This is a genomic window from Pseudomonas sp. GW823-FHT06B06 (assembly GCF_058795195.1).
Map to the genome: position 1 here is coordinate 1 of NZ_JBXAHO010000022.1, position 115,343 is coordinate 115,343.

The window sequence follows — 115,343 nt, forward strand, 5'->3', positions numbered from 1 at the left end:
TGGGTAAACCGGCAGGACGCCGGTTTAGCCGCGCTGGGCCAGGGATGGCCCATCGCGGCGACCCACGGAGCAATGCCTTCGTTCTGGCATGCCGAGCCTTAGCGAGGCACCGAGTGGTGGGGCAAGAGCGTTTGGTTACTTTGCGCCGGGCGGCGCTCCGCTTTTCAAAGTGACCCGCTGTAAAGCGGAACCATAAGTGGCCGTTACCGCAGCAATGGATATGTACTCAGACAACAATCTCCACAGGCTTTGACGCGGAATGGATCAACGTCGGTAGAGGCGTCGCTGGAGGTAGTCACAGATTGACGGACAGGCTCAGGGCGTGAGGAGGGCAAAAAAATCAAACGCCAAATCAAAAGCTTGCGCGAGGCGGCCTACCGTCCGGCCTGATCGGGAGCCGTACGCATTACCCACTGTACCGGAATATCACCCCGCCATCGTCAAGCGGTTACGCCCCTCGCGCTTGGCGACGTACAGTGCGCTGTCGGCCCTGCGCAACAGGCTCTCGGCGGATTCGCCGGGCAGCAGGGTCGAGCAGCCGAGGCTGACGGTCAGCTCCACCGTGCGGCCATCGGCTGGATAATCCTCGGCCTGCGCTGCGCACCGCAGGCGTTCCCCGACCAGGGCTGCCGCTTCCCGGCTGGTGTTGGATAACAAGATCAGGAACTCTTCGCCACCGTAGCGAAACACCATGTCGACGTTGCGCAGCTGATTCTTGATCGAGGCGGCCACCGCCTTGAGCACGTCATCACCGGCGCTGTGGCCATGGGTGTCGTTGACCCGCTTGAAGTGATCGATGTCCAGCATCAACAGCGACAGGGGCTGCATATGACGTCGCGCCAGCTCGATTTCCCGCTGCAGCGTCTGGTCCATGGCGATGCGATTGCCGGTGTCGGTCAGTGGGTCACGCAATGCACTTTGGGTGGCGGCGCGGTACAGCAGGGTATTGCGCATAGGGTAGAGCAACGCGGCCAGCAGAGACTCGAGGTTGGCCTGTTCCTGTTCGCTGAAGCGCTGGTTGCGGCGAAAGATCAGTTCGCCCAGGTGCTCGCCTTCGTGGCTCAGGCTGTAGCTGATCGAGTGGTGGCCCCGCTGGCCGAATTCCAGGCGCAAGTCACTGCTCTTGTGCTGGTAGATCAAAGCATCAAGGGGGACCAGTCGCTGGATTTCGCGGTAGAACAGCCCGAGTATGCGTTGCGGCTCAAGGCTGGTTTGCAGCTGCAGGTTCAATTGCTGGCGCAGTTGCGCAAGGCTGACGGGCCTCTCCAGAATCGGTGGCTGCTGACCAAAGCCCAGGCGTTGCAATTTGGCGCTGTCAAAGTCAATTGCGTTGGTCTGGGAAGGTGATTTCATATGGCGTTCGCCCTTGAGCAGTAAGGCTGTCTTACAAGCTGGGTGCGAGCGCTTCTTGGCTACGCCTCATACTGGTCCGTCAGTCCCTTAGGACATTTCGTACAAGCTTAATCTGCTTTATCGCAGATTAGTAATCGGCAATTTGGTCTTGCGCACTCTGCTTTCCCACGGCCTGTTCAGGCAAATGCTGAGCGAAAGTCGTGCCAATAGGCTGAATTGTATTAAATACCGTTACCAATCAATAGGTTGATAAGCGATAAAGGTGGCGAAGGGAACTGCGCGACGGTTGTTTGACTGAAAGCATGTTCTAACGGGCATGCCGCGTCGGGAAGCCGACGCGGCACAAAAGCGACAGACGGTATTACTGGGCGTTGAATGCCTGGCCGTTGATTCCGGTGCTGTCCGGGCCCATCAGGTAGAGGTAGACCGGCATGATCTCCTCAGGCGTTGGGTTGTTCAGCGGGTTTTCGCCCGGATACGCCTGGGCGCGCATGCTGGTGCGAGTGGCCCCTGGGTTGATGCTGTTGGAGCGGACCGGCGCCACGCCGTCGACTTCGTCGGCCAGCGTTTGCATCAGGCCTTCGGTGGCGAATTTCGAGACACCGTAGGCGCCCCAATACGCGCGACCCTTGCGCCCGACGCTGCTGGAGGTGAACACCACCGAGGCGTCCTGGGACAGCTTGAGCAGTGGCAACAGGGTACTGGTCAACATGAACATGGCGTTGACATTGACCTGCATGACGCGCATGAAATTTTCCCCGGACAGCTGTTCGATCGGGGTGCGCGGGCCGATGATCGATGCGTTGTGCAGCAAGCCATCCAGATGGCCGAATTCGCTCTCGATCATCGCCGCCAGCTCATCGTATTGATGGGGCAGGGCGGTCTCGAGGTTGAACGGGATCACGGCCGGTTGCGGATGGCCGGCGGCTTCGATCTCGTCGTAGACCTGGGTCAGGTTGGCTTCGGTCTTGCCCAGCAACAGGACGGTGGCGCCATGGGCGGCATAGGTTTTGGCGGCGGCAGCGCCAATACCGCGACCGGCACCGGTGACCAGGATGACCCGGCCTTTGAGCAGATCGGGGCGGGCGGAATAATCAAACATGAAAAAACCCTCTACATAATCCATCAATAGAGCTGAAAAGATCGCAGCCTGCGGCAGCTCCTACAGGATGCACATCGATCCCCTGTAGGAGCTGCCGAAGGCTGCGATCTTTTGACGTTAATCAGCAGCCACATAGGGCGCTATCAAGCACCTTGCGCAACTCCAGCGGATGATCGACCACCACGTCCGCTCCCCAATGCCGCGGATTATCGTCCGGGTGGATGTAGCCGAAAGTGACGGCGGCCGTCCGGGTGCCGGCATCACGCCCGGATTCGATATCGCGCAGGTCATCGCCCACGAACAGCACGCTGGCCGGATCGAGGTCGAGCATCTTGCAGGCGAGGATCAACGGCTCCGGGTCCGGCTTGCTGTTCTTCACGTGATCCGGGCAAATCAGCAGGGCCGAACGCTCGGCCAGCCCCAGCTGCTGCATGATCGGCTCGGCGAAACGCAGCGGCTTGTTGGTGACCACGCCCCAGATCAGGTTGGCCTTCTCGATATCGGCCAGCAGTTCGCCCATGCCGTCAAACAGTTTGCTGTGAACCGCGCAACCCACCAGGTAACGCTCGAGGAACTCCAGGCGCAATGCCTCGAAACCCGGGGACTCCGGGTCCATGGAGAAGGTCACTGCGACCATCGCCTTGGCACCGCCGGAGATTTCATCGCGGATGTGCTTGTCGTTGATCGGCGGCAAGCCGCGGTCGGCACGCATCGCCTGGCAAATCGCAATGAAGTCCGGCGCGGTGTCGAGCAGGGTGCCGTCCATGTCGAAAAGAACTGCTCTGATACGCATCGGCTTACTCCTCGCGCAGGGTCTGGATCATGTAGTTGACGTCCACGTCGGACGCCAGTTTGTAATGCTTGGTCAGCGGGTTGTAGGTCAGGCCAATGATGTCCTTGACGGTCAGGCCGGCCATGCGGCTCCAGGCACCTAGCTCGGAAGGACGGATGAATTTCTTGAAGTCGTGGGTGCCGCGTGGCAACAGCTTCATGATGTATTCGGCGCCGACGATGGCGAACAGGTACGCCTTCGGGTTGCGGTTGATGGTGGAAAAGAACACCTGGCCGCCCGGCTTGACCATGCGGAAACAGGCACGAATCACCGAGGACGGGTCCGGTACGTGCTCGAGCATTTCCAGGCAGGTCACCACGTCGAACTGTTCAGGCATTTCCTCGGCCAGGGCCTCGGCGGTGATCTGTCGGTATTCGACGTTCACGCCCGATTCCAGCTGATGCAGTTGTGCCACCGCCAGTGGCGCTTCGCCCATGTCGATACCGGTCACGGTCGCGCCGCGCTGGGCCATGGCTTCGCTGAGGATGCCGCCGCCGCAACCGACGTCGAGGACCTTCTTGCCGGCCAGGTTGACGCGTTCGTCTATCCAGTTCACGCGCAGCGGATTGATGTCATGAAGCGGTTTGAATTCGCTCTCGCGGTCCCACCAGCGATGGGCCAGGGCTTCGAATTTGGCGATTTCGGCGTAGTCGACGTTGCTCATGGTTTAAGTCCTCTAAAACTTGAAAAATCCTGTAGCCCCGGTACTGAGTCCGGGGAGGCTTACGATTCTTTGCGGCCGCTGATGCGCTGGCCCCAGGCCTTGGCGATGGCGACGAGTTGTTGTTCATCCATGCGTGTCAGGCGGCGGTCGTCGAGCAGTTGCTTGCCCGCGACCCAAAGGTGTTTCACGCAATCGCGGCCTGACGCATATATAAGCTGCGATACCGGGTCATAGACCGGTTGCTGGGCCAGGCCCGAGAGGTCGAACGCCACAATGTCGGCGGCCTTGCCGATTTCCAGCGAGCCCACCTCGGCTTCGATCCCCAGTGCGCGTGCGCCGTTGAGGGTGGCCATGCGCAGGGCGCTGTGGGCGTCCAGTGCGGTGGCCGAACCCGCGACGGCCTTGGCCAGCAGGGCGGCGGTGCGGGTTTCACCCAGCAAGTCCAGGTCATTGTTGCTGGCGGCGCCGTCGGTGCCGAGGGCCACGTTGACCCCGGCCTGCCACAAGCGCTCCACCGGGCAGAAACCGCTGGCCAGCTTCAGGTTCGACTCCGGGCAGTGAATGACATGGGTGTTGCTTTCTACCAGCAGCGCCAGGTCTTCGTCGCTGACCTGGGTCATGTGCACCGCCTGGAAGCGCGGCCCCAGCAAGCCCAGGCGTGCCAGGCGGGCCAGCGGCCGTTCACCCTGCTGTTCGACGGCTTGCCGCACCTCGAAGGCGGTTTCATGCACATGCATGTGGATCGACGCATCCAGCTCTTCGGCGATCACCCGGATCTTTTCCAGGTTTTCATCGCCCACGGTGTAGGGAGCATGGGGCGCGAAGGTGATTTTGATGCGTTCGTGATGCTTGAGATCGCCGAACAGCTCGACACCCTGGCGAATCGCGTCATCCGCCGTGCTGGCGCCCGGGATCGGGAAATCGAGGATCGGAATCGCAATTTGCGCGCGAATGCCGCTGTTGTGCACGCACTCGCTGGCAACCTTCGGGAAGAAATACATGTCAGAGAAGCAGGTGATGCCGCCCTTGAGTTGCTCGGCGATGGCCAGGTCCGTGCCGTCGCGGACGAAATCCTCGTCGACCCACTTGGCCTCGGCTGGCCAGATGTGCTTTTCCAGCCAGGTCATCAGCGGCAGATCGTCGGCCAGGCCGCGAAACAGGGTCATTGCCGCATGCCCGTGGGCATTGATCAGGCCGGGGCTGAGCAAGATGTCCGGCAGTTCACGCACTTCGATTGCGTTAAGCTGCAGGGCGTTGCGGCGCGGACCGATGAAAACGATGCGCCCGTCGCGGATGCCCAGGGCATGATCCTTGAGCACGACGCCAGCGGGTTCGACGGGTACCAGCCAGGTCGGCAGCAACAACAGATCGAGCGCAATGGCAGTGTTCGGCATCGAGGATCGGTTCCAGGGCTTTTGTAAAGGATGGCGAAGTATACCCGAGCGTCTTCGCCGGGGGATCGCTATAATCGGCGGCTTTTGTTTCTGACTGCGGGGTGTGGGATGCGCGATCGACTGTTGGCTGCTGAGAAGGTTAAGGCCATCGATTGGCGTGATGGCACCCTGTACCTGCTGGATCAGCGTGTTTTGCCGTTCGAGCAAACCTGGATCGCCTGCACCAGTGCGGCGGGCGTGGCGGAAGCCATTCGCTCGATGGTGGTGCGCGGCGCGCCAGCCATCGGCATCAGTGCGGCCTATGGCGTGGTGCTGGCGGCGCGGGCCCGATTTGCCGAGGGTGGCCATTGGCAGGAAGCGCTGGAAGAGGATTTCGCGCAGTTGGCCGCCACCCGTCCGACCGCCGTCAACCTGTCCTGGGCACTCGGTCGCATGCGCGAGCGCCTGGCTCGGCTGAAAAAGCACGCCGACCCTTTGTCCGTACTGGAGGCCGAGGCCCTGGCCATCCATGAGAGCGACCGCGAAGCCAACCTGACCATGGCGCAACTGGGCGTCGACCTGATCCGCAAGCACCAGGGCAACGCCCAGGCGATCCTGACCCACTGCAACACCGGCGCACTGGCCACCGGTGGCTTCGGCACGGCGCTGGGGGTGATTCGCGGCGCCTTCATCGAGGGGATGGTCGAGCGCGTGTATGCCGGCGAAACCCGGCCATGGCTGCAAGGCTCGCGACTGACCGCCTGGGAGCTGGCCAACGAAGGCATCCCGGTGACCCTCAGTGCCGATTCCGCCGCTGCACACATCATGAAGACCAAGGGCGTCACCTGGGTCATCGTCGGGGCAGACCGCATTACCGCCAATGGCGACGTGGCCAACAAGATCGGCACCTACCAATTGGCCGTCAATGCCATGCACCACGGGGTGCGCTTCATGGTGGTGGCGCCGAGCTCGACCATCGACATGGACCTGGCCAGCGGCGACGACATTGTGCTCGAGGAGCGCGATGAGCGCGAACTACTGGAGGTGGGTGGCCAGCGGCTCGGGGCCGATATCGATGCGTTCAACCCGGTGTTCGACGTGACCCCGGCAGACCTGATCGACGTGATTGTCACCGAAAAAGGCATCGTCGAGCGCCCGGATACGGCGAAGATGGCGCAGTTGATGTGTCGCAAGCGCCTGCATTGATGATCTCTGGTGCCTGATAAATTGCCTTCGCGAGCAGGCTCGCTCCCACAATATTCGCGGTGTGGCCGCAATGGGCGGCGCAATGACGAATCATTGTGGGAGCGAGCCTGCTCGCGAAGGGGGCCTGAAAGCATTAAAACAGCGTGAATCTGACCCTGGTTCTCCATTCAGCACTGCTCTAAGCCCCTCTGATCCCCTTCAAGCCTGTCATCGGTCAACTAACTATGCTCCATGCGCATCAGGGGGATAGGTGCGTGGCGGCTCTTGTGATAACATCCGGCGGTTTCCAAGGTTGCCCCGCGGGGTGACCTTTACTGCGCAGATCCATGGCATAACTCGTTGATTTGTCGTAAGTCGGTGCATGGCACTCAGCCTGCAGCGGCGAGCTTCGTTCGTCCCATATGGATGAGACGAAGTTTCACCAGAAAAAGGAATCAGGCTTCTCATGGGCGAACTGGCCAAAGAAATCCTCCCGGTCAATATCGAAGACGAGCTGAAGCAGTCCTACCTCGACTACGCGATGAGCGTAATTGTCGGGCGGGCACTGCCGGATGCGCGCGATGGCTTGAAGCCCGTGCACCGGCGCGTGCTGTTCGCGATGAGCGAGCTGGGCAACGACTTCAACAAGCCGTACAAGAAATCTGCCCGTGTTGTCGGTGACGTGATCGGTAAGTATCACCCGCACGGTGACACCGCGGTGTACGACACCATCGTTCGGATGGCCCAGCCATTCTCCCTGCGCTACCTGCTGGTAGACGGCCAGGGCAACTTCGGTTCGGTGGACGGCGACAACGCCGCGGCCATGCGATACACCGAAGTGCGCATGACCAAGCTGGCGCACGAGCTGCTGGCTGACCTGCACAAAGAAACCGTGGACTGGGTGCCGAACTACGACGGCACCGAAATGATCCCGGCGGTCATGCCGACCCGTATTCCCAACCTGCTGGTCAACGGCTCCAGCGGTATCGCCGTGGGCATGGCGACCAACATTCCGCCGCACAACCTCGGTGAAGTCATCGACGGTTGCCTGGCGCTCATCGACAACCCCGAGCTGACCGTCGACGAGCTGATGCAGTACATCCCCGGTCCGGACTTCCCGACCGCCGCGATCATCAACGGTCGCGCCGGCATCATCGAGGCCTACCGTACCGGTCGGGGGCGCATCTACATGCGCGCCCGCTCGATGATCGAAGACATCGACAAGGTCGGTGGCCGCCAGCAGATCGTCATCACCGAACTCCCTTACCAGCTGAACAAAGCCCGTCTGATCGAGAAGATCGCCGAGCTGGTCAAGGAGAAGAAGCTCGAAGGTATCACCGAGCTGCGCGACGAGTCCGACAAGGATGGTATGCGCGTCGTGATCGAGCTGCGTCGCGGCGAAGTGCCTGAGGTGATCCTCAACAACCTCTACGCCCAGACCCAGCTGCAAGCGGTATTCGGCATCAACATCGTCGCGCTGATCGACGGCCGTCCACGCATCCTGAACCTCAAGGACCTGCTGGAAGCCTTCGTGCGTCACCGTCGCGAAGTCGTCACTCGTCGTACCGTGTTCGAACTGCGCAAGGCGCGCGAGCGTGGCCACATCCTCGAAGGTCAAGCGGTTGCCCTGTCGAACATCGACCCGGTCATCGCCCTGATCAAGGCTTCGCCGACCCCGTCGGAAGCCAAGGAAGCGCTGGTCAGCACTCCTTGGGAGTCCTCGGCGGTAGTGGCGATGGTTGAACGTGCCGGCGCCGATTCGTGCCGTCCGGAAAACCTCGACCCGCAATACGGCCTGCGCGACGGCAAGTACTTCCTGTCGCCAGAGCAGGCGCAAGCCATCCTGGAATTGCGTCTGCACCGCCTGACCGGCCTGGAACACGAAAAGCTGCTGGCCGAGTATCAAGAGATCCTCAACCAGATTGGCGAGCTGATCCGCATCCTCAACAGCGCCACGCGCCTGATGGAAGTGATCCGCGAAGAGCTGGAAGTGATCCGTGCCGAGTACGGCGACGTACGCCGCACCGAGATCCTCGATGCGCGTCTCGACCTGACCCTGGGCGACATGATCCCGGAAGAAGATCGCGTGGTGACCATTTCCCACGGTGGCTATGCCAAGACCCAGCCACTGGCGGCATACCAGGCCCAGCGTCGTGGCGGTAAAGGCAAGTCGGCGACCGGCGTCAAGGATGAGGACTACATCGCTCACCTGCTGGTTGCCAACAGCCACACCACGCTGCTGCTGTTCTCCAGCAAGGGCAAGGTGTACTGGCTGAAAACCTACGAAATCCCTGAAGCCTCCCGTGCTGCCCGTGGTCGTCCGCTGGTCAACCTGCTGCCGCTGGATGACGGTGAATACATCACCACCATGCTGCCGGTCGAGGAATACACTGAAGGTCACTTCATCTTCATGGCCACCGCCAACGGCACCGTGAAGAAGACCCCGCTGGAATCCTTCAGCCGTCAACGCAGCGTCGGCCTGATCGCGCTGGAGCTGGACGAAGGCGACGTGCTGATTTCCGCGGCCATTACCGATGGCGAGCGCGAAGTCATGCTGTTCTCCGACGGCGGCAAGGTAACGCGCTTCAAGGAATCCGACGTTCGTGCCATGGGCCGTACCGCTCGTGGTGTGCGCGGCATGCGCCTGCCAGAAGGTCAGAAGCTGATTTCCATGCTGATCCCGGAAGAAGGCAGCCAGATCCTCACCGCTTCGGCGCGTGGTTATGGCAAGCGTACGGCGATCACCGAGTTCCCTGAGTACAAGCGTGGCGGCCAGGGCGTGATCGCCATGGTCAGCAACGAGCGCAACGGCCGTCTGGTCGGTGCGGTCCAGGTGCTCGACGGCGAGGAAATCATGCTGATCTCCGACCAGGGCACCCTGGTGCGTACCCGTGTCGACGAAGTGTCGAGCCTGGGGCGTAATACCCAGGGCGTGACCCTGATCAAGCTGGCCAACGATGAAACGCTGGTTGGTCTGGAGCGGGTCCAGGAGCCTTCGGAAGTCGAGGGTGAAGAGCTGGAAGGCGAAGAAGGTGCTGTGTTCGAAGGCACTGCAGTGATCGACGACATCGTCGAAGACCAGCAACTCGACGCCGCCGCTGACGAAGAACCACAGGAATAAGCGGGTAAACAGGGGGCGGATGAAAATTCGCCCCCTTGTTGTTTGTCCGAGAGGAAAATGTCGACACCCATGGATATCCCCTGTGGGAGCGAGCCTGCTCGCGAAGCAGGCGCCGCGGTATCTCTGAAACACCGCGGTGATGCATTCGCGAGCAGGCTCGCTCCCACAGGTGCCTGCTTCAGCAGGGCCCCTGTGTCGATTGATAATGTGATTTATTGCGTGATACCACCAAATCAGAGCGAGATTGGATGTGAGCAAGAGAGCCTATAACTTCTGCGCCGGTCCTGCGGCGCTTCCCGAAGCTGTCCTGCAGCGCGCCCAGGGTGAACTCCTCGACTGGCACGGCAAGGGCCTGTCGGTCATGGAAATGAGCCATCGCAGCGATGAGTTCGTGTCCATTGCCACCAAGGCCGAGCAGGATCTGCGTGATCTGCTGAATATCCCCTCGAACTATAAAGTGCTGTTCCTGCAAGGCGGCGCCAGCCAGCAATTTGCCCAGATTCCGCTGAACCTGCTGCCTGAAAGCGGCACCGCCGACTATATCGACACCGGTATCTGGTCGCAGAAAGCCATCGAGGAAGCGTCGCGCTTCGGTAACGTCAATGTTGCCGCCACCGCCAAGCCCTACGACTATTTCGCCATTCCTGGCCAGAATGAATGGCAGCTGTCCAAGGACGCGGCCTACGTTCACTACGCGCCGAACGAAACCATCGGCGGCCTGGAATTCCAGTGGGTTCCCGAGACCGGTGACGTGCCATTGGTGGCCGACATGTCTTCGGACATCCTCTCACGCCCGATCGATGTCTCGCGCTTCGGCATGATCTACGCCGGCGCCCAGAAGAACATCGGCCCGAGCGGTATCGTAGTGAACATCGTTCGCGAAGACCTGCTCGGTCGCGCCCGTTCCATTTGCCCGACCATGCTCGACTACAAGGTCGCGGCCGACAACGGCTCCATGTACAACACCCCGCCAACCCTGGCCTGGTACCTGTCCGGCCTGGTGTTCGAGTGGCTGAAAGAGCAGGGCGGTGTCGAGGCCATCGGCAAGCTCAATGACGTCAAGCAGCGCACGCTGTACGACTTCATCGATGCCAGCGGCCTCTACAGCAACCCGATCAACAAGTCGGACCGCTCGTGGATGAACGTACCGTTCCGCCTGGCCGATGACCGTCTGGACAAGCCGTTCCTGGCTGGCGCCGACGAGCGTGGCCTGCTGAACCTCAAGGGCCACCGCTCCGTGGGCGGCATGCGCGCCTCCATCTATAACGCCGTCGACATCAACGCGATCAACGCGCTGGTGGCGTACATGGCAGAGTTCGAGAAGGAACACGGCTAATGTCTGAGCAAGAACTCAAGGCACTGCGCCTGCGCATCGATGCCCTGGACGAAAAAGTCCTGGAGCTGATCAGTGAGCGCGCACGCTGCGCCCAGGAAGTTGCGCGAGTAAAGATGGCTTCGCTGGCCGAAGGCGAAGTGCCGGTGTTCTATCGTCCCGAGCGCGAAGCTCAGGTGCTCAAGCGTGTCATGGAGCGCAACCAGGGGCCGCTGGGCAACGAGGAGATGGCGCGGCTGTTCCGCGAAATCATGTCCTCGTGCCTGGCCCTCGAGCAACCGTTGAAAGTCGCGTACCTGGGCCCTGAAGGTACCTTCACCCAGGCGGCGGCCCTGAAACACTTCGGCCACGCGGTGATCAGCAAGCCGATGGCGGCCATCGACGAAGTGTTCCGCGAAGTGGCGGCCGGTGCGGTGAATTTCGGCGTGGTCCCGGTGGAAAACTCCACCGAAGGCGCGGTCAACCACACCCTCGACAGCTTCCTCGAGCACGACATGGTCATCTGTGGTGAAGTCGAGTTGCGGATTCACCACCACCTGTTGGTCGGTGAAAACACCAAGACCGACAGCATCAGCCGCATCTACTCCCACGCCCAGTCCCTGGCCCAGTGCCGCAAGTGGCTGGACGCCCACTACCCGAATGTCGAGCGCGTGGCGGTGTCCAGCAACGCCGAAGCGGCCAAGCGGGTCAAGGGCGAGTGGAACTCGGCGGCGATTGCCGGCGACATGGCGGCGGGCCTCTACGGGCTGACCCGATTGGCCGAGAAAATCGAGGACCGTCCGGACAACTCCACGCGCTTCCTCATGATCGGTAACCAGGAAGTGCCGCCGACTGGCGACGACAAGACCTCGATCATCGTCTCGATGAGCAACAAGCCGGGCGCGCTGCACGAATTGCTGGTGCCGTTCCACGACAACGGCATCGACCTGACGCGAATCGAGACCCGTCCGTCGCGCAGCGGCAAATGGACCTACGTGTTCTTCATCGACTTCGTCGGCCACCACCGCGACCCGCTGGTAAAAGGTGTGCTGGAAAAGATCAGTCAGGAAGCAGTAGCACTCAAAGTGCTGGGTTCCTACCCGAAAGCAGTTCTCTAAGGGGCGGTAGCAAATGAGTGGCAATTTCCTCGCTCTGGCACAGCCGGGCGTGCAACAACTTTCGCCTTACGTTCCGGGCAAACCCGTGGACGAGCTGGCGCGTGAGCTGGATCTCGATCCGGCCAGCATCGTCAAGCTGGCCAGCAACGAAAACCCGTTGGGCGCGAGCCCCAAGGCCCTGGCCGCCATTCGTGATGCCCTGGTCGAACTGACCCGTTATCCAGACGGCAATGGTTTTGCGCTCAAGACCCTGCTGGCCGAACAGTGCCGCGTCGAGCTGAACCAGGTGACATTGGGCAACGGTTCCAATGACATCCTTGAGCTGGTCGCACGCGCCTACCTGGCGCCGGGCCTGAATGCGGTGTTCAGCGAGCATGCGTTTGCGGTCTACCCGATCGTGACCCAGGCCGTCGGCGCCCAGGCCAAGGTCATTCCGGCCAAGGACTGGGGCCATGACCTGCCGGCCATGCTGGCGGCCATCGATGCCAATACCCGCGTAGTCTTCATCGCCAACCCGAACAACCCAACCGGGACCTGGTTCGATACCGAGGCGCTGGATGAATTCCTCCAGGACGTGCCGGAGCACGTGCTGGTGGTGCTGGACGAGGCCTACATCGAATACGCCGAAGGCAGCGACTTGCCGGACGGCCTGGACTTCCTGGCGGCTTACCCGAACCTGCTGGTGTCGCGCACGTTCTCCAAGGCCTACGGCCTGGCGGCATTGCGCGTCGGTTATGGCTTGTCCACCGCCGTGGTCGCCGATGTGCTGAACCGCGTGCGCCAACCGTTCAACGTCAACAGCCTGGCCTTGGCCGCTGCGTGCGCTGCGCTGCAAGACGCCGAATACCTGGCGGAAAGTCGTCGCTTGAACGAGTCGGGCATGCAGCAACTGGAAGCGGGTTTCCGTGAGTTGGGCCTGAGCTGGATTCCTTCCAAGGGCAACTTCATCTGCGTTGATCTAAATCGCGAAGCGGCTCCGGTGTTCCAGGGCTTGCTGCGCGAAGGCGTGATCGTGCGCCCGGTGGCCAACTACGGCATGCCGAACCACTTGCGCGTTACCATCGGTCTGCCGGCGGAAAACAGCCGCTTCCTTGAGGCGCTGGCCAAGGTTATGGCTCGTGGTTGATGTCACTGTGCCGCAATCTGCTGAGCCGTTGATCGGGCGCCTGGTGGTGGTCGGCCTGGGGTTGATCGGCGGTTCGTTTGCCAAGGGTTTGCGCGAAAGTGGCCTGTGCCGCGAAGTGGTCGGGGTCGACCTCGACCCGCAGTCGCGCAAGCTGGCCGTTGAATTGGGCGTGGTGGATCGTTGCGAAGAAGACCTGGCGTTGGCTTGCCAGGGTGCCGACGTGATCCAGCTGGCTGTGCCGATCCTCGCCATGGAAAAAATGCTCGGCCGATTGGCCGGCATGGACCTTGGGCAAGCGATCCTGACTGACGTTGGCAGCGCCAAGGGCAACGTCGTGCGTGCGGCGAGCGAAGCCTTTGGCGGGATGCCGGCGCGTTTCGTGCCAGGCCATCCGATCGCAGGTTCCGAGCAGAGCGGGGTGGAAGCCTCCAATGCCGACCTGTTCCGGCGCCACAAAGTGATCCTCACGCCGCTGGATCAGACCGATCCGCAAGCCTTGGCCGTGGTCGATCGCCTGTGGCGCGAACTGGGCGCCGATGTCGAGCACATGCAGGTCGAACGGCACGATGAAGTGCTGGCGGCCACCAGTCATCTGCCGCACTTGCTGGCATTCGGCCTGGTCGACTCGCTGGCCAAGCGCAATGAAAATCTTGAGATCTTCCGTTACGCTGCGGGCGGTTTCCGCGATTTCACAAGAATCGCCGGGAGCGACCCGGTCATGTGGCATGACATCTTCCTCGCTAACCGCGAGGCTGTCCTGCGCACACTCGATACATTTCGCAGCGACCTCGACGCCTTGCGCGACGCGGTCGATGCAGGGGATGGGCACCAATTGTTGGGCGTTTTCACGCGCGCCCGGGTTGCCCGCGAGCATTTCAGTAAAATCCTGGCCCGTCGGGCCTATGTGGACGCTATGAATTCCAACGATCTGATTTTCCTGGCTCAACCTGGTGGCCGCCTGTCCGGTCGGATTCGCGTACCAGGTGACAAGTCGATTTCCCACCGTTCGATCATGCTGGGCTCCCTGGCCGAAGGCGTCACCGAAGTCGAAGGTTTCCTCGAGGGCGAAGACGCCCTGGCGACCCTGCAGGCGTTCCGTGACATGGGCGTGGTCATCGAAGGCCCGCACCATGGTCGTGTGACCATCCACGGCGTCGGCCTGCATGGCCTCAAGCCAGCACCGGGCCCGATCTACCTGGGTAACTCCGGCACCTCGATGCGCCTGTTGTCCGGCCTGCTGGCCTCGCAAGACTTCGACAGCACCCTGACCGGCGACGCTTCGCTGTCCAAGCGCCCGATGAATCGCGTGGCTAACCCGCTGCGCGAGATGGGCGCGGTCATTGAAACCGCTGCCGAAGGTCGTCCGCCGATGACCATCCGTGGCGGCAACAAGCTCAAGGGCCTGACCTACACCATGCCGATGGCCAGTGCCCAGGTTAAATCCTGCCTGCTGCTGGCGGGTCTGTACGCTGAAGGCAAGACCACCGTCACCGAACCTGCGCCAACCCGCGACCACACCGAGCGCATGCTGCGTGGCTTCGGCTACCCGGTGAGCGTTGACGGTGCAACGGCCTCGGTCGAGTCGGGCGGCAAGCTGACCGCGACCCATATCGAAGTGCCGGGCGACATCTCGTCGTCGGCGTTCTTCCTGGTGGCCGCATCGATCGCCGAAGGTTCGGAGCTGGTGCTCGAGCATGTCGGCATCAACCCGACCCGTACCGGCGTCATCGACATCCTGCGCCTGATGGGCGCTGACATCACCCTGGAAAACCAGCGTGAAGTGGGTGGCGAGCCAGTAGCTGACCTGCGCGTGCGGGCAGCTAAACTTAAAGGTATCGAGATTCCCGAAGCGCTGGTTCCGCTGGCCATCGACGAATTCCCGGTGCTGTTCGTGGCTGCCGCCTGTGCCGAAGGGCGCACCGTGCTGACCGGCGCCGAAGAGCTGCGTGTCAAGGAGTCGGACCGTATCCAGGTCATGGCCGATGGCCTGCTGGCGCTGGGTGTCAAATGCCAGCCGACGCCGGACGGCATCATTATCGACGGCGGCCAGATCGGCGGCGGTGAAGTGCACGGCCACGGCGACCACCGGATTGCCATGGCCTTCAGCGTCGCCTCGCTGCGCGCCACTGCACCGATCCGCATCCATGACTGCGCCAACGTCGCGACCTCGTTCCCCAACTTCCTCGCGCTGTGCGCGCAGGTCGGTATCCGCGTTGCCCAAGAGGCTCAGTCGTGAAGCGCATTGCACCGGTCATCACCATTGATGGGCCAAGCGGCTCGGGCAAAGGCACCATCGCCGGAATCCTGGCTCGGCGCCTGGGCTGGAACCTGCTGGATTCCGGTGCGCTGTACCGCCTGCTGGCCTTCGCCGCGCACAACCACGGCGTCGACCTGACCAATGAAGAGCTGCTGAAGAAACTCGCCGCTCATCTGGATGTGCAATTTATCGCGGCGACCGAAGGTCAGCTGCAGCGCATCATCCTGGAAGGGGACGAGGTCAGCGATGTGATCCGTACCGAAAGCGTCGGCTCGGGTGCCTCCCAGGTGGCGGCATTGCCCGCGGTGCGCGAGGCGCTGCTGCAGCGCCAGCGCGCCTTCCAGGAAGCGCCGGGCCTGGTGGCCGATGGTCGCGACATGGGCACCGTGGTGTTTCCGGATGCGCCGCTGAAGATTTTCCTGACCGCCAGTGCCGAGGAAAGGGCGCGTCGTCGATATTTGCAGTTGAAGGGCAAAGGCGACGATGTTAGTCTGTCGAGTCTGCTAGATGAGATCCGTGCACGCGATGAGCGTGACACCCAGCGAGCGGTAGCCCCGCTTAAACCGGCGGCTGACGCCATACAGCTGGATTCCACGGAGTTGTCCATCGACCAGGTGCTGGAACGCATCATGAGCGAGATCGCCATTCGCGATATCGCCGGGTGACCAAGAAGGCCGCAGGGGACCAGTCATAGTCCTGTGGCGCTTCTTTTAAATGAAACTAACCCACACCGTCTGGGGTGTGGAGATGGGCGTATCCTTCGCCCTCATTCACAGGAATTAAAATGAGCGAAAGCTTTGCGGAACTCTTTGAAGAAAGCCTAAAAACCCTGAACCTTCAGGCAGGCTCCATCATCACCGGTGTTATCGTTGATATCGATTACCAAGCTCGCTGGGTAACCGTTCACGCTGGCCTGAAGTCTGAAGCACTCATCCCGCTTGAGCAGTTCTACAACGACGCTGGCGACCTGACTATCAACGTCGGTGACGAAGTTCACGTTGCGCTGGACTCGGTTGAAGACGGCTTTGGCGAAACCAAGCTGTCCCGTGAAAAAGCCAAGCGCGCTGAATGCTGGATTGTTCTGGAAGCAGCCTTCGCAGCCGAAGAAGTGGTCAAGGGCGTTATCAACGGTAAGGTTAAAGGCGGCTTCACTGTCGACGTTAACGGCATCCGTGCGTTCCTGCCAGGTTCTCTGGTTGACGTCCGTCCAGTGCGCGACACCACGCACCTGGAAGGCAAAGAGCTGGAATTCAAGGTCATCAAGCTGGACCAGAAGCGCAACAACGTTGTCGTTTCCCGTCGTAGCGTCCTGGAAGCCGAGAACTCCGCCGAGCGCGAAGCTCTGCTGGAATCCCTGCAGGAAGGCCAGCAAGTCAAAGGTATCGTCAAAAACCTCACCGATTACGGCGCATTCGTCGATCTGGGTGGCGTGGACGGCCTGCTGCACATCACCGACATGGCCTGGAAGCGCATCAAGCATCCTTCCGAAATCGTCAACGTTGGTGACGAAATCGACGTTAAGGTTCTGAAATACGATCGCGAACGCAACCGTGTTTCCCTGGGCCTGAAGCAACTGGGCGAAGATCCATGGGTTGCTATCAAAGCCCGTTACCCAGAAGGCACTCGCGTTACCGCTCGTGTAACCAACCTGACCGACTACGGCTGCTTCGCTGAGCTGGAAGAAGGCGTTGAAGGCCTGGTACACGTTTCCGAAATGGACTGGACCAACAAGAACATCCACCCTTCGAAAGTCGTACAAGTCGGCGACGAAGTGGAAGTTATGGTTCTGGACATCGACGAAGAGCGTCGTCGTATCTCCCTGGGCATCAAGCAGTGCAAATCTAACCCATGGGAAGATTTCTCTGGCCAGTTCAACAAGGGCGATAAAATCTCCGGCACCATCAAGTCGATCACCGATTTCGGTATCTTCATTGGTCTGGACGGCGGCATCGACGGCCTGGTTCACCTGTCCGACATCTCCTGGAACGAAGTGGGCGAAGAAGCTGTTCGTCGTTTCAAGAAGGGCGACGAGCTGGACACCGTTATCCTGTCGGTTGACCCAGAGCGCGAGCGCATCTCCCTGGGTATCAAGCAGCTGGAAAGCGATCCGTTCTCCGAGTACGTTCAAGAGAACGACAAAGGCGCAATCGTTAAGGGCATCGTGAAAGAAGTTGACGCTAAAGGCGCCATCATCACCCTGGCCGACGATATCGAAGCGACTCTGAAAGCCTCCGAAATCAGCCGTGACCGCGTTGAAGACGCGCGCAACGTTCTGAAAGAAGGCGAAGAAGTAGAAGCCAAGATCATCAGCGTTGATCGCAAGAGCCGCGTAATCCAGCTCTCGATCAAGTCGAAAGACGTTGAAGACGAGAAAGAAGCTATCCAGAGCCTGCGCGACAAGCCAGTAGCTGGTGACGCTCCAGTAGCCACCACCCTGGGTGACCTGCTGCGTGCTGCACAAGCGGAAAAACAGAACTAAGTTCTGACTTTCTGTAAAAAAAAGGGCGACTTCAGTCGCCCTTTTTTGTGTCTGGAATTCGGCTCTCCGTCGTGGATGCGATCTTCTGCGCGCTAACCACGAAACATTCCCTCGCCAAAACTGTCTCTTTCCTTAGCAGGATCAATCGCTTATTTGCAGCTAGTCTTAGCGTGGGGTAAGCGACGGTCGGGCGTTCTGCCTGGCATAAGGAATCAAATGAAGAGGCTCGTTGTCGTGATGGCAGTGCTGGCATTGGTGGTGGGTTGTACAACTAATGCAAGAACGCATGCCGTGCGTGGGGTCAGTGGTATCGAGATCGATTGCTCAGGGCTGGGGTCGGGATGGGAGAGGTGCCAGAAGCGTGCAGGTAAAGAATGCAAAGGCGCGGGCTACAAGGTCGTGGCCAGGTCCGACGACGCCAAGGAAGAGCAAGAATTTCTCTCCGGTTTCAACCCCGCGGGCTTTAGCACTCGGACGATGCTGGTTATCTGCAGGTGAGTGGGCGGGTAGGGCGCTAGAGTCCCAGAAGAGAAAAAACAGGGTGCAGGATGGGGCTGTTCAAATTTGTCAGGGCATGCTAAAACCTTTGAAGCGCTGATCTAGCTGCTTGAAAAAGAAGGGAAAATTATGACGAAGTCGGAGTTGATCGAACGAATTGTCACCCATCAAGGGCTGCTCTCATCAAAGGATGTGGAGCTGGCCATCAAGACCATGCTTGAGCAAATGTCCCAATGCTTGGCCACTGGAGATCGCATCGAGATCCGTGGGTTTGGTAGCTTCTCCCTGCATTATCGTGCACCGCGGGTAGGGCGTAATCCGAAGACCGGCCAGTCGGTTAGCCTGGATGGCAAGTTTGTACCGCATTTTAAGCCGGGGAAGGAGTTGCGGGATCGGGTGAATGAGGAGGAGGAAGAAGGCGATAATCAGTATCAAGGAGGGAGGGGTGAATAAAATCAAGCGCCTTCTGTTGGTATTTGTGTTCCTTTTGCTGACGGCGGCTGTCCTGTTGTTTGTCCTGGAAAATCAGGAAGCGGTCGCCTTGGTTTTTTTGGGTTTCTCTCTGCCGCACCTCCCCGTTTCTGCTCTGCTGATTGCCGCCCTGTTAGTTGGGCTGCTTTTTGGGCCTGCTGTGAGTTTTCTGGTTGTCAAGCGTAGTCGCAGGAAAAATGGACTGAAGTTGCGCGATATTAATTAGGACACTCATTTTTTCCTTTACTGCACACTTTTGGGTGATTGCTGTTAGAGGGAATTTACTTTTTCACCCCCTCGCCCCTTCGTCTTGATTGTGATATGCGACAAGCGGAGCCTATGTGGGTGAACTTCAGTGTGTAGGGTGAATCTTAAAGCTGGTTTGCCGTTGCGTAAGTATCAGATATTCTAGACGAAAATCGGTAGCCGGACGGCTGGTTGGCTCTATTTCGATGTAGAAAAAGTCACCGTGCATTTGTGATTGTGTCAAGCCGTAACCGTATGTTACGTGCTTTCGCCCTCGCCCGAGCTGCTACGCTTCTACTGCAGCCCGATAAGGGTGCCTAGGCTCTAGATCGTTGAATGTCCACCGTGAGCCCGGTGAGTTGCATTTAAGGAAAATTGAGAATAATGGTTAACGATCGAGACCGCTTGATTGAGAGCGACGAGATGGATTTAACAGACCTGTACAAAGGACTGTGGAAACAAAAAATTCTGATTGTGCTATGCACGGCCATTGGACTTCTGGCAGCTGCAGGCTACGCCTGGAATGTAACACCGATCTACGAAACTACGTTTTTTGTGCAGCCTCCGACTCAAAATGATATCGCCAACCTTAATTATGGGCGGGGGGAAGGTACTGGCTTGTCGGTGTTAACGGTCAAGGATGTCTATGATGTCTACCTCAAGCATCTGCAGTCTGAGACCTTGCGTAGGGACCTTTTTGAAAGTGTTTACTTGCCGGGTATAGCTGACTCGCAGCGCACGGGCTCACAAAATGCGATGTTTGGTCGATTCGACAGATCTTTGGCGGTTGCATTAACCAGCAAAGAAGATCCGACGCGCTTCTCTATCATCGCTACAGTTCCCAATCCCAATGATGCGGTGAAATGGGTGACGGCGTTTGCGGTGATGGCTGGCGAACATGCCAAACAGGAAGTGCTTGGTAACATCAAGAGCGATGCAACGATCAAAGCGAATAACCTTGAGCGAGAAATCGACAGGCAGCAATCAAGCTCACGTAAGGAGCGCGAAGACCGTATCGTGCAACTCAAGGAGGCGTTGATTATCGCAAGGTCTATTGGCCTGGAGAAACCGCCGGTCATTAAGGGCGAGTTATCAGCGGAAGTGTCCGACGGCATGGATGGCTCTCTGATGTATATGCGTGGTAGCAAAGCCCTTGAAGCGGAAATTGACAACCTACAGAAGAGACGGTCGGACGATCCTTTCATCAGTCAGTTGCGTCAGAAACAGGAACGCTTGGCATTTTACCGTACATTGGAAATTGATCCTGCGAGTGTTACCGTTTTTCGTCAAGATGGCTTGGTAGAGTTACCCGATCAGCCCATCAAGCCGCGAAAACTTCTTATCCTGGCGCTGGGTTTGATGGTGGGTTTTGCTTTTGGCATTTTCCTCGCATTGACCCGGTTTCTTTTGGGTGAAAAAAGACGTTCTCAGCACCCCCTCTAGAAGTGGGCGCTTTTGACCGCTGTTGGGAGTCTCGGGTGTTGATCTGACGACGCTTAGGTTCGTAAGCTTTATGTGAGGTGTTTTTTGAATCTGGCGCAGATCAATAGAATATACAAAAATAATATCAAGGTTATTAGCAATTATTCCCATATGACTATCTTGCAGGTAGTCAATTCGTTCTTTTATATACTGATTTATCCATTTGTTATTAATACAGTTGGGCTTGAAAATTACGGGCTTTATGTTTTTGCTTCAAGCATTGCAGCTTACTTCATGGTTTTTATAAACTTTGGATTTGATATGCATGCTGCGAAACTGATATCGCTTGATCAAACTGATCATGAGTTGCATGCCTCGTTGATATCCTCGGTCACGGTTGCGAAAATATTCCTTGAGTTGTTTGCGATTGTAGTGTTTGTTCTGTTGGTGATCAACATTCCGTTCGTAAGGGATAATTGGTTACTTTTTTTATTGTGTTTTGCGAATACACTTTCGTGCATATTTTTGCCTGTCTGGTATTTCCATGGCATGCAAAAAATGAAAATTCTGACAATTATTCAACTCTCCCTAAAGTTTTTATCGCTGCCTGCTATCTTTTTCCTTGTCAGTGGTGTTGATGATATTGGTGTTTATACTTTTATTGTTGTTATGACTAACGTGTTTTCAGCGGTGGTTGCATTTGTCATAGCCGTCAATCTCGCAGGTTCAGCACTGAAGTGGCCTTCACTGTATAAAGTAAAGGAGTTGGTGTTTGAGGTACAACCATTTTTCTGGTCGAGTGCGACAAATACCCTTAAACAAAAAAGTGTAGAGATAATAGTAGGTTCATTGTTTGGTATGAAGGAAGTTGCAGTTTACGACTTAGCAAATAAAATATTTTCTGTGCCAAGTTTGTTGGCTTCGAATATCAATGCGGCACTTTTTCCAATGATGGTGAAAAAAGCACAGAAAGATATTGTAAATAAAATTATAAAAATTGAAGTGTTTATCGGATTACTTTGCATGGCTTCCGTGGCAGTGGGTGGTTACTGGGTTGTTCAGTTGGTATCGGTGCATGATATGCAACAAGCGTATTATTTATCGATGTTGCTCAGTATCAATATAATGACTTTCTTAATAGTTGGAAGTCATATTTATTTCATTTTTGTTCCTCATCAACGATATGATTTTGTTTTGAGGAATCAGGTCGTGTCGGTAGTTTCATTCTATGCTTTTTGTGCAATATATCTCTACTTTAGTTGGAGTATTTATTCCGTCGTGTTGGCTTTGGTAAGTTCGGCTATGCTAGAGATAGTTTATAGTTATTCGTTGGTCAATAAGGTAAAGAGCTATTAGCTTGATGGGGCGAGGTGTTTTTGGGGATGGTTTAACTGCGTATGTATTGTCATGTTAGCCCGGAGCATTGAGAGTATCGTTAACTGGCGGGTTGATCTTAAAGGTTAAGTGGAGTAAGTGATGGCAGTGGAAAGATTTGGTATCCCGGTTGTGTTGTTTTTGTTCAAGCGTATAGATAAGCCCTTAGAGGTGCTTAAGCAAATTGCGAAAGTGGCACCCGCAAAGCTGTATTTGCTGTCGGATGGCGGCAGAAACGCAGAAGAGGTAGCGCTTGTAGAGCAATGCAGGCAGGCTATTGAGGGCGCAATCACCTGGGATTGTGAGATTGTACGCAGGTATCAAAAGAATAATGTCGGGGTTTATTCAAATATCGCTGAAGGCGCCAAATGGGTTTTTGAGCGTGAAGAGTGCGCCATTTTTCTAGAGGATGACAATCTTCCGGAAGAGTCATTTTTCAAGTTTTGCGAGGATGTACTGGCAAAGTATGAAAAAGATACACGCGTGCTTTGGGTATGCGGAACTAATTATCTAAAAGAGTATGAGCCGGAAGACGGCGCTAGTTACGTATTTACCAAAAATATGATGCCCTGTGGCTGGGCTTCATGGGCGGATAAGTTTAATGCTTTTTATGACGGTGAGCTGACGCTCTGGCGAAACCCGTATGTAAGAAATAGGATAAAGCGCGAGTATGAGTACAGCAGGCTGTATTATCAGGATGAATACAATCTTGACTATGAATTAGATGCCAAGAAAAGTATTGGTAGATTCTATTCCTGGGACTATCAAATGAGTTTCAGTATGCGTGCCCACAACGTGTATGCAATTGTTCCCAAATACAACCAGATCAAAAACATAGGTGTTGATGCTGATTCCACTCATGGTGGCCACTCGATGCAAGATGTCATGGTTGAACGATTTTGTGGTTTAAAGACTCGAGCGATGGAGTTCCCACTAAGACATCCAGAAGCATTACTCATTGATTTGCCCTTTGAGGTTTCAGTGGCAAAGATTATATTGAATCCAAACTTTTTTTCTATAAGATCGATTGCTTCCCGCTTAATTAGAGACTTTTTAGGTGTTAAGAAGACTGAAAGTATATCCAACTTTATAAAGAATAAGCTTTCGAAAAGAAGGTAGATATGCGTGTAACAAGACAGCTGTCCATATTTCTTGCCTTCTTAACCTTTTTAGTTTTGTGGGGGTTGTATGGCTGGAATTTTTGGAATGGCGATAGGGAGGGGTACGAACTATATTACAATACACGTGATACGCTTGCCAGTTGGGGTGGCGAAGTGGGTTATGGGTATTTGAACATCGTTGCGCATGAAAGCGGATTGTCTTATCAAAATTTCCAGATTTTAGTGTCTCTTGTAACTCTTTTGTTAGTGTTCAGGTATATAGTAAAGCGAACAATTTCGCCTTTTGTATCTTTGGTGATGTATGCGGTTTGTTTTTTTTCTTTAGACTTTGTTCTAATGCGGAACTTTCTTGCCTTCGCTATTTTTTTGCAAGGTATGTTGATATTGTTTGAGGATAAGCCTTATAGCAGGATTAAGTACGGATTGCTGATAGTTGTAGCGGCAACAATTCATCAGTCGTCGTTGATGTATATGTTGTTCATTATTATGCCTGTCACCAGAGTGGTTCCTTTGGGCAGATTTTTCCTACTGTTTTTTGCGTTTATTTTTGCCTATGTGCTGATCAGGTTCAGTCTTCCTTTACCTGAGGCGATAGCCAAGCATTTTAATTATTACAATACATCACTAAAGAGTTCGTTCGCTAACGTATTCGTACACTTGGCATCATTGTCGCTCATAGCGTTGGCTGTGATGGCAGAAAGAAAAAGTCTACGTGAGGTTTATTGCCTTTCTGGACGTGAGAAAGAGCTTGCATTTGTATTGAATTTGAATTTATTTTCATTGTTTTTTTTGGTGTTGTATTTTGAGTCTGAGATTTTTGTACGGCTGTTAAGGTCTGTCATGTTTTTTAATATTTTGCACTGTGTTAACTCTTTGTTTTTACTGCGGCGGACCTATCTGTTCTTGATGTTGTATGTTCTGGTTTTTGCGGTTTATTTAGTGTTGTTCTTTGTGATGCCTGTTGCGGATTATTCTGTTATTCCATTGTTCAGTAGTAATCTGCTTTTTAATTTGTTTAAATAGGGTGTGGTGATGGATTGTTTTTTTTTTTTTTTTTTTGAGGTTTTTCGCAATGTTTTATTTTTTTATTTGATTCGAGTGACAATGTCATGAATATCTTGTTCTTGGGCGGTATTTTTAGTGAGTGCGATAAACAAAATATTGTTCAAAAGTCAAAAGGTGGTGTGCAAAACGCTGCGGATACGCTGCAAAAAAATTACATAAATGGTTTCTGCCATAGCGCCTTGGTACGATCTGTTTCGATAATAAATCTTCCTTTCGTTGGCGCCTACCCGCACCGCTACCAAGACATATTTTACCGCCCGGTAGCTAAGGAAGAGTCGCTGGATGGAGCGAAGGTTTTAAACATTGAATTTTTCAATTTTACTATTGTAAAAAATTTGCACCGGGTTACTCAGGCCGTAAAGGCAATTCTGTCAGAAATGAACGCTAATAAAGATGAAAAGCACGTACTGGTATGCTACTCCATGCACTTGCCATTTTTATTGGCTTGTTATTTTGTCAAGCTTTTGAGGAAAAAAACCCATCTTTGTGTTATCGTTCCCGACCTGCCTGAGTACATGGCCGTAAGAACCGGAATCACGAAAACAATTTTCTCTATGCTGTCACGAGTTTCATATTTCATTGTCAATAAATCTGACAGTATTGTCGCGATCACTAGGGATATGCTGAATAAGTTTAATGGCGATATTATAAAAGTCGTAATAGAAGGGATTGCTGACAAGCGCTACATTTCCATTTCTGACGCTGGTCAGCGAAAAAGGTATTTTTTGTACACGGGCACCTTGGATCGTCGTTATGGGATTAGGAATCTGGTAGATTCTTTTGTCGATTCCGGTATCGCGGATTATGAATTGTACATCTGTGGTGATGGAGACGATCGCCCCTATGTAGAGCAGGTGGCTGGGTTGACAGTGAATGTCAAATATTTCGGACAGCTGGATAGGGCGTCCGTGTTGGATTTGCAGCGAAATGCAGCTCTGTTGATCAACCCCAGGGATAACGACTCGGAATATACAAAGTACTCATTCCCGTCAAAAGTAATAGAGTACATGTCTTCTGGTGTACCTGTACTGATGTACAGGCTTGACGGTATTCCTGATGAGTATTATGGTTTTTGTTACCTGATACCCACCGGTCGTGATGGTTTGAAGAAAAAATTATTAGAGCTTTCAAAGCTCGTAGATAGTGAATTTATAAGTATGGGTGAATCGGCTAAACAATTCATTATCGATAACAAGATGCCTGATATGCAGGTTACTAAGCTGTTGGATGCTATTAATGGAGAAGGCCATGTTTAAGGGCAAAAAGTTATTGATTACCGGTGGTACAGGTTCTTTTGGCAATGCTGTTCTTAAGCGGTTCCTCGACACCGATATCGCCGAAGTCCGTATCTTCAGCCGTGACGAGAAGAAACAGGATGACATGCGCAAGCGTTATGCAAGCTCGAAGCTGAAGTTTTATATCGGTGACGTTCGGGACTATCAGAGTGTTTTAAATTCAACCCGCGGTGTGGACTATATCTTCCATGCAGCTGCGTTAAAGCAAGTTCCGTCCTGTGAGTTTCACCCCATGGAGGCGGTTAAGACTAACGTCTTAGGTACTGAGAATCTGCTTGAGGCTGCTATTCAGAATGAAGTCAAGCGTGTCGTTTGTCTAAGTACTGATAAGGCGGTATATCCGATCAACGCCATGGGTATCTCCAAGGCGATGATGGAAAAAGTGATGGTGGCCAAATCGCGAAATGTCGATGATGCCAAGACTGTCATTTGTGGTACTCGATATGGCAACGTCATGGCTTCTCGGGGTTCTGTTATACCGCTGTTCATTGAGCAGATTCGCGCAGGTCAAGCTTTGACGCTGACCGATCCTAATATGACTCGTTTCATGATGACGCTTGCTGATGCGGTAGATTTAGTGTTGTACGCCTTCAAAAATGGCAACAATGGCGATCTGTTTGTCCAAAAAGCTCCAGCAGCAACTGTTGAAGTCCTTGCACGCGCGTTGACAGAATTGGTTGGTAAGCCAGAGCACCCAATTCAGGTGATTGGTACGCGTCATGGAGAGAAGCTTTACGAAGCACTGCTGAGCCGAGAAGAAATGGCATGTGCCGAAGATATGGGGGATTATTTCCGAGTTCCTCCTGATTTGCGTGATCTAAACTATGCCAAATTTGTTGAGCAGGGTGAGACCAAAATATCTCGCACTGAAGATTATAACTCTCACAACACTGAGCGCCTGGATGTTGAGGGAATGCAGCAACTTTTGTTGAAGCTGGACTTTATGCGCGCCATTCAACGTGGCGAGCACGCAACACCTGAGGAATAATACATGAAGGTTCTGATAACAGGGGCCAATGGGTTCGTTGGCCGGAATCTCGTATCGCATTTGGCCGAGAGAGGTGATATCGAGGTTTTGCGATTCACCCGCGATGATTCGCTGGATAAGCTGGCTGGACTAGTTACCCAAGTGGATTTTATTTTTCACTTGGCGGGAATCAATCGTCCTCAGAATCCTCAAGAGTTTCATACGGGTAATACTGACCTTACCTGTGCACTATGCGAAGCCATTAAATCCAGCGGGCAAAAGTTGCCCGTGCTTTACACATCGTCCATCCAGGCTGAACTAGATAATCCTTACGGTAGCAGCAAGCTGGGTGCCGAACAGGCATTACTGGATCTTAATACCTCCCACGGTTCCCCGGTAAGCATCTTCCGGTTGCCTAACGTTTTTGGTAAATGGGCCAAGCCAAACTACAATTCGGCAGTAGCGACCTTCTGCAATAATATTGCGCTGGGTCTGCCAATTCAGATCAATGATCCGCATGCGCGAATTAATCTCGTTTACATTGATGACGTAGTCGCTCAATTCATTGCAGTTATGGATGGCAAGTCCACGGGCGGTCCATTTGTCGATGTCGAGCCTCAGTACAGTATTACGGTAGGTGCACTTGCGGATCAACTGAACGCTTTCCGCGACAGCCGCACGACCATGATCACCGAGCCCGTAGGGACGGGGCTAACAAGGGCCCTGTATTCTACTTATTTGAGTTATCTTCCGCCCGATAGCTTTACTTATGAAGTTCCAAAGTATGGTGACCCGCGTGGAGTTTTTGTAGAGATGCTGAAAACCCGGGATTCCGGACAGTTTTCTTACTTTACAGCTCACCCAGGTATAACCCGGGGTGGGCATTACCACCATTCGAAGACGGAAAAATTCCTGGTTATCAAAGGATCCGCGTGCTTCCGGTTCCGTCATATTGTTTCGGGTGAATTTTATGAGCTATTTACTACTGGGGAAAAGCCGGAAATTGTTGAAACAGTACCTGGTTGGACTCATGACATCACCAACATAGGAACCGATGAAATGATCGTTATGCTTTGGGCTAACGAGATTTTTGATCGAGAAGCGCCTGATACTTACGCTCGTCCGGTTGGTACTGCGACTTAATCATTGAAAATGCTGGTCGGCTCTGCTGTTGAGAGCGGATCGGCACTTTCATCAATTACTGTTTTAGCTTACTTAAATTGTTATAGCCAAGTTCAATTTATAATCGTACGTGAGTTTAAATTTCGCTTTTCGCCGAGGTGTGGTTTTCCCAGTGCCAGACGGGTAAAGGGGCTGGATCTCGAGCAGGCGTGACGTCCGCAATCTGCGATACTGCGTCTTATCGGGCTTGACCACTGATTATGATGATGAGTGGGAGCGTGTAGAGACCATCCGTCAAGCAACACGCATCATCCGAGTCTGGCCGGGCTGATGGATGGCGTTAGCAGCGGTAGCAGATTATAATTGTCGATCGTTTTTATCACTTATTAAAATGTGACATTTAAAATGAAAAAGCTGAAAGTCGTTACGGTTGTGGGAACTCGCCCGGAAATTATCCGTCTATCGCGCGTTATGGCGGCTCTAGACAGAGATTGTGACCATATCTTGGTTCACACAGGGCAGAATTACGATTACGAACTGAACGAGATTTTCTTTCAGGACCTAGGAATTCGTAAACCCGATCACTTTCTGAACGCTGCAGGCGCTACCGGTGCAGAGACCATAGGTAACGTCATCATTGCTGTCGACCGAGTTCTCGCCGAGGTACTGCCTGAGGCTCTTCTCGTGCTCGGCGACACCAACAGCTGCATGGCGGTTATCCCTGCCAAGCGTCGCAAGATACCGACTTTCCACATGGAGGCCGGTAACCGTTGCTTCGATATGCGCGTGCCGGAAGAAATCAATCGACGCATTGTTGATCACACCGCAGATATCAATTTGACCTACAGCACTATTGCGCGCGACTACCTTCTCCGGGAAGGGTTGTCGCCAGATATGGTCATTAAAACCGGCAGTCCTATGTTTGAAGTGCTTAACTTCTATCGTGAAGGCATCGACTCGTCGGATATCCTGGAACGACTGGGGTTGGAAAAAGGCAAGTTTTTCGTGGTAAGCGCTCACAGAGAAGAGAATGTCGACTCTGACATTAACTTTGGAAAACTTGTTGAAGTGCTTAATGCCGTCGCACTGCATTACAATTTTCCGGTTATTGTTTCGACTCACCCACGGACACAAAAGCGTGTAGATGCCATGGGTGTGAAGTTTCACAAAAATATTCGTCTGCTCAAACCGCTGGGCTTCAAAGATTATAATAAATTACAGATCGACTCCAAGGCAGTACTTTCAGATAGCGGTACGATCAATGAAGAGTCTTCGATACTTAACTTTCCGGCGCTGAATATTCGAGAAGCGCATGAGCGTCCTGAAGGCATGGAAGAAGGCGCTGTTATGATGGTCGGGCTTGAGGCTGAACGAGTTATGCAGGCGCTGCAAGTGCTAGAAGGACAAAGCCGAGGTGAAGATCGCAGCTTAAGGCTTGTTAGTGATTACAGTATGCCTAATGTCGCTGACAAAGTAGTTAGGATTGTTCACAGCTACATTGATTATGTAAATCGAGTGGTTTGGAAAAAATATTGAGTTGAGCTGTGGAAATGCCTGAGAGTAAATTGAGGATTTTGGTAGTTACTCAATATTTTTGGCCTGAGAATATGCGAATCAATGATTTGGTTCGTGATTTTTCACAGAAGGGCCATGAGGTAACTGTGCTGACAGGGTGGCCGAACTACCCTGAGGGAAAAGTTTTTTCAGAGTATAAGGCCCAGCCTGGCAGTTTCAAGAACTACTTCGGTGCGCGCGTAGTACGAGTCCCGCTTGTTTCGCGTGGTAAAAGAAGTATTAGCTTAATACTGAATTATCTTTCTTTTTTTTTCAGCGCTTCCATATTTGGAACTTATAAGCTTCGCAACGAGAAGTTTGATTCGGTTTTCGTGTATGCAGTTTCACCTATTATGGCTGCGATCCCCGCTGTGGTTATAGGGCGCCTAAAAAAGGTACCGGTTTTCATTTGGGTACTTGACCTTTGGCCGGAAACTCTTCGTGCTGTTGGCGTACTCCGCAATCCCACTCTACTCGGTGCAGTCGGTCGGGTGGTTTCGTGGATTTACAATCGCGCTGATTATCTTCTTTTACAATCTAAAGGCTTTGCCGGTAATGTAAGGCAATATTGCACTAAAGAAATATCGCCTGATCGACTGGTCTATTTCCCTAGTTGGGCAGAAGATGATTTTTCGGGTTCATCGCCGGAAGCGTCAAGTTTGTTCGAGCGCGATGACTCCACCTTCACTGTCGTTTTTGCCGGTAATCTCGGTGAAGCTCAGGACTTGCCCGCTGTACTGGAGGCAGTGGAGTCTCTTCGGGACCGCGTTTCAGTGCGCTGGGTGATTGTCGGAGATGGCCGCATGAGCAAATGGTTAGGCGAACAAGTCGAATCAAGAGGCTTGAAAAATGTGCTCCTTTTGGGGCGACATCCGCTGAGTGCCATGCCTGGAATATTTGCCTGTGCTGATGCCTTACTGGTTTCGCTGAAAACCAACGATGTCTTTGAGAGGACCGTTCCCGGAAAAGTCCAAGCTTATCTAGCTTCCAGTAAGCCGATTTTGGGAATGATCAATGGTGAGGCTGCGAGGATAATCGATGAAGCTGGGTGCGGTTACTCCTGTCGCTCAGGTGATGCTAAAGAACTTGCACGGATTACGCAAAGGCTGGCAAGCACTGATTCTGCCCAACGTGAAGCTATGGGGCAGGCTGGCCGCTTCTATTACTTGAGTCATTTTTCGAAAAGTGCTCTTCTGATACGTTTGGAAGCGCTTTTTCGAGTTGCGACTTTACGGAAGGATGCCAAATAATGTCAAAATCGGTATTTCTAACGGGTGCAACCGGGTTTGTGGGTGGGGCGACTCTTCGTCGTTTGGTCGCCGAAGGCCACACCGTCACTGCTGCTTTACGCAATGATTCTAGAGTACTTGAAGAAAAGGTTAGGGTGACCCACTTAGAAAGCCTGGATGGAACTACATCCTGGGAGGGAAGTCTTGCCGGTGTTGACGTTGTCATACATGCTGCAGCCCGTGTTCATGTGATGAATGATACTGAGACTAACCCCTTAGCGGCGTTTCGGCGGGTCAATGTAGATGGAACATTGAATCTGGCACGCCAAGCTGCGGGGGCCGGGGTCCGACGCTTCATTTTTATTAGTTCGATCAAGGTTAATGGCGAAGGTACGTTACCAAATGCGGTCTATTCGCCGGATGACACTCCTGCCCCTGCTGACTCCTATGGGGTATCTAAGATGGAGGCGGAGAAGGGGCTTCGTCTGCTTGCAACCGAAACCGGAATGGAAGTGGTAATCATCCGACCTGTCCTGGTCTACGGCCCAGGGGTCAAGGCTAATTTCCGGAATATGATGCGTTGGCTTGATAAAGGTATTCCGTTGCCTTTCGGTTTGATTCACAACAGTCGCAGTCTTGTCGCTTTAGATAATTTGGTGGATTTGATTCTCACGTGTATCAATCACCCGGCCGCAGTAAATCAGACCTTCTTGGTCAGTGATGGTGAGGATCTTTCCACAACACAACTCTTGAGGAAAATGGCGCTAGCCTTAGGTCGGCCGGTGCGTCTTTTACCGATACCTTCTTGGATTTTAGTGGGTGGCGCTAAGTTACTCGGTAAAAAAGATTTATCGAATCGCTTATGTGGGTCGTTGCGCGTGGATATCAGTAAAACGCGCGCTCTGTTAGATTGGGCCCCACCAGTCTCTGTGGATGATGCACTGAAGGCTACCGCGAAAAATTTTCGAGAAAGTAAATAAGAATGATCTATTGGTGGTTGATTCCAGCCGTGGCTGGCGTTTCTTTGATTCTGACTGCAGCGCTACGACGCTATGCACTGGCTCGAAGCATTGTTGATATTCCTAACTCTCGAAGCTCTCATTCGATACCCACTCCCCGAGGGGGGGGCGTCGCAATTGTTCTGGCATTTTTAATGGTGCTCCCGTTTCTCGGCTGGGTTCAGTTGGTCGAGGCGCCCATGTTGATTGCGATCGGTGGAGCGGGAGCATTAGTAGCTGCCGTCGGTTTTATGGACGATCACGGTCATATCGCGGCACGTTGGCGATTGCTGGGTCATTTTTGCGCTGCAGCTTGGGCCTTGTTCTGGTTGAAAGGCTTGTCTCCCGTTATCTTGTTCGGATCGAGCGTGGACCTCGGCTGGCTGGGTTACGTTCTGGCTGCGTTCTACCTGGTCTGGATGCTTAATCTGTATAATTTCATGGACGGTATTGACGGTATCGCCAGTGTGGAGGCTATCACGACCTGTCTGGGAGCTTGTGTGCTCTATTGGTTGAGTGGGGTCGAAGACCTGATGTGGGTACCGGGTATGTTGGCGATGGCCGTTGCAGGATTCTTATTCTGGAATTTCCCTCCTGCGCGTATTTTCATGGGGGACGCAGGAAGTGGATTCTTGGGTGTGGTACTGGGTGTGATTTCGATCCAGGCGGCTTGGGTGGCGCCGCAGCTGCTCTGGGCCTGGCTGATCCTTCTGGGGGTGTTCATCGTTGACGCGACGTTTACTCTGATTCGACGTTTAATTCGCGGTGATAAAATTTACGAAGCTCATCGTAGCCACGCGTATCAGTATGCATCGCGCAGATATCGCAAGCATCTGCCAGTGACACTGGTGGTCGGGGCAATCAACATTGCCTGGCTGCTGCCTGTCGCACTTTGTGTAACTTACTTCGGTCTGGATGGCGCGTTGGGGCTGATACTCGCCTACACTCCTCTGATGATACTGGCAACGAAGTTTCATGCGGGCGAAATCGAAAAAAACCAGGCGCTCGGCAGTTGATTTATGTTTATTTGAAGTAACGGGTGTGTCAGGAAGCGTGCGCTCGTTATACGCGTTCAATAGGGGGCGGTTCGAGGTGTACGACGGAGTTATGGATAAGTTACGCACGCTGTTGTTAGGGCTGCCACGTCGCCAAAAGCGACTCATTCAGGTAGCGACGGATGTCGTTTTGGTATGGGCTGCGTTGTGGCTGGCATTTTTAGTTCGGCTCGGCATCGACGATATGGTCAATCCGCTCATTGTCCATACGTGGCTTTTTCTATGTGCACCACTAGTCGCAATCCCTTTATTCGTCCGTTTTGGCATGTATCGCGCGGTGATGCGATATTTTGGTAATGATGCTCTAATCGCGATTATCAAGGCGGTTAGTTTGTCGTCGTTGATTCTTGGTGTAATCGTTTATTGGTACAGTAATCATCAAAATATCGTCCCGCGCTCGATCATCTTCAACTATTGGTGGTTGAGTCTGATAATGGTTGGCGGTTTACGTCTGACTATGCGTCAATACTTCTTGGGTGACTGGTTTTCTGCTGCGCAGCATGTGCCTTTCACTAATCGTGACGACGGATTACCTCGAGTTGCTATTTTTGGAGCTGGCGCTGCAGGGAATCAATTGGTCGCGGCATTGCGAATGGGACGAATAATGCGTCCAGTAGCATTTATCGACGATGATAACAGCATTTCCGATAGGGTCATTTCAGGGCTCCACGTTTATAAGCCAAAACATATCCAACATATGATCGACGAAACCGGAGCCCAGGAAATTCTGCTGGCAATCCCCTCCGCCAGTCGTGGGCGACGCCGTGAAATTCTCGGTTTTCTCGAAGGTTTTCCGCTCCACGTTCGAAGTGTTCCCGGGTTTATGGATCTGGCCAGTGGCCGGGTTAAAGTCGATGACATTCAGGAAGTAGATATTGCCGACTTGCTTGGGCGTGACGCTGTTCCGGCTCAAGGTGACTTACTTGAGCATTGCGTTATGGGTCTAACTGTCTTGGTCACCGGCGCCGGAGGATCAATAGGTTCTGAACTATGCCGGCAGATCCTCGCTTTGCGTCCGACCACGCTTCTTCTATTCGAACACAGTGAATTCAATCTCTACAGTATATTGTCGGAGCTTGAGCAGCGGGTTTCTAGAGAATCCCTGTCGGTTCGTCTTTTACCTATTTTGGGCTCGGTGCGAAACCAGGATAAGTTGCTCGATGTAATGAAAACCTGGCATGTTGATACCGTTTATCACGCTGCTGCCTATAAACATGTGCCGATGGTTGAGCATAATATTGCCGAGGGAGTGCTGAATAATGTAATCGGTACTCTCAATACCGCTCAGGCAGCATTGATGGCGGGCGTCGCTAATTTTGTTTTGATCTCGACAGATAAAGCAGTGCGCCCGACCAATGTGATGGGTAGCACAAAACGCTTAGCTGAGTTGACCCTGCAGGCACTAAGTCGAGAGCTTGCCCCGGTATTGTTTGGTGACAATACCAACGTTTCGCGAGTGAACAAGACGCGCTTCACGATGGTGCGTTTTGGTAATGTGCTGGGCTCTTCTGGCTCGGTCATTCCATTGTTTCACAAGCAGATAAAGTCCGGCGGTCCATTAACGGTAACGCATCCAAAGATCACTCGTTATTTCATGACCATTCCGGAAGCTGCTCAACTTGTGATTCAGGCAGGATCAATGGGCCAAGGTGGTGATGTTTTTGTGCTGGATATGGGCGAGCCGGTAAAAATTGTTGAACTTGCCGAGAAAATGATCCATTTATCTGGTTTAAGCGTTCGTTCAGACAAAAACCAACATGGAGATATCTCCATCGAGTTCACGGGGCTGCGCCCCGGCGAGAAGCTCTATGAGGAACTGTTGATTGGTGACAACGTATGCGCGACACAACATCCGATGATCATGAGCGCCAATGAAGATCACCTACCTTGGGAAATTCTCAAGTCAAAGCTGACTGAGCTGCTTAGCGCTGTTGAACACGATGACTACACACGTGTCCGCCAACTCCTGCGCGAAACCGTCAGCGGCTACACCCCCGACGGCGAAATCGTCGACTGGATCTACCAGCAACGTCGCCTCGAACCCTGATTGTCTCACATCCCGCAACAGACACATTTTTGACACCCTCCCCACATCGCCTAACTTGAGGAAGCAGCTGCGGAAAAGCTGCTTCCTCAACCGATGTCATGGAGCGTCATTTATGCGTACAGGCTATTTCTATTCCCTGGTTTTTGCCCTGCTCACCAGTGCTTCTATCACCGCCAATGCAGCGCCTGCGGCCAAGCCGGAGGCATCCAAGGCTCCGGTGGCTATGGAGGCTTCGGCGGGTGTGGAATCAGGCAAGGTGAATCTCAATAAGGCTGATGCGCCCACCTTGCAGCGTGAGTTGTCCGGTGTGGGGGAGGCCAAGGCCAAGGCGATTGTTGCATATCGTGAAGCTAATGGGCCGTTTGCCTCCACCGAGGAGTTGCTCGAGGTGAAGGGGTTCGGCAAGGCGCTCCTGGATAAGAATCGCGAGAAGCTTCAGGTGAACTAAGCTTGTAAATCTGCCTTGGAAGGCCGGTCATTGACCGGCCTTTTTGCCATCTGGCGTAGGGTGAGCGGTTTTGCCTTTCGTCACCGGCCAAAAAATTACGACTATCATATGACGCTTAAATTATGGCTATAATAAATACGATTTCCATGTCGGCGCGCTGACAACCTTGGCGCGTATCCTTTTCTCTGGCATCTCCCAGGAGCAATCATCATGACTTCCATCCAGTCCCAAGGCACAGCCCTCGTCACCGGCGCTTCCTCCGGCATCGGTGCTGTCTACGCACAGCGTTTGGCTGCGCGTGGTTTTGATTTGTTGTTGGTCGCCCGTGATCAAGGTCGGCTTGAAGCGGCGGCGAGTGCGTTGCGTGATGCCCATGGTGTTCAGGTTGAGGTGTTGAAGGCGGATTTGACGCAGAAAGATGACGTGCTGAAGCTTGAGCAGCGTCTTCGCAGTGATTCGAGTATCAGTCTGTTGCTGAACAATGCGGGGATAGCGGCGGATGGGTTGTTGGCCAATGCCGATCTGGACCAGCTGGAGCGCATGATTCAGCTGAATATCACGGCGGTTACGCGTTTGGCGTCGGCGGCGGCGGCGAGTTTTGCCAAGGCGGGTCGGGGCACAATTATCAATATTGCATCGGTGGTGGCGTTGTTTCCCGAGCGGTTTAATGCGACGTACAGCGCGAGCAAGGCTTATGTGCTGAGTTTGACTCAGTCGTTGAACGCCGAACTCGACGGCACCGGTGTCAAGGTCCAGGCTGTGTTGCCAGGGGTAACACGCACGGAGATCTGGGAGCGTTCGGGTATCGATGCTTCGCAGATTCCGGAGGATATGGTGATGGAGGCGGGGGAGATGGTCGATGCGGCGCTGGCGGGACTGGATCAGGGTGAGTTGGTGACCATTCCTTCATTGCCGGATGCTGGCGACTGGGATGCATTTGTGGCGGCGCGTCTGGTCATGGCGCCTAATCTTTCCAAAAGCAAGGCGGCTGCGCGTTACAAATGACGCGGGCGAACCGGTGTGAGGTGGTGGCGGTATGAGTGATCGTCGAGTGGTAGTGACAGGCATGGGGCTGGTGTCTCCGCTGGGTAGCGGCGTGGAGGCGGTCTGGGCGCGCTTGTTGGCTGGGCGTTCCGGGTTGCGCAATTTGCCGGATGAGGTGGTGGCGGATCTGCCGGCCAAGGTCGGCGGGGCGGTGCAAACCGTTGCGCAGGACCCGGAGGCAGGTTTTGATTCGGATCGGGCCACGGCGCCCAAAGAACAGAAGAAGATGGATCGGTTCATCCTGTTTGCCATGGAGGCGGCGCGTCAGGCGATCGAGCAGGCGGGGTGGCAGGCACAAACAGCGCAAGCCCAGGAGCGTACGGCAACCATCATTGGGTCCGGCGTCGGTGGTTTCGGGGCGATTGCCGATGCGGTGCGTACCACGGACAGTCGTGGGCCGCGACGGTTGTCGCCGTTCACCATCCCTTCCTTCCTGGTCAACCTGGCCGCGGGGCATGTGTCGATCGAGCATGGCTTCAAGGGCCCGCTGGGCGCACCGGTCACTGCCTGTGCGGCTGGCGTCCAGGCGATTGGCGATGCGGTGCGATTGATTCGTTGCGGCGAGGCGGATGTTGCGGTGTGTGGGGGCGCAGAGGCGGCGATCGATCGGGTCAGTCTTGCCGGCTTTGCGGCGGCGCGTGCTTTGTCCAGCGCTTTCAACGACACCCCGGAGCGCGCTTCGCGTCCGTTCGATCGCGACCGCGATGGCTTTGTCATGGGTGAAGGGGCTGGCCTGCTAGTGGTCGAATCCCTGGAACATGCCTTGGCCCGTGGTGCTCAACCCCTGGCAGAGGTGGTGGGTTATGGCACCAGCGCCGACGCCTATCACCTGACCGCGGGGCCTGAGGATGGCAGCGGCGCACGCCGGGCCATGTCATTGGCATTGGCTCAGGCGGGGATTTTGCCGGAGCAGGTCCAGCATTTGAATGCGCACGCCACTTCGACACCAGTGGGCGACCTGGGGGAGTTGGCAGCCATCAAGGCGCTGTTCGGTTCGCAAAACGGCATTGCAGTGACCTCGACCAAGTCGGCCACCGGGCACTTGCTCGGTGCTGCTGGCGGGATCGAAGCCATTTTCACGCTGCTGGCGATCCGGGACCAGATTGTGCCGGCGACCCTTAATCTCGATAATCCGGACCCGGCCAGCGAGGGCGTGGACATTGTCCGCGGCCAGGCACGACCCATGGCGATCGAGTACGCGCTGTCCAACGGGTTCGGGTTTGGCGGGGTGAATGCCAGCGTGCTATTCAAGCGCTGGGTTGGCTAGTTGTCAGGCTGATTAAGGTGGGTGCGTGTCACCTCGAGGATCTCGGCAGCCAGCTCGGGGTTCTCGACGCTGCGCGATAGCAGCAGTGCGCCGATCAGTGTGGACATGATGACGATGCTGCGTCGCTCGATGTTTTCGCCCTCGAGGGTGCCCTGGATCTGTCGAAGTCGTGCATGAAGCACCGCGTCTGATGTAGGGCTTGGCTGGCCGCGCATGCCGAGTTCCGAGGACATGGTCGGCAGTGGGCAGCCTTCGTGGGGCGAGGTCTGGTGCCATTCGGACAGGTAGGCGTTGATGAATGCCTCCAGCGGGCGGTCTTGGGAAAATAGCTCGGCGCAGGTGACGTCCACTTGATCCCCGGCGGCCTGCAGCGCTTTTTCCACCAACTCGTCCTTGGACTTGAAGTGTGAATAAAAGCCCCCGTGGGTCAAGCCCAGCGCTTTCATCAGCGGTTGCAGGCCGGTCGCGCCGATGCCGTCACGGCGAAAGCGCACGGAAGCTTCCTTGATGATGCGTTGGTGTGTCTGGGCTTTATGGTCCTGCGAGTAACGCATCTGATATCTCCACATCAATGCGCCATATTAACCAATGAAAATTGGATGGTGACTGTACTTCTATTTCTAAAAAGCATGCAGATGCGTCGAACTTGATCGAACCCCAATGAAATATGGCACGAATAGTGATTACTCATTCACCAACGATTGTTGAACAATCCGGGGTAATGAGTATGAACAGCGGGCTGTCATTGGCCGATCAGATCACACTGGAGTTACGTGGCGACATCATTGGTGGGCGATTGCTGCCGGGCATGTCCCTGGTGGAAAGCGATTTGGTGGCCGCCTATAACGCGTCGCGCAATACCATTCGGGAGGCCTTGCACCGCTTGGGGCAGGAGGGTTTGACCCGCTATGTGCGCAACAAGGGAGTCATGGTGCGCCGGCTGGGGATTGAGGATGTGCGGGACCTGTTCCGGGTTCGACGCACGCTCGAATTGCAGGCCATCAGTGCCAGCCGGCCTCTGCGCGAGTATGAGTCCGACCGCATGCTCGAAGCCCTGGAAGCCGCCGAGCTGGCCCGGGAGCGCGAGGATTGGCGCGCCGTTGGCACCCATGGCCTGGCCTTTCACCAACACATTGTCGGGTTGTTGCGCAGTCCTTTGTTCGACGCGTTCTTCACCAACGTCGTCGCGCAATTGCGCCTGGTGTTCTGCAGCGCTCCCGATGAAGCACGTTTCCAGGCGCCCTGGCTGGCTCGCGATCGGCAAATCCATGAGCTGCTTGCCGAGGGCGACAAGCGCGGCGCCGAAGACGCCATGTGCCTGTATCTCGATGATTCCGAACATCTGCTGTCGCAATTGTTTGCCACTGCTTCCCATCACTGATCGAGGGTGTGTGCCATGTACAAAGACTATCCGGCGGCTTATCAAGTCAGCAAAGGTTCGGCCTTGCAGGTGGACAAGGCTTTCTACGAGCGGGTTCGCGACGCGAAGGACGGTCGCACCCTGATCGAGTCATTCGAAGTGCCGATCCGTACTGGTCGTGCCTGGAAAGTGCCAGCCGGGCACGTGTTTCGCGTGACCACGCCGGTCGGGCCGCAGGTGGGGGATTTCAACGTGTGGAACGCCAACGATCCGCGCGAACGCTTGTGGGCGGCGCGGACCCGGCAGTTGCAGGGGGCGCACGTCAGCACCCACGATCGGCTCTGGTCGAACCTGCCATTCTTGCGGCCGCTGGTGACCATCACCGATGACAGCCTCGCCGCGTACGGTATCGACGAACATGGCGGGCGCCTGCACGACTTGCTCGGTACCCGCTGCGATCCGTACGTGAACAAGATGCTCACCGGCGAGGACTTTCACCATCACTGTCATTCCAACCTGACCCGTGCGGTACTGCCTCACGGCCTGACCGAATTCGACGTGCATGACGTGCTGAACATTTTCCAGTGCACGGGGCTAAACCACGACGACATGTACTTCATGAAGGCCTGTCCGGCGCAGAAGGGCGATTACCTGGAGTTCTTCGCCGAAATCGATTTGCTCTGCGCACTGTCGACCTGCCCGGGAGGCGATTTGTCACTGGCCATGTGGGGACCGGATGCGCAGGATCCGCTGAGCGTGTGCCGTCCGTTGGGGGTGGAGGTTTATCGATTGGATGATGCGTTGCTTGAGGGTTGGAGCCAGCCGGAGCGTGCGGCGTACCAGGGGTTGCATGGGTTGCACATTGCTAAGGCCGATTGGGAAAAGTAGGCGGTGGCTTGCCGGTGAATCAGCTGCCACGCGTTATCGTTGGCGACCATCGCGAGCAGGCTCGCTCCTACAGGGGATTGCATACGGCTCCCGATCAGGCCAGCCGGTAAGCCGCCTCGCATAAGCTTTGATTTGGCTTTTGATTTTCTTGCCCCCCTCCCATCGCGGCGGGCCCTGTAGGAGCGAGCATGCACGCGATGGTCGTCAACGATGACGCTGGGCACCTGACACCCCTCGGTGCTCTCAGGTTCATCGCGAGCAGGCTCGCTCCTACAGGCTCTTCCAAGTGACTCGCCGTAAGGGCGAAACCATAGGGGGCCGTTACCGCGGGAATGGATATCTACGCCGTCAAGCTTTTCAAGCCCATCGCATGTCCTTGAACCCGCTCATTTTTTTTAATCCACTCGAACGGTTGTAACTTCGTCCCAGATAGGTACAATGGCGCGGCTCGCCGTCAGGTGAGCGTCGTTATGGTGACCCCATCGGTCCCCCCGCAACGATCAGCCGTGAACCCGGTCAGGCCTGGAAGGGAGCAGCCGCAGCGGTGACATTGTGTGCCGGGGTGTGGCTGGTGGGGTTACCACCTTAACGAACCGCGAGACCCTCTCTCGCGTAATCAATCAAACCAGTTTCCTGTACCGCCATGGCGCCTGCCCATCGCGGCTTTTTGTCGTCTGCGATTTGGTGGCGACATAAAAAAGGAGCTCGACCTGTCGGACGCGACACGTCGATCATCGTTCTTGCTGGCTCTAAGGCTTGGACAAGGCCTGGTCAACCGCTGCAATCAGCTTTCCCAGATCCTTTGGGGGGGCTTTATGTATGACATCGAACAGGTACGCCCGTTGTTCGTCCTCATCGCCAGGGTCGGCGAAAAAGGCTTTCAGCTTCACCCCCAGCACATTGGCAAACATGAACAGTGCGTCCACGCTGGGGGTATAGGTACCGGTTTCGAAGCGGCTGATGGTTTTGGGGTCAAAACCGGTTCTTTCGCCAAGTTCAGCCTGAGTAAGCCCCGCGACCTTGCGGTACCGCCGGATGGCTGGACCCAAACTTGAAATGTGCATCGCTTTAATTCCCATTTAGAATCAAGAACTTAACGATTGATGTAGTAATAGGCAACTGCATTAACCATCACCTTGCTTTGCAAAATGTGATGCATTTCGTAGAATTGCCGTCCAAAAGCGACATTGAGTGAGCTTGTTTCAGATTATGGAATAATATGAAAAAGCCACTATTGCGTAGTTACGCAAGGCGGCGAAAGCCACTTGCAGTCTTGCAGAATATTACCAGCATCGGTGTTGCTGCCTTGAACGGGTTCCACCGCCGGCGACAACGAGCCTGACTCATGGATGAGAAATACCGCAGGGCGGTGGATGCCGCCGCGATTTTTTCCGAGACCGACCTGGGCGGCCGGATCACCCACGTCAATGAACAGTTTTGCGCAGTGTCCGGGTACAGCCGTGAAGAGTTGCTTGGGCAAAACCATCGCATGCTCAATTCCGGCATGCACGCCACTGACTTCTTCGTCGACATGTGGCGCACCATCTCCCGGGGTCATATCTGGAAGGGTGAGATCTGCAATCGTGCCAAGGATGGCAGCCTGTATTGGGTCGAAAGCACCATGGTGCCGGTGATCGAGACTGCCACCGGGCGGGTAGAGCGGTATCTGTCGATTCGCTTTGACATCAGCGAAAAACGCCAGCTCCTGCATTCCCTGCAATGGCGGGTCGGTCATGACGTGCTGACCGGGCTGCCCAATCGTGCATTTCTCTCGGATCTGCTCGATCAGGCGTTGGAGTTCTCCCGGCAGGAGAGCATTCCGCTGGCAGTGTGCATGCTCGATCTCGACGGCTTCAAGGCGATCAATGACGGCTACGGGCATGCCACCGGCGATCTGTTGCTGGTGGAGGTGGCCAAGCGCCTGCGCAACGTCGTGCGTGGCGAGGATGTGGTCGCGCGGCTGGCCGGCGACGAGTTCGTCCTGGTGTTGCGCTACGTCCATGACCTGCCGAAATTGCGGGCCGCGCTGAACCGGGTACTGGGGGCGATATCGGCACCGTACTCACTGCACGGCAAGGACATCAATGTGTTTGCCAGTATTGGCGTCACGCTCTTTCCTCACGACAACGAAGATGCCGGGACCTTGCTGCGTCATGCCGATCAGGCCATGTACGTGGCCAAGCAGAGCGGTCGCAAGCGCTTTCACTTGTTCGACGTGAGCCGCGACCGCGAGGTCAAGGCCACTCACGAGACGGTCGAACGGGTGCGTCAGGCGCTGGATGCCGGAGAGCTGCGCCTGCAGTTCCAGCCCAAGGTCAACATGCGCCGTGGCCAAGTCGTTGGCTTTGCGGCGGTGCTGCGCTGGGAGCACCCGCAAATCGGCTTGATGCCTGCCCGGGATTTTTTGCCTCAGGTGGAGGAGACGGACCTGATCATCGATATCGGTGAGTGGGTGCTGGACCGGGTGTTGGCGCAACTGGATCAATGGCGCCAGGCCAGGCATGACTGGCCGGTGAGCATCAATATCGCGGCGCGGCATTTTCAGCGGGCGGATTTCGTCGAGCGCCTCAAAAACCTGTTGGCGCGGCACGAGCGAGTCGCTCCGCAGCGGCTTGACCTGGAAATCGTCGAGTCGGTCGCGGTCGAGAACATCCAGCATGTCAGTGCCTGTCTGCAGGCTTGCCAGGCGCTGGGGGTGCAGTTTTCCCTGGGGGATTTCGGCACCGGCTACTCATCCCTGAGTTACCTCAAGCGCCTGCGCACCCAGGCCATCAAGATCGACAAGTCCTTTGTGCGCGGCATTCTTCATGATGGCGATGACTTGGCATTGACCACGGCCGTGATCGGCCTTGCCCGGGCATTTGGCCGCCAGGTGATCGCCGAGGGGCTGGAAAGTATCGAGCACGGTGAGTTGCTGTTGCGCCTGGGGTGCGAGGTGGCCCAGGGCAATTTCATTGCGCAGCCGATGCCTGCTGACGATGTGCCCGGCTGGGTCGCGGGTTTTGTCGTGCCGGCGCAATGGCGGGCGGCAGATGCCACCGCACAAGGTCATGGCCTGGGTTCAGTCTTGCCTCCGACATAAAGGGCAATGATGTCGTCGATCTCCCCGGACATCTTCATGCGCAGCAGGGTGCGCAGGATGCGCTGCACCGGCACCTTGGGGTCGTTGCGCACGTAGCAGCCGACGCGTTGCTCCTGCAGGAGCGCCACGCTTTGCAGTTGCTGCTGCGGCAACAAGCGCTGGTTGAACCAGTCAAGGGTCCATTGGTTGCTGACCGCATAGCGGTTGCGCCCGGCATGCAGCTTCTCCAGCACCTGTTCCTGGTTGCGGGCATCGTCGCGATACAGCCGGTTGGCGTCGAACAGGGGTTGCAGGGTTGGGTAACTGTAGCCCAGGACCGTCCCGATCGATTGATGGGGCAAGTGTGTTGGCGTGACGGAGGTATTCGCATCGGGACGGCTGACCAGCAGGTCGGGTTGAGTCCAGAGCGGAATGCTCCAGATATAGTCGCCGGACTGGTTCGGCGTCCAGGACTGCGCGGCGTAGCAGCGTATGTCGACCTCGCCCTGTTCCATGGCGTTTTGCACCCGGCCGCGGGGCAATACGTGGAACTGCGCCGGCACGCCGACCTGGGTCGCGAGGCTGAGCATCACGTCATACAGGATGCCCTGGGTCGGCCGGCCACGTTCAAGTTGCACCATCGGCATCGCCCAACTGTCAGGCACCACGAAGCGCAACGGCGCATCAGCGGCCGTTCCGTCCAGGCTTAACAACAGCAGTGCCCCCCAGGCTAACCGCATAAACGCTCCGCTAACTTTGACGCAAAAAGCCCGCAAAATGCAGCTTAGCCAGATTAGACGAGCGCACCGGATGCAATTTGTGCCTTGCTCCGCTAGCATTAGCCGCTTCTGCTTCCTTCGCTGCGACGGTTTTCGATGAGTTATCAGGTTCTTGCACGTAAATGGCGTCCGCGCTCGTTCCGCGAAATGGTCGGCCAGACCCATGTGCTCAAGGCTCTGATCAATGCCTTGGACAGCCAGCGGCTGCACCACGCCTACCTGTTTACCGGTACGCGCGGGGTCGGCAAGACCACTATCGCGCGGATCATAGCCAAATGCCTGAACTGTGAAACAGGTATCACTTCAACGCCCTGTGGCGAGTGTTCGGTGTGCCGCGAGATCGATGAAGGCCGCTTCGTCGACCTGATCGAGATCGACGCCGCCAGCCGCACCAAGGTCGAAGACACCCGCGAGTTGCTCGACAACGTGCAGTACGCCCCCAGCCGCGGGCGTTTCAAGGTCTACCTGATCGACGAAGTGCACATGCTCTCCAGCCATTCTTTCAATGCGCTGTTGAAAACCCTCGAAGAGCCGCCACCCTACGTCAAGTTCATCCTGGCCACCACTGATCCGCAGAAACTTCCTGCAACGATTCTTTCGCGTTGCCTGCAGTTCTCCTTGAAGAACATGACCCCGGAACGGGTCGTTGAGCATTTGAGCCACGTGCTGAGTGTCGAGAACGTGCCGTTCGAAGACGACGCGCTGTGGTTGCTCGGTCGCGCCGCCGACGGTTCGATGCGCGATGCCATGAGCCTCACCGACCAGGCGATTGCCTTCGGTGAGGGCAAGGTCATGGCCGCGGACGTTCGGGCGATGCTTGGCACCCTTGATCACGGCCAGGTCTATGACGTCCTGCATGCGCTGATCGAAGGCGATGCCAAGGCCCTGCTCGAAGCGGTCCGCCACCTGGCCGAACAAGGCCCGGACTGGAATGGCGTGCTCTCGGAGATCCTCAATGTGCTGCACCGGGTTGCCATTGCCCAGGCCTTGCCGGAAGGCGTCGACAACGGTCATGGCGACCGAGACCGGGTGCTGGCCCTGGCCCAGGCGTTGCCGGCCGAAGACGTGCAGTTCTATTACCAGATGGGCCTGATCGGCCGCCGCGACTTGCCGCTGGCGCCGGATCCCCGTGGCGGCTTTGAAATGGTGCTGTTACGCATGCTGGCATTCCGGCCCGCGGACACCGCGGACGCGCCGAGGCAACCGCTAAAGCCAGTGGGGATCAGCCAGGCCACGGTTGATTCCGCCAAATCAGTGGCTGCCACGCCGGTCGTTGCAAAGGTCGTCGCTGCACCGGTTGCACCTGTCGCGGCGGTGGCTCCGGCACCCGCGCCGGTTGTCGCTGAACCTGTACCTGTACCTGTACCTGTACCTGAGCCGGTGGTCGAGGCGGTCGTGGTCGAGGAGGTGGTCGACCTGCCATGGAACGACCCGGTCGAGCCAGAAGCCGTTCAACAGCCAGCTGTCGAGCCGGTGCTGGAAACCGCCAGCGAGCAGCCTGAGTTGCCGCCCATGCCGTTGCCGACCCCGGACAGCGTGGTACCGGACGCGCCGGAGTGGGCCGCCGCGCCCATTCCGGAACCGACGGTGGCGCAAGTCGATGCCGCTACCCCGGGCATGGACATGGATGACGAGCCGCCGCTGGACGAAGACTATATCGAGCCAGACATGGACTCGGCCTACAGCTACCTCGACGAATTGGCCAGCGAACACACCGCCGAGCCTGCCGCGGAGCCCGAGCCTGAGCCCGCCGCAGCGCCGGCCACGGGCCTGGCCCTGCAATGGCTGGAGCTGTTCCCGAACCTGCCGATTTCCGGCATGACTGGCAGCATCGCCGCCAACTGCACGCTGATCGCGGTCGATGGCGACAATTGGTTGTTGCACCTGGACCCGGCCCACAGCGCCTTGTTCAACGCCACTCAACAACGTCGTCTCAATGAAGCGTTGAACCAGTATCACGGGCGGACCCTGACCCTGACCATGGAGCTGATCAAGCCCGAGCAGGAAACCCCGGCCCAGGCGGCGTCCCGTCGGCGTGCCGACCGTCAGCGCGAGGCCGAGGAGTCGATCCACGGTGATCCGTTCATCCAGCAAATGATGCAGCAGTTCGGTGCGGTGATCCGTAACGATACTATTGAACCTGTCGAGGCCCTGGCCAGTCAGGGCTAATAACTGAAGGCGCTCGCCCGTACGGGTTGGGCGTCGTTTAATCCAAGTACTTTTGAGGTGATTCCCATGATGAAAGGTGGCATGGCCGGCCTGATGAAGCAGGCGCAGCAGATGCAGGAAAAAATGGCCAAGATGCAGGAAGAGCTGGCCAACGCCGAAGTCACCGGTAAAGCCGGTGGCGACATGGTCACCGTGGTGATGACCGGTCGTCACGACGTCAAGCGCGTGACCATCGACCCAAGCCTGGTCGAAGGCCTGAGCGAAGATGACAAGGAAATGCTCGAAGCGGTGTTCGCCGCGGCCGTCAACGACGCCGTGCGCAAGATCGAAGCCAACAGCCAGGACAAAATGGGCAGCATGACCGCTGGCATGCAACTGCCACCGGGCATGAAACTGCCATTCTGATTCGCCTTCGGGCGTTGGATGAGCTACAAAAAATGCCAGGCATCGCGCCTGGCATTTTTGTTTCTGGTCACTGATCGTTCCCACGCGTAGCAAAGGAATGCCTAAAGGGACGCTCCGCGTTCCAGCTTCAGAAAGGGACGCGGAGCGTCCCGGGCTGCATTCCCACGCATAGCGTGGGAGCGATCATGTGCCCGGAATAAACATCGAACGCCGTACCGCCACCAAGGTCTGCTCCCTATACCCCCGAATTCATCGATCAAAGGAGACGCTGACATGTCTGACCCCATGACCCTCAACCAACGTATCGTCCTGGCCTCGCGCCCTGTCGGCGCGCCGACGCCGGAGAATTTTCGGATGGAGCGGGTCGCGCTGCCCGACCTGGCCGAGGGCCAGGTGTTGCTCAAGACCCTCTATCTGTCGCTGGACCCCTACATGCGCGGGCGCATGAGTGACGCGCCGTCTTATGCCGCACCGGTGGAAATCGGCGAAGTGATGACCGGTGGTGCTGTCAGCCGGGTTGAGCGTTCGTTGCATCCCAAGTTCCACGAAGGCGACCTGGTGGTCGGCGCCACGGGATGGCAAAGCCACAGCATCAATGACGGTCGCAGCATCATTCCAGTGCCCTCGGGCCTGTCCAGCCCCTCCATGGCCCTGGGTGTGCTGGGCATGCCGGGCATGACCGCCTACATGGGCTTGATGGACATCGGCCAGCCCAAGGAAGGCGAGACCCTGGTGGTCGCGGCGGCCTCTGGCGCCGTCGGTTCGGTGGTGGGACAGGTGGCGAAGATCAAGGGCCTGCGCGTGGTCGGCGTGGCGGGCGGGGCGGAAAAATGTCGTTATGTCACTGAAGAGCTGGGCTTCGATGCCTGCATCGACCACAAGAGCCCGGATTTCGTCGACGAGCTTGCCAAGGCGTGCCCCAAGGGTATCGACATCTATTATGAGAATGTGGGTGGCAAGGTGTTCGACGCCGTGTTGCCGTTGCTCAACCCCAAGGCGCGGGTTCCGCTCTGTGGCCTGATTGCTTCCTACAACGCGAGCGAAGCGCCGAGCGGCCCGGATCGCCTGCCGCTATTGCAGCGCACGCTGTTGACCAAGCGTGTGCGAATCCAGGGCTTTATCGTGTTCGACGACTACGGTGACCGTCAGCCGGAGTTCATCAGCGCGATGGCGCCGTGGGTACGTGATGGCAAGGTGAAGTTTCGCGAAGACGTGGTCGATGGCCTGGAGCAGGCGCCCGAGGCGTTCATCGGGCTGCTGGAGGGGCGCAACTTTGGCAAGCTGGTGGTGCGGGTCGCGCCCAACGACTAAATGACGCTGTGAATTGACGCTCAACAGAGGCGCGGGTATAAACCGCGTCTCGTTGTTTTCGTCGGACTTTTCCCCATGAGCTTCAGCCCTTTGATTCGCCAACTGATCGACGCCCTGCGAGTTTTGCCAGGGGTGGGTCAGAAAACCGCCCAGCGCATGGCGTTGCAGTTGCTCGAGCGTGATCGCAGTGGCGGCTCGCGCCTGGCACTGGCCCTGAACCAGGCCATGGATGGGGTCGGTCACTGCCGTCAGTGCCGCACGCTGACCGAAGACGACCTCTGTCCGCAATGCGCCGATACCCGCCGCGACGACACCTTGCTGTGCGTAGTGGAAGGGCCAATGGATGTCTATGCCGTGGAGCAGACCGGTTACCGTGGCCGCTACTTCGTGCTCAAGGGGCATCTTTCGCCGCTTGACGGGCTGGGGCCGGAGGCAATCGGCATCCCGCAATTGATGGCGCGGATCGAAGAGGCGGGCACCTTTACCGAAGTCATCCTCGCCACCAACCCGACCGTGGAAGGCGAGGCGACTGCGCACTACATCGCCCAGTTACTCAGCAGCAAAGGCCTGATCGCTTCGCGTATCGCCCATGGGGTACCGCTGGGCGGCGAGCTGGAGTTGGTGGATGGCGGGACGCTGGCGCATTCGTTTGCAGGGCGTAAGCCGATAAGTTTGTAATTTGTGTTGTTTGGGCTGACGTCTTCGCGAGCAAGCCCGCTCCCACAGGGGCTGCGCTGAGCCTGTAGGAGCCGGCTTGCTGGCGATCCAGGCGACTTGGTCCAACTGATTCACTCATTTCTGTTGAAAACCAAGCAAGCGCTCGGTTAACTTCGCTGAACCCTTCAGTGGAGCTCGCCCATGCCTGCCTTTGAGGAATACTTCGACCCCAACCACCAAATGGTCCGCGACAGCGTCAGGCGTTTCGTTCAGCGCGAGATTCTTCCGGACATTGATCAATGGGAGGAAGCCGAAAGCTTTCCCCGCGCGCTCTACCTCAAGGCCGGTGCGGCGGGGATTCTCGGCATTGGCTACCCGCAAAGCCTGGGCGGCAGTCACGAAGGGGATGTATTCGCCAAGATCGCCGCCAGCGAAGAGCTGATGCGCTGTGGCTCGGGCGGCCTGGTGGCGGGGCTGGGCTCCCTGGACATTGGCCTGCCGCCGATAGTCAAGTGGGCCAGGCCTTGCGTACGGGATCGGGTGGTGCCACAGGTATTGTCCGGCGAGAAAATCAGCGCCCTGGCCGTCACCGAGCCCGGCGGCGGTTCCGACGTCGCCAACCTGCAAACCCGCGCCGTGCGTGAAGGCGACTTCTACCGGGTCAGCGGCAGTAAAACGTTCATCACCAGCGGCGTACGCGCGGATTACTACACCGTCGCGGTGCGCACCGGTGAGCCGGGTTTCGCTGGCATCAGCCTGTTGTTGATCGAGAAGGGCACCCCGGGTTTCACCGTGGGGCGGCAATTGAAGAAAATGGGCTGGTGGGCGTCGGACACGGCCGAATTGTTCTTCGATGATTGCCCAGTGCCTGTAGGCAATCTGATCGGCGGCGAAAACATGGGTTTCGCCTGCATCATGGGCAATTTCCAGAACGAACGCCTGGCCCTGGCCTTGATGGCCAACATGACCGCGCAGCTTGCGCTGGAAGAGAGCCTCAAGTGGGCGCGTGAGCGTGAAGCCTTTGGCAAGCCGATCGGCAAGTTCCAGGTGATCAAGCATCGCCTGGCGGAGATGGCCACGGCCCTCGAAGTCTCACGGGAGTTCACCTATCGGCAGGCGGCAAAAATGGCGGGGGGCAAGAGCGTGATCAAGGAGATTTCCATGGCCAAGAACTTTGCCACGGACACGGCGGACCGGATTACCTACGATGCCGTGCAAATACTGGGTGGCTCGGGTTACATGCGCGAGAGCCTGGTGGAGCGGTTGTACCGGGATAACCGGATTCTGTCGATTGGCGGCGGGACGCGGGAAGTGATGAACGAGATCATCAGCAAGCAGATGGGGCTTTGAGACTTGCGGTGTAGCGATTGACGCTTTCGCGAGCAGGCTCGCTCCCACAGGGGATTTTCGCTGTACACATATTTTGTGCACCACTGTGGGAGCGAGCCTGCTCGCGAAGGCATCGGTGAAGTCGCCGCTTATTTATCGGAAAGGGCAAACTGCGTCAGGCAAAACGTCGGGATCCCCATATCTTCCAAGCGTTGCGACCCACCCAGCTCCGGCAAATCGATGATCGCCGCCGCTTCATGCACCTGCGCGCCCATGCGGCGAATCAGGTTTGCCGCCGCAATCAGGGTGCCGCCTGTAGCGATCAGGTCATCGAACATCACCACAGAATCGCCTTCGCACAGACTGTCGGCGTGCACTTCAAGAAACGCTTCGCCGTATTCGGTCGCATAGCCTTCTGCCAGGACGTCGGCCGGCAACTTGCCTTGCTTGCGAAACAGCACCAGCGGCTTGTTCAACTGATAAGCCAGCACTGAGCCAATCAGGAAACCCCGGGCATCCATGGCGCCAATGTGGGTGAAGTCCGCCTCGACATAACGGTGGGCGAAGCTGTCCATCACCAGGCGCAGTGCCGTGGGCGACTGGAAGAGCGGGGTGATGTCGCGAAAGATCACACCGGGCTTCGGAAAGTCGATCACGGGGCGGATGAGGGATTTGATGTCGAAGGAATCGAAGACCATCGAAGGAGTCCTGGCAGGCTGCAAACGACACAGTATAACGGCGGCTGAACCGTTTCGCTCAGCCGCGATCCACCGAATCAGCCTTCGAGGGAGCCACCGGCCAGGGCGCAGAGCTGGATCGGGTCGAGGATGCGGATTTCCTTGCCCTCGGCCGCGATCAGTTCGTTCTGCTGGAAGCGCGTGAACACCCGCGACACGGTTTCCACCGCCAGGCCCAGGTAATTGCCGATTTCGTTGCGCGACATGCTCAAGCGGAACTGATTGGCCGAGAAGCCGCGGGCACGGAAGCGTGCCGACAGATTGACGAGGAAGGTGGCGATGCGCTCGTCGGCGGTTTTTTTCGACAGCAGCAACATCATTTGCTGGTCATCACGGATCTCGCGGCTCATCACGCGCATCAGCTGACGGCGCAATTGCGGCAGTTGCAGGGCCAGTTCGTCGAGACGTTCGAAAGGGATTTCACACACCGAGGTGGTTTCCAGCGCTTGCGCCGACACCGGGTGTTTTTCGGTGTCCATGCCCGACAGCCCGACCAGTTCGCTCGGCAAATGGAAGCCAGTGAGCTGTTCTTCGCCGGCATCGCTCAGGTTGAAGGTTTTCAGGGCGCCGGAGCGTACGGCGTAAACCGAGTCGAACTGGTCGCCCTGGCGAAACAGAAACTCACCCTTTTTCAGCGGGCGGCCTCGTTTGACGATTTCGTCCAGCGCATCCATATCTTCCAGATTCAGAGAAAGTGGCAAACACAGTGGGGCCAGGCTGCAATCCTTGCAGTGGGCTTGAGTGTGAGCGCGCAGTTTTACTGGCTCGGACATTTCTTCAATCCTTGTGGGAAAACACACATAAGACGTAAGGGTAACCCACTGCAGGACATTGAAGCCAGCGCACGGCGGATTTGTCGCAGGGTCTAGATCACTCGGGAGAACCGTTGGCGATTGTGTTGTTCCAGGTAAGCGTCAAATACCATGCACACCGAGCGAACCAGCAAGCGACCTGCCGGCAGTACAGTGATGCGTTCGCTGTCCAGCTCAATCAGGCCATCTTTGGCCATGCCCTGCAGTTGCGGCCAAAGTTCGCCGAAATAGCCTTGAAAATCTATGTTGAAGGCTCGTTCGATCTGGACGAACTCAAGGCTCAAATTGCAGATCAACTGCTGGATCACCGCCCGCCGCACGCGGTCATCGGCATTGCACAGCAGGCCGCGGCTGGTGGCCAGCTGCGCCGACGCCAAGGCGTTCTGATACTGGTTGAGGTCGCTGTTGTTCTGGCAGTACAGGTCGCCGATCTGGCTGATTGCCGACACGCCAAGGCCGATCAAGTCGCAATGGCCGTGGGTGGTGTAGCCCTGGAAGTTGCGCTGCAGGGTCGATTCCTCCTGGGCGATCGCCAGCTCGTCATCGGGCAGCGCGAAGTGGTCCATGCCGATGTAGCGGTAGCCAGCGTTGGTCAGCTGTTCGATGGTGCGCTGCAGCATCTCCAGCTTTTGTGCTGGCGTCGGTAACTCGTTACTGTTGATCCGCCGTTGTGGCATGAAGCGTTCCGGCAGGTGCGCATAGTTGAACACCGAGAGCCGGTCGGGTTGCAGGTTGATGACTTCGTCGACGGTGCGGGCGAAGTTTTCCGGGGTCTGCTTGGGCAGTCCGTAGATCAGGTCGATGTTGATCGAACGAAACTGCAGTGTCCGGGCGGCGTCGATGACCGCACGGGTTTCCTCCAGGCTCTGCAGGCGATTGACCGCGCGCTGTACGGCCGGGTCAAGGTCTTGCAGGCCGATGCTGACCCGATTGAAACCCAGTTCGCGCAGCAGGCCCATGGTCGACCAGTCGGCTTCGCGAGGGTCGATTTCGATGCCGTAGTCACCGCTATCGTCATCGAGCAGATTGAAATGTTTGCGCAGGTGCGCCATCAGCTGGCGCAGTTCGTCGTGGCTGAGAAAGGTCGGCGTGCCGCCGCCAAAATGCAGTTGCTCGACTTTCTGTGCGGGGTCGAGGTGGCAGGCGATCAGCTGGATTTCCTGTTCCAGGCGCTGCAGGTAAGGCAGCGCCCGGCCGCGATCCTTGGTGATCACCTTGTTGCAGGCGCAGTAATAGCAAATGTTCGCGCAAAATGGCACGTGCACATACAGCGACAACGGGCGCACGGCCTTGCGGCTGTCGCGCAGGGCATGCAGTAGGTCGAACGGGCTGATCTGGCTGTGGAATTGCACCGCGGTCGGGTAGGAGGTATAGCGCGGTCCCGCCAGGTCATAACGGCGGATCAGATCGGTGTCCCAACGAATGGCGTCGAGCATCATGCGGGCAATTCCCCGGATAGGCTGGCAGTGTTGGCGAGTCTAGGGGGTGGGGCGTTTGGGGATCTTGATTTGCGTCAAGGGTGCAGAGTTGTGTTGTCGGTTCGGGCCTCTTCGCGAGCAGGCTCGCTCCCACAGGTAGGAATGCTTTCAATGTGGGAGCGAGCCTGCTCGCGAAGGGCGCGCCGCGATCTAATGCCCCATGAGCCAATGCTGATGCGGCCCCGGCAAGGTCCAGATGCCGAACAACATCACCAGCAATCCGCCCGCCATGCGCACGCTGCGTTTGCGCAACAACGCCGTCACCCGTTCGGCTGCCAGCCCCGTAGCGAGCAGCACCGGCCAGGTGCCCAGTCCGAACGCCAGCATCAACAATGCGCTGTCCAGCGCATTGCCCTGACTGGCCGACCACAGCAGGGTGCTGTAGACCAGCCCGCAAGGCAGCCAGCCCCAAAGTCCGCCCAACAACAACGCCCGGGGCAGGCTCGACACCGGCAGCAGTCGGTTGGCGACCGGCTGGATATGCCGCCACAGGCCGCGACCGAGGCTTTCGATGCGGGTCAGCCCGCTCCACCAGCCGGCCAGGTACAGGCCCATGGCGATCAGCAGCAGGCCCGCGAGCACGCGCATGAACATCGCCGCCGGGCTGTTGGCCACCGCCCAGCCGGCCAGGCCGATCAACAGGCCGGCGGTGGCATAGCTGAGGATGCGCCCCAGGTTGTAGGCCAGCAGCAGGCGAAAGCGGCGACTGCGTTGTTCCTTGGGAATGGCCAGCGTCAATGCGCCCATCAAGCCGCCGCACATGCCCAGGCAATGACCGCCACCGAGCAGACCGAGGATGACCGCCGACACCAGCAGCGGCGCCAAATCAAGCATGGGGCGGCGCCTTGTCGTCGGGTTTGGGCGGATGGCCGCTGGCCTCGTCGACCGCCGCGGTGTGGTTCGGGTCCTGATCGTCGAACAGGATGCTGTGGGCCGGGCCGTCGAGGTCGTCGTACTGACCGCTGTCGACGGCCCAGAAGAAGATGTAGACAGCGATGGCCACGATCAACAGCGCGGCCGGAATCATCACGTAGAGAGCTGGCATCTGGACTCCATGCCCGCGCGGCTCAGGCCGGCAGCGGGCGGGTTTCTGGCGTGGTGCGTGCAGCCGGCGCGCTCGGCAGGCGAGTCAGGCGCAGGGCGTTGAGCACCACGGTCAACGAACTGAGCGACATGCCGACGGCTGCCCACACCGGTGTGATCCAGCCAAGGGCGGCGAACGGCAACATGAGTCCATTGTACAGCGCGGCCCACAGCAAATTCTCGATGATCACCCGGCGGGTGCGGCGCGCCAGGTTGAACGCTTGCACCAGGGCATCGAGGCGGTTGGACAGGAGTACCGCGTCGGCGCTGGTTTTCGCCAGGTCAGTGGCCGAGCCCATGGCCACGCTGATGTCGGCGGCGGCCAGTACCGGCACATCGTTGACCCCGTCTCCGAGCATCAACACCTTGCGACCTTCCTTGTGCAGTTGTTGCAGGACTTGCAGCTTGTCGTCCGGACGCAAGCCGCCACGGGCTTCATCGATGCCCAATTCAGCCGCGACACTGGCGACCATCGGCGAGCTGTCGCCCGACAGCAACAGGGTGCGCCAGCCACGGGCCTTGCAGGCCGCCAGTAGATCAGGGGCATCGGCGCGCAAACGGTCGTCGAGAACCAGCCACGCCAGCGGGCCCTGGCTATCGCCTAACAGCAGCCATTGCCCGGCTTCCTCCGGTATGGAGGGCACCGTGGCGCCGCTGAGTGCACAGACAAAACCGGGTTGACCGATGCGCAGGCGTTGCTCGCCCACCAGTCCTTCGAGGCCCAGCCCCGGCGTGCTGTGAACCTCTTCGGCGGCCACCGGCGCGCGACCAAAAGCGCGGGCAATCGGGTGTTCTGAGCGGTTCTCCAGTGCGGCGGCGAGACTCAGGCATTGATCGCTGGCAAGCGCGCCGAGGGGGCGGATCGAACGCAGCGCCAGGCGCCCTTCGGTGAGGGTGCCGGTCTTGTCGAAGATCACCGTGTCGATCTGGTTCAGGCCCTCGAGCACGTGACCGCGGGTCAGCAACAAACCCAGCTTGTGCAAGGTGCCGGTGGCGGCGGTCAACGCGGTCGGCGTGGCCAGGGACAGGGCGCACGGGCAGGTCGCGACCAGCATCGCCAGCACGATCCAGAAGGCGCGAGACGGGTCCAGCTCCCACCACAACAGTCCGATACAGGCGCAGGCGATCAGTGTCAGCAACAGGAACCATTGCGCGGCACGGTCGGCGATTTCCGCCAGCCGTGGTTTTTCGGCCTGGGCGCGGTCGAGCAGGCGCACGATGGCCGAGAGACGGGTGTCATGACCGAGGGCCAGGACTTCGACAGTCAACGGGCCTTCCACATTCAGGGTGCCAGCGGTGACGGCATCGCCCGGGGTGCGTGGCTGCGGCAGGTATTCGCCGGTCAGCAGCGATTCGTCGATGCTCGACTGGCCTTCGAGGATCTTGCCGTCGGCCGGCAAAATCGCCCCCGGATGCACCAGCACGTGATCGCCCACCCGCAGTTCACTGAGCAGGATGCGCTCGCTCTGGCCGTCGGCGCTCAGGCGCAGGCAGGAGGCGGGGAGCAAATTGACCAGTTGCGCGGTTGCGGCGGCGGTGCGCTCCCGGGCTCGCCGCTCCAGGTAGCGCCCGGCCAGCAGAAACAGGGCGAACATGCCCACGGCGTCGAAATACAGCTCGCCGACCCCGGTGATCGAGGTCCAGATCCCGGCGATGTAGGCACTGCCAATGGCCAGCGACACCGATACGTCCATGGTCAGGTGCCGTGTGCGCAGGTCGCGCATGGCGCCCTTGAAGAACGGCGCACAGCTGTAGAACACGATCGGTGTGGTGAGGAACAGCGCGACCCAGCGCAGGATGGCGTGCAGCTCGGGGCTGAGGTCGATGTTGAATTCCGGCCATGTCGCCATGGTTGCCATCATCGCCTGGAACCACAACAGCCCGGCCACGCCAAGCTGGCGCAGGGCCAGGCGATTTTCGCTGGCCAGTTGTTCGCTGGCGCGATCGGCTTGATAAGGGTGGGCGGCGTAACCGATGTGGCGCAATTCGGCGAGCACCCGGCTCAGGGGCAATTGCCCGTCGGCCCAGCGCACGTGCAAGCGATGGTTGGACAGGTTCAGGCGCGCTTCGGCAACGGCCGGCAAGGTGCGCAGGTGTTTCTCGATCAGCCAGCCGCAGGCGGCGCAACTGATGCCTTCCATCAGGAGCGTGGTTTCGGCCAAATCGCCTTCGTGGCGAACGAAGGGTTGCTGTACGTCGGCGCGGTCGTACAGCGCCAATTCATCGACCAGTTGCACCGGCAGCGCCTCGGGGTTGGCCGAGGCTTCGCTACGATGCTGGTAATAGCTTTGCAAGCCACCTGCGACAATGGCCTCGGCCACGGCTTGGCATCCCGGGCAGCAGAATTCCCGCGGCTCCCCGAGTACGACGGCGGTGAAGCGGCTGCCGCTGGGGACGGGCAGGGCGCAGTGGTAGCAGGGGGTCGGGGTGGTGGTCATGAGGTGTTGTCCGATGATCGTTCCCACGCTCCGCGTGGGAATGCCTCCCCGGACGCTCCGCGTCCGCTTCGGCTGGAACGCGGAGCGTTCCTGGCTGCGTCCCCACGCAGAGCGCGGGGGCGATCAGGTAAGGCTTATTTTTTCAGGTCTTCCGCGCCTTGCAACGGTTCATCACCGAGCAGCAATTCCTTGTCATGGTTGACCAGCTCTTCCTCGAACATGCGCCAGATGTGGTCATCCTGGGTGCCGAGCAGTTCGATAAAGCGGCGGCCTTCGATCTTGTCGCTCAGTTGGCCGATATAGCGGCCCTGTTCGGTGTCGCTGCGGGTGAGGGTGATCTTGCGATCCTTCTCCGGTTGCGTCGGCGAGATCAGGTTCAGCTCAAGCGTGGCAGGCTGGCTATTGCCGCTCAGGCGCAGGTCGACTTCACCGGTCACGTCATCCAGATGAATGCTGGCGCGCATCAGCAGGGTCTGCGCCAACAGTTCACGGTCCAGGGAGCGGTTGATGCCCTTGCCGGCCTCGTAGTAGTTGTCGTTGACCAGGTTGTCCGGGTTCTTCACCGCGATGGTCACCATGGACAAGGTCAGGGTCACCGAGCAGGCCAGGATCCCGATGATGATCCACGGCCAAAGGTGCTTGTACCAGGGACTTGCGGCAGTTGCTGCGGGCATGATCACTTCTCTCAACGATTTTGTGGGCCGATGAATCGGCTCTTGGCTTCAACGTGAATGCTGGCGTCATCGGCGTCCCTGAGGATGAATTTCACCTCGTTGGTGCTCGATGGCAATTGTTCCGGGGCCACGGACAGTTCGACCGGCTGGCTGACGATATCGCCGGCCGCAACCTTGATCTCGCGCCGGCCCTGCAGCTTGAGGTCCGGCAGGCCGGCGGCCTCGAGCAGATAGGTATGGTCGCGCTGGTCCTTGTTCATCACCTTCAGGCTGTAGACGTTCTCGATCCGGCCTTCGGCGTTCTCACGGTACAGCACGCGGTCCTTGCTGACGTCGAAACCGACCAGCGAGCGCATGAAGAACGCGGTCACCAGCACCCCGATCATTGCCAGCAGTACCACGGCATAGCCAATCAGGCGCGGGCGCAGTTTATGGGTTTTCTGCCCGGACAGGTTGTGCTCGGTGGTGTAGCTGATCAGGCCGCGCGGGTATTCCATCTTGTCCATGATGGCGTCGCAGGCATCGATGCACGCCGCGCAGCCGATGCACTCGATCTGCAGGCCGTCGCGGATGTCGATACCGGTCGGACAGACCTGGACGCACATGGTGCAATCGATGCAGTCACCCAGGCCCTGGGCCTTGTAGTCGATGCCTTTCTTGCGCGGGCCACGGCTTTCGCCACGGCGCGGGTCGTAGGAAACGATCAGCGTGTCCTTGTCGAACATCACGCTCTGGAAGCGTGCGTACGGGCACATGTAGATGCACACTTGCTCACGCAGCCAGCCGGCGTTGCCATAGGTGGCGAGCGTGAAGAAACCGACCCAGAAATACGACCAGCCATCGGCTTCACCGGTGAAGAACTCGATCACCAGCTCGCGAATCGGCGTGAAGTAGCCGACGAAGGTCATGCCGGTGACGAAACCGATCAACAGCCACAGGCTGTGCTTGCTGAATTTGCGCAGGAACTTGTTGGCGCTCATCGGCGCCTTGTCGAGTTTGATGCGCTGGTTACGATCGCCTTCGGTGATCTTCTCGCACCACATGAAGATCCAGGTCCAGACGCTCTGCGGGCAGGTGTAGCCGCACCAGACCCGACCGGCGTACACGGTGATGAAGAACAGGCCGAAGGCGGCAATGATCAGCATGCCGGACAGCAGGATGAAATCCTGAGGCCAGAAGGTGGCACCGAAGATGAAGAACTTGCGCTCCGGCAGATTCCACCAGACCGCCTGGTGCCCGCCCCAGTTGAGCCACACCGTGCCGAAATACAGCAGGAACAGGAAAGCGCCACCCGCCATGCGCAAGTTGCGAAAGAGGCCGGTGAAGGCGCGGGTGTAGATTTTTTCCCTGGAGGCGTAAAGGTCGACGCTGTTGTTTGCGTTCTTGGTGGGCGGGGTGACGTCGTGTACCGGAATCTGGTTGCTCATCATTGCATCCCACGGCAGTGGAAAAATGCCTCGGTCAGTACGTGCCGACCGCGGTCAAAAAGAGGTGTTGCAGTAGCGCAATGATACGCCTGTCGCTCTAGCTCAAGGGTGCGACCTTTGGTCGCGTTGGGGAAAAAACCCGAATGGTGTAGCGAATGTAACAAAACATGATGCAGGTCAATTGACTATAGCTCAACGGTAGAGCACGACCGAACTGTCGGGGGCGTGGTTTTAGAGCGCAGCGGATGTCCGCTGCGCTCATGAATCACCGCTTAAAGGATGTTTCCTCCGCCCAGGCCGTCGAGCCCGCTGCCGGAAAAGTTGGCACGACGCGGCGCAGTTTCCTCAGGTTCAGGTTCTTCGGGTATTTCGCACTCGGTGATGAGGCGCTCGACTGCCGGAACGATTACTTCCTTTGCAGGCTCAGGCATTACCGGACCCCTACAGTCGTCAACGATGTGTTCTTGATCAGACATGGTATGCATTCCTTGTGTAATGACGATTAACTTCCTTGTCCTGGCCAACCCGCTTCATGCTGGTTGCCAGGTCAGTCGACGTTACCCCTGACCGGCCCGCAATCCCATCGAATATAGGTTTCAGATTATGAAACCAGCGCCCATGACAAAACGGCCCCGCCAATTCTCATTGGCGGGGCCGTTCGTTACTGCATCAGGCGTATGCCTTACTGGGCGTCTGCCACTGGAGCCTTCTCGCCATGCGACAGGCTGTAGACGTAAGCGGCCAGCAGGTGAACCTTGTCGTTACCTTGCAGCTGTTCCTGGGCAGGCATCTGGCCCTGGCGTCCGTAACGGATGGTCTGCTGCAGTTGCGCGAAGCTCGAACCGTAGATGAACGCGCCCGGGTGGGTCAGGTTAGGTGCGCCCATCGCTGGGGTACCTTTACCTTCCGGACCGTGGCAAGCCACGCAGTTGGCCGCGAACAGTTTCTGCCCGGCAACCGGGTCAGCCTTGGCGCCTTCCGGCAGCTTGCGGCCATCGAGGTTGGTCAGGACGAAAGCGGCAACGTCCGCTACGCCTTGCTCGCCGATCACATCAGCCCACGCCGGCATCACCGCGTGGCGACCGCCCATGATGGTGGTCTTGATGGTTTCCGCTTCGCCGCCCCAGCGCCAGTCGGCGTCGGTGAGGTTAGGGAAGCCGTAGGCACCCTTGGCGTCGGAGCCGTGGCAGACCGAGCAGTTGGAGGCAAACAGGCGGCCGCCCATTTTCAGCGCTTGAGGGTCCTTGGCGACTTCTTCGATCGGCATGGACGCGAACTTGGCGAAGATCGGACCGAACTTGGCGTCCGAGCGAGCCATTTCCTTTTCCCACTCGTGAACGCCGGTCCAGCCGGTCTGGCCGTTGGCGAACGCGGTCTGCTTTTCGTTATCGAGGTAGTTGTAGCCTGGCAGCAGGCCTTTCCAGTTGCCCAGGCCCGGGTACAGCACCAGGTAACCCAGGGCGAAAATGATGGTGCCCACGAACAGCATGAACCACCATTTCGGCAGGGGGTTGTCGTACTCCTCGATACCGTCGAAGGAGTGGCCAACCGTCTCTTCGGTCGACTCGGTGCGCTGGCCCTTACGGGTCGACAGCAGCAGCCAGGTCAGGGAAAAGATCGTACCGAGACTGAGGACTGTGACATACAGACTCCAGAATGTAGTCATTCTTTGTTACTCCTAGAAGCTTGCTCGACGTGCTTGATGGCTTCGGGATCATCCGCAAAAGGCAGCAAGGTCGCGTCTTCGAACTCCGACTTGCGCTTGGGACTGAACACCCACAACGCCAGACCGATGAAGGCCACCATCACGACAACGGTGCCCAGGCCACGAATCATCCCGATATCCATTTAGATCACCGTTTGCTTTTGATGATGGTGCCCAGGCCTTGCAGATAGGCCACCAGCGCGTCCATTTCGGTTTTGCCCTTCACGGCATCCTTGGCACCGGCGATGTCTTCGTCGGTGTAAGGGACGCCGAGCGCGCGCAAGACTTCCATTTTCTTGGCGGTGTCCTTGCCGTCGAGCTTGTTTTCCACGAGGAACGGGTAGGCCGGCATTTTCGACTCAGGCACCACGTTGCGCGGGTTGTACAAGTGCGCACGCTGCCAGTCATCGGAGTAACGACCGCCGACACGGGCCAGGTCCGGACCGGTACGCTTGGAACCCCACAGGAACGGGTGGTCCCACACGCTCTCGCCGGCGACCGAGTAGTGGCCGTAACGTTCGGTTTCAGCACGGAACGGGCGGATCATCTGCGAGTGGCAGCTGACACAACCGTTGGCGATGTAGACATCCCGGCCTTCCAGTTCAAGGGCAGGGCGGGGCTTCATGCCCTCGACCGGCTTGTTGGTGACATCCTGGAAAAACAGCGGAACGATCTGGGTCAGGCCGCCGACACTGACGGCGATAACCATGAAGAAGGCCAGCAGGCCAATATTCTTCTCGACTGCTTCATGCTTCATCAGTGAGCTCCAACTACAACGATCTGTTCGGCAGCTTTAGCCTCTGCCGGGTGCGAGGCACGTACGGTACGCCATACGTTGTAGGCCATGAACAGCATGCCAGTGGCGAAGAACGCACCGCCCAGGGCGCGAACGATGAAGCCAGGGTGGCTGGCTTGCAGCGCTTCGACGAACGAGTAGGTGAGGGTGCCGTCGTCGTTGATTGCACGCCACATCAGGCCCTGGGTGATGCCGTTGACCCACATCGAAGCGATGTACAGCACGGTACCGATGGTCGCGAGCCAGAAGTGCGTGTTGATCAGGCCGATGCTGTGCATCTGCGCGCGACCGAACAGTTTCGGGATCATGTGGTAGATCGCGCCGATCGAGATCATTGCTACCCAGCCGAGTGCGCCGGCGTGTACGTGGCCGATGGTCCAGTCGGTGTAGTGCGACAGCGAGTTGACGGTCTTGATGGCCATCATCGGGCCTTCGAAGGTCGACATGCCGTAGAACGCCAGGGACACCACCAAAAAGCGCAGGATCGGGTCGGTACGCAGCTTATGCCAGGCGCCCGACAGGGTCATCATGCCGTTGATCATGCCGCCCCAGCTTGGCGCCAGCAGGATGATCGACATGGCCATGCCCAGCGATTGGGCCCAGTCCGGCAGTGCGGTGTAGTGCAGGTGGTGCGGACCGGCCCAGATGTACAGGGTGATCAGCGCCCAGAAGTGCACGATGGACAGGCGATAGGAGTAGATCGGACGCTCGGCCTGTTTCGGCACGAAGTAGTACATCATCCCCAGGAAACCGGTGGTCAGGAAGAAGCCTACGGCATTGTGGCCGTACCACCACTGGATCATCGCGTCGGTCGCGCCCGAGTAGGCCGAGTAGGACTTGAACAGGCTGACCGGCAGCGACATGTGGTTGACGATGTGCAGCATCGCGGTCACGACGATGAAAGCACCGTAGAACCAGTTGCCCACATAGATGTGCTTGGTCTTGCGCTTGGTGATGGTGCCGAAGAACACCAGGCCGTAGGTAACCCAGACAATGGCCAGCAGAATAGCCAGAGGCCATTCCAGCTCAGCGTATTCCTTGGTGGTGGTGTAACCCAGCGGCAAGGTAACGATGGCGCCGACGATCACCGCTTGCCAACCCCAGAAGGTGAAGGCCGCGAGGCTGTCGGAAATCAGTCGCGTTTGGCAGGTTCGCTGCACGACGTAGTAGGAAGTGGCAAACAGTGCACAACCACCGAAGGCGAAAATCACCAGGTTGGTGTGCAACGGGCGCAGGCGTCCAAAGCTCGTCCACGGCAGGCCGAAGTTCAACTCCGGCCAGACCAGTTGCGAGGCGATGAAGACACCGAGCCCCATGCCAAGGATCCCCCAGACCACCGTCATGATGGCGAACTGGCGGACTACCTTATAGTTATAAGCAGTCGGACTGATTGCTGTGCTCATTCTAAGGTTCCACGGTTTGGGTGTTTTATTAGGATTAAAAATCGGCCGCAAGTATGGAGAAAGCAGGGGGTCATTGCAACGCGCCATGACCTGGGTCAATGCGTTCAAATGCTGATTCTGCGGCCTTTCCATGCGCCGCGTAAGGACAAAAATGGCCTCGGACAAAATGTCGCAGTGAACGGAAAAAGCGAGGGGGTTCAGGTCGCTTGTAACAAGGTGTGTTGAAAAGGCCTGGTCGGCGACCGACGGTATTTGGCTCGACAGCCGGTATCTACCAGCGTTTGCGGCCTGTCAGTCAGTCGACGGGGGCGAACACATCGCGCAAGGATGACCTGGAACCGGCACGGGCCAGTCCGCATCGATCAAGCGTAGACCCGAATGCGGGGATTCGAAAGGAGGACTCAGGAAGGGTGTGACAAAAGGAAGCAGCCTGGAGCGTAAAGCTGCAAGCTTCAAGAGTGATCTCGTCGCTTGCAGCTTCTTGTTTTTACTTTTCGCTTGTTGCTTGAAGCTTCCCGCTCAATTGCTCATTCCCTTTCGAAAGGCTGAACACATAAGCCGCGAGCAGTTGCACTTTATCGTTGCCCAGCAACTCATTCTGCGCCGGCATGTGACCCTGGCGACCGTGGCGGATGGTCTGTTCGAGCTGGGTCAGGCTGGTGCCATAAATGAACCCGGCCGGGTGCGTCAGATTCGGCGCGCCCATGGCTGCGGTGCCCTGGCCGTTTGCCCCGTGACAGGCGGTACAGGTGGTGCTGAAGGCTTGCTGACCGGCTTGCAGGTCGGCCTTGTCGTGCGCCGGCAATGGCAGCCCGGCCAGTTCGTGGCGTACATAGGCAGCAACGTTTTTCACCCCTGCTTCGCCGAGGATTTCACCCCAGGCGGGCATCGCCGCCATGCGCCCACCGAGGATGGTGGCCTTGATGGTGTCGGCGTCGCCGCCCCAGCGCCAGTCACTGTCCGCCAGGTTGGGGAAGCCGAACGCGCCCTTGGCATCCGAGCCGTGGCACACCGAGCAGTTGGAGGCGAACAGGCGCCCACCCATTTTCAGCGCTTGCGGGTCCTTGGCCACTTCTTCCACCGGCATGGCGGCGAATTTGGCGAAGATCGGTCCGAACCGGGCGTCGGCCCTGTCCATTTCCTTTTCCCACTCGTGCACGCCGGTCCAGCCGTTGGCGTAGCCGGGCAGGATGCCTTTCCAGTTACCTAGGCCGGGATAGAGAATCAGGTAGCCGACGGCAAACACCAGGGTGCCGGCGAACAGCATGAACCACCATTGCGGCAACGGGTTGTCGTACTCCTCGATGCCGTCGAAGCTGTGGCCCATGGTCTGGTCGACGCTGCCCTTGGTTTCGCCCTTGCGGGTGCCGATCAGCAGCCAGGTCAGGCCAATCAGGCTGCCGATGGTCAGTACGCAGATCCACGTACTCCAGAAAGTGGTCATGGCCGGGTGCTCCTTGTGGCGGATTCTTCGGGGGGCTGGGCTTGTGGCTCGTCGGCGAACGGCAGCAGGCGCGCTTCGGCGAATTGCGCGCTGCGCTTGGCGTTGAACACCCACAGCGTCAGGCCGACGAAGGCCACGAGCACCACGACGGTGCCCAGGCCGCGGATCATTCCAGTACTCATTTCAACGACCATGACTCACCTCTTGCTCTTGATCGCAGTGCCGAGCACTTGCAGGTAGGCGACCAGCGCGTCCATCTCCGACTTGCCCTTGAGCGACTCGACGCTGCCTGCGATGTCCTCGTCGGTGTAGGGCACGCCGAGGGTACGCATGGCGCGGAGCTTGGTTTCGGTGTGGCCGCTGTCGACCGCGTTGGCCACCAGCCACGGGTACGCTGGCATCTTCGATTCCGGTACCACGTTGCGCGGGTTGTACAAGTGCGCGCGGTGCCAGTCATCGGAGTAGCGCGCGCCGACCCTCGCCAGGTCCGGGCCCGTGCGTTTCGAGCCCCAGAGGAACGGGTGATCCCAAACGCTTTCACCGGCCACCGAGTAGTGCCCGTAGCGTTCGGTCTCGGCGCGAAACGGGCGGATCATCTGTGAGTGGCAACCCACGCAGCCTTCGCGGATATAGATGTCGCGGCCTTCCAGTTGCAGTGCGGTGTAGGGCTTCATGCCTTCCACCGGTTTGTTGGTCACGTCCTGGAAGAACAACGGGACGATCTGGGTCAGGCCGCCAATGCTCACGGCCAACACCATCAGCAGCATCAGCAGGCCGACGTTTTTCTCGATTGTTTCGTGTTTCATGGCGGACTCCTCAGGCCATCTGCGCGGCAGCGACGGCGTCGGCAGGCTGCGAGGCCCGCACGGTGCGCCAGGTGTTGTAGGCCATCAGCAACATGCCACTCAGGAAGATCGCCCCGCCTACCAGCCGCACGACGAAGCCCGGATGGCTGGCCACCAGGGTTTCGACGAAGGAGTAGGTCAGCGTGCCGTCTTCGTTCACCGCGCGCCACATCAGGCCCTGGGCGATGCCGTTGACCCACATCGAGGCGATGTACAGCACGGTGCCGATGGTGGCGAGCCAGAAGTGCGCGTTGATCAGGCCGATGCTGTGCATCTGCTCGCGTCCGAAGACTTTGGGGATCATGTGGTACAGCGCGCCGATGGAAATCATCGCCACCCAGCCGAGCGCGCCGGCGTGCACGTGGCCGATGGTCCAGTCGGTGTAGTGGGAGAGGGCGTTGACCGTCTTGATCGCCATCATCGGCCCTTCGAAGGTCGACATGCCGTAGAACGCCAGCGATACCACGAGGAAGCGCAGGATCGGATCGCTGCGCAACTTATGCCAGGCCCCGGAGAGCGTCATCATGCCGTTGATCATGCCGCCCCAGCTGGGCGCCAGCAGGATCAGCGACATCACCATGCCCAGCGACTGCGCCCAGTCCGGCAAGGCGGTGTAGTGCAAATGGTGGGGGCCGGCCCAGATGTACAGGGTGATCAGCGCCCAGAAGTGCACGATCGACAGGCGATAGGAATACACCGGGCGCTCGGCCTGTTTCGGCACGAAGTAATACATCATCCCGAGGAAACCGGCGGTGAGGAAAAAGCCCACGGCGTTGTGGCCGTACCACCATTGCACCATCGCATCGGTGGCGCCGGAGTACAGCGAGTAGGACTTGGTGAAGCTGACGGGCAGTTCCATGTTGTTGACGATGTGCAGGATCGCCACGGTGATGATGAACCCGCCGAAGAACCAGTTACCGACATAGATGTGCTTGGTCTTGCGCTGCATCACTGTGCCGAAGAACACCACGGCGTAGGCGACCCAGACGATGGTGATCAGGATGTCGATCGGCCATTCCAGCTCGGCGTATTCCTTGGAACTGGTGTAGCCCAACGGCAGGCTGATGGCCGCCAGGACAATCACCAGCTGCCAGCCCCAGAAGCAGAACGCAGCTATTTTTGGCGCAAATAATTGCGTCTGGCAGGTGCGTTGTACCGAATAGAACGAACTGGCGAACAGGGCGCAGCCACCGAACGCGAAGATCACCGCGTTGGTGTGCAGCGGGCGCAGGCGGCCGAAGCTGGTCCAGGGCAAATTGAAGTTGAGTTCGGGCCAGACCAACTGGGCAGCGAGAAAAACCCCGAGCCCCATGCCGACGATGCCCCACACCACCGTCATAATGGCGAATTGGCGGACCACCTTGTAGTTGTAGGCGGTACTGATAGAAGTGTTCATGGTTCCCCATCCACGGTTCAGCCGCTGGCTGCACAAACGGTGCACCCTGCGCCTGGAGTTATAGGCAGACTAAAAGCGAGGCAAGCATGGACAAACAGCACATGGCCGGTATTGACGGGGATCAATGGGCGCAGTGCGTGCGCGAAAAGGGATGGTTGTGGGATGCGGCTTCGGGCAAGGCCTCGGCAACCCTGATCCTGGCCCACGGCGCTGGAGCGCCAATGGACAGCGACTGGATGAACGACATGACCGCACGCCTTGTGGCACAAGGCGTCAACGTATTGCGCTTTGAGTTTCCGTACATGGCGCAGCGGCGTGTCGACGGTAGCAAGCGCCCGCCCAATCCGATGCCAAGGCTGCTGGAGTGCTGGCGCGAGGTGTATGACCAGGTGCGACGCCATGTCACTGGGACGCTGGCCATTGGCGGCAAGTCGATGGGCGGACGGGTCGCCAGCATGCTCGCCGATGAGTTGGGTGCCGATGCGTTGGTGTGCCTGGGTTATCCGTTTTATGCCGTGGGTAAACCGGAAAAACCGCGGGTGGAGCATCTGGCGGCGTTGAAGACGCGCACGTTGATCGTGCAGGGCGAGCGGGATGCGTTGGGCAATCGCGAGGCGGTCGAGGGCTACGCGCTGTCACCGAGTATCGAGGTGTTTTGGCTGGTGGCGGGGGATCATGATTTGAAGCCGTTGAAGGCGTCGGGGTTTAGCCATGAGCAGCATCTGGCGTTGGCTGCAAAGCGCGTTGCGGATGTTGTTCGCGCTGTTAGCTGAAGATTGTGAGTTTGAAATGAGTTTTTAGAAAGGCGGGCACAGGGGTGCCACGCCTTCATCACCAGGTCAGGGGATTTTTCGTTCGAAAGAGAACTTGCCTTCGGGCGATTGATGAATGCCCAGGAAGACTGTTTCGAAATAGCCCTCGCTTTGTCGGGTTTTCGGGTCGAGTTTGATATGAACCGTTGCTGACTGCGCACGGGCGACGTCGAGCTGTCCGTTCCCTTTTGAAAAAGCATGATCAAAGGTCAGTCCACCTGTACCGAGAGTGAAGGTGCGGTCTATGATTTCATCGTCTACATAGGGGATGGAGAAGTCATAAAAAAAGATATCGTTGGTGTCATGAGAGCCGGTCCAACCCTCCCATACCCAGTAAAACTGGCCTGGCCTGCCTTCCCATAGGTATGCACCTGTATCACTTGCCTCAATGAATTCGCCTTCAGCGTTGAAGCGCCACTTGAAGATGTCATTGGTTTTTAGAGAGCGCACTTTTTTTAGGGTTTGCAGTCTGCGTTTGTTGTTCATTGTGAATATCCCATTCCTTGAGGTTGATTGATGAAGGCGTTGCCTTCCAAGGCCAATCTAAGCTCAATTGGAATGGTGGGTAACTGTCAAAAGTGACAGTTGCGAAGCCTGTTATCGCAGCGACGCCATTCGAAAGATCGGCGCAATGCCAGGCACCGCTGTAACGCAGAGCGTCACGGGCTGCATTCCTTTGCTGCGCGTGGGAACGATCATCAGGGGTGGCTTTACCTTCGCGTAGACATTTCCCACTGCCACCGCAGACTCGTCCCCTATCGCGTCTGCATCGTCGGCCGCATCATGATCGTTCCCACGCGCAGCAAAGGAATGCATCCAGGGACGCTACGCGTTCCATCCCGCCGCACCGCAAGATTCAAGGACGAATCCCATGGGCCGAAGCCGTTACTCCATCACCGAGCCTGACAAACCCCACTTCCTCACCTGTACCCTCATGGAATGGCTCCCGCTGTTCATCCGCCCCTATATCGTCGACCACCTGCTGGACTGCTGGCGTTACCAGCAAACCCACCACAGCCTGCAGCTGTTTGGTTATGTGGTCCTCGAAAATCACCTGCACTTCGTTGCCCAGGCACCTGACCTGGGCAAGTCCCTGAGCCAGTTCAAATCCTATACCGCGAGACAGATCATCAACGACCTGCAAAGCAAGGGGGCGGATAGAGCCCTACAGCGACTGCGCTTCAGCAAGCGGGCGCACAAGCAGGATCGGGTGTACCAGTTGTGGCAGGAAGGCTCGCACGCGGAAATGGTTTTCAGTGAGTCGGTGATGCGCCAGAAACTCGATTACATCCACAACAACCCGGTGAAGCGGGGGTATGTGGACTTGCCGGAGCACTGGCGTTACTCGAGTGCGAGGAACTACGCGGGGTTGGACGGGTTGATCGAGATTCAGCGCTGGTATTGACGAGCACCACTACATACTGCGGCGCGACTGGGACGCGGAGCGTCCCGGGCTGCATTCCCACGCAGAGCGTGGGAACGATCAAGATCAACAGCCTCGCACCCCGATCATTCCCACGCGCAGCAAGGAATGCATCCAAGGGGCGCTCCGCGTTCCGCCTTTGCGGCCAGAGGGAACGACGCGCCCCCGATCGTTCCCACGCTCTGCGTGGGAATGCATCCAGGGACGCTCCGCGTTCCGCTTTTTGCTGCCCGTGGGAACAACGCCCCCCGATCGTTCCCACGCTCTGCGTGGGAATGCAGCCAGGGACGCTCCGCGTTCCGCTTTTGCTGCCGTGGGAACGACGCACCTTGATCGTTCCCACGCGCAGCAAAGGAATGCCGCCCGGGACGCTCCGCGTTCCGCTTTTTGCTGCCCGTGGGAGGGAGGGGCAGGTCAGCGGTTAAACCGCTCCACCAACGAGTACTGGGTATTCGCGGTCTTGGTCAGCTCTTCGCTCAGCAATGCCGAGTTCTGCGCCTGTTCCGAGGTCTGGTCCGCCAGTGCCGAGATGTTGCTGATGTTGCGGCTGATTTCTTCGGCCACGGCGCTTTGCTCTTCGGTCGCGGCGGCGATCTGGGTGGTCATGTCGGTGATGTTGGCCACCGCTTCGCTGATCCCCACCAGGGCCTGGTCCGCTTCCAACACTCGTGCCACACCTTCTTCGGCCTGGCGATGCCCGGCTTCCATGGTCTGCACCGCGGTGCCCGCGGTTTGCTGGAGCTTGGCAATCAGGGCGTGGATCTGCCCGGTGGATTCGCTGGTGCGTTGGGCCAGTTGGCGAACTTCGTCCGCCACTACCGCAAAGCCACGCCCCATCTCGCCGGCGCGCGCCGCTTCGATGGCCGCGTTCAGTGCCAACAGGTTGGTCTGGTCGGCGATGCCTTTGATCACATCGACCACGCCGCCGATTTCGTTGCTGTCCTTGGCCAGCTGGGTCACGGTCAGGCCGGTTTCGCCCACCACCACCGAGAGGCGCTGAATGGCTTCGCGGGTTTCCCCGGCGATGTCGCGGCCTCGACCAGTCAGGCGGTTGGCCTCCTGGGTGGCGTCGGCGGTGCGCTGTACGTGGCTGGCGACTTCCTGGGTGGTGGCAGCCATCTGGTTGACGGCGGTGGCCACCTGTTCAGTCTCGACGCGTTGGCGTTCCAGGCCGGTGGAGCTGTTGTGCGCCAGGGCGTCGGATTGCTTCGCCTGGTCGGTCAGGTGCTCGGCGGTGTCCTGCAGTCGGGTCAGGCAGGTTTTCAGGCGGGCTTCCTGGCTGAGGATCGACATTTCCAGGCGTGCCTGGGCACCGCGGCTGTCGGTGTACATCTGCGCGATCAGCGGGTCGGACGTGGTCTGCTCGGCCAGGCGCAGCAAACGCTTGATGCCGCGTTGCTGCCAGCCCAGGCCCAAAAGGCCCAGTGGCACCGAAAGAGCGGCCGCCAGGGCAAAGCCCCACTGCGAGTTCAAGGTCGCACCGATCATGAAGCTCAACTGGCTGACCAGAATGAACGGCAACCAGTCCTGCAGGACCGGCATCCATTTATCCGAAGAAGGAACGGCCGACTTGCCCTGGTTGATGCGTTGATAGAGCGCTTCGGCGCGGCGAATCTGTTCGGCGGTGGGCTTGACCCGCACCGACTCGTAACCGATCACCTGATTGCCTTCGAAGATCGGCGTCACATAGGCGTTAACCCAGTAGTGGTCACCGCTCTTGCAGCGATTCTTGACAATGCCCATCCATGGCAAGCCTTGTTTAAGTGTGCCCCACATATGCGCGAAGACCGCAGCGGGAACGTCGGGGTGACGCACCAGGTTGTGCGGCGCACGGATCAATTCCTCACGGGAAAACCCGCTGATCTCGACAAAATCGTCGTTGCAGTAGGTGATCATGCCCTTGGCATCGGTGGTGGAAATCAACCGTTGCTGAGCCGGAAAGGTCCGTTCGCGTTGTGTAATGGGCTGGTTATTACGCATGGCTTGTTTAATCCGCAAGGCTTTGACAGGGTGTCGGCCCTGCAGCGGTTTTATTGAATTTATTTTTTTGCCGAGCGAGAGGCGTGGATCAAGGCGGGGAATACGACGACGGGTCGCAATGTAACGGTTTGTAAGGGTTTCCCTCGGGGGGCGCTCAGCGTATGATTTTGCGCCCCCGGCGCTGGCGCTTTAGTGGAGCGGTGCGTAGTCCATTTGCCGTAACAGTGAATCCACCATCCATCGGACGCCATTCAAGAGACCTTGGCGTAAAGGTCCAGCATGAAAAGCGTGAATACATATCTCATAAAGTCTGAGATGCCATTTTTATCAGATTACCGAAAATACAGCCCGCAGCACTGGCGGCTTATCTTTTGACCGGCGGTCTGACGGTTTCCAGTGTACGCCCGAGAAATACGCAATGGAAAGACATGAGATTGCGACGACCTTTACCTAAGGCGGCGCCCATTGCAGGTCGACTCGACGATGAAGATAGCTTTGCTGCTAAGAAGTAATTTGTATGGCATTTCCCAGGTGGTCAAAACAAAATTGACCGATGTCGTACTTCGGCTGGGCACTTTACAGAACTCGGCGTTGGATGCTTCGCTTACATCTATTTAAGCTTACCACCTAACCAAGGATCCTTGGCTTTCCCATGAATCACCTTCCAATTGCTAAAGATGCACTCAACGCACAGTCGCAAGCCATCAGCCAACTCGCAACACGCCTCGACACTCAGTTTCAGCGTGCAGTGGAGCTCATCCTTGATTGCAAGGGCCGCGCGGCAGTCTGCGGCATGGGTAAATCCGGACTTATCGGTCAGAAAATGGTCGCTACTTTCGCCTCTACGGGTACGCCAAGTCTTTTTCTGCATCCGGCTGAAGCCTTTCATGGTGATCTTGGCATGCTCAAGCCGAGCGATGTGCTTATCCTGATTTCTTACAGTGGCGAAACCGAAGAAGTCGTTAAGTTGATCCCGAGCTTGAAGTCATTCGGCAACAAAATTATTGCCATGACCGGTGACGGCGAATCCACCCTAGCTCGGCATGCCGACATCTGGCTAGATATATCCGTCGAGCGTGAGGTGTGTCCCAACAACCTCGCTCCGACGACTTCAACGCTCGCGACCATGGCCATGGGTGATGCGCTTGCTGTCGCGCTGATCGCTGCGCTCGACTTCAAGCCAATGGACTTCGCTCGCTACCACCCTGGTGGCAGCCTTGGTCGCAAACTCCTGACGCGCGTCAGTGACGTGATGCACACCAATACCCCTAAAGTGACCCGCAACACTTCATTCCACAACTGCCTGCTCGTTATGACATCAAGCCGCCTGGGGCTCGCCCTGGTGATGGAGGACGAAAAACTCATCGGCATCGTCACCGATGGCGATCTACGTCGTGCGTTGCTGGGCAATCCAGGGGTTGTCAACGAAACCGTCGACTCGTTCCTAACCTTAAGTCCGCACACAGTGAAAGCGTCTGCACAATTGTCCGAGGCCGAGGCTTACATGTTGGATCACAAAATTCGGGCTTTGCCGGTTATGGATGACGATAGCGGTGAAGTGGTTGGCATTGTCGAGATTTTTGACTGAAACGGATGACATTAGCGTTGGCTTTTGTCGTTCAGGTAATCGGTCAGTTGGTCAGCATCGGGTAAGTGAACAATACAAAATGCAGTAGATTCAAACCAAAGTGAGTAGCCATGGCGGCTGCCAATCCGCCAAATCGATATGCGAGCCCATAACAAGCGCCTGCCAAGGTCGCCAACATTACCCACTCCCAACCGGCCCCCCAGTGCGCCAGCCCGAATAATAGAGAAGCGATTAACAGGGCAAGGTGTTCGCCGTAGTGCAGGTGTTGGAGGCGCCGGCTCAAGCCACCTTGTATGTAGCCGCGAAATAGCGCTTCTTCTACTAGCGTCACCAGTAGCAGGTTGTTGTTTATCCACAGCCATGCCTGCGGCGGCCATTTCGGCGACCATTCTACGATTCCCAGCAGCGATGCTCCCCCGAGCGTAACGAGTGCCGTTAGGGTGAGGGTCAGGGCGCCTGCTTTTATCGCTTGCATAAATGAGTGGCGGCCGATGATCCATGGGCACACGAGTAACAGCCAGAAGCCTATCAGCGGTTTATCCAGGTTGAGATACATCGAGAACGGCACGGCGTTCTCGGTGAAGCGCTCCTGATCGATCATCCTGGCGTTTTGAAACCCCGGCCACCAATGCAGAGCGAGGGTGAGGGCCAGGAGGATGAATACGGCATGACCAAGATAGCGGACGTAGCGGGCGTGTTGTTGCTGGGCGGCGAAACCGGTGAGCAGCAACAGGATGATGGCGATGCTCGCCTGGGCGGTAATTTGCCCATAGGTGAGGGCCAGGACATAGCCGGCAGAGAGGAGTGTCAGGTATGGCCAGGGCATGACGAGCATGAACGTTTCCTTGTTTCGGGTGAGCTCGCTTTAATGTGGGGCATTTAGGCAGATATGGCCGTGCTTCTGCAATTGTGATGCTGTGTCTTAGTGCGTAAAACAGAGTGCGTGACTATGTTTAAAGGTGCCTGAAGTTCGTTTAAGGGCGCGTTGCCGAATCCTGCTGGAAAAAGGGGAAGCATATGACAAGTTGGCCCGTGATCGCTGTGACGTTGTTGATGTTGATGCCTCTGATGGCCCTGGTTACTTCGATAAGGGGGTGGGTCATGCATTTCAAGATCGAAGGTGATACTGAGTATTAGTTGCGGTTTGACGTAGTACCGGTCATTTCTATAACGCGAGTATTGAGCACAGGGATGTGGTCCCCCACAAAGTCAGCATTTTGTGGGTAATGCTGTTCCCTTCAGAGAGTATGGGCTGGACAGCCAGCGCATAAAGTGTGGGTGACATAGAGCTGTCGCGCCGGCGATGACGGGCTTGAGCAGTGCGTTGGACTTTCGGGAGGTTTCGCCGGCAAATCAGATCTCCGCACCGCTGGCTCCTACAGGGAGCCGCGTGCATTCGACATCAGGTTGTCCGGTGGCCGCTTGGCCAGGCTGCGACGGCGGGCTATCGGAAAGCAAATCGCAGATGCTGCTGGGACGCGTCAGCACGTGCGCGAGGCTCAATGAACGGCCGAGGACCTTGGGACGGGGACGCGATCAAACTTGGAAACCTCCTTGATCCAGAATCGACGGTACTCCGTTTGATCCGGCGCCAACGGCTTGTGATTCGACCAGGCGTGTCCTGTTTTCAAGGCTTCGCGATACGCCTCCCACTCTTTTTCCTCGGCGACTTCCTTCGCCCTTTTCTCATCATCGAACCAACCAAGAACATACACTTCGCCTTGATCGATGCCGTGCTCGATCAATAGATAAATCTCTTTCATACGCTAAACCCATAACGACACATTTCTAAAATACCCTACCACAGCGTATTGCCCTTATTATCGTCTTATCGGCAGGGGTTTGCATTTCTTGAGCTTATGGGTTGGGGCAGGGCTACGAAATATTGTTTTGGGTTCAGTTATCAAGCTTTCCAAGTAGCCAGGCAGGTGCTTTTTTCGTGTGTCACCTGTAAGGCGGTCATTGGTTGTGAGTACGCATTCGCCGGCAAGCCTGGCTCCTACGGGGGGGATGCGTATGGCTTCCGATTAGGCCGGTCGGTCGGCCGCCTCGCTTTTGATTGTGATCTGGCTTTTGATTTTCTTGCCCCGTCGAGAGGCCGAGTGGAGGTTCTGCGCAGTGGGTAAACCGGCAAGGATGCCGGTTTAGCCGCGCTGGGCCAAGGATGGCCCATCGCGGCGACCCACGGAGCAGGACCGGAGCGAGGGCATGCCGAGCATTAGCGAGGCACCGAACGCCAGGGGCAAGAGCCCTTGGTTACTTGGGGCTGTTCCAAGTGACTCGCTGTAAAAGCGAAACCATAGGTGGCCGTTACCGCAGGAATGGATATGTACTCAGTCAACAAATAACAGGTTGGCTGTCAGGCCGCCTTCGCGAGCAGGCTCGCACACAGTTGATTGGGGAGGGCCGCGGGAGATGGGTTGGCTGTCAGGCCGCCTTCGCGAGCAAGCCCGCTCCCACAGTTGATCGGGTATGGCCGCGGGAGATGGGTTGGCTGTCAGGCCGCCTTCGCGAGCAAGCCCGCTCCCACAGTTGATTGGGGAGGACCGCGGGAGATGGGTTGACTGTCAGGACGCCTTCGCGAGCAGGCTCGCTCCCACAGTTGATTGGGGAGGGCCGCGGGAGATGGGTTGGCTGTCAGGACGCCTTCGCGAGCAGGCTCGCTCCCACAGTTGTTCGGGTCGGGCCGGGAGATTGGTTGGCTGTGATCATTCCTTCGCCGTTTCAAGCCTGGCTCCGCATGGTGGGCAGGTTGTAAAGGGGGGGGCGTCAGGCGCCGCTAACGAAGAACGGCACCTGAAGCATTAACAGCTATAGCCCCGCGATTACGACGCAATCAACTGCCGCAACACGTAATGCAAGATCCCCCCCGACTTGAAGTATTCCACCTCATTCAGCGTATCAATCCGACACAGCACTTCGATTTTTTCCTGGCTGCCGTTTTCCCGAGTGATGACCAGGGTCAAATTCATCCGCGGTGTCAGCTCAACGCCCGTCAGCCCCAGGATGTCCAGGGTTTCCCGGCCAGTCAGGTTCAGGCTCTTGCGGTTCTGGTCGAGCTTGAACTGCAGCGGCAGCACACCCATGCCCACCAAATTGGAGCGGTGGATGCGTTCGAAGCTTTCGGCGATGACCGCCTTGATCCCCAGCAAGTTAGTGCCCTTGGCTGCCCAGTCGCGGCTGGAGCCGGTGCCGTATTCCTGGCCGGCGATCACCACCAGTGGCGTGCCGGAGGCTTGATAGCGCATGGCGGCGTCGTAGATCGGCAGTTTCTCGCCAGTGGGGATGTAATAGGTGTTGCCGCCTTCCTCGCCGTGGAGCATTTCGTTGCGGATGCGGATGTTGGCGAAGGTGCCGCGCATCATCACTTGGTGGTTGCCGCGGCGTGAGCCGTAGGAGTTGAAGTCGCGCGGTTCCACGCCTTTGTCGCGCAGGTAGTGGCCTGCCGGGCTGTCGGCCTTGATGTTGCCGGCGGGGGAGATGTGGTCGGTGGTCACCGAGTCGCCGAGCAGGGCGAGGATGCGTGCGCCGCTGATGTCCTTGACCACCGGTGGCGGACCGCCGATGTCGTCGAAGAACGGCGGATGCTGGATGTAGGTCGAGTCGTCCTGCCAGACGTAGGTGGCCGCTTGCGGTACTTCGATGGCTTGCCATTGTTCGTCGCCGGCGAATACTTCGGCGTATTCCTTGTGGAACATGGCGGTGTTGACCTGTTCGACCGCTTCGGCGATTTCCTGGCTGCTGGGCCAGATGTCGCGCAGGTACACCGGGTTGCCGTTCTGGTCTTCGCCCAGGGGCTCTTGGCTGAGGTCGATGCGCACGGTGCCGGCCAGGGCATAGGCGACCACCAGCGGCGGCGAGGCCAGCCAGTTGGTTTTCACCAGTGGATGGACCCGGCCCTCGAAGTTGCGGTTGCCCGACAACACCGAGGCCACGGTGAGGTCGGCCTTCTGGATGGCTTGTTCGATGGGCTCCGCCAGCGGCCCGGAATTGCCGATGCAGGTGGTGCAGCCATAGCCGACCAGGGCAAAGCCCAGGGTGTCGAGGTACTGCGTCAAGCCGGCCGCCTTGTAATAATCGGTGACCACTTTCGAGCCCGGGGCCAGGGAGCTTTTCACCCAGGGTTTGCGGCGCAGGCCTTTTTCCACGGCTTTTTTCGCCACCAGCCCGGCCGCCATCATCACGCTCGGGTTGGAGGTGTTGGTGCAGGAGGTGATAGCGGCGATCACCACCGCACCGTTTTTCAGGCGAAGGGTCTGGCCTTCATACTCGTAGTCCACTTCACCGGCCATGTCCGCGTTGCCCACGGCTACGCCGCCACCGCCTTCGCTTTCCAGGCGGCCTTCTTCCTTGCTGGTGGGTTTGAGATGCAGGCCGACGAAGTCGCTGAAGGCTTGCGCCACATTCGGCAGCGACACACGGTCTTGCGGGCGCTTGGGGCCGGCCAGGCTGGCTTCGACGCTGGTCATGTCCAGGGCCAGGCTGTCGGTGAATTGTGGTTCCTGGCCTGGCTGGCGCCACAGGCCTTGCACCTTGCTGTAGGCCTCGACCAGTTTCACCGTGGCGTCGGGGCGGCCAGACAGGCGCAGGTAGTTGAGGGTGACGTCGTCCACCGGGAAGAAGCCGCAGGTGGCGCCATACTCCGGCGCCATGTTGGCGATGGTCGCGCGGTCGGCCAGCGGCAGGTCAGCCAGGCCGTCGCCGTAGAACTCGACGAATTTGCCGACCACGCCTTTCTTGCGCAGCATCTGGGTGACGGTCAGCACCAGGTCGGTGGCGGTGATGCCTTCCTTGAGTTTGCCGGTGAGCTTGAAGCCGATCACTTCGGGAATCAGCATCGACACCGGTTGGCCGAGCATAGCCGCTTCGGCTTCGATGCCGCCGACGCCCCAGCCGAGTACGCCGAGGCCGTTGATCATGGTGGTGTGGGAGTCGGTGCCGACCAAGGTGTCGGGGAAGGCGTAGGTGCGGCCGTCTTCGTCCTTGGTCCAGACGGTGCGGCCCAGGTATTCGAGGTTGACCTGGTGGCAGATGCCGGTGCCCGGCGGCACCACGCTGAAGTTGTCGAAGGCGCTCTGGCCCCAGCGCAGGAAGGCGTAACGCTCGCCGTTGCGCTGCATTTCGATGTCGACGTTCTGTTCGAAGGCGCTGCTGGTGGCGAACTTGTCGACCATCACCGAGTGGTCGATCACCAGGTCCACCGGCGACAGCGGGTTGATGCGCTGCGGGTCGCCGCCGGCCTTGGCCATCGCCGCGCGCATGGCGGCCAGGTCGACCACGGCGGGCACGCCGGTGAAGTCTTGCATCAGCACCCGGGCCGGCCGGTACTGGATTTCGCGGTCGGAGCGGCGCTCCTTGAGCCAGGCGGCGATGGCCTTGAGGTCGGCGCCGGTGACGGTCTTGGCGTCTTCCCAGCGCAGCAGGTTTTCCAGCAGCACTTTGAGCGACATGGGCAGCGCGTCCAGGTCGCCGAGGCTTCTGGCGGCCTCCGGCAGGCTGTAATAGTGGTAGAGCTTGTCGTCGACTTGCAGGGTTTTAAGGGTGTTCAGGCTATCGAGGGACGGCATTACGATCACTCCTTTGAGTCCGCACGGCGGCGGACTGAGGGGACGGGCAGAGCATTAAACCTAGCCCTGTTTTACGTAGCTGGCTAATAACTGGACTCTATGGGCAAGTCCGAGGTTCCGAAGTCGGCTATCATGCGCCGGTTTTCGTGACAGGCATTGCGTTAGCGCAAGTCTGGGCATCGCGCAGGGGTTGAATGTCTCGCCCTCTGCCCAGGAGTAAGAATGAACACCCTTTTCATGCATTGCCGGCCGGGCTTCGAAGGTGAAGTCTGTTCCGAGATTTCCGACCTCGCCGCACAACTGAACGTGGCCGGTTATGCCAAGGCCAAGGCCGCCAGCGCCTGCGCCGAGTTTGCCTGCACCGAAGAAGACGGCGCCGAGCGCCTGATGCGCGGGCAGCGTTTTGCCAACCTGATTTTCCCGCGCCAGTGGGCCCGGGGGATTTTCATCGACCTGCCGGAGAGTGATCGCATCAGCGTGATTCTCGCGCACCTGGCGGATTTTCCGACCTGCGGCAGCCTGTGGCTGGAAGTGGTCGATACCAATGATGGCAAGGAGCTGTCGAACTTCTGCAAGAAATTCGAAGGCCCGTTGCGCAAGGCGCTGATTGGCGCCGGCAAGCTGGTGGACGACGCGAACAAGCCGCGCTTGTTGCTGACGTTCAAGAGCGGCCGTGAAGTGTTCGTCGGCCTGGCGGAGTCGAACAATTCGGCGATGTGGCCGATGGGCATTCCGCGTTTGAAATTCCCGCGCGAGGCGCCGAGTCGTTCGACCTTGAAGCTCGAAGAGGCCTGGCATCACTTCATTCCGCGCGACCAATGGGACGAGCGCCTGCACAGCGACATGACCGGGGTCGACCTGGGTGCTGCGCCTGGCGGCTGGACCTGGCAGCTGGTCAACCGAGGCATGCTGGTGACCGCCATCGACAATGGCCCGATGGCTGAAAGCTTGATGGACACCGGCTTGGTGCAGCATTTGATGGCCGACGGTTTCACCTTCAAGCCCAAGCAGCCGGTGGACTGGATGGTCTGCGACATCGTCGAGAAGCCGGCGCGTAATGCGGCGATGCTCGAGGAGTGGATCGGCGAGGGGCATTGCCGCGAGGCGGTGGTCAACCTCAAGCTACCGATGAAGCAGCGTTACGCCGAGGTGAAGCGCTTGCTGGAGCGTATTGCCGAAGGCTTCAAGGCCCGGGGCATTCGCGTGGAGATCGGCTGCAAGCAGCTGTACCACGACCGTGAGGAAGTGACCTGCCATTTGCGCCGGCTGGACGTGAAGAAACCGAAATCCCGCTAGCAACCCGGCTCCCTGTACCGATCGTTCCCACGCTCCGCGTGGGAATGCATCCCGTGACGCTCTGCGTCACATCCAGAGCTGGAACGCGGAGCGTCCCTGGCGGCATTCCCACGCAGAGCGTGGGAACGATCAGTCAGCGGTGTACAATGCCGGCAAGTTTCAGGAGTTAATCATGAGTGAAATGCTTGATAAGCCGGTAGACGGCACCCTCGACGCCACCGGCCTCAACTGCCCGGAGCCGGTGATGATGTTGCACCAGCACATCCGTGACCTGGTTCCTGGCGGCCTGCTCAAGGTGATCGCCACCGATCCGTCGACCCGCCGCGATATCCCCAAGTTCTGCGTGTTCCTCGACCATGAACTGGTAGGGCAGCATGAAGACGCGGGCACCTACCTCTACTGGATCCGCAAAAAATCCAGCTGACCCACAAAGCCCTTGTAGGAGCGAGCATGCTCGCGAAAAACCCGAGGGCGCCGCGGGGTGTCAGGCTCCCCGCGTAATCGTTGACGTCCATCGTCGGAACGCCGCCCGGAGCATGCTCGCTCCTACAAGTACAGGGTCATTTCAGGCTGATGCGAATCCGCTTGCGTGCACTGCGCGTCAGGCGGATCGACAGCATCAGCGCCGCGCAGCTCAGGCCGACGATCAGGCCCTGCCAGAGGCCGCTCGGGCCGCTTGGCGTGCCCAGCCAGTCGGTCAGGCCGAGGGCGTAGCCCACCGGCAGGCCGATGCCCCAGTAGGCGAACAGGGTCAGGATCATCGTCACCCGGGTGTCTTGATAGCCGCGCAACGCGCCGGCCGCCGTGACCTGGATCGCATCGGAAAACTGGAACAGCGCCGAATACACGATCAACATCGCCGCCACCTTGATCACCGTCGGGTCCGCCGTGTAGATCGTCGCGATGTGCTCACGCAGCAATAGCATCATGCTCGCCGACAGGCAGGCGTACGCCAACGCCGTGCCCATGCCGACGCCTGCGGCGAAACGCGCTTCACGGGGTTGCTCGCGCCCCAGCGCCTGGCCGACCCGCACGGTCACGGCCATGCCCAGGGAGTAGGGGATCATGAACACCAGCGAGCTGAAGTTGAGGGCGATCTGGTGACCGGCGACCACGGTGGCGCCGAGGCTGCCGATCAACAGGGCGATTACGGCGAAGATGCTCGACTCGGCGAATACGGCAATGCCGATAGGCAGGCCGATGCCCAGCAGGCGCTTGATCACCGACCATTGTGGCCAATCGAAACGGCTGAACAGCTGGCTCGATTGATAGGCTGGCGCCCAGCGCTCCCAGCCGGCCATGCCCAGGGCCATCACCCACATCACGATCGCCGTGGCCCAGCCGCAACCGACGCCGCCCATGGCCGGCACGCCGAAGTGGCCATAGATGAACACGTAGTTCAGCGGAATGTTCAGTGCCAGGCCGCACAGGCCCAGGACCATCGCCGGGCGAGTGCGGCCCAGGCCGTCACTGAAGCAGCGCAGCACATGGTAGATCGCGACCGCAGGCAGGCCGCTGGCGATGCCGTGCAGGTACTGCATGCAGGGGCCGATCAGCTCGGGATCGACCTTCATCACGCGCAGGACCGGCTCGGCGCCCAGCAGCAGGCCGGTCGCGATCAGGCCCACCACCAACGCCAGCCACAGCGCCTGACGCACGATCGGGCCGATCTCGCTGTGGGTCCCGGCACCAAAGCGCTGGGCGACTTTCGGCGTGGTGGCCAGCAACGTGCCGGTCATCAACAGGAACACCGGCACCCAGATCGAGTTGCCTAGCGCCACTGCCGCCAGGTCGCGCGGCCCGACCCGGCCAGCCATCACCGCGTCGACAAAGCCCATCGCCGTGGTGGCCAGTTGCGCGATCATGATCGGCAAGGCCAAGCCGAGCAGGTTTTTCAGCTCCAGGCGGACCCGGGCGGGGCGGGAGAGGGAAGGGCTGGCGGTGTGGGAAGTCACGGAATTCAAGGGCAAAGCGTCCAAAGATTGTTCATGCGCGGCTGCGCATTCTACGCGTTGACGCAACGGTCAGGAAAAGACTGTGTTGGGGATTTGTAATCCTGCCTCTCTCTCCCCCTGTAGGAGCGAGCATGCTCCGGGCGGCGTTCCGACGATGGACGTCAACGATGACGTGGGAAAGCTGACACCCCGCGGCGCTCTCAGGTTCATCGTCGGAACGCCGCCCGGAGCATGCTCGCTCCTACAAGGGATCGGTGATCAGTGATCGATGATCGGGGAGGGCATCGGCGCTAGGCGCAAGGCGTCAACTACGCCTACACTGCCGGTCCGCCAAAGGAGCCTGACATGCTGATCGTTGCCGACGAAAATATCCCCCTGCTCGACGCCTTCTTCCAGACATTCGGTGAAATCCGCCGGGTGCCGGGGCGTTCCATCGACCGCGCCACCGTCGAACAGGCCGATGTACTGCTGGTGCGTTCGGTCACCCGCGTCGACCGTGCATTGCTCGAAGGCAGCAAGGTGCGTTTTGTCGGCACCTGCACCATCGGCACCGATCACCTGGACCTGGAGTACTTTCAACAGACCGGCATCACCTGGTCCAGCGCGCCGGGATGCAACGCCCGGGGCGTGGTCGACTACGTACTCGGCAGCCTGCTGACCCTGGCTGAAATCGAAGGCGCCGACCTGACCCAACGCACCTACGGCGTGGTGGGTGCTGGTGAGGTCGGGGGACGACTGGTCAAGGTCCTGCAGGGGCTGGGCTGGAAGGTGCTGGTCTGCGATCCGCCACGCCAGGCCGCCGAGGGTGGCGACTACGTCAGCCTTGAACAGATCATCGAGCAGTGCGATGTCATCAGCCTGCACACCCCGCTGACCCGCAAGGGCGCCCAGCCCACCTGGCACCTGTTCGATCAACGCCGCCTGAACCAGCTCAAGCCCGGCACCTGGCTGATCAACGCCAGCCGTGGCCCGGTAGTGGACAACACCGCCTTGCGAGAGGTGCTGCTGCAGCGCGAAGACCTGCAGGCGGTGCTCGATGTCTGGGAGGGCGAGCCCGAAGTCGATGTGGCCCTGGCCGAACTCTGCGTGCTGGCCACGCCGCACATTGCCGGGTACAGCCTCGATGGCAAGCAGCGCGGTACGGCGCAGATCTATCAGGCGTACTGCGAGTTCCTCGGGCAAGCGCCCCAGGTCAGCCTCGGCGACTTGCTGCCAGCCCCGTGGCTGTCGCAGGTGACCTTGAGCGGGGATACCGACCCGGCGTGGGCCCTGGCGATGTTGTGCCGTGGCGTGTACGACCCGCGCCGTGACGATGCGGATTTTCGCCGCAGCCTGGTCGGCAGTGTGAGCGAGCAGCGTGCGGCGTTCGATGTGTTGCGCAAGAACTACCCGTCACGACGGGAGATCGACGGGTTGCAGGTGCGTATCGACGGGGATGCGCCAGCGTTGCAGCAGATCGTGGCGGCGCTGGGCGCGACGGCTGTCTAGAGACCGAGTAGGCCCCTTCGCGAGCAAGCCCGCTCCCACATTAAACCGCGCCTGCCTGAACAACTCGGTCAATGTGGGAGCGGGCTTGCTCGCGAAGGGCCACACCGCAAATCTTGCAGAAAAAACCCATAAAAAACCCGGCCCTCAAAGGGCCGGGTCAATGAAGACGGTGGTTACATCACTTCTCTTCGGCAGGCTTGACCAATCGCTTCTCCAGTTCACTGCACGCTTTCTGGATCATCTTTTCAGTGATCGGTACTTCGCGGCCCTGTTCATCGATTATCGAGCACCCCAGAGACTGGTCTGGCTGCGTGCGGATCACTTGAATCTTGTCATCGCTGCGTTGTTGCAAGGACATGGCCTGTCTCCTCATCAGGTTGTGTGCCTAGATTAAAACCGTCAGGTGACCAGGCTGTGACAACTCCCTGCGATCGCTCCTGAACGGCATCGCCAGTCGACCAGAAATATCCCGACATGGCTACCCGAACTTTAGACCAATACTGTCTAGGCACTAGACTGCATGGTCATAATTAACCTGACTCATTCTGATTCAGCCATTGCACCTTGTTGGTCGGTGTACGCTGGTCCTGTTTATGGCTCCTTTCTGGATGATGCCAATGCTCACTGTTCGTCACCGTCGTGCGCTCCGCCTGGCCGGTCGTTTCATCGCACCTTACCGCTGGCAGGCACTGGGCGCCCTGTTCGCGCTGGTCGTCACGGCGGGTATTACCTTGTCCATGGGGCAGGGCATTCGACTGCTGGTGGACCAGGGTTTCATGACCCAGTCCCCGCATTTGCTCAACCAGTCCATCGCTCTGTTCATGTTGTTGGTGATCGGCCTGGCGGTCGGCACCTTTGCGAGGTTTTACCTGGTGTCGTGGATCGGCGAGCGTTGCGTCGCCGACATCCGTCGCCGGGTGTTCAACCATTTGGTGTACCTGCACCCGGGTTTCTACGAGGACAACCGCAGTTCCGAGATCCAGTCGCGCCTGACCGCCGATACCACGCTGCTGCAATCGGTGATCGGCTCGTCCCTGTCATTGTTCCTGCGCAACTTGCTGATGGTGATTGGCGGGATTGTCCTGCTGTTTGTCACCAATCCAAAACTCACCAGCATCGTGGTGGTCGCCTTGCCGTTGGTGATCGCGCCGATCCTGATTTTTGGCCGCCGGGTGCGCAGCCTGTCGCGCCTGAGCCAGGACCGGATTGCCGACATCGGCAGCTACGTGTCCGAGACCCTGGGCCAGATCAAGACCGTGCAGGCCTACAACCACCAGGCCCAGGACGAACAGCGGTTCGCCGTCACCGTGGAGGAGGCGTTCGACACCGCGCGCAAGCGCATTTTCCAGCGCGCCTGGCTGATTACCCTGGTGATCGTGCTGGTGTTGGGCGCCGTCGGCGTGATGCTCTGGGTTGGCGGCATGGACGTGATTGCCGGGCGGATTTCCGCGGGTGAGCTGGCGGCGTTTGTCTTCTACAGCCTGATCGTCGGTAGTGCGTTCGGCACCTTGAGTGAGGTGATCGGCGAGTTGCAGCGCGCAGCGGGCGCGGCAGAACGGATCGCCGAGTTGCTGCGGGCGCAGAACATCATCCAGTCGCCGTCCACTGGCCTGGTGACCTTGCCCGAGCGGGTGAAGGGTGACCTGGTGTTGCAGGATGTGCGCTTTAGCTATCCATCGCGCCCTGAAAGCTACGCCGTCGACGGCCTGAGCCTGACCATCCAGGCCGGGGAGACCCTGGCGTTGGTCGGGCCCTCCGGGGCGGGCAAATCGACGGTGTATGACCTGCTGCTGCGCTTTTACGACCCCGCCGAAGGGCGCATCCTGCTCGATGGCGTGCCCCTGACCCAACTCGATCCGCTGGACCTGCGGCGCTGCTTTGCACTGGTGTCGCAAACCCCGGCGCTGTTTTTCGGCAGCATCGAAGACAACCTGCGCTACGGCAACCCGACGGCGACCTCGGAGGAGGTCCGCGAGGCGGCAAAAATCGCCTATGCCCACGACTTCATCGAAGCCATGCCCAACGGTTACCAGACGCACCTGGGCGACGGCGGCCTCGGCTTGTCCGGCGGCCAGCGCCAGCGCCTGGCCATCGCCCGCGCGTTGCTGGTGGATGCGCCCATCCTGCTGCTGGACGAAGCCACCAGCGCCCTCGACGCCCAGAGCGAGCACCTGATCCAGCAGGCATTACCCAGCCTGATGAAAAACCGCACCACCCTGGTCATCGCCCACCGCCTGGCCACGGTCAAAAACGCCGATCGCATTGCGGTGATGGACCAGGGCAAGTTGGTGGCAGTGGGCACGCACCAGTCGCTGATTGCGAATAACGCGCTGTATGCACGGTTGGCGGCGTTGCAGTTCAGTGATAAACGCGAGGTTTCGTGAGATGGAGTTGTTGAGCGACCCAGTAACCGACCCAGTAACTCACCCGGTAACGGCGCTCTGAAATATGCAGAAATTGCGCATATCAGCGGTCTCATCTCAGTGGGCTAATCTTGTGCAATCCGCATATTCAGGGAGGGCAACGGAATGCCCATCGCCGCAAATGGGTGTCGCCTGCGCAAGTCCAGATTTGCTGAACAGGGTCGCCTCTATCTGCTGACAGCAGTCACTCATCAGCGCCAGCTGGTATTTGCTGATTGGCGTTTGGGTCGTCTTTTGGTGGATCAACTGCGCTGCGCTGATGAAAGCGCGTCGGTCACTTCCATGGCCTGGGTCGTAATGCCGGATCACCTGCATTGGCTGATTGAATTGAAAAATGGGTCCCTGGCGGAGTTGATGTGCCGCATCAAATCCAGAAGCAGCCGTTCGATCAATCTGGTGCGCGGTGAGCAGGGGCGATTGTGGCAGCGGGGGTATTACGATCGCGCGTTACGGCGTGATGAGGATATCAAGGGAGCTGCGCGGTATATCGTCATGAATCCGTTGCGGGCCGGGTTGGTTTCCAGGGTTGGCGAATATCCCTTGTGGGATGCCATTTGGATTTGAGAATCAGAATCAAAAGATCGCAGCCTGCGGCAGCTCCTACAGTGGGACGGTGTACACCCCGTAGGAGCTGCCGCAGGCTGCGATCTTTTGACCTTGCTTCAATCAAACTCACTGATCGTCGAAATACCGCTCATGCCAATCCACCAGCGGTTGCGGCGAGTTGAGTTTCTGGCCGTAGATCACTGAATACGACAGCACGTTCTGTACGTACTGGCGGGTTTCGTCGAACGGGATGCTTTCCACCCAGACGTCGAAGCTCAGGTGATCGGCACCACGCAGCCATTGGCGCACGCGGCCGGGGCCGGCGTTGTAGGCGGCGGAGGCGAGGACGCGGTTGCCGTTGAACTGGCTGTGAACCTGGCTCAGGTAAGCCGCGCCCAGCTGGATGTTCTTGTCCGGGTTGAACACCTGCTGCGGCGAGGCCAGCGGAATGCTGAACTTGCGCGCGGTTTCCTTGGCGGTGCCCGGCATCAATTGCATCAGGCCGCTGGCACCGACGCTGGAACGGGCATCTTCCATGAAGGCGCTTTCCTGGCGGGTGATGGCAAATACCCAGCTGGAATGCAGGCCACGGACCTTGGCTTCACGCACCAGGGTGTCGCGGTGGGCCATCGGGAAGCGAATGTCCAGGTCGTCCCAGTACTGCGCCTGGCTGATGGTGCGAATCGCCGGGAAATACCATTTCAGGTCGTAGGCCAGTTTCGCCTGGGCAACCATTTCATCGCGACTGAAGTGGCGGCTGACGTGATACCACTCGCGGCGACCGTCGACGATCTGTCCGCGGGCATGAAACTCCAGGGCGCGGCGTATGCCAGGGGTGTTACGCACCTTGTTGATCAGTGCCTGGCTGAGTACCAGCGGTTTGTTGTTCAGCGAATACGGCGACTGCGAACGGTCGGCGGCGAGGAAGCCATAGAAATCGCGCTCGCGGGCCAGGCTCTTATAGAGATTGAGTGCCTCGGGGTTTTGCGGCTGCGCCAGTTCCAGGCTGCGGGCCTGCCAGTAGCGCCAGCGGTTGGTGGTGGCCAGGTCCTGGGGCAGGCGGCGAGTCAACTGGTAGGCATCGTCCCAGCGCGCCAGGCGTAGCAACAAACGCATGCGCCACTCAGACACCGTGTTGTCGCGCAGTTCCGGGTCGTATTTGGTCATCATGTCCAGCGCGCGGCTGTCGAAACGTCGCGCCAGGGTCAGCCCGATTTCCCGGGCGATGGCCACTTTTTCGTCGCGCGAGAAGTGCATGCTGCTGGCGTAACCGTCGAGCAGGGCCATGGCCCTGTCCGGATCCTGACGGGCTAAGCGGCGCAGGCCGAGGCTGACAATGTCCGACATCGGTTCGTCGGCCGGGGCGAAGCGCGACGGCGAATTGAGCAGCTCGGGATTCTGGGCCACATCGACCAGCAGGCGGCCACGAGGGGCGAGGGTGGTCAAGCCATTGACCAGGCTGTTGGCCAGTGGGTAATTGCGTGCCTGGGCGGCGAGCTTGGCGCGTTCCCAGCGCTTCTGCTCGGTCAACTGGCCTTCGGCGGCCCACATGCCGAACAGGGCATCACAGGCTGCCGGTTGCGTTTTACCGCTCAGCCAGAGCTTGTTGGCGTTGGCGTAGCCTTCGGTCTTTTGGTTGTGGCTGATCTGGTACTGCGCGTTGAGGCAGTCCAGTTCGGTGAAATTCATCTTGGGGTCGTAGTACTTGACGAATGTCGCCCAGTCGCCGCGTTCCGCCAGCCAGCGCAACCAGCGCAGCTTCATCCAGTTGGCCTGGGGCAGGTCACCGTGTTCGGCGAGGAACTTCTCAATCTCGGCATTGCTCGCGGTTTTCAAGCGCGCGGTCAGCTCGTCGTAAGCCAGGTACGGCTCCAGCGGATAGTCGGCCAGGGCCTGGCTGTAGCGGAAATACGGTCCGGTGTCGCCCTTCGCCAGGGCGCGCTTGGCTTCATCGTAGTATTGGCGTTGGGTAGACAGGTCCACCGCCTGTGCGGATTGAACGGCAGCGGCAGAAAGTAGAAAACATGACAAAAAATTGAGAAGGCGACTGCGCATGAGACGTCCGGACAGAAAAAACATGACAAGTGCTGGCAATGCCCGCACTGATTATCTGTAGCTTAGCCTTTTGCCAGCAACGGGCGAAAGCTTTGCCGACCGGTCTGCATCAGTTCGCAACATTTGTTGTGCAGAGTGCTGCGAAGGTGAAATTGCCGGCCTGCTGGAGCCCCGTTTCAGGTAGAATGCGCGCCCGGTTTTTGGAGAAGCTCATGACCCTGCTCAAATTCAGCGATGTGTCCCTTGCTTTCGGCGCTATGCCGTTGTTGGACAAGGTGTCCTGGCAGATCGCCCGTGGAGAGCGGGTGTGCATCATCGGCCGCAACGGCACTGGCAAGTCCAGCATGATGAAGCTCGTCAAGGGCGACCAGAAGCCCGATGACGGCTCGGTTTGGCGCGCACCCGGCCTCAAGATTGGCGAATTGCCGCAAGAATTGCCGGTAGCCGACGAGCGGACAGTGTTCGACGTGGTTGCCGAAGGCCTGGACGGTGTCGGCGCGTTGCTCGCCGAATATCACCACCTGAGCCAGAACATCGTCACCGATGCCGACCTGGACAAGCTGATGCACGTCCAGCACGACCTCGAGGCCCGCGACGGCTGGCGATTGCAGACCCTGGTCGACAGCACCCTGAGTCGCCTGCAGTTGCCGGCGGACAAGACCCTCGCCGAATTGTCCGGTGGCTGGCGTCGTCGCGTGCTGCTGGCCCAGGCCCTGGTGTCCGAGCCAGACCTGCTGTTGCTCGACGAGCCGACCAACCACCTGGACATCGGTGCAATCGCCTGGCTGGAAGAGGCGCTGAAGGATTTCCAGGGCGCCGTGCTGTTCATCACGCACGACCGTTCCTTCCTGCAGAACCTGGCGACCCGCATCCTGGAACTGGATCGCGGTGGCCTGATCGACTGGAACGGCGACTACGCCAGTTTCCTGGTGCACAAGGAAGCCGAGCTGGCCGCCGAAGCCACCGCCAACGCGCTGTTCGACAAGCGCCTGGCCCAGGAAGAAGTGTGGATTCGCCAGGGCATCAAGGCCCGTCGTACCCGTAACGAAGGCCGCGTACGCGCGCTGAAAGCCCTGCGCGTCGAGCGCAGCGAGCGTCGTGAGCGCACCGGCAAGGCCAACATCCAGCTGGAAACGGCCGACAAGTCCGGCAAGCAGGTGATGGTGCTCGAGAACGTGAGCTTCGCTCACCCGGGTGGTCCGTTCCTGATCAAGGACTTCTCCATGGTGCTGCAGCGCGGCGACCGTATCGGCCTGCTCGGCGCCAACGGCACCGGCAAGACCACGCTGCTGAAATTGATGCTCAGTGGCCTGCAGCCGACCAGTGGCAAGGTGGAAGAAGGCACCAAGATCGACGTCGCCTACTTCGACCAGTTGCGCCATCAGTTGGACCTGGAAAAGACCGTGATCGATAACGTCGCCGAAGGTCGCGACTTCATCGATATCGACGGCCAGAGCCGCCACGTGCTGAGCTACCTCGGCGACTTCCTGTTCAGCCCACAGCGTGCCCGCACGCCGGTCAAGGCGCTGTCCGGTGGCGAGCGTGCCCGCCTGTTGCTGGCCAAGCTGTTCAGCAAGCCGGCGAACCTGCTGGTGCTCGACGAACCGACCAACGACCTCGACGTTGAAACCCTCGAACTGCTCGAAGAAGTGTTGCTGACCTTCAACGGCACCGTGTTGATGGTCAGCCACGACCGGGCATTCCTCGACAACGTGGTTACCAGCACCCTGGTCTTCGAAGGTGAAGGCAAGGTTCGCGAGTATGTTGGCGGTTATCAGGACTGGCTGCGCCAGGGCGGTTCGCCGCGCCTGCTGGGCGTGACCGAGAGCAAGTCCGGCAAGGCCGACCTCAACTCCGCCGTGGTCAAGGCCGAGCCCGCGCCTGTTGCAGCCGCCGTCGAGGCGCCAGTGGCGAAGAAGAAGCTCAGCTACAAGGTGCAGCGAGAGCTGGAAGCGTTGCCTGGGCAGATCGAAGCCATGGAACAGCAGATCGTCGCGGTTGAGGGGCAGATGGCCGATGCGGGCTTCTACCTGCGTCCGGCTGCGGAAACCGCCGCGGTGATTGCTCAGCTTGCGCAGTTGCAGGCTGAACTCGACATCATGGTCGAGCGCTGGGCCGAGCTGGATGCCTGATTGATCCGGCAATAAAAAAGCCCGGCTTCACACACGTGAACGCCGGGCTTTTCATATGCAACGCATATCCTCCCCTGTAGGAGCGAGCATGCTCCGGGCGGCGTTCCGACGATGATCCTGAGAGCGCCACGGGGTGTCAGGCTCCCCGCGTCATCGTTGACGACCATCGTCGGAACGCCGCCCGGAGCATGCTCGCTCCTACAGGGGGCGGTGTTGTCAGCTCTTGCTTTGCAGGCGCACTGCAAGCACATCGCAAGGCGCGCCGTGCAGCACGTCGTTGGCCGTGGAGCCCAGCAGCAGTGCCAGGCCATGGCGGCCGTGACTGCCGACCACGATCATGTCGCACCCTTGCTCCTTGGCCAGGTGGTGGATTTCCTGGCGTGGCTGGCCGTAGGTCAGGTGGCTGTATTCCCTGGAGAGCTCAGGGTATTTCACGATCAGGCGATCGAGGCGCTCCTTGGCCTGGTCGAACTGCTGTTGTTGCAGTTGTGACAGGTCCATTGGCACATCGCCACCAAAGGCCATGGCCATGGGCTCGACGATATGCACCAGGGACAATTTCGCCCCGTTGCTCACCGCCAGCTCGCGAGCACGGTGGATGACAGGGTCGCACTCTTCGGTCAGGTCTACAGCGACCAGAATGTGGTTGTAGGGCATGAGGTGCTCCTCCTGAGGGTTGCAATATTGGTAAGTATGGCTGGTTTCAAACGCAGTGTTTCCAAAGTGACTCAATGCGCTCATCAAGAATCGGGAGTACAGATATGACGGTCTGGATAGTGGTGTCAATCCTGCTGGTGGTGTTGAGCCCCTTGGCATGGCTGCGACCCTCGCGCCATCAGAGTGGTCGCATGGCCCTGCGCATGGAGGCGCGACGCATTGGCCTGGCCATGCAGCTGGCGCCTCAGGAATGGCCGCACTGGCTCGCCCAGGAACCGCCAAACCCTTGTGCGCAGTACCACCGACCACGGCGGGGCAATCAGCCGGCGTGCTGGAGTTACTGGCAAAAATCACCGGGTTTGTGGGTCAACCAATGGCAGGAACCCTGCGTGGATCGGGCACTGCTAAATCATTTCGAAAAATTGCCAGACAACGTCTACAAGGTCGAGGCTGACAAGCAGATGATCACGTTGTATTGGGGTGAGAAGGGTGAGGCGGCCGTTTTGCAAAATATCGATGCTACCCTCAAGGCGCTGGCCTAAACCCCGCAGACACCCCCATCCCCTGTAGGAGCTGCCGCAGGCTGCGATCTTTCGATTTTTTAAAAGCAAGATCAAAAGATCGCAGCCTGCGGCAGCTCCTACAAGGGCGCGCGTGGGTTTTTGCAGGCAATAAAAAGCCCGACAACGTCATCGGGCGGGTTGGCCAGGCAGGCCGGTAATTCGGTTTGGGCTGATCTTACGCTGGGCATTCGCCAAAAGCGTTCAGTTTTTTCCCCAGGTTTCGCCAGCGTAGCTTGTTAAACAAAGGCTGCAGTGAATTAGGGCGAATTTTCTAAAGATTGATTCTATGAATGATTGCTCATGCAACCTCGTGTTGCAGGCCTTCGTCCTACAGAAATGACCGCCAAGTCGCCTCTCAACCCACACTTTGGGCGATTGACAATTGTCGGAATTTCCGTGAAGGTGGCGTACCCAAATCAAACGGGCGTATGAAATGAGCGTTTGTACGACAAACAGCTCCTACAGAATCCCGACTATCGCGTTGGCGGGTGTGCCGGGTGGATAGGCGTAGCATCGACGAGTGACGTCCCTGCCAGCCATCCGCCTGCGTCCGGCGTGTACTGTTCAGCTTCCATATCGTGGAGATCAGTTGATGATTTACGAAGGTAAAGCCATCACGGTTAAGGCTCTTGAAAGTGGCATCGTCGAACTGAAGTTCGACCTCAAGGGTGAGTCCGTCAACAAGTTCAACCGTCTAACCCTGAACGAACTGCGTCAGGCCGTGGACGCCATCAAGGCAGATGCTTCGATCAAGGGTGTGATCGTCAGCAGTGGCAAGGACGTGTTCATCGTCGGCGCCGACATCACCGAATTCGTCGACAACTTCAAGCTGCCGGATGCAGAGCTTGTGGCTGGCAACCTCGAAGCCAACAAGATTTTCAGCGATTTCGAAGACCTCAACGTCCCGACTGTCGCCGCGATCAATGGCATCGCGTTGGGCGGTGGTCTGGAAATGTGCCTGGCAGCGGACTTTCGCGTCATGTCGACCAAGGCCAAGATCGGCCTGCCGGAAGTCAAGCTGGGCATCTACCCGGGCTTCGGCGGTACCGTGCGCCTGCCGCGCCTGATCGGTACCGATAACGCCATCGAGTGGATCGCCGCCGGCAAGGAAAACCGTCCTGAAGACGCGCTGAAAGTCGGTGCCGTCGATGCCGTGGTTGCCCCTGAAAAGCTCCAGGAAGCTGCGCTGGAAATGATCAAGCGCGCCATTTCCGGCGAGTTCGACTACAAGGCCAAGCGCCAGCCGAAGCTTGAAAAGCTCAAGCTGAACGCAATCGAACAAATGATGGCGTTCGAAACCGCCAAGGGTTTCGTGGCCGGTCAAGCGGGCCCGAACTACCCGGCCCCGGTCGAAGCGATCAAGACCATCCAGAAAGCCGCGAACTTCGGTCGTGACAAGGCCCTGGAAATCGAAGCCGCCGGTTTCGTCAAGCTGGCCAAGACCGCCGCTGCACAGAGCCTGATCGGCCTGTTCCTGAACGATCAGGAGCTGAAGAAAAAAGCCAAGGCCTACGACGAAATCGCCAAGGACGTGAAGCAGGCTGCCGTATTGGGCGCCGGCATCATGGGTGGCGGTATCGCCTATCAGTCGGCGTCCAAAGGCACGCCGATCCTGATGAAGGACATCAACGAGCACGGTATCGAGCAGGGGCTGGCCGAAGCCGCCAAACTGCTGGTTGGCCGCGTTGACAAGGGCCGCATGACCGCCGCGAAAATGGCTGAAGTGCTCAACGGCATTCGTCCGACCCTGTCCTACGGTGATTTCGGTCACGTGGACCTGGTGGTTGAAGCCGTCGTCGAGAACCCGAAGGTCAAGCAAGCCGTACTGGCCGAAGTCGAAGACAAGGTCAAGGAGGACACCATCCTCGCGTCCAACACCTCGACCATTTCCATCACCTTGCTGGCCAAGGCCCTCAAGCGTCCGGAAAACTTTGTCGGCATGCACTTCTTCAACCCGGTGCACATGATGCCGCTGGTGGAAGTGATCCGTGGTGAGAAGTCCAGCGAGCTGGCAGTGGCCACTACCGTTGCCTACGCCAAGAAAATGGGCAAGAACCCGATCGTGGTCAACGATTGCCCGGGCTTTTTGGTCAATCGCGTGCTGTTCCCTTACTTCGGCGGTTTCGCCAAGCTGGTCAGCGCCGGTGTGGACTTCGTCCGTATCGACAAGGTCATGGAAAAGTTCGGCTGGCCGATGGGCCCGGCGTACCTGATGGACGTGGTCGGCATCGACACCGGCCACCACGGTCGCGACGTGATGGCTGAGGGCTTCCCGGACCGCATGAAGGACGACACTCGCTCGGCCGTGGACGTGCTCTACGAAGCCAAGCGCCTGGGCCAGAAGAACGGCAAGGGCTTCTACGCCTACGAGACCGACAAGAAGGGCAAGCAAAAGAAAGTTGCCGACCCGTCGGTTCTGGAAGTGCTCAAGCCAATCGTCTTTGAACAGCGCGAAGTCACCGATGAAGACATCATCAACTGGATGATGATCCCACTGTGCCTGGAAACCGTGCGTTGCCTGGAAGACGGCATTGTCGAAACCGCCGCCGAAGCCGACATGGGCCTGGTCTACGGTATCGGTTTCCCTCCATTCCGTGGCGGTGCGCTGCGCTACATCGATTCGATCGGTGTGGCAGAGTTCGTTGCCCTGGCTGACCAGTACGCTGATTTGGGCGCGCTGTACCACCCGACCGCAAAACTGCGTGAAATGGCCAAGACCGGCCAGCGGTTCTTCGGTTAAGCGTCCCAACTTTTGAGCGAGAGTGAAATTTTATGAGCTTGAATCCAAGAGACGTCGTGATTGTCGACTTCGGTCGTACTCCGATGGGCCGCTCCAAGGGCGGCATGCACCGCAACACCCGTGCCGAAGACATGTCGGCGCACCTGATCAGCAAGCTGCTGGAACGCAACGTCAAGGTCGACCCTGCTGAAGTCGAAGACGTGATCTGGGGCTGTGTGAACCAGACCCTGGAGCAGGGCTGGAACATCGCGCGCATGGCGTCGCTGATGACCCAGATCCCGCACACCTCGGCCGGCCAGACCGTCAGCCGCCTGTGTGGCTCGTCGATGAGTGCCCTGCACACGGCTGCGCAAGCGATCATGACCGGCAACGGTGACGTTTTCGTGGTTGGCGGCGTCGAGCATATGGGTCACGTGAGCATGATGCACGGTGTCGATCCGAACCCGCACATGTCGCTGTACGCGGCAAAAGCTTCGGGCATGATGGGCCTGACCGCGGAAATGCTGGGCAAGATGCACGGCATCACTCGCGAACAGCAGGACGCTTTTGGCTTGCGCTCCCACCAACTCGCCCACAAGGCGACCGTGGAAGGCAAGTTCAAGGACGAAATCATCCCGATGCAGGGCTACGACGAGAACGGTTTCCTGAAAACCTTCGACTACGACGAAACCATTCGTCCGGAAACTACCCTGGAAAGCCTGGCGGCTCTCAAGCCTGCTTTCAATCCAAAGGGTGGCACCGTGACCGCTGGTACTTCGTCGCAGATCACCGACGGTGCCTCGTGCATGATCGTGATGTCGGCGCAGCGTGCGCAGGACCTGGGCATCCAGCCTCTGGCGGTAATCCGCTCGATGGCAGTGGCAGGTGTGGACCCGGCGATCATGGGCTATGGTCCAGTACCGGCCACGCACAAAGCATTGAAGCGTGCGGGTCTGAGTATCTCCGACATCGACTACTTCGAGCTCAACGAAGCTTTCGCCGCACAGGCCTTGCCAGTGTTGAAAGATCTGAAAGTGCTCGACAAGATGAACGAGAAGGTTAACCTGCACGGCGGCGCGATCGCCCTGGGTCACCCGTTCGGTTGCTCCGGTGCGCGGATTTCCGGCACTTTGCTGAACGTGATGAAGCAGAATGGCGGCAACCTTGGGGTAGCCACCATGTGCATTGGTCTCGGCCAAGGCATCTCCACCGTCTTCGAACGCGTTTAAGCGTTGCGTTGACGGAAGCCGGGGCCAAGTGCCCCGGTTTTTGTTTTTGCGGATTTTTTTATTTTTTATTTAAAGCTGATTTGAGTGAGGGCCGAAGCATGCCGATACAACCTGGGCTCTACCAACATTACAAAGGTCCGCAGTACCGTGTGTTCAGTGTCGCGCGGCATTCGGAAACCGAGGAAGAAGTGGTCTTCTACCAAGCCCTGTATGGCGATTACGGCTTTTGGGTACGCCCCTTGAGCATGTTCCTGGAGTCGGTCGAGGTTGACGGCGAACAGGTGCCGCGCTTTGCTTTGGTGCAAGCCGAGCCAAGCCTTTTTAACAAGCCATAAGCTGAGTGCGCGCAAAACCCTGCGCTTGACCTCACCTTGTAGCCACTATATATAGCGGTGCCGCGTCAGGCGCCAACCGCCTTTCACTTCTAGAATTCAGGAATTTTCTGATCCATGGGCAAATCGCTGGTCATTGTGGAATCCCCGGCTAAGGCCAAGACCATCAACAAGTATTTGGGCAACGAATACGTGGTGAAGTCGAGTATCGGCCATATCCGAGACCTGCCCACCAGCGGTTCGGCTAGCGCCAGCAAAGAGCCAGCCGCCAAGCGCGGCAAGGCTGCCGCGGGCGAAGCGCCGGCCTTGTCGCCGAAGGAAAAGGCGCGCAAGCAGCTGGTCGCGCGCATGGGTGTCGATCCCGATCACGGCTGGAAAGCCAAGTACGAGATCCTTCCGGGCAAGGAAAAGGTCATCGAAGAGCTGCGCCGGCTCGCCAAGGATGCTGACACCATCTATCTCGCAACCGACTTGGATCGTGAGGGGGAAGCCATTGCCTGGCACCTGCGCGAAGCCATTGGTGGTGACGACAGCCGCTACAAGCGCGTGGTGTTCAACGAAATCACCAAGAAGGCGATCCAGGAAGCCTTCTCCCAGCCAGGCGAGCTGGACATCGATCGGGTCAACGCCCAGCAGGCGCGTCGTTTCCTCGACCGCGTGGTGGGTTACATGGTGTCGCCGCTGTTGTGGGCCAAGATCGCCCGTGGCCTGTCCGCCGGTCGTGTGCAGTCGGTTGCCGTGAAGCTGGTGGTGGAGCGCGAGCGTGAAATCCGCGCGTTCATCCCGGAAGAGTACTGGGAAGTCCACGCCGACCTCGGCACCGCCAAGGGCGCGACCGTGCGTTTCGACGTGGCTCGGGAGAAGGGCGAAGCCTTCAAGCCGCTCAACGAAGCCCAGGCCATGGCGGCGCTGGAGAAGCTCAAGTCTTCCAGCTACAGCATCGTCAAGCGCGAAGACAAGCCGACCAGCAGCAAGCCGTCGGCCCCGTTCATCACGTCCACCTTGCAGCAGGCTGCGAGCAACCGCCTGGGCTTTGGCGTGAAGAAAACCATGATGATGGCCCAGCGTCTGTACGAAGCCGGCTACATCACCTACATGCGTACTGACTCCACCAATCTCTCGGCCGATGCCGTGGCGATGGCGCGTACTTATATTGAAAGCGAGTTCGGCAAGAAGTACCTGCCGGAAAACCCGAACGTCTACAGCAGCAAGGAAGGCGCACAAGAGGCTCACGAAGCGATTCGTCCGTCTGACGCCAACACTGAGCCAAGCAAGCTGTCGGGCATGGAGCGTGATGCAGAGCGCCTCTACGAGCTGATCTGGCGCCAGTTCCTCGCCTGCCAGATGCTGCCGGCGCAATACCTGTCGACCACGGTCACCGTCGGTGCCGGCGACTTCGAGCTGCGTGCCAAGGGCCGTATCCTCAAGTTCGACGGCTACACCCGCGTCATGCCGCAAATCGCCAAGCCGGGCGACGACGACGTGCTGCCGGACATGGCCCAGGGCGACGCGATGAAGCTGATCAAGCTTGATCCGACCCAGCACTTCACCAAGCCACCGGCGCGTTACTCGGAAGCCAGCCTGGTCAAGGAAATGGAAAAACGCGGCATCGGTCGTCCTTCGACTTACGCGGCGATCATTTCGACCATCCAGGACCGCGGCTACGTGGCGCTGCACAACCGTCGCTTCTATTCGGAAAAGATGGGCGACATCGTCACCGAGCGCCTGGCCGAAAGCTTCTCCAACCTGATGGACTACGGCTTCACCGCCGGCATGGAAGAGCACCTCGACGACGTGGCCCAGGGCGAACGCGACTGGAAAAACGTGCTCGATGAGTTCTACGGCGACTTCAAGAAGAAACTCGAGGTAGCCGAGAGTCCGGACGGTGGCATGCGCGCCAACCAGCCAGTGATGACGGATATTCCGTGCACCACTTGCGGGCGTCCGATGCAGATTCGTACCGCGTCGACCGGCGTGTTCCTCGGTTGCTCGGGCTACAGCCTGCCACCGAAAGAACGCTGCAAGGCGACCGTCAACCTGGTGCCGGGCGATGAAATCGCCGCGGACGACGAAGGTGAATCGGAATCGCTGGTGCTGCGTGGCAAGCACCGCTGCCCGATCTGCAGCACGGCAATGGATGCCTACCTGCTGGACGAGAAGCGCAAGTTGCACATCTGCGGTAACAACCCGGATTGCGATGGTTATGAAATCGAAGAGGGCACCTATCGCATCAAGGGCTATGAAGGTCCGAGCCTGGAATGCGACAAGTGCGGCAGCGAGATGCAGCTCAAGACCGGCCGTTTCGGCAAGTTCTTCGGTTGCACCAACCCGACCTGCAAGAACACCCGTAAACTGCTGAAAAGTGGTGATGCGGCGCCGCCGAAGATGGATCCGGTGAAAATGCCTGAGCTGAAATGCGAAAAGGTTAACGACACCTACATCCTGCGCGACGGTGCGTCGGGCCTGTTCCTGGCCGCCAGCCAGTTCCCGAAAAACCGCGAGACCCGCGCACCGCTGGTGCTCGAGATCGTGCCGCACAAGGATGAGATCGATCCGAAGTACCACTTCCTGTGCGAAGCGCCAAAGAAAGATCCGGATGGCCTGCCTGCCGTGATCCGTTACAGCCGCAAGACCAAGGAGCAATACGTACAGTCCGAAGTCGACGGTAAGCCGACTGGCTGGAAGGCGTTCTACGACGGTGGCAAGTGGAAGGTCGAGGACAAGCGGCCGGCTGCGAAGGCGTAAAAGTCGCCAAACCGAAAAAGCCGCATGAGAACCTTCGGGTTTTCATGCGGCTTTTTTGTGCCCGTTGTCTGCGGAGTTTCGGGTTGCCGGCGAAGGCGGCCCGCCAGCCGACCAATCCCTCGCGGACATACCCGATTTACTGTAGGAGCCCGGCTTGCCGGCGAAGGCGTCCTGACAGACGATCTATTGTTTGTTGACGCGTACATATCCATTCCTGCGGTAACGGCCACTTATGGTTTCGCTCTTACAGCGAGTCACTTGGAAGAGCCCCAAGTAACCAAGGGCTCTTGCCCCTGGCGTTCGGCCCCTCGCTAAGGCTCGGCATGCCCTCGCTCCGGTCCTGCTCCGTGGGCCCGCCGCGATGGGCCATCCTTGGCCCAACGCGGCTAAACCGGCATCCATGCCGGTTTACCCACTGCCCAGAACCTCCACTCGGCCTCTCGATGGGGCAAGAAAATCAAAAGCCAGATCAAGATCAACCGCGAAAGCGAGGCGGCCTTAAAGCCGACCTGATTGCAGGGCTGTCCGCGATCCCATTGTGGGAGCCAGCCTGCTGGCGATGGACTACCAGGCAATGCGTTCATCCAGACAGGGCGCGTTATCGTTGACCTCCATCGCCAGCAGGCTGGCTCCCACAAGGAATTAGGTGCAGCCGTAAAAGTCAGGTCGGCTTTAAGGCCGCCTCGCTTTTGTTTTTGATCTGGGTGCCCCGTTAACCACCATGGCCGAACGCAGGCATTGCGCAGTGGCTAAACCGGCAGGACGCCGGTTTAGCCGCGCTGGGCCATGGATGGCCCATCGCGGCGACCCACGGAGCAAAGCCGGAGAGAGGGCATGCCGAGCCCTAGCGAGGCACCAAGTGGTGGGGTAAAGCCTTTTGCTTACTTTTTGCTGGGCCGGCACTCCGGTGTTTGAAAAAGTGAGTCGCTGTAAGAGCGAAACCCTAGGTGGCCGTTACCGCAGGAATGGATATGTACTCAGACAACCATTTCCCACAAGCTTTGACGCGGGGTCGGCCGCCCTGATCGGGAGTGGTGCACTTTTTCTGCAAGGAGCGGTTTCATTCACAAGGATGGTGGCAATTTATTGAGTGGGAGTGTCATTCGGGATCAGACAATGCTTGCGGGAGAAGGAGTTGATCCACGACACTGTCTGACCTGCGTGAAGCAATTATTTCGTTGTGGAGGCTGCCGTCATGGCCCACGAACTCTATACCCGTACCAACCAGAAGATTTATTTCGCCGGCCTGTCGCTGGAAGCGCTCGCCAAGGCCGAACAGGGGCGGGCGATGAATGCCTTGGCGCTGATCCAGGCGGAGCGAGAATCGGCGTTGTTTCATCTCTACGGAGCCTTGTTGGGCTTGTGTCACGAAATCGCCGGTTTCTATCGTTTGCCCCAGGCTAATGCTTCCCGGGCCGAATCGTTGCTGACCCGCGAAGTGCTGGAAAGTATCGCCATTCCGGAAATGGCCGAGATGGTCGAGCTGGCCAACAACCCTGAAACCTGGCTGGCCAAGTTGCTGGCTGCCCATGCTGCGTTGTTCCAGCCGCCTCGAGCGCCGCGCAAGCCTAAAGGTGATGTGACGCAGCCGTTGATCGTGGCGGTAAATCTCGATGAAGAAGAGGCACCCCAGGAGCTGGGTCGCGAGGAGCTGGAGAACTGGCGGCAAAACCTGAAAAGCCTGGCCATCCGTTTTCGCGAAGGCTTGAACGAGTGCTGATCAACTAAACAGCGCAGCAGGCGACCCTTGGGATTGTTTGCTCGGCTGCCGAGTCATTTTTGCAAGGGTATCTGGTCAAGATCCCGAGCGAAGCTTGGCTGATGCCTATATAATGCTCGCCTTCCGTGGAGAACAGACCTTTATGCCAACGTCCTTTCTAGAAATTGTCGAGTTACCAGACGGCCGAATCGAACTGCGCAGGGCAGAGGACGAGGGTTCTCTGGTTACTTTGGATTTCTCCGAGGATGCCAAGGCGTTCCTGCAAGGCCAGCACGTGGAAGTCGCCAAGGCGATGTTGAGCGTCGGTGTGCAGATGGCGGGACGTATGGTTGAAGGTGAATTCGAGAAGGAAGAGGGGCCGCGGGTCCTTCATTGATCTCCGCCTGTCGGTTTTTCCGGCACTGCCTTCAATAGGCTTCTCTATCCTTGCAGAAGCCCCTCGCGTTCAGGGTGTGCCGTTAACCCAGTCGAATATTCAGGCTTTGAGCGTCCCCGGTCCGGGCGGCGCTGATCAGTTGTTGCCGTGAGATTTTGCTCAACGGGTTGAGCCAGCTGACCACTGTGTGGCTGCGACCAAGGCGAAGGGCTTCGCAAGTCAGTTGCTGGGCGCTTTGGGCGCCACGGGGTTGTAGCAGCAGGATGCGTTCGCGATTGAGTCCGGCATCCCTCAGCCAGGCCTGGGTCAGGCTGGCAGGCGGGGCGATCAGGGTCAGCCAGCGAGCATCCTGGTCCTGGCTGAGCTCGCGCAGGATTGGCGCCAGAAGGTTCAGGCAGTTCCCGGCTGCACCACGCAAAGACAGTTCACTGAACACTTCGGGTTCGGCGCTCCAGGGCGACTCCACTTCCTTCAGGATTGGCGCCATTGGCTGTGCCATGAATGCCTCGAACTGAAGCGGCAGTTGTGCTTGCTGTGATGTGTAGGGGAACTGCATAAAGCCTCCTTTAGCGGCGAATGACGCCGACGCTCAAGCCTTCGATCACCAGTTCCTGATCTTTCAGGTTCACTTCGATAGGGGCAAACTCGGGGTTTTCAGCCAGCAACCAGACTTTGCTACCGTCGCGCTTGAAGCGCTTGACGGTGACTTCGTCGCCGATTCGCGCAACCACGATCTGGCCGTTGCGGGCTTCGCGGGTGGTGTGGACGGCCAGCAGGTCGCCGTCGAAGATACCCACATCCTTCATGCTCATGCCGTGCACGCGCAGCAGGTAATCGGCGCGTGGGTGGAAGAACGCAGGGTTGATGTTGCAGGACTCTTCAACGTGTTGCTGGGCGAGGATCGGCGCGCCAGCCGCGACGCGGCCAATGATTGGCAGGCTGGAGTCGTCGGCCTTGGCCTCGAAACCGGGAATGCGAATACCGCGCGAAGCTCCCGGAGTCATCTCGATCGCGCCCTTGCGGGCCAGCGCCTTGAGGTGTTCTTCTGCCGCGTTAGGCGATTTGAAACCCAGTTCCTGAGCGATTTCCGCGCGGGTCGGCGGGTAGCCGTTGTCTTCCAGGCAGCGTTTGATAAAGGCCAGAATCTCGGCTTGGCGTGGCGTCAGCTTTAGCATATTGATCGCTCTGTCTTTTTATACAGTGACTGGGATTATATACAGTGGAACGGTCTTGGCAATGCCCCTTTTTTTGTGCGCCGCCAGACGGTCGCTCAACCGGCTGATGGAAGCTTTGCGGTTGTGTGGTTAAATGCATGACCGACCATTCCCGAAACGAACTGCCAGACTTGACAACGCACGGGCTGAAACGTATGTTTCAAACAAGTGTTTGTCAGGCGGAGTAGCCATGGCCCAGTCGGAAACCGTTGAACGCATTCTCGATGCTGCCGAGCAGTTGTTCGCGGAAAAAGGTTTCGCCGAAACCTCGTTGCGTTTGATCACCAGCAAAGCGGGTGTGAACCTGGCGGCGGTGAACTATCACTTCGGTTCCAAGAAGGCGCTGATCCAGGCCGTCTTCTCGCGCTTCCTGGGGCCATTCTGCATCAGCCTCGATAAAGAGTTGGAGCGGCGCCAGGCCAAGCCAGATAACAAGCCTTCGCTCGAGGAATTGCTGGAAATCCTCGTCGAGCAAGCCCTGGTGGTGCAGCCACGCAGCGGCAACGACCTGTCCATTTTCATGCGATTGCTCGGACTGGCCTTCAGCCAGAGCCAGGGGCATTTGCGCCGCTACCTGGAAGATATGTACGGCAAGGTGTTTCGCCGCTACATGTTGCTGGTCAACGAGGCTGCCCCGCGCATCCCGCCGATCGAACTGTTCTGGCGCGTGCACTTCATGCTGGGTGCGGCCGCGTTCAGTATGTCCGGTATCAAGGCCTTGCGCGCCATCGCCGAAACCGACTTCGGGGTCAATACCTCCATCGAGCAGGTCATGCGCCTGATGGTGCCGTTCCTGGCAGCCGGCATGCGTGCCGAATCCGGTGTCACCGACTCGGCCATGGCCACCGCGCAACTGCGTCCTCGTAGCAAATCGACACCGGTTGCCGCCAAGGTTTAGCCGCTCATGGGTGGGCGCGGCAGCTGACATCCGATAAGCTAGCCGCCCATGCCGACTCTCGTTTTGAACCCGTTCCCACCGATGATCGCCGACCTCCCGGGTGCAGCCCAGGGCGGCGTATCGTTGCGAGCCGGGTTTATCGTTATCAAGGAATTGTTATGACTGCTGGCCTGCAAGGCTCGTTGATGGTGGACGTCGCCGGTACCTGGCTGACGGCTGAAGATCGCCAATTATTGCGCCAGCCCGAAGTGGGCGGCCTGATCATTTTCGCCCGCAACATCGAACATCCGCGCCAGGTCCGCGAGTTGAGCGCGGCGATCCGCGCCATTCGTCCCGACCTCCTGCTGGCGGTGGATCAGGAGGGCGGGCGGGTCCAGCGCCTGCGCCAGGGCTTCGTGCGCCTGCCGGCGATGCGCGCCATTGCCGACAACCCGAACGCCGAATACCTGGCCGAACAGTGCGGCTGGATCATGGCCACCGAGGTGCTTGCCGTTGGCCTGGACCTGAGCTTCGCCCCGGTGCTGGATCTCGATCACCAGCGCAGCGCCGTGGTCGGGACCCGTTCGTTCGAAGCGGATCCGCAGCGTGCTGCGCTGCTGGCCGGTGCTTTCATTCGCGGCATGAACAGCGCGGGCATGGCCGCCACCGGCAAGCATTTCCCTGGCCACGGCTGGGCCGAGGCGGATTCCCACGTCGCGATCCCCAATGACGAGCGCAGCCTCGAGCAGATTCGTGCCCATGACCTGGTGCCTTTCGCCAAGTTGAGCAAACAGCTGGCCGCCGTCATGCCTGCCCACGTTATTTATCCACAGGTCGATGCCCAGCCGGCGGGCTTCTCGCGGCGCTGGCTGCAGGACATCCTGCGGGGCGAACTGCAGTTCGACGGGGTAATTTTCAGCGACGACCTGTCCATGGCCGGTGCCCACGTGGTGGGCGATGCCGCCAGCCGTATCGAAGCGGCGTTGACCGCCGGCTGCGACATGGGCCTGGTGTGCAACGACCGCGCAGCCGCCGAACTGGCCTTGAGTGCCGCCCAGCGTTTGCAGGTCAAGCCGTCGGCGCGCATTGCACGGATGCGCGGCCAGGCGCATGCGAGCACCGAATACCGCCAGGACCCGCGCTGGTTGGCGGCCGTCGGTGCGCTCAGGGATGCACAACTTATCGATTGAGAAGGGGGCGCCATGACGGTTTACGCGATTATCGGCGGCAGCGGCCTGACCCGGCTGGAAGGCCTGCAGATTCGCCAGTCATTGGCGCTGGACACTCCCTACGGCGCGCCGTCTGCAGAAGTGCAGATTGGCGAATATGCCGGCAGCGAAGTGCTGTTTCTCGCCCGTCATGGTCACCCGCACCGTTTTGCGCCGCACCGGGTGAATTATCGCGCCAATCTCTGGGCGCTGAAGCAGGCCGGTGCCGAGGCCATCCTGGCAGTCAACGCAGTGGGCGGCATCAACGGGGCGATGGGTACCGGGCATTTCTGCGTGCCGCATCAATTGATCGACTACACCAGTGGCCGCGAACACAGCTACTTTGCCGATGACCTGGAGCCGGTGACCCATATCGATTTCACCTACCCCTACAGCGAATCGCTACGCCAGCGCTTGATTGCAGCGCTGGTGGCCGAAGGCGCGGGTTTCAGCGATCGGGGCGTCTATGCCTGCATGCAGGGTCCGCGGCTGGAAACCGCCGCCGAGATCCTGCGCCTGGAGCGCGATGGTTGCGACATCGTTGGCATGACCGGGATGCCCGAAGCGGCCCTGGCCCGCGAGCTGCAGCTGGATTACGCCTGCCTGGCGCTGGTGGTGAATCCGGCAGCGGGCAAGTCGGCATCGGTGATCAGCATGACAGAGATCGAGCGAGCGTTAGGAGAGGGGATGGTCAGGGTGAGGTCTACGTTGGCGCGGGTGCTCCGGGCTGACTAGCCGATATACCGAGTCGCTCCCTTCGCGAGCAGGCTCGCTCCCACAGGTTCGGTGACATTCCTGTGGGAGCGAGCCTGCTCGCGAAAGCAATCTACCCGGCGCCGCAGTTTTCAGCGCTTCTCCAGCTTATCCGGCAACGGCGCAAACAGCGCCTCGATGTCATCGCTCTGCAACTTCCAGTCCCCGGCCTGCCGCCCATCCAGCACGCCCGCCGCCAGGTCGGATTTTTCCTTCTGCAGGTGCTGGATCTTCTCTTCCACCGTGCCGCGGGCGATCAGTTTGTAGACGAACACCGGCTTTTCCTGGCCGATGCGATAGGCGCGGTCGGTGGCCTGGTTTTCCGTTGCCGGGTTCCACCAGGGGTCGTAATGAATCACGGTATCGGCTTCCGTCAGGTTCAGGCCAACACCACCGGCCTTCAGGCTGATGAGAAAGATCTGACGCTTGCCGCTCTGGAATTCCTTCACCGGTGTGCGACGGTCGCGGGTCTGTCCGGTCAGTAGCGCGTAGGGCACGCCGCGCTTGTTCAGTTCTTCTTCGATCAATGCCAGCATTGAGGTGAACTGCGAGAACAATAGAATCTTGCGGCCTTCCTCGAACAGCTCTTCGAGCATTTCCATCAGGCTGTCGAGCTTGCCCGAGGTGCTGCCCCGCGCCGGAAGGGTGGCTTCATTGACCAGGCGCAGATCGCAACACACCTGGCGCAGCTTGAGCAGCGCCTCGAGGATGATGATCTGACTGCGCGCCACGCCCTTGCGGGTGATTTCGTCGCGGACTTTCTTGTCCATGGCCAGGCGCATGGTTTCGTACAGGTCGCGCTGGGTTTCGTTGAGTTCGACCCAGTGGATGATCTCGGTTTTCGGCGGCAACTCGGTTGCCACCTGTTCCTTGGTGCGACGCAGCAGGAAGGGTTTGATCCGGCTGTTGAGGTGTTGAAGCCTGACTTCGCTGGCGCGCTTTTCGATGGGTACCCGGTAATCACTGTTGAAGCTTTTGACGTCGCCGAGCCAGCCCGGCAGCAGGAAGTGAAACAGTGACCACAGTTCGCCCAGGTGGTTTTCCAGTGGCGTGCCGCTCAGGCACAGGCGCTGGCGGGCATTGAGCTCACGGGCAGCCTGGGCGGCCTTGCTGTTGGGGTTCTTGATGTATTGCGCTTCGTCCAGTACCAGCACGTGCAAGGGCTGCGCCGCCAGGCGTTCCACGTCTTTGGGCAGCAAGGCATAGGTGGTCAGGATCAGGTCGTAATCGGCGAGGTTGTCGAAATGTTTTTTGCGACTGGCGCCGTACAGTGCCAGTACCTTGAGTTGCGGAGTGAAGTGCGCCGCTTCGTCGAGCCAGTTGGGAATCAGGCTGGTGGGCATCACCACCATGCAGGGGCGATCGAGGCGACCGGCGTTTTTCTCGCTGAGGATGTGCGCCAGGGTCTGCAGGGTTTTGCCCAGGCCCATGTCGTCCGCGAGGATGCCGCCGACTTCCAGTTGGCGTAACGACTGCATCCAGCTCAGGCCCTCGAGCTGATAGGGGCGCAGTGTCGCGTTCAGGCCGTCCGGCGCCGAGGCGGTGTAGTCCTTGATGTCGCGCAGGCGTTGGGCAAAGCTGCGGATCTGCTCGCCACCTTCCCAGAGCAGTGGCAGGTCTTCCAGCGAGTTGAGACGCGTGGCGTCGGCCTTGCTCAGGCGCAGCGTGGTTTCGCCAGGTTCTTGAAGGTAGAACTCTCCAAGCGTCGCCAATACCGGTTTCAGGCGGCCGAAGGGCAGGGCGACTTGCAGCGGGCCGTGCTCGGCGTTCGGCCGGCTGGGTATGTTGACCAGGATCAGCTCGTCGTCGCGCCGGCGAGCGAGGCGTTCCGGATTGAGCAGTTCGGTGTGGGAACGCATCAGGTTCAACAGGATCGGCAACAGGCTCAACCGCTCGCCATTGACGATGATCCCCAGCTCCAGGTCGAACCAGTCGCGCTCCGGAACCTGTTCGACCGTGGCGTACCAGTCGTCCACGGCCGTCAGGTCGAAGCCGAAGTCTTCGTTGATCTGCAGCTCCCAACCCTGGGTGCGCAACTTTGGCAGTTCATTGAGGGTGAAGGTCAGCCAGGCGCTGTCGTTGACCATCTCGAACAGTTCGCCAGCGCTTTCCGGCAGGGCCTTGCTTTGCCGGGTGGCGATCTTGAAACCGAGGATTCGCAGCTGCTCCCGGTAGGACTGTTCGACGTCCGGGTGGCGTTTTATCCGCAGTGTCTGGGTCTCCTGGCGAATCAGGATGTCGGCATTCTTCTGGCCTGAAACGTACTCGTCCAGGTAACCGAAAGACAACGCCGCGCGATGCTGGATGTAACGCTGCATCCGCCCGTTGCGCGGTTCGAAGGCGCTGAACTCAATGCTCGCCAGCCACAGGCGCGGTACCGGTTGCACGTTGTCCACCAGCACTTGCGGTGGTGCCTTGGGGCTGCGGTTTTCCAGCACCGCCTGGAGTTTTTCCAGGAGTTCGGCGTCTTTGGCGGCGGCGGGGTAGTCGAGGGTTTCCTGGATTTGCAGGAGCACCGCCGCGCAATGTTTGCAGTTGCTGTGCACCGGGCAGGAGCAGGTGGCATCGACCATCAGCAAGGTGCCTTTGGCCGATTCGCGCAGGCGAATGGTCTGACGGTAAACGTTACCGCCTGAGCCTTCGCACGCCGCGATGATCGTCGCGTCGCCGACTTCGACGATCCTGACGCGATTCTCCAGGGCATACCGGCGACCGCGCTCCAGGCTCTGTTCCTTGAATCGGCTGACCCAGGAAGGTGCCAGGGGTTTGCTCAGGGTCGCGGACATGGGGGGCTCGATCAGTCCGGGACGACTTCAGGGGCTTCCCGGGGAGCGGGCGCCGTCAATGAGGTGATCTTGATCAGCAGGCCCAGGTGGCCGTTGTCGAGGAAGTTGAGCTGGCCGTTCTTGGTATGGCTTTCCTGTTTCAGGCGTTCGCTGGCGGTGACCAGGCCGTCTTCGTTGAACTGGTTGACCCAGAAATCGGCATCTACATCGGTGAAGCGTCCCAGCGTCAGGTTCAGGGTGCCTTCGATCGGGTACTGGCCGTACTGTTCCTTGCCGTCGCTGACCGCCACCTTGACCGGTGTCTCGCCGAGCGTCTGCTGCCACGCCTTGTGCAGCAGCACGCTGTATTCATTGCTGGCGGTGAGTTTTTCCACTTCGTTGTTGAGGCTCGGCGTGCGCAGGCTGTCAGGGCTGACGGTTTGCGCGCCTGCGGCCCAGTCTTCCGGAGCGGCACGGCTGATAATCGCCGGCACGGCATTCTGCCGCACCAGAATCATTTCAATCTGATACAGGTCATCGGCAAACACCGAAGGGGCGACCAGGGTTATCAACAAGGTCAGTGAGCGAAACAGGCGCATGCGGCGTCCTTCAAGCAGTTTTCGGGATAAGACGCTCAAACAGCGCCTCTACAGTATTAAAGCGTTCTTCCGGGCGCTCCATCGGGACCTGGAATTTAAACATCGTCGCGCCTTCGAATTTGTAGCGCTTGGGCTGGCTCTGGATCAACTTGATCAGGGTCAGGGGGTCGACCGGGGTTTGTGTCGCGAATTCGATTCGACCACCCTGCGGGCCGCCGTCGACTTTCTTGATGCCCAGCAATTCGGCCTGCAATTTCAGTGCGGTGATGCGCATCAGGTTCTTGGTCGGCTCGGGCAACAGGCCGAAACGGTCGATCATCTCGACCTGCAGGTCCTTGAGGCCGTCCTCGTCGGTGGCCGAAGCGATGCGCTTGTAGAGAATCAGGCGGGCATGGACGTCCGGCAGATAGTCTTCGGGAATCAACGCCGGTACGCGCAGGTTGACTTCCGGACCACCGCCCAGCGGTTGATCGAGGTTGGGCTGTTCGCCCTTGCGGATCGACTTCACCGCGCGCTCGAGCATTTCCATGTACAGCGTGAAACCGACCGCCTGGATCTGCCCGCTCTGGCCGTCGCCAAGCAATTCGCCGGCGCCGCGGATTTCCAGGTCGTTGGTGGCGAGCACAAAGCCCGCGCCGAGGTCCTGGGTGTTGGCGATCGCTTCCAGGCGCTTTTCCGCGTCCGCGGTGATCTGCTGGCGCGGCGGCGTCAGCAGGTAGGCGTAGGCCTGGTGGTGACTGCGACCGACCCGGCCGCGCAACTGGTGCAACTGCGCCAGGCCGAACTTGTCAGCGCGCTCGATGATGATGGTGTTGGCGCTCGGCACGTCGATGCCGGTCTCGATGATGGTAGAGGCGATCAGCACGTTGAAGCGCTTGTGGTAGAAGTCGCTCATCACCTGTTCGAGTTCGCGCTCGCGCATCTGCCCGTGGCCGATGCCGATCCGCGCTTCCGGTACCAGTTCGGCGAGGTCGGCGGCGCATTTCTCGATGGTCTTGACGTCGTTGTGCAGGTAGTACACCTGGCCGCCGCGCAGCAGCTCGCGGAGCAGGGCTTCCTTGACCGTGCTCTTGTTCTGCTCCATGACGAAAGTCCGTACGGACAGGCGGCGGGCCGGCGGCGTGGCAATGATCGACAGGTCACGCATGCCCGACACCGCCATGTTCAGCGTGCGCGGAATCGGCGTGGCGGTCAGGGTGAGGATGTCGACTTCGCTGCGCAGTGCCTTGAGCTGTTCTTTCTGGCGGACACCGAAGCGGTGTTCTTCGTCGATGATCACCAGGCCCAGGTTTTTGATTTTCACATCGTCGGACAGCAGCTTGTGCGTGCCGATGACAATGTCGATCTTGCCTTCGGCCAGGTCGGCGATCGCCGCGTTCACCTCTTTAGCCGACTTGAAGCGGCTCATCACTTCCACGCTCACCGGCCAGTCGGCGAAGCGGTCGCGGAAGCTGTTGTAGTGCTGCTGGGCGAGCAGGGTGGTCGGTACCAGGATCGCCACCTGGCGACCGCCGTGCACCGCAATGAACGCTGCGCGCATGGCCACTTCGGTCTTGCCGAAGCCGACGTCGCCACACACCAGGCGATCCATCGGCTTGGGCGCGAGCATGTCTTCGCGCACCGCTTCGATGGTGGTTTGCTGGTCTGGCGTTTCTTCGAACGGGAAGCCGGCGCTGAAGGTGGCGTAATCGGCTTTCGGGTCGGCGAAGGCATACCCTTCACGAGCGGCGCGGCGTGCGTAGATATCGAGCAATTCAGCCGCGACGTCGCGCACCTGTTCGGCGGCCTTGCGCTTGGCTTTTTGCCAGGTCTCGGAACCCAGGCGATGCAATGGGGCGAGGGCGTCGTCGCTGCCGGTGTAGCGGGCGATCAGGTGCAGGTTGGCCACCGGCACATAAAGCTTGGCGTTTTCCGCGTATTCAAGGGTGAGGAATTCGGCGGCCTGGTTGTCGATTTCCAGGATCGTCAGCCCCAGGTAGCGGCCGACACCGTGATCGATGTGCACCACCGGCGCGCCTTCGCGCAGCTCGGTGAGGTTCTTGATGACCGCGTCGTTGTTGGCGTCGGCGCGCTTCTCACGGCGTCGGCGCTGCATCACGCGCTGGCCGAACAACGGGCTTTCGGCGACCAGCGCCAGGGCCGGATCATCCAGCAGCAGGCCTTCGTCCAGCGGCGCGATGGTGATCGCCAGGCGCTCCTTGCTGGCGACAAAGTCCGGCCAGCTGTCGACGGTCTTCGGTCGCAGCTTCAGGCGTTCCAGCAGTTCGAGCAGCACTTCGCGACGGCCCGCGGATTCGGCAGTGAACAGCACGCGCCCAGGGAACTCGTCGAGGAAACCCGAGAGCGCCGCCAGCGGCTGGGTGGCCTTGGCTTCGATGGCCAGGTTCGGCAATTCCCTCGCGGGGAAGCGCTCGCGGCCAGCGCCGGACTCCACATCCTGTTGGCTGGCGACCACTCGCGGCCAGTTTTTCAGGCGGGCGAAGCAGTCTTCTACTGGCAGGAACAACTCGGCAGGCGGTAATAAAGGACGCGAAGGATCGACGCGCCGCTCTTCATAACGATTGCGCACGTCGTTCCAGAAATTTTCCGCGGCCTGCTCGATGCCTGGCAACGAGAACACTTGCGTGTCCTGAGGCAGGTAATCGAACAGCGTCGAGGTTTCTTCGAAGAACAGCGGCAGGTAGTACTCGATGCCGGCGGGGGTAATCCCGCTGTTCAGGTCCTGGAAGATCGGGCAGCGCCGGAAGTCGACATCGAAGCGCTCGCGAAACCGTGCCTTGAAGCGGGTGACGGCTTCTTTCTCCAGCGGGAATTCCTTGGCCGGCAGCAGCTTGACCGAATCGACCTTGTCGATGGAGCGCTGGTTTTCCGGGTCGAAGGTGCGCAGGGTTTCGATTTCGTCGTCGAACAGGTCGATCCGATAAGGCAGCTTGCTGCCCATCGGGAACAGGTCGATCAAGGAGCCGCGCACGGTGAATTCGCCATGTTCGTACACGGTATCGACGTAGCGATAGCCTGTGGCCTCGAGGCGGGTGCGCATTTGCTCGACGTCTAGCTTCTGGCCGACGTCCAGGACCAGGCTGCTGCCGAGCAAAAATTTGGTCGGCGCCAGGCGGTGCAGCGCAGTGGTGATCGGCACCACCAGCACGCCATGACTCAGTTCCGGCAATCGATAAAGCGCCGAAATGCGCTGGGAAATGATGTCCTGGTGCGGCGAGAACAGGTCGTAGGGCAGGGTTTCCCAGTCGGGGAAATGCAGCACGGGCAAATCCGGGGCGAAGAAACCCAGCTCCTGTTCCAGTCGTTCGGCACTTTGGCTGTCGGCTGTGAGCAGCAGGGTAAAGCGCTTGGCAGCGCTGGCGGCCTCGGCGATGGCCAGGCTCAGGGCGGCACCGGGCAGGTTGCCCCAGTGCTGTTTACCTGCCGCGGCAGGGAGAAGCGGTAGACGCAGAACGGGCACGGAAGGTTGAGCTCCAAGCGTTGCGACAAAGTCGGTAATTGTAGCGGTCCCGGGTGCCGGCTGTCAGTCGCAGATGTGTCTATTACGCGGGTAAGGAAAAATGTAGTGGTAAAGACAAAATCGCGGTGTTTTTTACCGGAAATTAGCGATTATGTAGTGGCAAAACCAACCGGTGTTACGGATGGTTACGGATAAGGTTGCGCTGTCCCCAAAAAATTGACGAAGCTGGAGGCCCCGGTTTCATTGGGTTTCAGCGGTGCGCGATTTTTTTGAAAGGGATTTTGTTACTGGCGGTGCGACAAGCGCGCATTGCTACACGAGGCGCGCGGCGGCATAATGTAGCCCCTTTTTTCTGCCCCTACATGTGGAAGGTTCCCGTGACTCAGAAGCCCGACCAGTGTCTTGGTGAATGGATCGACCGTGAAGCACTCGCAGAAGCGATGATTCCGCTTATCGGTCAGCTTTACCGCAATAACAATGTGGTGAGCTCGATCTATGGCCGCAGCCTGATCAATCGTTCAGTCATTGCGATTCTCAAAGCTCACCGCTTTGCTCGTCACCGTCAAACCGACGATACCGAGCTGTCCGTCCACGAAACATTCCCGCTGCTCAAGGCGATGAGCGAGCTCAAGCTCGGTGCCGCTTCGGTAGACCTGGGCAAGCTGGCAGCCAAGTTCAAGGCTGAAGGCAATGGCCGTACTGCCGAGCAGTTCGTGCGTGAAGAACTGGCCGACGTGGTTGGCCAGCAGAACGCTTCCGCCCGCAAAGGCACCGACGTTGTCCTGTACGGCTTCGGTCGTATCGGCCGTCTGCTGGCGCGCATCCTGATCGAAAAAACCGGTGGCGGCGACGGCCTGCGCCTGCGCGCCATCGTCGTGCGCAAGGGCGCCGAGAACGACCTGGTCAAGCGTGCCAGCCTGCTGCGTCGCGACTCGGTTCATGGCCCGTTCGATGGCACCATTACCATCGATGAAGCCAACAACACCATCACCGCCAACGGCAACCTGATCCAGGTTATCTACGCCAAGAGCCCGACCGAAGTCGACTACACCCAGTACGGCATCGAGAACGCACTGATCGTCGACAACACCGGTGTATGGCGTGACGCCGACGGCCTGGGCCAGCACCTGGCCTGCCCGGGCGCTGGCCGCGTGATCCTCACCGCACCTGGCAAGGGCGCGCTGAAGAACATCGTGCACGGCATCAACCATGGCGACATCAGCCCTGACGACAAGATCATCTCGGCCGCTTCCTGCACCACCAACGCCATCGTGCCGGTGCTGAAGGCTGTGAATGACAAGTTCGGCATCGTCAACGGCCACGTCGAAACCGTTCACTCGTTCACCAACGACCAGAACCTGATCGACAACTTCCACAAGGGCAGCCGTCGTGGCCGCGCCGCGCCGCTGAACATGGTAATCACCGAGACCGGTGCCGCCACCGCAGCCGCCAAGGCACTGCCAGTGCTCAAGGGCAAGCTGACCGGCAACGCGATTCGCGTTCCTACGCCAAACGTGTCGATGGCCATCCTGAACCTGAACCTGGAAAAGGCCACCACCCGCGAAGAGATCAACGAGTACCTGCGCCAGATGGCCATGCACTCGGACCTGCACAAGCAGATCGACTACGTCAATTCGCAGGAAGTGGTTTCCACCGACTTCGTTGGCTCGCGCCACGCAGGCGTCGTGGACGCTGAAGCGACCATCACCCAGGATAACCGCGTTGTACTGTACGTTTGGTACGACAACGAATTCGGTTACAGCTGCCAGGTGGTTCGCGTGATGGAAGACATGGCCGGTGTAAACCCGCCAGCTTTCCCGCGCTAAGCTCCTTTAGCTGCACGTGAAAACGCCCCGACCTTGGTCGGGGCGTTTTTGTTTGTGCGTGAAGACTTTTTCTTACGGAATAAATGCTCTTTAGAAAGACTCTTGTAGGAAAAGGATTGTTTCTTTCGGCGAAACTTCTGAATCGTCTTTTTGACCCTGCCGTGAGGCTCGCAACGCTGTTAGCGTCCGCTGCATTATTTCTGAACACCCTTCCAATGATAAGGAGTTTGAAATGAATGCACCCTTGCAGCCTTCGTATACCAACGACGTTTCCCCAGAGTACCTCCGCAGCCTGGACACCCCGCACTTCACTGAGCAGCAAATTGAGCAATTCCATGAGCAAGCCCAAGTGGCTGTTCGTCATCAGCAGACGTACATCGACACTCATCCCGCCATCGCCATCTTCCGGTGCGCCGCCGAGGGCAGCCAGACTCGTAAAGGTGGGGTGATTCAGCAAGGGACAGGGCCGCTGGCCTTCAAGTTGGAAAGTGGGTTGTCGGTGCGCGTAGCGCTCAAAGGCGACTACGTCAGGTATGCCGATGGCAGTACGGCGCAGATCATCACAGGTGCCGGGCAAGCCAACAATGATGTGGCGCTGGTCGGCAGCGTGCTCAGCAATGGCGACGAGATCATCAATACGCCACAGGGCGGCTACGTATTTATTGCGCGCGAAGGTGTCTCGATGGTCGAAGATTTCCTGCCAGCTATCGCGCACTGAACGATCAAGTCTGGCGCTGCCCACGGCCGTCTCAGTGCGGCGTTGCTTGAATGCTGACGCAGCTGACGGTAGCAACCCCTCGTCGTAAACCTTCTGGACTCTACCGGAAGTCATGGAGAAGAAGTTCAATGAGAGAAGGACATTTCATCGGTTTGAATGACCGAACCACCTGTGGCGGCACAGTTCTCGATGGTGACACCCGGATCATGATGTATGGCGTTGCCCACGCCTGCGATGGTGATCGAGTCACCTGTGGAAAGGACAGAAAGACCTATCGGATCGTCGGTGGCATCTCGTACATGACCAGTCATGGAAGGCCCATGGCTGGCACCTTGGATAGCTACAGTAACTGCCCTTGTAGAGCCGGTCTGATCCCCTCGGTGCTCACGGCAACTTACACGAAAGCGGATGCTGCACCGCCGGTGTCCAGAAAATCGGCTGAGCCGACCGCCCCCGTCGCTAGCACTCAGCCGGCAGTGCCACGTCAATCCGGATTCGCCCCTTCAAGTCATCCGGCTCCAGCCGCATTCAACAAAGCAGACCTACCGGAACCCGGATTCTACGTTGTCCCCAACAGCATGACCCGCGAACAACTGGAAGCCACGCTTTTCCCCTCGCGCCAACACGCGACCATGAGCAAGTTCCAGGCGCTCAACCCTGATCGAAGCGACCTCAAAGCCGGTTCAATGATCGTGCTGAGCGATCCGAGCAACACTTCCTGTACCTACCAGGAAGCCCAACTCATGCAAACCGCTCAACAGGTCAAGGCAGCCCTCGATCCCCTGACGCCAGCAGAAGCGGAATTCATGTTTCGCCACGGCGCCGAAATCGCCAGTTTTACCGGCGAGACTTCGACCTGGCTCGGTGTCAGTTCGGCGGTGATGGAAAAACACCTTTCCCGACTGCGTGACACCCTTCAAGCGATGGAACGTCTGCATCAAGCAACCTATCGCCAACACGGCCATCTTAAATCACCGCAATTCTTCGCCGAGCGCCAGCGCCTGCTCGCCCAGCTGGAAGCCCATCTACTGAATTCCACGCGCCTTCGTGGGGTGACCACATTGGGTGATCATCCCAAATTGAAGACTGCCCTCGGCATTTCCAGTCGTAGCCTGGTGCACCACTGGGACAAGGCCGGGGCGCCTGGGCAGATACCGGGTTATGCGACTCATGTGAATGCGGTCAGTCGGGCTGCCAAGTACATGAGCACTGGTGGATACATCGGTATAGGAATTGGCGGGGTTTCTTCATTGTTGGCCATACAGGCGGTTTGTGTCGGGGATTCTGGCGCTGCTTGCGAGAAGGTTAAGTTTACTGAAGGGGGGAAATTTCTAGGGTCCACCGGTGGCGGCATTCTGGGCGCACGGCTAGGCCTGGTTGCCAGTGGTCCAATCTGCCTGGCACTTGGAGTCACTGCAGGTATTGGAGGGGTTGTCTGCGTCGCTACGCTTATAGGTGTTGGGGCTTGGGTGGGTACGACCGATGGAGGTGAAAGGGGAGAGGTCATCGGTGAGACACTGTATGAGGCTATGCAGCCATGAACAGCAGTTGGCCTGTCTGGGCGGTTCTGATTTTCAATGGCGGGCCAATACTGCTGGGATTTGTGAGTTTCGCGTACGCCCTATACCTGGGACGTCACCTGGATGCCATGATGGAGGCTTTGAAGAACAGTCGTTGTATCTATATTTGGGGGCCAGGTCTGCGGAAACAGGGTTGGTTTGGGTGCTTTCTCTTAGTGACCAAAATTACCGGAGTGGTAATGATGCCAAAAACGTCAATCCGCCTCGGTGAACTGGACCCTGTCGATATTGAAAACTTTCCTCCATATCTAAAACGACTTCTGCAAGTTGATGCGGTGATACTGGTTGGTGGTGCAATTTGGCTGGTGGTTGCATGCTTACTGGTAAAAATATAAGGAGCTTGGTGGATATTCCAGTCTCTACAGGTATAGGTGGTGTCGTTTGTGTCGCAGCAATAGTTGGGGTTGGCGCGTTGGGGGGGGACGATTGCTGGCGGTAAGGTAGGAGAATGCGTAGGCGAGAAGTTTTTTGAATCTATACAGCCATGACCAGTATTGATACCTGGTCTCCCTGGGTTGCAATCATTGTTGTTGGTGGCCCAATCCTACTGAGTTACGTGAGCTTCTTTTACAGTCTGTACTTGAGTCGCTGTCACTTGGAGCGCCTTGTTGAGGCCTTGAGCGGTAGTCGCGATATCGTTATTAGCGCTGCAGGATTGATGCAAGGCGGATGGCTGAGTCGGATGATGTTAGTTGCAAAGATTACCTTTGTGGTGATGTGGCCCGGGCCGAGACTTCGTGCAGGGGATCTTGATCCTGATGATTTCCGTAACTTCCCTTTGAGCTTGAAGCGACTGCTAAAAGCGAAGGCCATTCTGATGTGCGTCATTGTGGTTTGGGGAGCGATTGCGTTCGCACTAGTGGAGCTTAGGTAATTTAATGCTTGGCCATCCCATGCTGGAATCGGCCCAGGTAAATTTCAGTAAAAATCTGGCGTGTCCCAGGGGAGATCTGTTCGCCAAGCCAATAAGCGCAGAAATGTGAACGGCACCATAAGGTGCCGTTTTCATTTGTACTTGATTCCCTTAAACGCACCAACGCCTGAATACAGGTTGTTCTACAAGCCGATCACGGGTGACTTATATCGTTTTAATCTCTCCACTAAAAATTTAAGAATTATCTAGAAATCGATACAAAGTTCATTTCGCAATAAAAAATAAAAATCACTAGTAAAAATAACAGCTTGGCAATCAACTCAGCTGAAACGGCTTATGTGGATCCAATCATCGGGCCGCTACATATTTGACGCCATTTAATTGCTCCATTCATTTACTTGACACCCCAAGGCACTGAATCTAGTGTCGCCAATGACACCGCCCGCTCTGCCTCGGGCAACACGAAAGTCACGCTCCACAGCAACTCTCCAAAAAGACGGGAATCCCATTCCCGCTCACCT

Annotated in this window: 97 protein-coding genes, 1 other RNA gene and 1 pseudogene; 60 read left to right on the forward strand and 39 right to left on the reverse strand. The window is 58.5% G+C overall.

Going from position 1 to position 115,343, the window contains the following annotated elements:
• Positions 1-426: 426 nt before the first annotated feature.
• The 5 genes from AC1Q8Q_RS19810 to AC1Q8Q_RS19830 form a co-directional block, all read right to left on the reverse strand.
• Positions 427-1,353, reverse strand: coding sequence for a GGDEF domain-containing protein (locus AC1Q8Q_RS19810; protein WP_020800133.1), 927 nt, complete (start codon positions 1,351-1,353; stop codon positions 427-429).
• Between the two features lie 361 nt (positions 1,354-1,714).
• Positions 1,715-2,455, reverse strand: a complete 741-nt coding sequence (locus tag AC1Q8Q_RS19815; RefSeq protein WP_020800132.1) for a YciK family oxidoreductase — start codon at positions 2,453-2,455, stop codon at positions 1,715-1,717.
• 121 nt (positions 2,456-2,576) lie between these two features.
• Positions 2,577-3,248 carry an N-acetylmuramic acid 6-phosphate phosphatase MupP gene (gene mupP, locus AC1Q8Q_RS19820; protein WP_020800131.1) on the reverse strand — a complete coding sequence of 224 codons (672 nt, stop codon included), beginning with the start codon at positions 3,246-3,248 and terminating at the stop codon, positions 2,577-2,579.
• Positions 3,249-3,252: 4 nt separating this feature from the next.
• Positions 3,253-3,951: a bifunctional 2-polyprenyl-6-hydroxyphenol methylase/3-demethylubiquinol 3-O-methyltransferase UbiG gene (gene ubiG / locus AC1Q8Q_RS19825; RefSeq protein WP_008065228.1), complete on the reverse strand. Its 699-nt coding sequence runs from the start codon at positions 3,949-3,951 to the stop codon at positions 3,253-3,255.
• A gap of 59 nt (positions 3,952-4,010) precedes the next feature.
• Positions 4,011-5,345 (reverse strand): TRZ/ATZ family hydrolase, encoded by a 1,335-nt coding sequence (locus tag AC1Q8Q_RS19830; RefSeq protein ID WP_492615413.1) that lies wholly within the window; start codon positions 5,343-5,345, stop codon positions 4,011-4,013.
• 108 nt (positions 5,346-5,453) lie between these two features.
• Between AC1Q8Q_RS19830 and mtnA the strand changes: the two genes are divergently transcribed.
• From mtnA to fabF, 26 genes are all read left to right on the forward strand, one after another.
• Positions 5,454-6,530: an S-methyl-5-thioribose-1-phosphate isomerase gene (mtnA, locus tag AC1Q8Q_RS19835; protein WP_033043842.1), complete on the forward strand. Its 1,077-nt coding sequence runs from the start codon at positions 5,454-5,456 to the stop codon at positions 6,528-6,530.
• Between the two features lie 445 nt (positions 6,531-6,975).
• Positions 6,976-9,630 carry a DNA gyrase subunit A gene (gene gyrA, locus AC1Q8Q_RS19840; protein ID WP_020800128.1) on the forward strand — a complete coding sequence of 885 codons (2,655 nt, stop codon included), beginning with the start codon at positions 6,976-6,978 and terminating at the stop codon, positions 9,628-9,630.
• 250 nt (positions 9,631-9,880) lie between these two features.
• On the forward strand, positions 9,881-10,966 hold the full coding sequence (serC, locus tag AC1Q8Q_RS19845; RefSeq protein WP_033041273.1) for a 3-phosphoserine/phosphohydroxythreonine transaminase: 1,086 nt from the start codon (positions 9,881-9,883) through the stop codon (positions 10,964-10,966).
• Positions 10,966-12,060: a prephenate dehydratase gene (pheA, locus tag AC1Q8Q_RS19850; protein ID WP_020800126.1), complete on the forward strand. Its 1,095-nt coding sequence runs from the start codon at positions 10,966-10,968 to the stop codon at positions 12,058-12,060. The genes serC and pheA overlap by 1 nt, the downstream gene beginning before the upstream one ends.
• 13 nt (positions 12,061-12,073) lie before the next feature.
• Entirely contained in the window at positions 12,074-13,186 is a 1,113-nt protein-coding gene (gene hisC, locus AC1Q8Q_RS19855; protein ID WP_432669195.1) for a histidinol-phosphate transaminase, read from the forward strand.
• Positions 13,187-13,214: 28 nt separating this feature from the next.
• Positions 13,215-15,422 carry a bifunctional prephenate dehydrogenase/3-phosphoshikimate 1-carboxyvinyltransferase gene (locus tag AC1Q8Q_RS19860; RefSeq protein WP_492615446.1) on the forward strand — a complete coding sequence of 736 codons (2,208 nt, stop codon included), beginning with the start codon at positions 13,215-13,217 and terminating at the stop codon, positions 15,420-15,422.
• A complete protein-coding gene (gene cmk / locus AC1Q8Q_RS19865) occupies positions 15,419-16,108 on the forward strand; it encodes a (d)CMP kinase (protein ID WP_020800123.1) in 690 nt (229 codons plus the stop codon). Before AC1Q8Q_RS19860 ends, cmk begins: the two co-directional genes overlap by 4 nt.
• A 119-nt stretch (positions 16,109-16,227) precedes the next feature.
• Entirely contained in the window at positions 16,228-17,922 is a 1,695-nt protein-coding gene (gene rpsA / locus AC1Q8Q_RS19870) for a 30S ribosomal protein S1 (protein WP_020800122.1), read from the forward strand.
• 216 nt (positions 17,923-18,138) lie between these two features.
• Complete coding sequence (locus AC1Q8Q_RS19875; protein WP_492598986.1) at positions 18,139-18,420, forward strand: hypothetical protein; 282 nt, start codon at positions 18,139-18,141, stop codon at positions 18,418-18,420.
• Positions 18,421-18,549: 129 nt separating this feature from the next.
• A complete protein-coding gene (ihfB, locus tag AC1Q8Q_RS19880) occupies positions 18,550-18,873 on the forward strand; it encodes an integration host factor subunit beta (RefSeq protein ID WP_432669196.1) in 324 nt (107 codons plus the stop codon).
• On the forward strand, positions 18,866-19,117 hold the full coding sequence (locus AC1Q8Q_RS19885) for a DUF1049 domain-containing protein (RefSeq protein ID WP_492615414.1): 252 nt from the start codon (positions 18,866-18,868) through the stop codon (positions 19,115-19,117). The genes ihfB and AC1Q8Q_RS19885 overlap by 8 nt, the downstream gene beginning before the upstream one ends.
• 404 nt (positions 19,118-19,521) lie before the next feature.
• Positions 19,522-20,580 (forward strand): LPS O-antigen chain length determinant protein WzzB, encoded by a 1,059-nt coding sequence (locus tag AC1Q8Q_RS19890; protein WP_492615415.1) that lies wholly within the window; start codon positions 19,522-19,524, stop codon positions 20,578-20,580.
• A gap of 84 nt (positions 20,581-20,664) precedes the next feature.
• Entirely contained in the window at positions 20,665-21,915 is a 1,251-nt protein-coding gene (locus AC1Q8Q_RS19895; protein WP_492615416.1) for an oligosaccharide flippase family protein, read from the forward strand.
• Positions 21,916-22,035: 120 nt separating this feature from the next.
• Positions 22,036-23,052: a glycosyltransferase family 2 protein gene (locus AC1Q8Q_RS19900; protein WP_492615417.1), complete on the forward strand. Its 1,017-nt coding sequence runs from the start codon at positions 22,036-22,038 to the stop codon at positions 23,050-23,052.
• A 2-nt stretch (positions 23,053-23,054) separates the two neighbouring features.
• Positions 23,055-24,077, forward strand: coding sequence for an EpsG family protein (locus AC1Q8Q_RS19905; RefSeq protein WP_492615418.1), 1,023 nt, complete (start codon positions 23,055-23,057; stop codon positions 24,075-24,077).
• An 86-nt stretch (positions 24,078-24,163) separates the two neighbouring features.
• Positions 24,164-25,375, forward strand: coding sequence for a glycosyltransferase (locus AC1Q8Q_RS19910; protein WP_492615419.1), 1,212 nt, complete (start codon positions 24,164-24,166; stop codon positions 25,373-25,375).
• Positions 25,368-26,402, forward strand: coding sequence for a polysaccharide biosynthesis protein (locus AC1Q8Q_RS19915; protein ID WP_492615420.1), 1,035 nt, complete (start codon positions 25,368-25,370; stop codon positions 26,400-26,402). Before AC1Q8Q_RS19910 ends, AC1Q8Q_RS19915 begins: the two co-directional genes overlap by 8 nt.
• Positions 26,403-26,405: 3 nt before the next feature.
• Entirely contained in the window at positions 26,406-27,524 is a 1,119-nt protein-coding gene (wbjC, locus tag AC1Q8Q_RS19920) for a UDP-2-acetamido-2,6-beta-L-arabino-hexul-4-ose reductase (RefSeq protein WP_492615421.1), read from the forward strand.
• Positions 27,525-27,908: 384 nt separating this feature from the next.
• Positions 27,909-29,039: a non-hydrolyzing UDP-N-acetylglucosamine 2-epimerase gene (gene wecB / locus AC1Q8Q_RS19925; protein WP_492615422.1), complete on the forward strand. Its 1,131-nt coding sequence runs from the start codon at positions 27,909-27,911 to the stop codon at positions 29,037-29,039.
• A gap of 14 nt (positions 29,040-29,053) precedes the next feature.
• Positions 29,054-30,307 (forward strand): glycosyltransferase family 4 protein, encoded by a 1,254-nt coding sequence (locus AC1Q8Q_RS19930; protein ID WP_492615423.1) that lies wholly within the window; start codon positions 29,054-29,056, stop codon positions 30,305-30,307.
• Entirely contained in the window at positions 30,307-31,266 is a 960-nt protein-coding gene (locus AC1Q8Q_RS19935) for a UDP-glucose 4-epimerase family protein (RefSeq protein WP_492615424.1), read from the forward strand. The genes AC1Q8Q_RS19930 and AC1Q8Q_RS19935 overlap by 1 nt, the downstream gene beginning before the upstream one ends.
• Positions 31,267-31,268: 2 nt before the next feature.
• Entirely contained in the window at positions 31,269-32,300 is a 1,032-nt protein-coding gene (locus AC1Q8Q_RS19940; RefSeq protein WP_492615425.1) for an MraY family glycosyltransferase, read from the forward strand.
• A gap of 91 nt (positions 32,301-32,391) precedes the next feature.
• Positions 32,392-34,386 carry a polysaccharide biosynthesis protein gene (locus tag AC1Q8Q_RS19945; RefSeq protein ID WP_492615426.1) on the forward strand — a complete coding sequence of 665 codons (1,995 nt, stop codon included), beginning with the start codon at positions 32,392-32,394 and terminating at the stop codon, positions 34,384-34,386.
• Positions 34,387-34,498: 112 nt separating this feature from the next.
• On the forward strand, positions 34,499-34,834 hold the full coding sequence (locus AC1Q8Q_RS19950) for a ComEA family DNA-binding protein (RefSeq protein ID WP_492615427.1): 336 nt from the start codon (positions 34,499-34,501) through the stop codon (positions 34,832-34,834).
• A gap of 210 nt (positions 34,835-35,044) precedes the next feature.
• Positions 35,045-35,839, forward strand: coding sequence for an SDR family NAD(P)-dependent oxidoreductase (locus tag AC1Q8Q_RS19955; RefSeq protein ID WP_436277229.1), 795 nt, complete (start codon positions 35,045-35,047; stop codon positions 35,837-35,839).
• 31 nt (positions 35,840-35,870) lie between these two features.
• Positions 35,871-37,145 carry a beta-ketoacyl-ACP synthase II gene (gene fabF / locus AC1Q8Q_RS19960; protein ID WP_492615428.1) on the forward strand — a complete coding sequence of 425 codons (1,275 nt, stop codon included), beginning with the start codon at positions 35,871-35,873 and terminating at the stop codon, positions 37,143-37,145.
• Here the strand turns inward: fabF and AC1Q8Q_RS19965 are convergent.
• Positions 37,142-37,699, reverse strand: coding sequence for a TetR/AcrR family transcriptional regulator (locus tag AC1Q8Q_RS19965; RefSeq protein ID WP_033045097.1), 558 nt, complete (start codon positions 37,697-37,699; stop codon positions 37,142-37,144). The genes fabF and AC1Q8Q_RS19965 overlap by 4 nt on opposite strands.
• Before the next feature lie 173 nt (positions 37,700-37,872).
• Here AC1Q8Q_RS19965 and AC1Q8Q_RS19970 point away from each other — a divergent pair, with 173 nt between their 5' ends.
• From AC1Q8Q_RS19970 to ffs, 3 genes are all read left to right on the forward strand, one after another.
• Positions 37,873-38,526 (forward strand): GntR family transcriptional regulator, encoded by a 654-nt coding sequence (locus AC1Q8Q_RS19970; protein WP_083348494.1) that lies wholly within the window; start codon positions 37,873-37,875, stop codon positions 38,524-38,526.
• Positions 38,527-38,541: 15 nt separating this feature from the next.
• Entirely contained in the window at positions 38,542-39,393 is an 852-nt protein-coding gene (locus tag AC1Q8Q_RS19975; protein ID WP_020800651.1) for an urea carboxylase-associated family protein, read from the forward strand.
• Between the two features lie 480 nt (positions 39,394-39,873).
• Positions 39,874-39,970: signal recognition particle sRNA small type (gene ffs, locus AC1Q8Q_RS19980), an RNA gene on the forward strand.
• A gap of 172 nt (positions 39,971-40,142) precedes the next feature.
• Here ffs and AC1Q8Q_RS19985 read toward each other — a convergent pair.
• On the reverse strand, positions 40,143-40,457 hold the full coding sequence (locus AC1Q8Q_RS19985) for a helix-turn-helix domain-containing protein (RefSeq protein WP_020800653.1): 315 nt from the start codon (positions 40,455-40,457) through the stop codon (positions 40,143-40,145).
• A 281-nt stretch (positions 40,458-40,738) separates the two neighbouring features.
• Between AC1Q8Q_RS19985 and AC1Q8Q_RS19990 the strand changes: the two genes are divergently transcribed.
• Positions 40,739-42,475 carry a putative bifunctional diguanylate cyclase/phosphodiesterase gene (locus AC1Q8Q_RS19990; protein WP_492615429.1) on the forward strand — a complete coding sequence of 579 codons (1,737 nt, stop codon included), beginning with the start codon at positions 40,739-40,741 and terminating at the stop codon, positions 42,473-42,475.
• Here the strand turns inward: AC1Q8Q_RS19990 and AC1Q8Q_RS19995 are convergent.
• The gene (locus tag AC1Q8Q_RS19995) at positions 42,442-43,194 is read right to left on the reverse strand and encodes a substrate-binding periplasmic protein (protein WP_033043482.1); all 753 of its coding nucleotides are present in this window, start codon (positions 43,192-43,194) and stop codon (positions 42,442-42,444) included. The two genes, AC1Q8Q_RS19990 and AC1Q8Q_RS19995, sit on opposite strands and share 34 nt — an antisense overlap.
• Positions 43,195-43,329: 135 nt before the next feature.
• Here AC1Q8Q_RS19995 and dnaX point away from each other — a divergent pair, with 135 nt between their 5' ends.
• The 5 genes from dnaX to AC1Q8Q_RS20020 all read left to right on the forward strand — a co-directional run bounded on the left by dnaX (position 43,330) and on the right by AC1Q8Q_RS20020 (position 49,125).
• Positions 43,330-45,402 carry a DNA polymerase III subunit gamma/tau gene (gene dnaX / locus AC1Q8Q_RS20000; RefSeq protein ID WP_492615430.1) on the forward strand — a complete coding sequence of 691 codons (2,073 nt, stop codon included), beginning with the start codon at positions 43,330-43,332 and terminating at the stop codon, positions 45,400-45,402.
• Positions 45,403-45,468: 66 nt separating this feature from the next.
• Positions 45,469-45,807, forward strand: coding sequence for a YbaB/EbfC family nucleoid-associated protein (locus tag AC1Q8Q_RS20005; protein ID WP_007933349.1), 339 nt, complete (start codon positions 45,469-45,471; stop codon positions 45,805-45,807).
• 273 nt (positions 45,808-46,080) lie between these two features.
• On the forward strand, positions 46,081-47,118 hold the full coding sequence (curA, locus tag AC1Q8Q_RS20010; protein ID WP_492615431.1) for an NADPH-dependent curcumin/dihydrocurcumin reductase: 1,038 nt from the start codon (positions 46,081-46,083) through the stop codon (positions 47,116-47,118).
• Positions 47,119-47,193: 75 nt separating this feature from the next.
• Positions 47,194-47,796: a recombination mediator RecR gene (gene recR, locus AC1Q8Q_RS20015; protein WP_020800658.1), complete on the forward strand. Its 603-nt coding sequence runs from the start codon at positions 47,194-47,196 to the stop codon at positions 47,794-47,796.
• A gap of 180 nt (positions 47,797-47,976) precedes the next feature.
• On the forward strand, positions 47,977-49,125 hold the full coding sequence (locus tag AC1Q8Q_RS20020) for an acyl-CoA dehydrogenase family protein (protein ID WP_492615432.1): 1,149 nt from the start codon (positions 47,977-47,979) through the stop codon (positions 49,123-49,125).
• Positions 49,126-49,253: 128 nt separating this feature from the next.
• On the opposite strand, the gene AC1Q8Q_RS20025 is transcribed toward AC1Q8Q_RS20020, so the two are convergent.
• From AC1Q8Q_RS20025 to ccoN (AC1Q8Q_RS20105), 17 genes are all read right to left on the reverse strand, one after another.
• Positions 49,254-49,802: an adenine phosphoribosyltransferase gene (locus AC1Q8Q_RS20025; protein ID WP_492615433.1), complete on the reverse strand. Its 549-nt coding sequence runs from the start codon at positions 49,800-49,802 to the stop codon at positions 49,254-49,256.
• A gap of 77 nt (positions 49,803-49,879) precedes the next feature.
• Positions 49,880-50,614 (reverse strand): fumarate/nitrate reduction transcriptional regulator Fnr, encoded by a 735-nt coding sequence (fnr, locus tag AC1Q8Q_RS20030; protein ID WP_020800660.1) that lies wholly within the window; start codon positions 50,612-50,614, stop codon positions 49,880-49,882.
• Between the two features lie 92 nt (positions 50,615-50,706).
• Positions 50,707-52,089, reverse strand: a complete 1,383-nt coding sequence (gene hemN, locus AC1Q8Q_RS20035; protein WP_042955847.1) for an oxygen-independent coproporphyrinogen III oxidase — start codon at positions 52,087-52,089, stop codon at positions 50,707-50,709.
• A 192-nt stretch (positions 52,090-52,281) separates the two neighbouring features.
• Positions 52,282-52,965, reverse strand: coding sequence for a sulfite exporter TauE/SafE family protein (locus tag AC1Q8Q_RS20040; protein ID WP_020800662.1), 684 nt, complete (start codon positions 52,963-52,965; stop codon positions 52,282-52,284).
• On the reverse strand, positions 52,958-53,176 hold the full coding sequence (gene ccoS / locus AC1Q8Q_RS20045) for a cbb3-type cytochrome oxidase assembly protein CcoS (RefSeq protein WP_008057874.1): 219 nt from the start codon (positions 53,174-53,176) through the stop codon (positions 52,958-52,960). The genes AC1Q8Q_RS20040 and ccoS overlap by 8 nt, the downstream gene beginning before the upstream one ends.
• Before the next feature lie 22 nt (positions 53,177-53,198).
• Positions 53,199-55,652 (reverse strand): heavy metal translocating P-type ATPase, encoded by a 2,454-nt coding sequence (locus AC1Q8Q_RS20050; protein ID WP_083348509.1) that lies wholly within the window; start codon positions 55,650-55,652, stop codon positions 53,199-53,201.
• Positions 55,653-55,786: 134 nt separating this feature from the next.
• A complete protein-coding gene (locus AC1Q8Q_RS20055; RefSeq protein WP_033041221.1) occupies positions 55,787-56,326 on the reverse strand; it encodes a FixH family protein in 540 nt (179 codons plus the stop codon).
• 11 nt (positions 56,327-56,337) lie between these two features.
• Complete coding sequence (ccoG, locus tag AC1Q8Q_RS20060) at positions 56,338-57,753, reverse strand: cytochrome c oxidase accessory protein CcoG (protein ID WP_033041223.1); 1,416 nt, start codon at positions 57,751-57,753, stop codon at positions 56,338-56,340.
• Between the two features lie 272 nt (positions 57,754-58,025).
• Positions 58,026-58,229, reverse strand: coding sequence for a hypothetical protein (locus AC1Q8Q_RS20065; RefSeq protein WP_083348512.1), 204 nt, complete (start codon positions 58,227-58,229; stop codon positions 58,026-58,028).
• A 206-nt stretch (positions 58,230-58,435) separates the two neighbouring features.
• Positions 58,436-59,419, reverse strand: a complete 984-nt coding sequence (gene ccoP, locus AC1Q8Q_RS20070; RefSeq protein ID WP_083348513.1) for a cytochrome-c oxidase, cbb3-type subunit III — start codon at positions 59,417-59,419, stop codon at positions 58,436-58,438.
• Complete coding sequence (locus AC1Q8Q_RS20075) at positions 59,416-59,601, reverse strand: CcoQ/FixQ family Cbb3-type cytochrome c oxidase assembly chaperone (protein WP_003175465.1); 186 nt, start codon at positions 59,599-59,601, stop codon at positions 59,416-59,418. The genes ccoP (AC1Q8Q_RS20070) and AC1Q8Q_RS20075 overlap by 4 nt, the downstream gene beginning before the upstream one ends.
• Positions 59,602-59,606: 5 nt before the next feature.
• Complete coding sequence (gene ccoO / locus AC1Q8Q_RS20080; protein WP_008057891.1) at positions 59,607-60,215, reverse strand: cytochrome-c oxidase, cbb3-type subunit II; 609 nt, start codon at positions 60,213-60,215, stop codon at positions 59,607-59,609.
• On the reverse strand, positions 60,215-61,657 hold the full coding sequence (gene ccoN / locus AC1Q8Q_RS20085) for a cytochrome-c oxidase, cbb3-type subunit I (protein WP_020800668.1): 1,443 nt from the start codon (positions 61,655-61,657) through the stop codon (positions 60,215-60,217). Before ccoN (AC1Q8Q_RS20085) ends, ccoO (AC1Q8Q_RS20080) begins: the two co-directional genes overlap by 1 nt.
• A gap of 487 nt (positions 61,658-62,144) precedes the next feature.
• Complete coding sequence (gene ccoP / locus AC1Q8Q_RS20090; RefSeq protein WP_492615434.1) at positions 62,145-63,101, reverse strand: cytochrome-c oxidase, cbb3-type subunit III; 957 nt, start codon at positions 63,099-63,101, stop codon at positions 62,145-62,147.
• Positions 63,098-63,295 carry a cbb3-type cytochrome oxidase subunit 3 gene (locus tag AC1Q8Q_RS20095; protein ID WP_454866449.1) on the reverse strand — a complete coding sequence of 66 codons (198 nt, stop codon included), beginning with the start codon at positions 63,293-63,295 and terminating at the stop codon, positions 63,098-63,100. The genes ccoP (AC1Q8Q_RS20090) and AC1Q8Q_RS20095 overlap by 4 nt, the downstream gene beginning before the upstream one ends.
• Positions 63,296-63,298: 3 nt before the next feature.
• Positions 63,299-63,907 (reverse strand): cytochrome-c oxidase, cbb3-type subunit II, encoded by a 609-nt coding sequence (gene ccoO, locus AC1Q8Q_RS20100; protein ID WP_033042279.1) that lies wholly within the window; start codon positions 63,905-63,907, stop codon positions 63,299-63,301.
• Between the two features lie 10 nt (positions 63,908-63,917).
• Positions 63,918-65,342 carry a cytochrome-c oxidase, cbb3-type subunit I gene (gene ccoN, locus AC1Q8Q_RS20105; RefSeq protein WP_020800673.1) on the reverse strand — a complete coding sequence of 475 codons (1,425 nt, stop codon included), beginning with the start codon at positions 65,340-65,342 and terminating at the stop codon, positions 63,918-63,920.
• An 86-nt stretch (positions 65,343-65,428) separates the two neighbouring features.
• Here ccoN (AC1Q8Q_RS20105) and AC1Q8Q_RS20110 point away from each other — a divergent pair, with 86 nt between their 5' ends.
• Entirely contained in the window at positions 65,429-66,115 is a 687-nt protein-coding gene (locus AC1Q8Q_RS20110) for an alpha/beta family hydrolase (protein WP_020800674.1), read from the forward strand.
• 66 nt (positions 66,116-66,181) lie between these two features.
• Here AC1Q8Q_RS20110 and AC1Q8Q_RS20115 read toward each other — a convergent pair whose 3' ends face one another.
• Positions 66,182-66,640, reverse strand: coding sequence for a hypothetical protein (locus tag AC1Q8Q_RS20115; RefSeq protein WP_492615435.1), 459 nt, complete (start codon positions 66,638-66,640; stop codon positions 66,182-66,184).
• 385 nt (positions 66,641-67,025) lie between these two features.
• Between AC1Q8Q_RS20115 and AC1Q8Q_RS20120 the strand changes: the two genes are divergently transcribed.
• Entirely contained in the window at positions 67,026-67,559 is a 534-nt protein-coding gene (locus AC1Q8Q_RS20120) for an REP-associated tyrosine transposase (protein ID WP_020800676.1), read from the forward strand.
• Positions 67,560-67,991: 432 nt separating this feature from the next.
• Here AC1Q8Q_RS20120 and AC1Q8Q_RS20125 read toward each other — a convergent pair whose 3' ends face one another.
• On the reverse strand, positions 67,992-69,557 hold the full coding sequence (locus tag AC1Q8Q_RS20125; protein ID WP_020798776.1) for a methyl-accepting chemotaxis protein: 1,566 nt from the start codon (positions 69,555-69,557) through the stop codon (positions 67,992-67,994).
• 652 nt (positions 69,558-70,209) lie between these two features.
• On the opposite strand from AC1Q8Q_RS20125, the gene AC1Q8Q_RS20130 reads away from it, so the two are divergent.
• Complete coding sequence (locus AC1Q8Q_RS20130; protein WP_151141177.1) at positions 70,210-71,145, forward strand: KpsF/GutQ family sugar-phosphate isomerase; 936 nt, start codon at positions 70,210-70,212, stop codon at positions 71,143-71,145.
• Between the two features lie 43 nt (positions 71,146-71,188).
• Here AC1Q8Q_RS20130 and AC1Q8Q_RS20135 read toward each other — a convergent pair whose 3' ends face one another.
• From AC1Q8Q_RS20135 to acnA, 3 genes are all read right to left on the reverse strand, one after another.
• Positions 71,189-71,980: a CPBP family intramembrane glutamic endopeptidase gene (locus AC1Q8Q_RS20135; protein WP_168757531.1), complete on the reverse strand. Its 792-nt coding sequence runs from the start codon at positions 71,978-71,980 to the stop codon at positions 71,189-71,191.
• A 664-nt stretch (positions 71,981-72,644) separates the two neighbouring features.
• Positions 72,645-72,908, reverse strand: coding sequence for a hypothetical protein (locus AC1Q8Q_RS20140; RefSeq protein WP_020801156.1), 264 nt, complete (start codon positions 72,906-72,908; stop codon positions 72,645-72,647).
• Positions 72,909-73,970: 1,062 nt separating this feature from the next.
• Positions 73,971-76,712 (reverse strand): aconitate hydratase AcnA, encoded by a 2,742-nt coding sequence (gene acnA / locus AC1Q8Q_RS20145; protein WP_492615436.1) that lies wholly within the window; start codon positions 76,710-76,712, stop codon positions 73,971-73,973.
• 222 nt (positions 76,713-76,934) lie between these two features.
• Between acnA and rlmM the strand changes: the two genes are divergently transcribed.
• Positions 76,935-78,008: a 23S rRNA (cytidine(2498)-2'-O)-methyltransferase RlmM gene (gene rlmM, locus AC1Q8Q_RS20150; RefSeq protein ID WP_492615437.1), complete on the forward strand. Its 1,074-nt coding sequence runs from the start codon at positions 76,935-76,937 to the stop codon at positions 78,006-78,008.
• A 172-nt stretch (positions 78,009-78,180) separates the two neighbouring features.
• Positions 78,181-78,432, forward strand: coding sequence for a sulfurtransferase TusA (gene tusA, locus AC1Q8Q_RS20155; protein WP_033042637.1), 252 nt, complete (start codon positions 78,181-78,183; stop codon positions 78,430-78,432).
• A gap of 136 nt (positions 78,433-78,568) precedes the next feature.
• Here tusA and AC1Q8Q_RS20160 read toward each other — a convergent pair whose 3' ends face one another.
• Complete coding sequence (locus AC1Q8Q_RS20160) at positions 78,569-79,972, reverse strand: MATE family efflux transporter (protein WP_492615438.1); 1,404 nt, start codon at positions 79,970-79,972, stop codon at positions 78,569-78,571.
• 336 nt (positions 79,973-80,308) lie between these two features.
• Here AC1Q8Q_RS20160 and pdxB point away from each other — a divergent pair, with 336 nt between their 5' ends.
• Positions 80,309-81,451 carry a 4-phosphoerythronate dehydrogenase PdxB gene (gene pdxB, locus AC1Q8Q_RS20165; RefSeq protein ID WP_492615439.1) on the forward strand — a complete coding sequence of 381 codons (1,143 nt, stop codon included), beginning with the start codon at positions 80,309-80,311 and terminating at the stop codon, positions 81,449-81,451.
• A gap of 178 nt (positions 81,452-81,629) precedes the next feature.
• Here pdxB and AC1Q8Q_RS20170 read toward each other — a convergent pair whose 3' ends face one another.
• Positions 81,630-81,809: a PA1571 family protein gene (locus tag AC1Q8Q_RS20170; RefSeq protein WP_033043056.1), complete on the reverse strand. Its 180-nt coding sequence runs from the start codon at positions 81,807-81,809 to the stop codon at positions 81,630-81,632.
• Between the two features lie 259 nt (positions 81,810-82,068).
• Here AC1Q8Q_RS20170 and AC1Q8Q_RS20175 point away from each other — a divergent pair, with 259 nt between their 5' ends.
• On the forward strand, positions 82,069-83,835 hold the full coding sequence (locus AC1Q8Q_RS20175; protein WP_492615440.1) for an ABC transporter transmembrane domain-containing protein: 1,767 nt from the start codon (positions 82,069-82,071) through the stop codon (positions 83,833-83,835).
• 144 nt (positions 83,836-83,979) lie between these two features.
• A complete protein-coding gene (locus AC1Q8Q_RS20180; RefSeq protein WP_168757536.1) occupies positions 83,980-84,438 on the forward strand; it encodes an REP-associated tyrosine transposase in 459 nt (152 codons plus the stop codon).
• 108 nt (positions 84,439-84,546) lie between these two features.
• On the opposite strand, the gene AC1Q8Q_RS20185 is transcribed toward AC1Q8Q_RS20180, so the two are convergent.
• A complete protein-coding gene (locus AC1Q8Q_RS20185) occupies positions 84,547-86,475 on the reverse strand; it encodes a transglycosylase SLT domain-containing protein (RefSeq protein ID WP_083348546.1) in 1,929 nt (642 codons plus the stop codon).
• A 212-nt stretch (positions 86,476-86,687) separates the two neighbouring features.
• Between AC1Q8Q_RS20185 and AC1Q8Q_RS20190 the strand changes: the two genes are divergently transcribed.
• On the forward strand, positions 86,688-88,607 hold the full coding sequence (locus AC1Q8Q_RS20190; RefSeq protein WP_033039847.1) for an ATP-binding cassette domain-containing protein: 1,920 nt from the start codon (positions 86,688-86,690) through the stop codon (positions 88,605-88,607).
• A 216-nt stretch (positions 88,608-88,823) separates the two neighbouring features.
• On the opposite strand, the gene AC1Q8Q_RS20195 is transcribed toward AC1Q8Q_RS20190, so the two are convergent.
• A complete protein-coding gene (locus tag AC1Q8Q_RS20195; RefSeq protein WP_020800555.1) occupies positions 88,824-89,264 on the reverse strand; it encodes a universal stress protein in 441 nt (146 codons plus the stop codon).
• A 104-nt stretch (positions 89,265-89,368) separates the two neighbouring features.
• On the opposite strand from AC1Q8Q_RS20195, the gene AC1Q8Q_RS20200 reads away from it, so the two are divergent.
• The 7 genes from AC1Q8Q_RS20200 (at position 89,369) to AC1Q8Q_RS20230 (ending at position 98,948) form a co-directional block, all read left to right on the forward strand.
• Entirely contained in the window at positions 89,369-89,806 is a 438-nt protein-coding gene (locus AC1Q8Q_RS20200) for a hypothetical protein (RefSeq protein WP_492615441.1), read from the forward strand.
• A 613-nt stretch (positions 89,807-90,419) separates the two neighbouring features.
• Positions 90,420-92,567 carry a fatty acid oxidation complex subunit alpha FadB gene (fadB, locus tag AC1Q8Q_RS20205; RefSeq protein ID WP_033045453.1) on the forward strand — a complete coding sequence of 716 codons (2,148 nt, stop codon included), beginning with the start codon at positions 90,420-90,422 and terminating at the stop codon, positions 92,565-92,567.
• A 32-nt stretch (positions 92,568-92,599) separates the two neighbouring features.
• A complete protein-coding gene (gene fadA / locus AC1Q8Q_RS20210; RefSeq protein ID WP_033045454.1) occupies positions 92,600-93,775 on the forward strand; it encodes an acetyl-CoA C-acyltransferase FadA in 1,176 nt (391 codons plus the stop codon).
• Positions 93,776-93,873: 98 nt separating this feature from the next.
• Entirely contained in the window at positions 93,874-94,110 is a 237-nt protein-coding gene (locus tag AC1Q8Q_RS20215) for a DUF1653 domain-containing protein (RefSeq protein WP_020800559.1), read from the forward strand.
• A gap of 114 nt (positions 94,111-94,224) precedes the next feature.
• Positions 94,225-96,852 (forward strand): type I DNA topoisomerase, encoded by a 2,628-nt coding sequence (gene topA / locus AC1Q8Q_RS20220; RefSeq protein ID WP_020800560.1) that lies wholly within the window; start codon positions 94,225-94,227, stop codon positions 96,850-96,852.
• A 1,195-nt stretch (positions 96,853-98,047) separates the two neighbouring features.
• Complete coding sequence (locus AC1Q8Q_RS20225) at positions 98,048-98,572, forward strand: DUF6586 family protein (protein ID WP_492615442.1); 525 nt, start codon at positions 98,048-98,050, stop codon at positions 98,570-98,572.
• A gap of 142 nt (positions 98,573-98,714) precedes the next feature.
• Entirely contained in the window at positions 98,715-98,948 is a 234-nt protein-coding gene (locus tag AC1Q8Q_RS20230; RefSeq protein ID WP_008064452.1) for a hypothetical protein, read from the forward strand.
• Between the two features lie 82 nt (positions 98,949-99,030).
• Here AC1Q8Q_RS20230 and sulA read toward each other — a convergent pair whose 3' ends face one another.
• Both sulA and lexA read right to left on the reverse strand, forming a co-directional pair.
• On the reverse strand, positions 99,031-99,504 hold the full coding sequence (gene sulA, locus AC1Q8Q_RS20235) for an SOS-induced cell division inhibitor SulA (RefSeq protein WP_020798503.1): 474 nt from the start codon (positions 99,502-99,504) through the stop codon (positions 99,031-99,033).
• 10 nt (positions 99,505-99,514) lie between these two features.
• The gene (gene lexA, locus AC1Q8Q_RS20240) at positions 99,515-100,123 is read right to left on the reverse strand and encodes a transcriptional repressor LexA (protein ID WP_008064450.1); all 609 of its coding nucleotides are present in this window, start codon (positions 100,121-100,123) and stop codon (positions 99,515-99,517) included.
• Positions 100,124-100,352: 229 nt separating this feature from the next.
• Between lexA and AC1Q8Q_RS20245 the strand changes: the two genes are divergently transcribed.
• The 3 genes from AC1Q8Q_RS20245 to AC1Q8Q_RS20255 all read left to right on the forward strand — a co-directional run bounded on the left by AC1Q8Q_RS20245 (position 100,353) and on the right by AC1Q8Q_RS20255 (position 102,982).
• Complete coding sequence (locus tag AC1Q8Q_RS20245) at positions 100,353-101,060, forward strand: TetR/AcrR family transcriptional regulator (protein ID WP_020798502.1); 708 nt, start codon at positions 100,353-100,355, stop codon at positions 101,058-101,060.
• Between the two features lie 158 nt (positions 101,061-101,218).
• Entirely contained in the window at positions 101,219-102,229 is a 1,011-nt protein-coding gene (nagZ, locus tag AC1Q8Q_RS20250; protein WP_489327882.1) for a beta-N-acetylhexosaminidase, read from the forward strand.
• A 12-nt stretch (positions 102,230-102,241) separates the two neighbouring features.
• Positions 102,242-102,982 (forward strand): S-methyl-5'-thioinosine phosphorylase, encoded by a 741-nt coding sequence (locus AC1Q8Q_RS20255; protein WP_020798499.1) that lies wholly within the window; start codon positions 102,242-102,244, stop codon positions 102,980-102,982.
• Positions 102,983-103,092: 110 nt separating this feature from the next.
• On the opposite strand, the gene AC1Q8Q_RS20260 is transcribed toward AC1Q8Q_RS20255, so the two are convergent.
• From AC1Q8Q_RS20260 to mfd, 3 genes are read right to left on the reverse strand one after another with little or no spacing between them, the layout of a single operon-like run.
• Positions 103,093-105,786 carry an SNF2-related protein gene (locus AC1Q8Q_RS20260; RefSeq protein WP_492615443.1) on the reverse strand — a complete coding sequence of 898 codons (2,694 nt, stop codon included), beginning with the start codon at positions 105,784-105,786 and terminating at the stop codon, positions 103,093-103,095.
• An 11-nt stretch (positions 105,787-105,797) separates the two neighbouring features.
• Positions 105,798-106,364: a CsiV family protein gene (locus AC1Q8Q_RS20265; protein ID WP_083348551.1), complete on the reverse strand. Its 567-nt coding sequence runs from the start codon at positions 106,362-106,364 to the stop codon at positions 105,798-105,800.
• Between the two features lie 10 nt (positions 106,365-106,374).
• Positions 106,375-109,824: a transcription-repair coupling factor gene (gene mfd / locus AC1Q8Q_RS20270; protein ID WP_083348552.1), complete on the reverse strand. Its 3,450-nt coding sequence runs from the start codon at positions 109,822-109,824 to the stop codon at positions 106,375-106,377.
• A 362-nt stretch (positions 109,825-110,186) separates the two neighbouring features.
• On the opposite strand from mfd, the gene AC1Q8Q_RS20275 reads away from it, so the two are divergent.
• From AC1Q8Q_RS20275 to AC1Q8Q_RS20300, 6 genes and pseudogenes are all read left to right on the forward strand, one after another.
• Positions 110,187-111,650, forward strand: coding sequence for a glyceraldehyde-3-phosphate dehydrogenase (locus tag AC1Q8Q_RS20275; RefSeq protein WP_168757540.1), 1,464 nt, complete (start codon positions 110,187-110,189; stop codon positions 111,648-111,650).
• A 232-nt stretch (positions 111,651-111,882) separates the two neighbouring features.
• Complete coding sequence (locus AC1Q8Q_RS20280; RefSeq protein WP_050511576.1) at positions 111,883-112,368, forward strand: hypothetical protein; 486 nt, start codon at positions 111,883-111,885, stop codon at positions 112,366-112,368.
• Positions 112,369-112,577: 209 nt separating this feature from the next.
• Positions 112,578-112,643: pseudogene (locus AC1Q8Q_RS20285) on the forward strand (PAAR domain-containing protein); the annotation flags it as partial.
• A gap of 303 nt (positions 112,644-112,946) precedes the next feature.
• Positions 112,947-113,909, forward strand: coding sequence for a hypothetical protein (locus AC1Q8Q_RS20290; protein ID WP_492615447.1), 963 nt, complete (start codon positions 112,947-112,949; stop codon positions 113,907-113,909).
• Positions 113,906-114,283 carry a hypothetical protein gene (locus tag AC1Q8Q_RS20295; protein ID WP_033040761.1) on the forward strand — a complete coding sequence of 126 codons (378 nt, stop codon included), beginning with the start codon at positions 113,906-113,908 and terminating at the stop codon, positions 114,281-114,283. The genes AC1Q8Q_RS20290 and AC1Q8Q_RS20295 overlap by 4 nt, the downstream gene beginning before the upstream one ends.
• Positions 114,284-114,432: 149 nt before the next feature.
• Positions 114,433-114,822 carry a hypothetical protein gene (locus tag AC1Q8Q_RS20300; RefSeq protein ID WP_492615444.1) on the forward strand — a complete coding sequence of 130 codons (390 nt, stop codon included), beginning with the start codon at positions 114,433-114,435 and terminating at the stop codon, positions 114,820-114,822.
• The last annotated feature ends 521 nt before the right edge of the window (positions 114,823-115,343 follow it).

Excerpts from the sequence above, each read along its gene's own strand:
- AC1Q8Q_RS19810 (WP_020800133.1), bottom strand. The coding sequence starts at position 1,353 with ATGAAATCACCTTCCCAGACCAACGCAATTGACTTTGACAGCGCCAAA.
- AC1Q8Q_RS19815 (WP_020800132.1), bottom strand. The coding sequence starts at position 2,455 with ATGTTTGATTATTCCGCCCGCCCCGATCTGCTCAAAGGCCGGGTCATC.
- mupP (WP_020800131.1), bottom strand. The coding sequence starts at position 3,248 with ATGCGTATCAGAGCAGTTCTTTTCGACATGGACGGCACCCTGCTCGAC.
- ubiG (WP_008065228.1), bottom strand. The coding sequence starts at position 3,951 with ATGAGCAACGTCGACTACGCCGAAATCGCCAAATTCGAAGCCCTGGCC.
- AC1Q8Q_RS19830 (WP_492615413.1), bottom strand. The coding sequence starts at position 5,345 with ATGCCGAACACTGCCATTGCGCTCGATCTGTTGTTGCTGCCGACCTGG.
- mtnA (WP_033043842.1), top strand. The coding sequence starts at position 5,454 with ATGCGCGATCGACTGTTGGCTGCTGAGAAGGTTAAGGCCATCGATTGG.
- gyrA (WP_020800128.1), top strand. The coding sequence starts at position 6,976 with ATGGGCGAACTGGCCAAAGAAATCCTCCCGGTCAATATCGAAGACGAG.
- pheA (WP_020800126.1), top strand. The coding sequence starts at position 10,966 with ATGTCTGAGCAAGAACTCAAGGCACTGCGCCTGCGCATCGATGCCCTG.
- hisC (WP_432669195.1), top strand. The coding sequence starts at position 12,074 with ATGAGTGGCAATTTCCTCGCTCTGGCACAGCCGGGCGTGCAACAACTT.
- rpsA (WP_020800122.1), top strand. The coding sequence starts at position 16,228 with ATGAGCGAAAGCTTTGCGGAACTCTTTGAAGAAAGCCTAAAAACCCTG.
- AC1Q8Q_RS19875 (WP_492598986.1), top strand. The coding sequence starts at position 18,139 with ATGAAGAGGCTCGTTGTCGTGATGGCAGTGCTGGCATTGGTGGTGGGT.
- ihfB (WP_432669196.1), top strand. The coding sequence starts at position 18,550 with ATGACGAAGTCGGAGTTGATCGAACGAATTGTCACCCATCAAGGGCTG.
- AC1Q8Q_RS19890 (WP_492615415.1), top strand. The coding sequence starts at position 19,522 with ATGGTTAACGATCGAGACCGCTTGATTGAGAGCGACGAGATGGATTTA.
- AC1Q8Q_RS19900 (WP_492615417.1), top strand. The coding sequence starts at position 22,036 with ATGGCAGTGGAAAGATTTGGTATCCCGGTTGTGTTGTTTTTGTTCAAG.
- AC1Q8Q_RS19905 (WP_492615418.1), top strand. The coding sequence starts at position 23,055 with ATGCGTGTAACAAGACAGCTGTCCATATTTCTTGCCTTCTTAACCTTT.
- AC1Q8Q_RS19910 (WP_492615419.1), top strand. The coding sequence starts at position 24,164 with ATGAATATCTTGTTCTTGGGCGGTATTTTTAGTGAGTGCGATAAACAA.
- AC1Q8Q_RS19915 (WP_492615420.1), top strand. The coding sequence starts at position 25,368 with ATGTTTAAGGGCAAAAAGTTATTGATTACCGGTGGTACAGGTTCTTTT.
- wbjC (WP_492615421.1), top strand. The coding sequence starts at position 26,406 with ATGAAGGTTCTGATAACAGGGGCCAATGGGTTCGTTGGCCGGAATCTC.
- wecB (WP_492615422.1), top strand. The coding sequence starts at position 27,909 with ATGAAAAAGCTGAAAGTCGTTACGGTTGTGGGAACTCGCCCGGAAATT.
- AC1Q8Q_RS19930 (WP_492615423.1), top strand. The coding sequence starts at position 29,054 with ATGCCTGAGAGTAAATTGAGGATTTTGGTAGTTACTCAATATTTTTGG.
- AC1Q8Q_RS19935 (WP_492615424.1), top strand. The coding sequence starts at position 30,307 with ATGTCAAAATCGGTATTTCTAACGGGTGCAACCGGGTTTGTGGGTGGG.
- AC1Q8Q_RS19940 (WP_492615425.1), top strand. The coding sequence starts at position 31,269 with ATGATCTATTGGTGGTTGATTCCAGCCGTGGCTGGCGTTTCTTTGATT.
- AC1Q8Q_RS19945 (WP_492615426.1), top strand. The coding sequence starts at position 32,392 with ATGGATAAGTTACGCACGCTGTTGTTAGGGCTGCCACGTCGCCAAAAG.
- AC1Q8Q_RS19950 (WP_492615427.1), top strand. The coding sequence starts at position 34,499 with ATGCGTACAGGCTATTTCTATTCCCTGGTTTTTGCCCTGCTCACCAGT.
- AC1Q8Q_RS19955 (WP_436277229.1), top strand. The coding sequence starts at position 35,045 with ATGACTTCCATCCAGTCCCAAGGCACAGCCCTCGTCACCGGCGCTTCC.
- fabF (WP_492615428.1), top strand. The coding sequence starts at position 35,871 with ATGAGTGATCGTCGAGTGGTAGTGACAGGCATGGGGCTGGTGTCTCCG.
- AC1Q8Q_RS19965 (WP_033045097.1), bottom strand. The coding sequence starts at position 37,699 with ATGCGTTACTCGCAGGACCATAAAGCCCAGACACACCAACGCATCATC.
- AC1Q8Q_RS19970 (WP_083348494.1), top strand. The coding sequence starts at position 37,873 with ATGAACAGCGGGCTGTCATTGGCCGATCAGATCACACTGGAGTTACGT.
- AC1Q8Q_RS19975 (WP_020800651.1), top strand. The coding sequence starts at position 38,542 with ATGTACAAAGACTATCCGGCGGCTTATCAAGTCAGCAAAGGTTCGGCC.
- AC1Q8Q_RS19985 (WP_020800653.1), bottom strand. The coding sequence starts at position 40,457 with ATGCACATTTCAAGTTTGGGTCCAGCCATCCGGCGGTACCGCAAGGTC.
- AC1Q8Q_RS19990 (WP_492615429.1), top strand. The coding sequence starts at position 40,739 with ATGGATGAGAAATACCGCAGGGCGGTGGATGCCGCCGCGATTTTTTCC.
- AC1Q8Q_RS19995 (WP_033043482.1), bottom strand. The coding sequence starts at position 43,194 with ATGCGGTTAGCCTGGGGGGCACTGCTGTTGTTAAGCCTGGACGGAACG.
- dnaX (WP_492615430.1), top strand. The coding sequence starts at position 43,330 with ATGAGTTATCAGGTTCTTGCACGTAAATGGCGTCCGCGCTCGTTCCGC.
- AC1Q8Q_RS20005 (WP_007933349.1), top strand. The coding sequence starts at position 45,469 with ATGATGAAAGGTGGCATGGCCGGCCTGATGAAGCAGGCGCAGCAGATG.
- curA (WP_492615431.1), top strand. The coding sequence starts at position 46,081 with ATGTCTGACCCCATGACCCTCAACCAACGTATCGTCCTGGCCTCGCGC.
- recR (WP_020800658.1), top strand. The coding sequence starts at position 47,194 with ATGAGCTTCAGCCCTTTGATTCGCCAACTGATCGACGCCCTGCGAGTT.
- AC1Q8Q_RS20020 (WP_492615432.1), top strand. The coding sequence starts at position 47,977 with ATGCCTGCCTTTGAGGAATACTTCGACCCCAACCACCAAATGGTCCGC.
- AC1Q8Q_RS20025 (WP_492615433.1), bottom strand. The coding sequence starts at position 49,802 with ATGGTCTTCGATTCCTTCGACATCAAATCCCTCATCCGCCCCGTGATC.
- fnr (WP_020800660.1), bottom strand. The coding sequence starts at position 50,614 with ATGTCCGAGCCAGTAAAACTGCGCGCTCACACTCAAGCCCACTGCAAG.
- hemN (WP_042955847.1), bottom strand. The coding sequence starts at position 52,089 with ATGCTCGACGCCATTCGTTGGGACACCGATCTGATCCGCCGTTATGAC.
- AC1Q8Q_RS20040 (WP_020800662.1), bottom strand. The coding sequence starts at position 52,965 with ATGCTTGATTTGGCGCCGCTGCTGGTGTCGGCGGTCATCCTCGGTCTG.
- ccoS (WP_008057874.1), bottom strand. The coding sequence starts at position 53,176 with ATGCCAGCTCTCTACGTGATGATTCCGGCCGCGCTGTTGATCGTGGCC.
- AC1Q8Q_RS20050 (WP_083348509.1), bottom strand. The coding sequence starts at position 55,652 with ATGACCACCACCCCGACCCCCTGCTACCACTGCGCCCTGCCCGTCCCC.
- AC1Q8Q_RS20055 (WP_033041221.1), bottom strand. The coding sequence starts at position 56,326 with ATGCCCGCAGCAACTGCCGCAAGTCCCTGGTACAAGCACCTTTGGCCG.
- ccoG (WP_033041223.1), bottom strand. The coding sequence starts at position 57,753 with ATGAGCAACCAGATTCCGGTACACGACGTCACCCCGCCCACCAAGAAC.
- AC1Q8Q_RS20065 (WP_083348512.1), bottom strand. The coding sequence starts at position 58,229 with ATGTCTGATCAAGAACACATCGTTGACGACTGTAGGGGTCCGGTAATG.
- ccoP (WP_083348513.1), bottom strand. The coding sequence starts at position 59,419 with ATGACTACATTCTGGAGTCTGTATGTCACAGTCCTCAGTCTCGGTACG.
- AC1Q8Q_RS20075 (WP_003175465.1), bottom strand. The coding sequence starts at position 59,601 with ATGGATATCGGGATGATTCGTGGCCTGGGCACCGTTGTCGTGATGGTG.
- ccoO (WP_008057891.1), bottom strand. The coding sequence starts at position 60,215 with ATGAAGCATGAAGCAGTCGAGAAGAATATTGGCCTGCTGGCCTTCTTC.
- ccoN (WP_020800668.1), bottom strand. The coding sequence starts at position 61,657 with ATGAGCACAGCAATCAGTCCGACTGCTTATAACTATAAGGTAGTCCGC.
- ccoP (WP_492615434.1), bottom strand. The coding sequence starts at position 63,101 with ATGACCACTTTCTGGAGTACGTGGATCTGCGTACTGACCATCGGCAGC.
- AC1Q8Q_RS20095 (WP_454866449.1), bottom strand. The coding sequence starts at position 63,295 with ATGGTCGTTGAAATGAGTACTGGAATGATCCGCGGCCTGGGCACCGTC.
- ccoO (WP_033042279.1), bottom strand. The coding sequence starts at position 63,907 with ATGAAACACGAAACAATCGAGAAAAACGTCGGCCTGCTGATGCTGCTG.
- ccoN (WP_020800673.1), bottom strand. The coding sequence starts at position 65,342 with ATGAACACTTCTATCAGTACCGCCTACAACTACAAGGTGGTCCGCCAA.
- AC1Q8Q_RS20110 (WP_020800674.1), top strand. The coding sequence starts at position 65,429 with ATGGACAAACAGCACATGGCCGGTATTGACGGGGATCAATGGGCGCAG.
- AC1Q8Q_RS20115 (WP_492615435.1), bottom strand. The coding sequence starts at position 66,640 with ATGAACAACAAACGCAGACTGCAAACCCTAAAAAAAGTGCGCTCTCTA.
- AC1Q8Q_RS20120 (WP_020800676.1), top strand. The coding sequence starts at position 67,026 with ATGGGCCGAAGCCGTTACTCCATCACCGAGCCTGACAAACCCCACTTC.
- AC1Q8Q_RS20125 (WP_020798776.1), bottom strand. The coding sequence starts at position 69,557 with ATGCGTAATAACCAGCCCATTACACAACGCGAACGGACCTTTCCGGCT.
- AC1Q8Q_RS20130 (WP_151141177.1), top strand. The coding sequence starts at position 70,210 with ATGAATCACCTTCCAATTGCTAAAGATGCACTCAACGCACAGTCGCAA.
- AC1Q8Q_RS20135 (WP_168757531.1), bottom strand. The coding sequence starts at position 71,980 with ATGCTCGTCATGCCCTGGCCATACCTGACACTCCTCTCTGCCGGCTAT.
- AC1Q8Q_RS20140 (WP_020801156.1), bottom strand. The coding sequence starts at position 72,908 with ATGAAAGAGATTTATCTATTGATCGAGCACGGCATCGATCAAGGCGAA.
- acnA (WP_492615436.1), bottom strand. The coding sequence starts at position 76,712 with ATGCCGTCCCTCGATAGCCTGAACACCCTTAAAACCCTGCAAGTCGAC.
- rlmM (WP_492615437.1), top strand. The coding sequence starts at position 76,935 with ATGAACACCCTTTTCATGCATTGCCGGCCGGGCTTCGAAGGTGAAGTC.
- tusA (WP_033042637.1), top strand. The coding sequence starts at position 78,181 with ATGAGTGAAATGCTTGATAAGCCGGTAGACGGCACCCTCGACGCCACC.
- pdxB (WP_492615439.1), top strand. The coding sequence starts at position 80,309 with ATGCTGATCGTTGCCGACGAAAATATCCCCCTGCTCGACGCCTTCTTC.
- AC1Q8Q_RS20170 (WP_033043056.1), bottom strand. The coding sequence starts at position 81,809 with ATGTCCTTGCAACAACGCAGCGATGACAAGATTCAAGTGATCCGCACG.
- AC1Q8Q_RS20175 (WP_492615440.1), top strand. The coding sequence starts at position 82,069 with ATGCTCACTGTTCGTCACCGTCGTGCGCTCCGCCTGGCCGGTCGTTTC.
- AC1Q8Q_RS20180 (WP_168757536.1), top strand. The coding sequence starts at position 83,980 with ATGCCCATCGCCGCAAATGGGTGTCGCCTGCGCAAGTCCAGATTTGCT.
- AC1Q8Q_RS20185 (WP_083348546.1), bottom strand. The coding sequence starts at position 86,475 with ATGCGCAGTCGCCTTCTCAATTTTTTGTCATGTTTTCTACTTTCTGCC.
- AC1Q8Q_RS20190 (WP_033039847.1), top strand. The coding sequence starts at position 86,688 with ATGACCCTGCTCAAATTCAGCGATGTGTCCCTTGCTTTCGGCGCTATG.
- AC1Q8Q_RS20195 (WP_020800555.1), bottom strand. The coding sequence starts at position 89,264 with ATGCCCTACAACCACATTCTGGTCGCTGTAGACCTGACCGAAGAGTGC.
- AC1Q8Q_RS20200 (WP_492615441.1), top strand. The coding sequence starts at position 89,369 with ATGACGGTCTGGATAGTGGTGTCAATCCTGCTGGTGGTGTTGAGCCCC.
- fadB (WP_033045453.1), top strand. The coding sequence starts at position 90,420 with ATGATTTACGAAGGTAAAGCCATCACGGTTAAGGCTCTTGAAAGTGGC.
- fadA (WP_033045454.1), top strand. The coding sequence starts at position 92,600 with ATGAGCTTGAATCCAAGAGACGTCGTGATTGTCGACTTCGGTCGTACT.
- AC1Q8Q_RS20215 (WP_020800559.1), top strand. The coding sequence starts at position 93,874 with ATGCCGATACAACCTGGGCTCTACCAACATTACAAAGGTCCGCAGTAC.
- topA (WP_020800560.1), top strand. The coding sequence starts at position 94,225 with ATGGGCAAATCGCTGGTCATTGTGGAATCCCCGGCTAAGGCCAAGACC.
- AC1Q8Q_RS20225 (WP_492615442.1), top strand. The coding sequence starts at position 98,048 with ATGGCCCACGAACTCTATACCCGTACCAACCAGAAGATTTATTTCGCC.
- AC1Q8Q_RS20230 (WP_008064452.1), top strand. The coding sequence starts at position 98,715 with ATGCCAACGTCCTTTCTAGAAATTGTCGAGTTACCAGACGGCCGAATC.
- sulA (WP_020798503.1), bottom strand. The coding sequence starts at position 99,504 with ATGCAGTTCCCCTACACATCACAGCAAGCACAACTGCCGCTTCAGTTC.
- lexA (WP_008064450.1), bottom strand. The coding sequence starts at position 100,123 with ATGCTAAAGCTGACGCCACGCCAAGCCGAGATTCTGGCCTTTATCAAA.
- AC1Q8Q_RS20245 (WP_020798502.1), top strand. The coding sequence starts at position 100,353 with ATGGCCCAGTCGGAAACCGTTGAACGCATTCTCGATGCTGCCGAGCAG.
- nagZ (WP_489327882.1), top strand. The coding sequence starts at position 101,219 with ATGACTGCTGGCCTGCAAGGCTCGTTGATGGTGGACGTCGCCGGTACC.
- AC1Q8Q_RS20255 (WP_020798499.1), top strand. The coding sequence starts at position 102,242 with ATGACGGTTTACGCGATTATCGGCGGCAGCGGCCTGACCCGGCTGGAA.
- AC1Q8Q_RS20260 (WP_492615443.1), bottom strand. The coding sequence starts at position 105,786 with ATGTCCGCGACCCTGAGCAAACCCCTGGCACCTTCCTGGGTCAGCCGA.
- AC1Q8Q_RS20265 (WP_083348551.1), bottom strand. The coding sequence starts at position 106,364 with ATGCGCCTGTTTCGCTCACTGACCTTGTTGATAACCCTGGTCGCCCCT.
- AC1Q8Q_RS20275 (WP_168757540.1), top strand. The coding sequence starts at position 110,187 with ATGTGGAAGGTTCCCGTGACTCAGAAGCCCGACCAGTGTCTTGGTGAA.
- AC1Q8Q_RS20280 (WP_050511576.1), top strand. The coding sequence starts at position 111,883 with ATGAATGCACCCTTGCAGCCTTCGTATACCAACGACGTTTCCCCAGAG.
- AC1Q8Q_RS20290 (WP_492615447.1), top strand. The coding sequence starts at position 112,947 with ATGACCCGCGAACAACTGGAAGCCACGCTTTTCCCCTCGCGCCAACAC.
- AC1Q8Q_RS20295 (WP_033040761.1), top strand. The coding sequence starts at position 113,906 with ATGAACAGCAGTTGGCCTGTCTGGGCGGTTCTGATTTTCAATGGCGGG.
- AC1Q8Q_RS20300 (WP_492615444.1), top strand. The coding sequence starts at position 114,433 with ATGACCAGTATTGATACCTGGTCTCCCTGGGTTGCAATCATTGTTGTT.